This is a genomic window from Methylobacterium indicum, assembly GCF_017347565.1.
GTDB classification, from domain to species: Bacteria; Pseudomonadota; Alphaproteobacteria; order Rhizobiales; family Beijerinckiaceae; genus Methylobacterium; species Methylobacterium indicum.
This window is the reverse complement of the sequence record NZ_AP024145.1, coordinates 2,471,288-2,584,206: the sequence shown is the minus strand read 5'-3', so window position 1 is coordinate 2,584,206 and position 112,919 is coordinate 2,471,288. Positions and strand designations below refer to the sequence as shown.

101 protein-coding genes, 6 pseudogenes and 1 riboswitch (2 of these 108 running past the window's edge) are annotated in these 112,919 nt (G+C 71.1%); of the genes and pseudogenes, 74 read left to right on the top strand and 33 right to left on the bottom strand.

Annotated features, from left to right (window positions below):
* The 3 genes in view from miv_RS12130 to miv_RS12120 are tightly spaced (each overlapping or abutting the next) and all read left to right on the top strand, a layout consistent with a single transcriptional unit that may run on beyond the window.
* A protein-coding gene (locus miv_RS12130; RefSeq protein WP_048426661.1) for a Zn-ribbon domain-containing OB-fold protein crosses the window boundary here: on the top strand, positions 1 to 50 show its final stretch. Its footprint begins 319 nt before the window's first position; only the last 50 of its 369 coding nucleotides appear in the window; its start codon lies beyond the left edge, outside the window; the stop codon is at positions 48 to 50.
* Positions 47 to 2,143 carry an acetate--CoA ligase family protein gene (locus tag miv_RS12125; protein ID WP_207182984.1) on the top strand — a complete coding sequence of 699 codons (2,097 nt, stop codon included), beginning with the start codon at positions 47 to 49 and terminating at the stop codon, positions 2,141 to 2,143. Before miv_RS12130 ends, miv_RS12125 begins: the two co-directional genes overlap by 4 nt.
* The gene (locus tag miv_RS12120; protein WP_207182983.1) at positions 2,140 to 3,138 is read left to right on the top strand and encodes a tripartite tricarboxylate transporter substrate binding protein; all 999 of its coding nucleotides are present in this window, start codon (positions 2,140 to 2,142) and stop codon (positions 3,136 to 3,138) included. The genes miv_RS12125 and miv_RS12120 overlap by 4 nt, the downstream gene beginning before the upstream one ends.
* 129 nt (positions 3,139 to 3,267) lie before the next feature.
* Here miv_RS12120 and miv_RS12115 read toward each other — a convergent pair whose 3' ends face one another.
* Both miv_RS12115 and miv_RS12110 read right to left on the bottom strand, forming a co-directional pair.
* A complete protein-coding gene (locus miv_RS12115) occupies positions 3,268 to 4,758 on the bottom strand; it encodes an FGGY-family carbohydrate kinase (protein ID WP_207182982.1) in 1,491 nt (496 codons plus the stop codon).
* A 283-nt stretch (positions 4,759 to 5,041) separates the two neighbouring features.
* Positions 5,042 to 5,848: an IclR family transcriptional regulator gene (locus miv_RS12110; RefSeq protein WP_207182981.1), complete on the bottom strand. Its 807-nt coding sequence runs from the start codon at positions 5,846 to 5,848 to the stop codon at positions 5,042 to 5,044.
* Between the two features lie 233 nt (positions 5,849 to 6,081).
* Here miv_RS12110 and miv_RS12105 point away from each other — a divergent pair, with 233 nt between their 5' ends.
* From miv_RS12105 to miv_RS12080, 6 genes are all read left to right on the top strand, one after another.
* A complete protein-coding gene (locus miv_RS12105; protein ID WP_048426657.1) occupies positions 6,082 to 6,444 on the top strand; it encodes a Zn-ribbon domain-containing OB-fold protein in 363 nt (120 codons plus the stop codon).
* Entirely contained in the window at positions 6,441 to 7,592 is a 1,152-nt protein-coding gene (locus miv_RS12100; protein WP_207182980.1) for a thiolase, read from the top strand. The genes miv_RS12105 and miv_RS12100 overlap by 4 nt, the downstream gene beginning before the upstream one ends.
* Positions 7,589 to 9,730 (top strand): acetate--CoA ligase family protein, encoded by a 2,142-nt coding sequence (locus miv_RS12095; RefSeq protein WP_207182979.1) that lies wholly within the window; start codon positions 7,589 to 7,591, stop codon positions 9,728 to 9,730. Before miv_RS12100 ends, miv_RS12095 begins: the two co-directional genes overlap by 4 nt.
* Before the next feature lie 40 nt (positions 9,731 to 9,770).
* Entirely contained in the window at positions 9,771 to 10,688 is a 918-nt protein-coding gene (locus miv_RS12090) for an SDR family NAD(P)-dependent oxidoreductase (RefSeq protein WP_420865514.1), read from the top strand.
* Entirely contained in the window at positions 10,688 to 11,965 is a 1,278-nt protein-coding gene (locus miv_RS12085; RefSeq protein ID WP_207182978.1) for an ABC transporter substrate-binding protein, read from the top strand. Before miv_RS12090 ends, miv_RS12085 begins: the two co-directional genes overlap by 1 nt.
* A gap of 176 nt (positions 11,966 to 12,141) precedes the next feature.
* Positions 12,142 to 13,563 (top strand): phosphohexomutase domain-containing protein, encoded by a 1,422-nt coding sequence (locus miv_RS12080; protein ID WP_207182977.1) that lies wholly within the window; start codon positions 12,142 to 12,144, stop codon positions 13,561 to 13,563.
* A 37-nt stretch (positions 13,564 to 13,600) separates the two neighbouring features.
* On the opposite strand, the gene miv_RS12075 is transcribed toward miv_RS12080, so the two are convergent.
* Positions 13,601 to 15,190 carry a gamma-glutamyltransferase gene (locus tag miv_RS12075; RefSeq protein ID WP_207182976.1) on the bottom strand — a complete coding sequence of 530 codons (1,590 nt, stop codon included), beginning with the start codon at positions 15,188 to 15,190 and terminating at the stop codon, positions 13,601 to 13,603.
* Positions 15,191 to 15,320: 130 nt separating this feature from the next.
* Between miv_RS12075 and miv_RS12070 the strand changes: the two genes are divergently transcribed.
* The 6 genes from miv_RS12070 (at position 15,321) to miv_RS12045 (ending at position 22,701) form a co-directional block, all read left to right on the top strand.
* Positions 15,321 to 16,535: a GTP-binding protein gene (locus miv_RS12070; RefSeq protein ID WP_207182975.1), complete on the top strand. Its 1,215-nt coding sequence runs from the start codon at positions 15,321 to 15,323 to the stop codon at positions 16,533 to 16,535.
* Positions 16,536 to 16,721: 186 nt separating this feature from the next.
* Positions 16,722 to 16,936, top strand: a riboswitch (cobalamin riboswitch).
* Between the two features lie 125 nt (positions 16,937 to 17,061).
* Positions 17,062 to 17,841, top strand: coding sequence for a methyltransferase domain-containing protein (locus miv_RS12065; RefSeq protein WP_207182974.1), 780 nt, complete (start codon positions 17,062 to 17,064; stop codon positions 17,839 to 17,841).
* The gene (locus miv_RS12060; protein WP_207182973.1) at positions 17,841 to 20,006 is read left to right on the top strand and encodes a TonB-dependent receptor; all 2,166 of its coding nucleotides are present in this window, start codon (positions 17,841 to 17,843) and stop codon (positions 20,004 to 20,006) included. The genes miv_RS12065 and miv_RS12060 overlap by 1 nt, the downstream gene beginning before the upstream one ends.
* Before the next feature lie 2 nt (positions 20,007 to 20,008).
* Positions 20,009 to 20,917, top strand: coding sequence for an ABC transporter substrate-binding protein (locus miv_RS12055; protein WP_244748966.1), 909 nt, complete (start codon positions 20,009 to 20,011; stop codon positions 20,915 to 20,917).
* 30 nt (positions 20,918 to 20,947) lie between these two features.
* On the top strand, positions 20,948 to 21,940 hold the full coding sequence (locus miv_RS12050; RefSeq protein ID WP_058617387.1) for a FecCD family ABC transporter permease: 993 nt from the start codon (positions 20,948 to 20,950) through the stop codon (positions 21,938 to 21,940).
* Complete coding sequence (locus miv_RS12045) at positions 21,937 to 22,701, top strand: ABC transporter ATP-binding protein (RefSeq protein WP_207182972.1); 765 nt, start codon at positions 21,937 to 21,939, stop codon at positions 22,699 to 22,701. Before miv_RS12050 ends, miv_RS12045 begins: the two co-directional genes overlap by 4 nt.
* A gap of 62 nt (positions 22,702 to 22,763) precedes the next feature.
* Here miv_RS12045 and miv_RS12040 read toward each other — a convergent pair whose 3' ends face one another.
* Positions 22,764 to 23,675 carry a LysR family transcriptional regulator gene (locus miv_RS12040; protein ID WP_207182971.1) on the bottom strand — a complete coding sequence of 304 codons (912 nt, stop codon included), beginning with the start codon at positions 23,673 to 23,675 and terminating at the stop codon, positions 22,764 to 22,766.
* Between the two features lie 207 nt (positions 23,676 to 23,882).
* On the opposite strand from miv_RS12040, the gene miv_RS12035 reads away from it, so the two are divergent.
* The 3 genes from miv_RS12035 to miv_RS12025 all read left to right on the top strand — a co-directional run bounded on the left by miv_RS12035 (position 23,883) and on the right by miv_RS12025 (position 26,895).
* Entirely contained in the window at positions 23,883 to 25,232 is a 1,350-nt protein-coding gene (locus miv_RS12035; protein WP_207182970.1) for an MFS transporter, read from the top strand.
* Between the two features lie 74 nt (positions 25,233 to 25,306).
* Positions 25,307 to 25,834, top strand: coding sequence for a DUF5943 domain-containing protein (locus tag miv_RS12030; RefSeq protein WP_207182969.1), 528 nt, complete (start codon positions 25,307 to 25,309; stop codon positions 25,832 to 25,834).
* On the top strand, positions 25,780 to 26,895 hold the full coding sequence (locus miv_RS12025; protein ID WP_244748964.1) for a dipeptidase: 1,116 nt from the start codon (positions 25,780 to 25,782) through the stop codon (positions 26,893 to 26,895). Before miv_RS12030 ends, miv_RS12025 begins: the two co-directional genes overlap by 55 nt.
* Before the next feature lie 34 nt (positions 26,896 to 26,929).
* Here the strand turns inward: miv_RS12025 and miv_RS12020 are convergent, their stop codons facing one another.
* From miv_RS12020 to miv_RS12010, 3 genes are all read right to left on the bottom strand, one after another.
* Positions 26,930 to 27,790 (bottom strand): amidohydrolase family protein, encoded by an 861-nt coding sequence (locus miv_RS12020; protein WP_082711406.1) that lies wholly within the window; start codon positions 27,788 to 27,790, stop codon positions 26,930 to 26,932.
* Positions 27,787 to 28,209: an RbsD/FucU family protein gene (locus tag miv_RS12015; RefSeq protein ID WP_048428863.1), complete on the bottom strand. Its 423-nt coding sequence runs from the start codon at positions 28,207 to 28,209 to the stop codon at positions 27,787 to 27,789. The genes miv_RS12020 and miv_RS12015 overlap by 4 nt, the downstream gene beginning before the upstream one ends.
* Before the next feature lie 236 nt (positions 28,210 to 28,445).
* Positions 28,446 to 29,474, bottom strand: a complete 1,029-nt coding sequence (locus miv_RS12010) for an aldo/keto reductase (RefSeq protein ID WP_058617393.1) — start codon at positions 29,472 to 29,474, stop codon at positions 28,446 to 28,448.
* 290 nt (positions 29,475 to 29,764) lie between these two features.
* On the opposite strand from miv_RS12010, the gene miv_RS12005 reads away from it, so the two are divergent.
* The 3 genes from miv_RS12005 to miv_RS11995 all read left to right on the top strand — a co-directional run bounded on the left by miv_RS12005 (position 29,765) and on the right by miv_RS11995 (position 33,113).
* Positions 29,765 to 30,538 carry a GntR family transcriptional regulator gene (locus miv_RS12005; RefSeq protein ID WP_058617394.1) on the top strand — a complete coding sequence of 258 codons (774 nt, stop codon included), beginning with the start codon at positions 29,765 to 29,767 and terminating at the stop codon, positions 30,536 to 30,538.
* Entirely contained in the window at positions 30,535 to 31,419 is an 885-nt protein-coding gene (locus tag miv_RS12000; RefSeq protein ID WP_082711405.1) for a dihydrodipicolinate synthase family protein, read from the top strand. Before miv_RS12005 ends, miv_RS12000 begins: the two co-directional genes overlap by 4 nt.
* Before the next feature lie 242 nt (positions 31,420 to 31,661).
* Positions 31,662 to 33,113 carry an FAD-binding oxidoreductase gene (locus miv_RS11995; protein ID WP_207182968.1) on the top strand — a complete coding sequence of 484 codons (1,452 nt, stop codon included), beginning with the start codon at positions 31,662 to 31,664 and terminating at the stop codon, positions 33,111 to 33,113.
* Between the two features lie 133 nt (positions 33,114 to 33,246).
* Here miv_RS11995 and miv_RS11990 read toward each other — a convergent pair whose 3' ends face one another.
* Complete coding sequence (locus tag miv_RS11990) at positions 33,247 to 34,257, bottom strand: LacI family DNA-binding transcriptional regulator (RefSeq protein ID WP_207182967.1); 1,011 nt, start codon at positions 34,255 to 34,257, stop codon at positions 33,247 to 33,249.
* 253 nt (positions 34,258 to 34,510) lie between these two features.
* Here miv_RS11990 and miv_RS11985 point away from each other — a divergent pair, with 253 nt between their 5' ends.
* From miv_RS11985 to miv_RS11960, 6 genes are all read left to right on the top strand, one after another.
* A complete protein-coding gene (locus tag miv_RS11985; protein WP_207183468.1) occupies positions 34,511 to 35,857 on the top strand; it encodes an LLM class flavin-dependent oxidoreductase in 1,347 nt (448 codons plus the stop codon).
* On the top strand, positions 35,854 to 36,405 hold the full coding sequence (locus tag miv_RS11980; RefSeq protein ID WP_207182966.1) for a flavin reductase family protein: 552 nt from the start codon (positions 35,854 to 35,856) through the stop codon (positions 36,403 to 36,405). The genes miv_RS11985 and miv_RS11980 overlap by 4 nt, the downstream gene beginning before the upstream one ends.
* A gap of 74 nt (positions 36,406 to 36,479) precedes the next feature.
* Positions 36,480 to 37,847: an acyclic terpene utilization AtuA family protein gene (locus miv_RS11975; protein ID WP_207182965.1), complete on the top strand. Its 1,368-nt coding sequence runs from the start codon at positions 36,480 to 36,482 to the stop codon at positions 37,845 to 37,847.
* Positions 37,848 to 37,849: 2 nt separating this feature from the next.
* Positions 37,850 to 38,176, top strand: a complete 327-nt coding sequence (locus miv_RS11970; protein ID WP_207182964.1) for a DUF4387 domain-containing protein — start codon at positions 37,850 to 37,852, stop codon at positions 38,174 to 38,176.
* Positions 38,177 to 38,612: 436 nt separating this feature from the next.
* Positions 38,613 to 39,995: an MFS transporter gene (locus miv_RS11965; RefSeq protein WP_048429457.1), complete on the top strand. Its 1,383-nt coding sequence runs from the start codon at positions 38,613 to 38,615 to the stop codon at positions 39,993 to 39,995.
* A 62-nt stretch (positions 39,996 to 40,057) separates the two neighbouring features.
* A complete protein-coding gene (locus miv_RS11960; RefSeq protein WP_207182963.1) occupies positions 40,058 to 41,236 on the top strand; it encodes an iron-containing alcohol dehydrogenase in 1,179 nt (392 codons plus the stop codon).
* A 157-nt stretch (positions 41,237 to 41,393) separates the two neighbouring features.
* Here miv_RS11960 and miv_RS11955 read toward each other — a convergent pair whose 3' ends face one another.
* Positions 41,394 to 41,594 carry a hypothetical protein gene (locus tag miv_RS11955; protein ID WP_207182962.1) on the bottom strand — a complete coding sequence of 67 codons (201 nt, stop codon included), beginning with the start codon at positions 41,592 to 41,594 and terminating at the stop codon, positions 41,394 to 41,396.
* A gap of 187 nt (positions 41,595 to 41,781) precedes the next feature.
* Between miv_RS11955 and miv_RS11950 the strand changes: the two genes are divergently transcribed.
* Positions 41,782 to 43,149 (top strand): GGDEF domain-containing protein, encoded by a 1,368-nt coding sequence (locus miv_RS11950; protein ID WP_207182961.1) that lies wholly within the window; start codon positions 41,782 to 41,784, stop codon positions 43,147 to 43,149.
* Between the two features lie 137 nt (positions 43,150 to 43,286).
* The gene (locus miv_RS11945; protein WP_207182960.1) at positions 43,287 to 44,216 is read left to right on the top strand and encodes an amino acid ABC transporter substrate-binding protein; all 930 of its coding nucleotides are present in this window, start codon (positions 43,287 to 43,289) and stop codon (positions 44,214 to 44,216) included.
* Positions 44,217 to 44,369: 153 nt separating this feature from the next.
* On the opposite strand, the gene miv_RS11940 is transcribed toward miv_RS11945, so the two are convergent.
* On the bottom strand, positions 44,370 to 45,104 hold the full coding sequence (locus tag miv_RS11940; RefSeq protein WP_082711402.1) for a GntR family transcriptional regulator: 735 nt from the start codon (positions 45,102 to 45,104) through the stop codon (positions 44,370 to 44,372).
* A 227-nt stretch (positions 45,105 to 45,331) separates the two neighbouring features.
* Here miv_RS11940 and miv_RS11935 point away from each other — a divergent pair, with 227 nt between their 5' ends.
* From miv_RS11935 to atzF, 8 genes are all read left to right on the top strand, one after another.
* Positions 45,332 to 46,933, top strand: a complete 1,602-nt coding sequence (locus miv_RS11935; protein WP_207182959.1) for an ABC transporter substrate-binding protein — start codon at positions 45,332 to 45,334, stop codon at positions 46,931 to 46,933.
* 311 nt (positions 46,934 to 47,244) lie between these two features.
* Positions 47,245 to 48,258, top strand: coding sequence for an ABC transporter permease (locus miv_RS11930; protein WP_207182958.1), 1,014 nt, complete (start codon positions 47,245 to 47,247; stop codon positions 48,256 to 48,258).
* Complete coding sequence (locus tag miv_RS11925; RefSeq protein WP_207182957.1) at positions 48,255 to 49,151, top strand: ABC transporter permease; 897 nt, start codon at positions 48,255 to 48,257, stop codon at positions 49,149 to 49,151. The genes miv_RS11930 and miv_RS11925 overlap by 4 nt, the downstream gene beginning before the upstream one ends.
* Positions 49,148 to 50,812, top strand: coding sequence for a dipeptide ABC transporter ATP-binding protein (locus miv_RS11920; protein ID WP_207182956.1), 1,665 nt, complete (start codon positions 49,148 to 49,150; stop codon positions 50,810 to 50,812). The genes miv_RS11925 and miv_RS11920 overlap by 4 nt, the downstream gene beginning before the upstream one ends.
* Before the next feature lie 122 nt (positions 50,813 to 50,934).
* Positions 50,935 to 51,162 carry an AtzG-like protein gene (locus miv_RS11915; RefSeq protein ID WP_058619530.1) on the top strand — a complete coding sequence of 76 codons (228 nt, stop codon included), beginning with the start codon at positions 50,935 to 50,937 and terminating at the stop codon, positions 51,160 to 51,162.
* 11 nt (positions 51,163 to 51,173) lie between these two features.
* A complete protein-coding gene (locus miv_RS11910; protein WP_207182955.1) occupies positions 51,174 to 52,559 on the top strand; it encodes an AtzE family amidohydrolase in 1,386 nt (461 codons plus the stop codon).
* A gap of 336 nt (positions 52,560 to 52,895) precedes the next feature.
* The gene (hpxZ, locus tag miv_RS11905) at positions 52,896 to 53,285 is read left to right on the top strand and encodes an oxalurate catabolism protein HpxZ (protein WP_048428095.1); all 390 of its coding nucleotides are present in this window, start codon (positions 52,896 to 52,898) and stop codon (positions 53,283 to 53,285) included.
* Positions 53,282 to 55,081 (top strand): allophanate hydrolase, encoded by a 1,800-nt coding sequence (gene atzF, locus miv_RS11900; protein WP_207182954.1) that lies wholly within the window; start codon positions 53,282 to 53,284, stop codon positions 55,079 to 55,081. The genes hpxZ and atzF overlap by 4 nt, the downstream gene beginning before the upstream one ends.
* Before the next feature lie 327 nt (positions 55,082 to 55,408).
* Here the strand turns inward: atzF and miv_RS11895 are convergent, their stop codons facing one another.
* The 11 genes from miv_RS11895 to miv_RS11845 form a co-directional block, all read right to left on the bottom strand.
* Positions 55,409 to 56,830 (bottom strand): dihydroorotase, encoded by a 1,422-nt coding sequence (locus tag miv_RS11895; protein ID WP_207182953.1) that lies wholly within the window; start codon positions 56,828 to 56,830, stop codon positions 55,409 to 55,411.
* Positions 56,827 to 58,209: an MmgE/PrpD family protein gene (locus miv_RS11890; RefSeq protein ID WP_207182952.1), complete on the bottom strand. Its 1,383-nt coding sequence runs from the start codon at positions 58,207 to 58,209 to the stop codon at positions 56,827 to 56,829. Before miv_RS11890 ends, miv_RS11895 begins: the two co-directional genes overlap by 4 nt.
* Complete coding sequence (locus tag miv_RS11885) at positions 58,206 to 59,576, bottom strand: FAD-dependent oxidoreductase (RefSeq protein ID WP_207182951.1); 1,371 nt, start codon at positions 59,574 to 59,576, stop codon at positions 58,206 to 58,208. Before miv_RS11885 ends, miv_RS11890 begins: the two co-directional genes overlap by 4 nt.
* Positions 59,573 to 60,976 carry an MmgE/PrpD family protein gene (locus tag miv_RS11880; RefSeq protein WP_207182950.1) on the bottom strand — a complete coding sequence of 468 codons (1,404 nt, stop codon included), beginning with the start codon at positions 60,974 to 60,976 and terminating at the stop codon, positions 59,573 to 59,575. Before miv_RS11880 ends, miv_RS11885 begins: the two co-directional genes overlap by 4 nt.
* Positions 60,977 to 60,979: 3 nt before the next feature.
* Complete coding sequence (locus tag miv_RS11875) at positions 60,980 to 61,663, bottom strand: ABC transporter ATP-binding protein (protein WP_048436545.1); 684 nt, start codon at positions 61,661 to 61,663, stop codon at positions 60,980 to 60,982.
* A gap of 4 nt (positions 61,664 to 61,667) precedes the next feature.
* Positions 61,668 to 62,426, bottom strand: coding sequence for an ABC transporter ATP-binding protein (locus miv_RS11870; RefSeq protein ID WP_048436544.1), 759 nt, complete (start codon positions 62,424 to 62,426; stop codon positions 61,668 to 61,670).
* A complete protein-coding gene (locus tag miv_RS11865) occupies positions 62,426 to 63,340 on the bottom strand; it encodes a branched-chain amino acid ABC transporter permease (protein WP_207182949.1) in 915 nt (304 codons plus the stop codon). The genes miv_RS11870 and miv_RS11865 overlap by 1 nt, the downstream gene beginning before the upstream one ends.
* 3 nt (positions 63,341 to 63,343) lie before the next feature.
* The gene (locus tag miv_RS11860) at positions 63,344 to 64,303 is read right to left on the bottom strand and encodes a branched-chain amino acid ABC transporter permease (RefSeq protein ID WP_207182948.1); all 960 of its coding nucleotides are present in this window, start codon (positions 64,301 to 64,303) and stop codon (positions 63,344 to 63,346) included.
* Between the two features lie 30 nt (positions 64,304 to 64,333).
* Complete coding sequence (locus miv_RS11855) at positions 64,334 to 65,497, bottom strand: ABC transporter substrate-binding protein (RefSeq protein ID WP_207182947.1); 1,164 nt, start codon at positions 65,495 to 65,497, stop codon at positions 64,334 to 64,336.
* A 93-nt stretch (positions 65,498 to 65,590) separates the two neighbouring features.
* Positions 65,591 to 66,289: an isochorismatase family protein gene (locus miv_RS11850; RefSeq protein WP_207182946.1), complete on the bottom strand. Its 699-nt coding sequence runs from the start codon at positions 66,287 to 66,289 to the stop codon at positions 65,591 to 65,593.
* A 12-nt stretch (positions 66,290 to 66,301) separates the two neighbouring features.
* On the bottom strand, positions 66,302 to 67,168 hold the full coding sequence (locus miv_RS11845; protein ID WP_207182945.1) for an isocitrate lyase/PEP mutase family protein: 867 nt from the start codon (positions 67,166 to 67,168) through the stop codon (positions 66,302 to 66,304).
* Between the two features lie 287 nt (positions 67,169 to 67,455).
* On the opposite strand from miv_RS11845, the gene miv_RS11840 reads away from it, so the two are divergent.
* Positions 67,456 to 68,289 carry a GntR family transcriptional regulator gene (locus tag miv_RS11840; protein ID WP_244748961.1) on the top strand — a complete coding sequence of 278 codons (834 nt, stop codon included), beginning with the start codon at positions 67,456 to 67,458 and terminating at the stop codon, positions 68,287 to 68,289.
* Positions 68,290 to 68,517: 228 nt separating this feature from the next.
* Here the strand turns inward: miv_RS11840 and miv_RS11835 are convergent, their stop codons facing one another.
* The 3 genes from miv_RS11835 to miv_RS11825 all read right to left on the bottom strand — a co-directional run bounded on the left by miv_RS11835 (position 68,518) and on the right by miv_RS11825 (position 72,164).
* Positions 68,518 to 69,879 carry an MFS transporter gene (locus miv_RS11835; protein ID WP_207182944.1) on the bottom strand — a complete coding sequence of 454 codons (1,362 nt, stop codon included), beginning with the start codon at positions 69,877 to 69,879 and terminating at the stop codon, positions 68,518 to 68,520.
* An 82-nt stretch (positions 69,880 to 69,961) separates the two neighbouring features.
* Positions 69,962 to 70,882 (bottom strand): hydroxymethylglutaryl-CoA lyase, encoded by a 921-nt coding sequence (locus tag miv_RS11830; RefSeq protein WP_207182943.1) that lies wholly within the window; start codon positions 70,880 to 70,882, stop codon positions 69,962 to 69,964.
* A 40-nt stretch (positions 70,883 to 70,922) separates the two neighbouring features.
* The gene (locus miv_RS11825; RefSeq protein WP_207182942.1) at positions 70,923 to 72,164 is read right to left on the bottom strand and encodes a CaiB/BaiF CoA transferase family protein; all 1,242 of its coding nucleotides are present in this window, start codon (positions 72,162 to 72,164) and stop codon (positions 70,923 to 70,925) included.
* 80 nt (positions 72,165 to 72,244) lie between these two features.
* Between miv_RS11825 and miv_RS11820 the strand changes: the two genes are divergently transcribed.
* The 9 genes and pseudogenes from miv_RS11820 to miv_RS11775 all read left to right on the top strand — a co-directional run.
* Entirely contained in the window at positions 72,245 to 73,015 is a 771-nt protein-coding gene (locus miv_RS11820; RefSeq protein WP_207182941.1) for a GntR family transcriptional regulator, read from the top strand.
* 303 nt (positions 73,016 to 73,318) lie between these two features.
* A complete protein-coding gene (locus miv_RS11815) occupies positions 73,319 to 74,203 on the top strand; it encodes an isocitrate lyase/PEP mutase family protein (RefSeq protein ID WP_207182940.1) in 885 nt (294 codons plus the stop codon).
* A 5-nt stretch (positions 74,204 to 74,208) separates the two neighbouring features.
* Positions 74,209 to 75,606 (top strand): 3-isopropylmalate dehydratase large subunit, encoded by a 1,398-nt coding sequence (gene leuC / locus miv_RS11810; RefSeq protein WP_207182939.1) that lies wholly within the window; start codon positions 74,209 to 74,211, stop codon positions 75,604 to 75,606.
* The gene (gene leuD / locus miv_RS11805) at positions 75,606 to 76,217 is read left to right on the top strand and encodes a 3-isopropylmalate dehydratase small subunit (protein WP_244748959.1); all 612 of its coding nucleotides are present in this window, start codon (positions 75,606 to 75,608) and stop codon (positions 76,215 to 76,217) included. The genes leuC and leuD overlap by 1 nt, the downstream gene beginning before the upstream one ends.
* Positions 76,218 to 76,263: 46 nt before the next feature.
* The gene (locus tag miv_RS11800) at positions 76,264 to 77,247 is read left to right on the top strand and encodes an ABC transporter substrate-binding protein (RefSeq protein WP_207182938.1); all 984 of its coding nucleotides are present in this window, start codon (positions 76,264 to 76,266) and stop codon (positions 77,245 to 77,247) included.
* Between the two features lie 10 nt (positions 77,248 to 77,257).
* Complete coding sequence (locus miv_RS11795; protein WP_244748957.1) at positions 77,258 to 78,100, top strand: ABC transporter ATP-binding protein; 843 nt, start codon at positions 77,258 to 77,260, stop codon at positions 78,098 to 78,100.
* Positions 78,097 to 78,882: an ABC transporter permease gene (locus miv_RS11790; RefSeq protein WP_207182937.1), complete on the top strand. Its 786-nt coding sequence runs from the start codon at positions 78,097 to 78,099 to the stop codon at positions 78,880 to 78,882. Before miv_RS11795 ends, miv_RS11790 begins: the two co-directional genes overlap by 4 nt.
* A complete protein-coding gene (locus tag miv_RS11785) occupies positions 78,879 to 79,652 on the top strand; it encodes an ABC transporter permease (protein WP_207182936.1) in 774 nt (257 codons plus the stop codon). The genes miv_RS11790 and miv_RS11785 overlap by 4 nt, the downstream gene beginning before the upstream one ends.
* A gap of 489 nt (positions 79,653 to 80,141) precedes the next feature.
* Positions 80,142 to 80,310, top strand: a pseudogene (locus miv_RS11775) (IS3 family transposase); the annotation flags it as partial.
* 152 nt (positions 80,311 to 80,462) lie between these two features.
* Here miv_RS11775 and miv_RS11770 read toward each other — a convergent pair.
* Positions 80,463 to 80,627 (bottom strand): hypothetical protein, encoded by a 165-nt coding sequence (locus tag miv_RS11770; protein ID WP_207182935.1) that lies wholly within the window; start codon positions 80,625 to 80,627, stop codon positions 80,463 to 80,465.
* Between miv_RS11770 and miv_RS33315 the strand changes: the two genes are divergently transcribed.
* Both miv_RS33315 and miv_RS33310 read left to right on the top strand, forming a co-directional pair.
* Complete coding sequence (locus tag miv_RS33315) at positions 80,605 to 81,273, top strand: ABC transporter substrate-binding protein (RefSeq protein ID WP_244748956.1); 669 nt, start codon at positions 80,605 to 80,607, stop codon at positions 81,271 to 81,273. The genes miv_RS11770 and miv_RS33315 overlap by 23 nt on opposite strands.
* Positions 81,274 to 81,336: 63 nt before the next feature.
* Positions 81,337 to 81,630 (top strand): hypothetical protein, encoded by a 294-nt coding sequence (locus miv_RS33310; RefSeq protein ID WP_244748955.1) that lies wholly within the window; start codon positions 81,337 to 81,339, stop codon positions 81,628 to 81,630.
* 4 nt (positions 81,631 to 81,634) lie between these two features.
* Here the strand turns inward: miv_RS33310 and miv_RS11760 are convergent, their stop codons facing one another.
* Positions 81,635 to 82,057, bottom strand: a complete 423-nt coding sequence (locus tag miv_RS11760; protein WP_207182934.1) for a DUF6691 family protein — start codon at positions 82,055 to 82,057, stop codon at positions 81,635 to 81,637.
* 32 nt (positions 82,058 to 82,089) lie between these two features.
* Positions 82,090 to 82,212, bottom strand: a pseudogene (locus miv_RS11755) (YeeE/YedE family protein); the annotation flags it as partial.
* 275 nt (positions 82,213 to 82,487) lie between these two features.
* Here miv_RS11755 and miv_RS11750 point away from each other — a divergent pair.
* The 11 genes from miv_RS11750 to miv_RS11700 all read left to right on the top strand — a co-directional run bounded on the left by miv_RS11750 (position 82,488) and on the right by miv_RS11700 (position 95,159).
* Positions 82,488 to 82,694, top strand: coding sequence for a hypothetical protein (locus miv_RS11750; RefSeq protein ID WP_048428487.1), 207 nt, complete (start codon positions 82,488 to 82,490; stop codon positions 82,692 to 82,694).
* Positions 82,695 to 82,720: 26 nt separating this feature from the next.
* A complete protein-coding gene (cysE, locus tag miv_RS11745) occupies positions 82,721 to 83,590 on the top strand; it encodes a serine O-acetyltransferase (protein WP_207182933.1) in 870 nt (289 codons plus the stop codon).
* A 409-nt stretch (positions 83,591 to 83,999) separates the two neighbouring features.
* Positions 84,000 to 85,391 carry a family 2B encapsulin nanocompartment shell protein gene (locus miv_RS33725; protein ID WP_207182932.1) on the top strand — a complete coding sequence of 464 codons (1,392 nt, stop codon included), beginning with the start codon at positions 84,000 to 84,002 and terminating at the stop codon, positions 85,389 to 85,391.
* Positions 85,378 to 87,312: a family 2A encapsulin nanocompartment cargo protein cysteine desulfurase gene (locus miv_RS11735; RefSeq protein ID WP_207182931.1), complete on the top strand. Its 1,935-nt coding sequence runs from the start codon at positions 85,378 to 85,380 to the stop codon at positions 87,310 to 87,312. Before miv_RS33725 ends, miv_RS11735 begins: the two co-directional genes overlap by 14 nt.
* Positions 87,313 to 87,408: 96 nt before the next feature.
* Entirely contained in the window at positions 87,409 to 87,840 is a 432-nt protein-coding gene (locus miv_RS11730; protein WP_207182930.1) for a VOC family protein, read from the top strand.
* Between the two features lie 191 nt (positions 87,841 to 88,031).
* Complete coding sequence (locus miv_RS11725; RefSeq protein WP_207182929.1) at positions 88,032 to 88,892, top strand: ABC transporter permease subunit; 861 nt, start codon at positions 88,032 to 88,034, stop codon at positions 88,890 to 88,892.
* Positions 88,889 to 89,584: an ABC transporter ATP-binding protein gene (locus miv_RS11720; RefSeq protein WP_082711393.1), complete on the top strand. Its 696-nt coding sequence runs from the start codon at positions 88,889 to 88,891 to the stop codon at positions 89,582 to 89,584. Before miv_RS11725 ends, miv_RS11720 begins: the two co-directional genes overlap by 4 nt.
* 28 nt (positions 89,585 to 89,612) lie before the next feature.
* Positions 89,613 to 90,626 carry an NrtA/SsuA/CpmA family ABC transporter substrate-binding protein gene (locus miv_RS11715; protein WP_207182928.1) on the top strand — a complete coding sequence of 338 codons (1,014 nt, stop codon included), beginning with the start codon at positions 89,613 to 89,615 and terminating at the stop codon, positions 90,624 to 90,626.
* A gap of 35 nt (positions 90,627 to 90,661) precedes the next feature.
* Positions 90,662 to 92,026: an NtaA/DmoA family FMN-dependent monooxygenase gene (locus miv_RS11710; protein ID WP_048428493.1), complete on the top strand. Its 1,365-nt coding sequence runs from the start codon at positions 90,662 to 90,664 to the stop codon at positions 92,024 to 92,026.
* Between the two features lie 10 nt (positions 92,027 to 92,036).
* Positions 92,037 to 93,281, top strand: a complete 1,245-nt coding sequence (locus miv_RS11705) for an acyl-CoA dehydrogenase family protein (protein ID WP_207182927.1) — start codon at positions 92,037 to 92,039, stop codon at positions 93,279 to 93,281.
* 291 nt (positions 93,282 to 93,572) lie between these two features.
* Entirely contained in the window at positions 93,573 to 95,159 is a 1,587-nt protein-coding gene (locus tag miv_RS11700; RefSeq protein WP_207182926.1) for a rhodanese-like domain-containing protein, read from the top strand.
* 59 nt (positions 95,160 to 95,218) lie between these two features.
* Here the strand turns inward: miv_RS11700 and miv_RS11695 are convergent, their stop codons facing one another.
* Positions 95,219 to 96,442: an acyl-CoA dehydrogenase family protein gene (locus miv_RS11695; RefSeq protein WP_207182925.1), complete on the bottom strand. Its 1,224-nt coding sequence runs from the start codon at positions 96,440 to 96,442 to the stop codon at positions 95,219 to 95,221.
* 332 nt (positions 96,443 to 96,774) lie between these two features.
* Between miv_RS11695 and miv_RS33295 the strand changes: the two genes are divergently transcribed.
* Positions 96,775 to 97,596, top strand: a complete 822-nt coding sequence (locus miv_RS33295) for a hypothetical protein (protein ID WP_342345231.1) — start codon at positions 96,775 to 96,777, stop codon at positions 97,594 to 97,596.
* On the opposite strand, the gene miv_RS11685 is transcribed toward miv_RS33295, so the two are convergent.
* The 3 genes and pseudogenes from miv_RS11685 to miv_RS11675 form a co-directional block, all read right to left on the bottom strand.
* Positions 97,506 to 98,861 carry an LLM class flavin-dependent oxidoreductase gene (locus miv_RS11685; protein WP_207182923.1) on the bottom strand — a complete coding sequence of 452 codons (1,356 nt, stop codon included), beginning with the start codon at positions 98,859 to 98,861 and terminating at the stop codon, positions 97,506 to 97,508. The genes miv_RS33295 and miv_RS11685 overlap by 91 nt on opposite strands.
* A gap of 25 nt (positions 98,862 to 98,886) precedes the next feature.
* Positions 98,887 to 99,096, bottom strand: a complete 210-nt coding sequence (locus tag miv_RS11680) for a hypothetical protein (RefSeq protein ID WP_207182922.1) — start codon at positions 99,094 to 99,096, stop codon at positions 98,887 to 98,889.
* An 11-nt stretch (positions 99,097 to 99,107) separates the two neighbouring features.
* Positions 99,108 to 99,425 (bottom strand): annotated as a pseudogene (locus tag miv_RS11675) (LLM class flavin-dependent oxidoreductase); the annotation flags it as partial.
* Positions 99,426 to 99,687: 262 nt separating this feature from the next.
* Here miv_RS11675 and miv_RS11670 point away from each other — a divergent pair.
* Positions 99,688 to 100,140 (top strand): RrF2 family transcriptional regulator, encoded by a 453-nt coding sequence (locus miv_RS11670; RefSeq protein ID WP_207182921.1) that lies wholly within the window; start codon positions 99,688 to 99,690, stop codon positions 100,138 to 100,140.
* On the opposite strand, the gene miv_RS11665 is transcribed toward miv_RS11670, so the two are convergent.
* Positions 100,124 to 101,107, bottom strand: a complete 984-nt coding sequence (locus miv_RS11665; protein WP_207182920.1) for an FAD/NAD(P)-binding protein — start codon at positions 101,105 to 101,107, stop codon at positions 100,124 to 100,126. The genes miv_RS11670 and miv_RS11665 overlap by 17 nt on opposite strands.
* A 281-nt stretch (positions 101,108 to 101,388) precedes the next feature.
* Between miv_RS11665 and miv_RS33720 the strand changes: the two are divergent.
* The 10 genes and pseudogenes from miv_RS33720 to miv_RS11625 all read left to right on the top strand — a co-directional run.
* A pseudogene (locus miv_RS33720) lies at positions 101,389 to 102,102 on the top strand (ABC transporter substrate-binding protein); the annotation flags it as partial.
* Entirely contained in the window at positions 102,009 to 102,716 is a 708-nt protein-coding gene (locus miv_RS11660; protein WP_280529472.1) for an ABC transporter substrate-binding protein, read from the top strand. The pseudogene miv_RS33720 and the gene miv_RS11660, both read left to right, overlap by 94 nt.
* Before the next feature lie 103 nt (positions 102,717 to 102,819).
* A pseudogene (locus miv_RS11655) lies at positions 102,820 to 104,028 on the top strand (IS1182 family transposase); the annotation flags it as partial.
* Complete coding sequence (locus miv_RS33290; protein WP_244749048.1) at positions 103,922 to 104,503, top strand: MsnO8 family LLM class oxidoreductase; 582 nt, start codon at positions 103,922 to 103,924, stop codon at positions 104,501 to 104,503. The pseudogene miv_RS11655 and the gene miv_RS33290, both read left to right, overlap by 107 nt.
* A gap of 150 nt (positions 104,504 to 104,653) precedes the next feature.
* Positions 104,654 to 104,935: a hypothetical protein gene (locus miv_RS33285; RefSeq protein ID WP_244748954.1), complete on the top strand. Its 282-nt coding sequence runs from the start codon at positions 104,654 to 104,656 to the stop codon at positions 104,933 to 104,935.
* Between the two features lie 18 nt (positions 104,936 to 104,953).
* Positions 104,954 to 106,300: an LLM class flavin-dependent oxidoreductase gene (locus tag miv_RS11645; protein ID WP_207182919.1), complete on the top strand. Its 1,347-nt coding sequence runs from the start codon at positions 104,954 to 104,956 to the stop codon at positions 106,298 to 106,300.
* Positions 106,297 to 107,475, top strand: coding sequence for a M20 aminoacylase family protein (locus miv_RS11640; protein WP_207182918.1), 1,179 nt, complete (start codon positions 106,297 to 106,299; stop codon positions 107,473 to 107,475). Before miv_RS11645 ends, miv_RS11640 begins: the two co-directional genes overlap by 4 nt.
* Positions 107,476 to 107,495: 20 nt before the next feature.
* A complete protein-coding gene (locus miv_RS11635; RefSeq protein ID WP_207182917.1) occupies positions 107,496 to 108,017 on the top strand; it encodes a GNAT family N-acetyltransferase in 522 nt (173 codons plus the stop codon).
* 37 nt (positions 108,018 to 108,054) lie between these two features.
* Positions 108,055 to 108,959 (top strand): annotated as a pseudogene (locus miv_RS11630) (amino acid ABC transporter permease); the annotation flags it as partial.
* A gap of 100 nt (positions 108,960 to 109,059) precedes the next feature.
* The gene (locus tag miv_RS11625; protein WP_207182916.1) at positions 109,060 to 110,310 is read left to right on the top strand and encodes an IS701 family transposase; all 1,251 of its coding nucleotides are present in this window, start codon (positions 109,060 to 109,062) and stop codon (positions 110,308 to 110,310) included.
* Between the two features lie 111 nt (positions 110,311 to 110,421).
* On the opposite strand, the gene miv_RS11620 is transcribed toward miv_RS11625, so the two are convergent.
* Positions 110,422 to 111,063 carry a TetR/AcrR family transcriptional regulator gene (locus miv_RS11620; RefSeq protein WP_207182915.1) on the bottom strand — a complete coding sequence of 214 codons (642 nt, stop codon included), beginning with the start codon at positions 111,061 to 111,063 and terminating at the stop codon, positions 110,422 to 110,424.
* A gap of 430 nt (positions 111,064 to 111,493) precedes the next feature.
* Here miv_RS11620 and miv_RS11615 point away from each other — a divergent pair, with 430 nt between their 5' ends.
* Both miv_RS11615 and miv_RS11610 read left to right on the top strand, forming a co-directional pair.
* On the top strand, positions 111,494 to 111,835 hold the full coding sequence (locus tag miv_RS11615; protein ID WP_207182914.1) for a hypothetical protein: 342 nt from the start codon (positions 111,494 to 111,496) through the stop codon (positions 111,833 to 111,835).
* A gap of 108 nt (positions 111,836 to 111,943) precedes the next feature.
* Positions 111,944 to 112,919, top strand: partial view of a beta strand repeat-containing protein gene (locus miv_RS11610; RefSeq protein ID WP_207182913.1) — the beginning only. 5,210 nt of this gene lie beyond the right edge of the window; 976 of the gene's 6,186 nt are visible here — the first part of the coding sequence; its start codon is at positions 111,944 to 111,946; the stop codon falls past the right edge of the window.

Genomic DNA, 112,919 nt, shown 5'->3' with positions numbered 1-112,919 from the left:
CCTTCGGGGCCGGCCTCGTCCCGTTCGTCACCCCGGAGGATCAGCCATGACGTCGAGCCTGCAGGCGGCCCTCGATCCGCGCTCGATCGCGGTGATCGGCGCGTCCGAGAATCCCGACAAGATCGGCGGCCGGCCGCTCCTCTACCTGTCGCAGTTCGGGTTTCGCGGCGAGGTCTGGCCGGTCAACCCGCGGCGCGACGAGGTCCAGGGCCGGCGCACCGTGCCGCGCCTCTCGGCCCTGTCGCGGGCGCCCGACCTCGCGATCATCGCGGTCCCGGGCGAGGCGGCGGTGGCGGCCCTCGACGAATGCGCCGAGATCGGCGTCAAGGTCGCCATCATGATGGCCTCGGGCTTCGGCGAGACCGCGGACCCCGCCGCGCGGGCCGCCGAGCGGGCGATGGTGGCCCGCGCCCGGGCCCGGGGCCTGCGGATGATCGGCCCGAACTCGCAGGGGCTCGCCAATTTCGGCACCGGCGCGGTGGCGAGCTTCTCCAGCATGTTCCTGGAGGTCGAGCCCCGGGACGGGCCGGTCGGCATCGTCAGCCAGAGCGGGGCGATGAGCGTCGTGCCCTACGGGCTGCTGCGCGGCCGCGGCATCGGCGTGCGCCACACCCACGCCACCGGCAACGACGCCGACGTGACGGTGTGCGAACTCGCCGCCGCGGTGGCGGCCGATCCGGGGTTGAAGCTCCTGCTCCTCTACCTCGAGAGCATCCCCGACCCCCACCACCTGGCCGAGGCCGCGGCGATCGCCCGCGCGCGCGGCCTGCCGATCGTGGCGCTCAAGTCCGGTCGCACCGCCGCCGGCCAGGCGGCGGCCCAGTCGCATACCGGGGCGCTCGCCAACGAGGACCGGCTGGTCGACGCCTTCCTGGAGCAGCACGGGATCTGGCGGGCGCGCGACACCACCGACCTCGTCGCGGCGGCCGAACTCTACCTGAAGGGCTGGCGCCCGGCGGGCCGCCGCATGGTGGCGATCAGCAATTCGGGCGCGACCTGCGTGATGGCGGCGGACGCGGCCTCGCAGGCGGGGCTCGAGCTGGCGCCCCTGGAAGAGGGCACGCAGGCACGCCTGCGGGCGATCCTGCCGAGCTTCGCCGCGACCCGCAATCCGGTCGACATCACGGCGGCGCTGATGACGAACTCCGCCCTGTTCAGCCAGATCCTGCCGGTGATCGCCGAGGATCCGAGCGCCGACGCCTTCCTGGTCGGGGTGCCGGTGGCGGGCCGGGCCTACGCGGTCGACGATTTCGGCCGCGACACCGCCGCCTTCGCGCAGGCGACCGGCAAGCCGGTGGTGATCGTCGCCCCCCAGGAGCTGGTGGCGGCGCCGTTCCGCTCGCGCGGCCTGCCGGTCTTCTCCGGCGAGGGCGAGGCGGTGCGGGCGCTGGCGCAGTTCATCGCGCATCACGAGCGCATGGCGGCGGCCGGGGAACGGACGCCGCATCCGGCGCCGTCGTCGTCCTCCGCCTCTCCGGTGCCGCGCCTCCTCGACGAGGCCGAGAGCCTGGCGCTCCTGTCGCGGGCCGGTATCCCGGTCGTGCGCCACCGCCTCTGCCGCACCGCCGACGAGGCGGTGGCAGCGGCCGCCGGGATCGGCGGGCCGGTCGCCGTCAAGGGCTGCTCGGCGGGCGTGGCGCACAAGAGCGAACTCGGCCTCGTCCATCTCGGGGTCGCTGGGGAGGCGGCGGTGCGGGCCGCCTTCGAGGCCTGCCGGGCGGGACTCGCCGGGGCCGGCCACCCGTTCGCCGGCGCGATCGTCGCCGCGATGGCGCGGGGACGGCGCGAACTGGTGCTCGGCGCCCATCGCGACCCGTTCTTCGGCCCGGTCGTGGTGGTGGGCGACGGCGGCAAGTACGTCGAGGCGATGCCGGACGTCGCCGTGCTGCTGCCGCCCTTCTCGGAGGCGCAGGTCCGGCGCGCCCTCGACGGCCTGCGCCTCGCCCCGCTGATCGCGGGCGTGCGCGGCGAGCCGCCGCTCGCGATCGAGCCCTACCTGGCCGCCGCCGTCGCGGTCGGGCGGCTGATGGTCGAGCGGCCGGCGATCGCCAGCCTCGACGTCAACCCAATGATGATCGGCACCGCGCCCGGCGAGTGCCTGGCGCTCGACGCCGTCGTGTTCGAGGAAGGAAGCGCGCCATGATCCGCCGCCGTGACGTCGTCACCGGTCTTGTCGGGACCCTTGCCGGGACCCTTGCCGCCGGCCCCCTCGCGCTCGGGAGCCGGCCGGCCCGCGCCGCCGCCTGGCCGGCCCGGCCGATCTCCGTCGTGGTGCCCTACCCGCCCGGCGGCTCGACCGACATCACCGCGCGGATCGTCGGCGAGCGGCTGTCGATCGCCCTCGGCCAGCCCCTGGTGATGGACAACAGGCCGGGGGCCGGCGGCAATCTCGGCCTCGAGATCGTCGCCCGCGCGGCGGCCGACGGCCACACGCTCGGCGTCGCCACCACGGCGCACGCCATCAACATGACGCTGTTTCGAAAGCTCAACTACGACACGCTGAAGAGCTTCGCGCCGGTGGCGCTCCTGACCGAGAACCCGCTGGTGCTGGTGGTGCCGGCGCAATCCGCGCCCCGCTCGGTCGCCGACCTGATCGCCGCCGCCAAGGCCAAGCCCGGGGCCCTGAACTACGCCTCGTCTGGCATCGGCCAATCGACCCACCTCGCCGCCGAGCTGTTCGCGTCCATGGCGGGCATCAAGCTCACCCACATCCCGTATCGGGGCAGCGCCCCGGCGATCACCGACGTCATCGCCGGACGCTGCGACCTGATGTTCGACACCACCCAGTCGGTGCTCGCCCATGTCGAGGGCGGCCGGGTGCGGGCGCTCGGCATCACCGCGGCCGAGCGGCTGCCGCTGGCGCGCGACATCCCGACCATCGCCGAGGCCGCCCTGCCCGGCTACGTCGCCATCGCGTGGAACGGCCTCGTCGCGCCGAAGGGCACACCGCCCGAGATCGTCGCGCGCCTCAACGCCGAGACGGTGCGGGCGATGCAGGAGCCGGCGGTGGCGGCGAAGTTCGCCGGCCTCGGCGCCACCTCCCGCCCGCTCTCGCCCGAGGCCTTCGGGGCCTTCATGGCGGCCGAGATCGCCAAGTGGGGCGCCGTGGTGAAGCAATCGGGGACGACGCTGGATTGAGGGGAGCGAGGGGGGCTTCCCTGGAGCATTGTCCGACGAAGTGGATGCCGGTTCGTCGAAGAAAACGTGGCAAAACAAAGACTTGGAGCACTTCACGATTGCAGCGCGATCGTGAAGTGCTCGAGCGTGTCAGGCGCGCAGGGTCGCGAGGGCGTGGTAGGCCTGCTTGTAGCGCTCGTAGACCGGACGGTACCGGGCGTGGGCCTCCCTGCTCGGCTCGATGCGGCGGGCGACCTTGACCATCGCGGAGGCCGCCTCCTCGATCGAGCCGTAATGCCCGGCGGCCTTTGCCGCCAGGACGGCGCTGCCCAGCGCCGGCGCCTCCGCCACCTCGGTCACGGTCAGGGGCTGGCCGCAGACGTCGGCATGGATCTGCATCCACAGGTCCGAGCGCGTCGCGCCCCCGCAGATCACGATCTCGTCCGGCCGGTAGCCGCCGGCCCGCATCGTCTCGAAGATGAGCTCGGTCCCGCACGCGACCCCCTCCATCGCGGCGCGGAACAGGTGGGCGCGGCCATGCGCGAGGGTGAGCCCGGTGATCGCGCCGCGCGAGGCCGCATCGGTGTGCGGCGTGCGGTTGCCCTGGAAATGGTCCTGCACCAGCACGCCGTCCGAACCCGGCGGCAGCGCCGCGGCCTCCGCGTTGAGCGCGTCGTAGGACCAGTCGCTGCCGACGATCCCCCGCAGCCAGTTGACGACCGAACCCGTCGAGGTCTGGCCGCCCTCGACCAGATGCAGGCCGGGGATCACCGCGTCGGCGTAGGTGCCCCAGATGCCGCGGCCGTGGAACGGCGCGGCCGAGAGCCCGAGATGCAGGTGCGATGAGCCGGTGATGAAGGCGAGCTTGCCGGGGGTCGTGACGCCGAGCCCGATCATCGCGATCTCGGCATCCGAGCCGCCCTGCGCCACGGTGAGCCCGACCGGCAATCCGAAATGCTCGGCGGCCTCCGGGGTCAGTCCGCCCACGATCTCCCCGAGGGGCAGCACCTCCGCGGGCCACTTGTCGGCGAGTTCCGGGATGCCGAGGCGCTCGACCAGGCTGCGGGCGTAGCCGCCCTCGCGCGCCCGGTAGTGCCAGCGGATCGCCGCGTTGGTGATCGAGGCGGCGCGCCGCCCCGTCATGCGCAGGTTCATGTAGTCCTGGTACTCGCAGATCGTCGCCGCGCGCGCGAAGAGCGCGGGCTCGTGCCGGGCGAGCCAGAGCGCCTTCGGGATCATCCACTCGGCCGAGACCGGCCCGGCGCCGCCGGAATTGACGATCAGCGCCGGATCGCCGGTAGCGAGCACCAGGGCGGCCTCGTCGGTCGCGCGCACGTCCATCCAGATCAGCGCCGGCCGCACCGGGATGCCGTCGCGGTCGAGGGCGACGACGGAGCAGTTGGTGGTGTCGGCACAGAGGGCCGAGACGTCCCGGGGATCGATGCCGGCCCTGTGCACCGCCTCGCGCACCGCCCGCCCGGCCGCCTCCCACCAATCCTGCGGGTTCTGCTCGGCCCAGGACGGGCGCGGGAAGGTGGTGGGGTAGGATTGCGCCGCGAAGGCGAGCGGCCGGCCGGCGAGGTCGAACACCCCGGCCCGGATACCCTCCGTGCCCCCGTCGAGACCGATGACGACGCTCATGGCGCTCCTGTCCTCCCGGGCGGCCTCACCGCGGCCGCCGTCGGAGCCCCGCATAGCATGATGGCGCCGCCCCCGCCCGGCCCGATCGGTGCGGCAACGGCACAAGCGGCCGGTCGTCCCGAACCGTCGTGGATGGGCCCGTGGTCGCGCCTCGCGGGAGCCCGGCGCTGCAGCGGATCGGCCTGAACGGATTGCGCGAAAGCGGCATCCGGCTTTGCGACCAAGATCGGCGAAGAAACAGGGCGTGAGGGGACGAAGCGCTGGCTTGCCGATGGGAGTCGGCTCAGCGGTGCGATGCCCCTCCGCGCCCGTAGAGCGCGCGCGAGATCGTCGCCGCCGTCTCGCGCAGCTCCCGGGCGAGCGCGTCAAGCTCGCCGTCCGACACCTGCCCGGCGACCGCGATGCCGCTCACCCCGAAGCGGGGCTGCCCGGCATGGTCCAGGATCAGGCTCGCCGCGATGTCGACGCCGCGAAACAGGTGGCCCCGGTCGAAGGCGAAGCCCGCGCCGCGTGCCGCCGCGACCTCGGCCGCGTAGGTCTCGAAGGTCGGGGCGTTCTCCCAGCGCAACGTCGCGAACGTCCGCCGCAGCTCGGCCTCCGGCAGGTCGCGGCGCGCGGCGATGCACCGGCCGACCGCGCCGACCAGCGCCGGGAGCCGGGCGCCCAGCGCCATGTCGACATGGACGACGTTGCCGGCGACCAGCCGGTCGACGAGGACGATGCGGTCCTGCGGCGTGATCTTCCACAGCCCGATCAGCGCCCGGTGGTGCCGCGACAGCGCCTCCAGGGCGGGCCGGATGATGTCGACCTGGTCGAGCCCGACCAGCGGCATCGAGATCTCGAGGATCCCCATGGCGAGCCGGTACTCCTTCGACCGGGTGTCGAAGCTCGCCAGGCCCTCCTTGGTCAGGGTCCGCAGGATGTTGAACGTCGTCGAGAGGTTGATCCCGGTCTCCCGCGCGATGTGGGCGACCCCGGCGGCCCCCGGGGCATGGGCGAGGAAGCGCAGGATCGCCACGGCGTTCTCGACCGCGCCGACATACTTGCGCGGGCCCGCCTCGGCCTCCGGGCGATCCGATGGCTCCGTCATGACCCCTGTCGTCCCGGCTTCCGTCATCCCGATCGCCTCCGAACGGGTGTGTCGCCCGGCGGGCCCGGAAACTCAACGGGCCGGCGCCCGGTCTTTCTCGTTGACAAAAGCCTTTCGCCATCGAAAATTATCGGCAAGGCCCGCCGCGCTCGCGTACCGGCTTCCGACGACGGCCGAGCGGCCGGTCGGGAGCCGGATGCGACCGCAGGACGACGCGTCACCGGGGGAACGCCATGGACGAGGCAGCGGGCCCGCAGCGGGCCTACGAGGAGTTTCTCCGCGCCGGCCGCTTCATGATCCAGCGCGCGCGGCGGACCGGCGAATACGTCTTCTACCCCAGGACCCTGTCCCCCTCCGGCGAGGTCGACCTCGACTGGGTCGAGGCCTCGGGTCTCGGCACCGTCTACGCCATCACGGTCAACCGTCGCCGGGACGGCGCGGTGAACGTCGCCCTCGTCGACCTCGACGAGGGACCGCGGATGATGACGACGATCGCCGGCGTCGAGACCGTGCCGATCGGCACGCGGGTGAAGGCCCGCGTCGAGGCCGGGGAGACGCCCCGCGTCGTGTTCGATCCGGTGGAGGAGCCGCGATGAGACACCCGTTGCGCGGCCGCACCGCCATCGTCGGCCTCGGGCTCGCCGGGCTCGGCGCGGCGCCGGGCTTCTCGGCGATGGAGCTGCTCGGCCTGTCCGTGCGCGCGGCCCTCGACGATGCCGGGATGCGGCTCGCCGACATCGACGCGGTGTTCGCGGCGACCAGCAGCCACGCCTTCGCGTCGATGAGCGTCGTCGAGTATCTCGGCTTGCGGCCCCGATATTTCGACAGCACCAATGTCGGCGGCTCGAGCTTCGAGATGCATCTGCTCCAGGCCACGCTCGCCCTCGAGGCCGGGCTCTGCGACGCGGCGCTGATCTGCTACGGCTCGAACCAGCGCACGGCGGGCGGACGCCTCGTCTCGATGTCGGAGCCGCAATGGCACGAGGTGCCCTACGGGCCCCGCCACCCGATCACCGCCTACGCCCTCGCCGCCGCCCGGCACATCCACCAGTACGGGACCAGCCGGGAGATGCTCGCCGACGTCGCGGTCGCGGCGCGACAATGGGCCAACCTCAATCCGGATGCCTTCGCCCGTGGCCCCCTGACCCGCGAGGACGTCCTGGCGGCCAGGATGGTCAGCGATCCCCTCACCACCGCCGATTGCTGCCTCGTCACCGACGGCGCGGCGGCCTGCATCCTGGTGCGGGCCGAGCGGGCGAAGGACTTCGCCAAACCGCCCGCCTACTTCCTCGGTGCCGCCGGGGCGAACTGGCACCGCTCGATCCAGGCGATGCCCGACCTGACGGTGACCGCCGCCAGCGAGAGCGGCCCCCGCGCCTTCGCGATGGCGGGTGTCGCGCGGGAGGACGTCGACCTCCTGATGCTCTACGACGCCTTCACCATCAACACGATCCTGTTCCTCGAGGATCTCGGCTTCTGCCCGAAGGGCGAGGGCGGTCGCTTCGTGCAGGACGGGCGCATCGCGCCGGGCGGGGGGCTGGCCGTCAACACCAATGGCGGCGGCCTGTCCTGCGTGCATCCGGGCATGTACGGGATGTTCCTGATCGCGGAGGCCGTCACCCAGATCCGCCGGGAGGCCGGCGCGCGGCAGCTCGCCCGCGCCGACGTCGCGCTCCTGCACGGCAACGGCGGCACGCTGTCGAGCCAGGTCACGGCCTTCCTGGGCTCCGAGGCGACGCTGTGACGGCGCTCGCCGCGGAGGACTTCTCCGCCCTCGACGCCCTGATGGCGCCGCGCTCCGTCGCGATCGTCGGCGCCTCCGACGACCCGACGCGGATCGGCGGCCGGCCGATCGCCGCGATGCAGGCGGCCGGGTTCCGGGGCCGGATCTTTCCCGTCAATCCGGGTCGGAGCGCGGTGCAGGGCCTGCCGTGCTTTGCCACCGTCGCCGACCTGCCCGAGGCGCCGGAGGTCGGCATCGTGGCGGTCGCGGCGCGCCACGCCGTCGAGGCGGTGGCGGCTCTGGGCGCGAAGGGGTGCCGGGCCGTCACGCTGTTCTCGGCGGGCTTTGCCGAGACCGGGGACGAGGGCGGGCGGGCGCAGGCCGAGATCCTGGGCATCGCCCGGCGCCACGGCATGCGGGTGCTCGGTCCCAACACGCTGGGCGTCTACAATGCCGGGATCGGCTATTACGGCACCTTCTCGTCCTCGCTCGATTCCGGTTTCCCGCGGCCGGGGCCGATCGGCATCGCCAGCCAGTCCGGGGCCTACGGCGCCCACCTCGCCGCCGCGGCGCGCGACCGCGGGCTCGGCGCCTCCGTCCTCGTCACCACCGGCAACGAGGCCGACGTCACCGTCGCCGACGCGATCGGCTGGATGGCGCGGAGCGAGACCGTGGAAGTCGTCTGCGCCTACCAGGAGGGCTTTCGCGACGGCCCCCGCATGGTCGCGGCGCTCGAGGCCGCGCGGGCGGCCGGCAAGCCGGTCTTCCTGCTGAAGGCCGGGCGCAGCCGCCTCGGCGCGGCGGCGGCGGCCTCGCACACCGCCTCGCTCACGGGGGACGACGCCGTCGCGGAGGCGGTGCTGGCCGAGCACGGGGCGATCCGGGTGCGCGATACCGAGCAGATGCTCGACTTCGCCTCCGCGGCGCGGCTGCGCATCTACCCGGTGGGCAACACGCTCGGGGTCATCACGATCAGCGGCGGGGCCGGCATCGTCGCCACCGACGAGGCCGAGGCGGTCGGCCTGCCGATGCCGCCGATGCCGGCGGACGCCCAGGCCCGCCTCAAGGCGCTCCTGCCCTATGCCTCGCCGGTCAACCCCCTCGACTGCACCGCCCAGGCGCTCAACGACCTCTCGCTGTTCGAATCCTACGCCCGGGCGGCCCTGGCGGAGGGCGGCTACCGCTCGGTCCTCCTGTTCCTCACCTACGTGGCGGGAAGTCCCGCGCTCGCGCCGCGGTTGCGCGATTCCCTGAGGCGGCTGCGCGCCGAGTTCCCCGACCGGCTCCTCGCCCTGTGCCTCCTCGCCTCGCCGGACATCGTCGCGGCGGCCGAGGAGGCGGGCCTTCTCACCTTCGCCGATCCGAGCCGGGCGGTGCGCGCGCTCGCCGCGATGGGGCGGGTGGGCGAGCAGCTCGCCGCCGCCCCGGCCCGCCCGCCCTCCCCGCCCCCGGTGATGCTCCCGCCCGCCACGCCCGACGAGCCGACGGCCAAGCGCCTGCTGGCGGAGGCCGGCATCGCGGCGGCGCCGGAGCGGGTCGTGCACGACGCCGAGGCGGCGGTGGCGGCGGCCGAGGCGCTGGGGTTTCCGGTCGTCCTCAAGGTCGTCTCGCCGGACATCGTCCACAAATCCGACATCGGCGGCGTGCGGCTGAACCTCGCCGGGGCCGCCGCGGTGCGGGAGGCTTGCGACGGGATCCTGGCGGCCGTCCGCGAGGCCGCCCCGGCGGCGCGGATCACCGGCCTGCTCGTCGCCCGCCAGCTCTCCGGCGGGGTGGAGTGCCTGATGGGGATCAGCCGCGACCCGGCCTTCGGCGCCGTCGCGGTCTTCGGTCTCGGCGGGATCTTCGTCGAGATCCTGTCCGACGTCGCGATCCGCGCCTGCCCGTTCGACGAGGCGACGGCCCGCGCGATGATCCTGTCGATCCGGGCCGCTCCGGTCCTGACCGGCGCGCGGGGGCGTCCGCCGGCGGATCTCGACGCGCTGGCGCGGATTCTTTCGCGGCTCTCGCTGTTTGCGGCCGCCGCCGGCCCGCGCCTGCGCGCCGTCGACCTCAACCCGGTCCTGGCCCTGCCGGAGGGCGCCTACGCCCTCGACGCCGTGATCGAGATCGACCCCGAGCCGGGGCCATCCCCCCGGGACGACGAAGCCGGGACCTGATCCGGCGGCGACACGCGAGGAGGAGCGCATGAGCGCGGAGATCGATCTCGGCCTGGACGGCAAGGTCGTGGTGGTGACGGGAGCCGGCGGCGGGATCGGCCGTGCCGTCGCCCTGGACTTCGCCCGGGCGGGCGCGAAGGTCGTCGTCAACGACATCGGCACCTCGCTCGGCGGCACCGGCGAGACCTCCGCGACGCCGGCGGACGAGACCAGGGCCCTGATCGAGGCGATCGGCGGCGAGGCGGTGATCTCCCGCGAGAGCGTCGCCGAATGGGCGGCCGCCAAGCGCACCGTCGAGATGGCGCTCGACACGTTCGGCCGGCTCGACGCGGTGGTGAACAATGCCGGCATCCTGCGGGACGTCATCTTCCACAAGATGGACCCGGCCGACTGGGAGGCGGTGGTCGCCGTCCACCTCAACGGCAGCTTCTACATGAGCCGGGCCGCCGCCGATCCGTTCCGCGCGCAGGGCAGCGGCGCCTACGTCCACATGACCAGCACGTCGGGGCTGATCGGCAATTTCGGGCAGGCGAACTACGCGGCGGCCAAGCTCGGCCTCGTCGGCCTCTCGAAGTCGATCGCCCTCGACATGGCCCGGTTCGGCGTCCGCTCGAACTGCGTGGCGCCCTTCGCCTGGAGCCGGATGACCGATTCGATCCCCGCCACCACCCCCGAGGAGCAGCGGCGGGTCGCCCGCATGAAGCGCATGACGCCGCAGACCAACGCCCCGCTCGTCGTCTACCTGGCCTCGCCGGCCGCCGCGGGCGTGACCGGGCAGGTCTTCGCCACCCGGGTCAACGAGGTCTTCCTGTTCAACCCGATGCGGCCGGTCCGCAGCGTGCACGCCGCCGAGGGCTGGACCCCGGCCTCCGTCGCCGCCCACGCGATGCCCGCCCTGCGGGCGAGCTTCGCGCCCCTCGACCGCTCCGGCGACGTCTTCAGCTGGGACCCGGTCTGATGGCGGGGCTTTGCACGACCACGAAAGCCCGCACGGCGCATCGCCGCCGATCGCGCCGTCGCGCGGTCCCGTCCCGCCTGATCCTCGCCGGGTCCCTGGGGCTTGCCGCCTGCGGCGCGGCCCGGGCGCAGGTCTCCGACGGCGTCGTGAAGTTCGGCGTCCTGACCGACATGTCGAGCCTCTACGCCGACGCCACGGGGCGCGGCTCGGTGGTCGCCGCCCAGATGGCGGCCCGGGATTTCGGCGGCACCGTGCTGGGCCGGCCGATCGAGGTGGTCTTCGCCGACAACCAGAACAAGGCGGATGTCGGCAGCGCCATCGCCCGGCGCTGGTACGACGTCGAGAAGGTGGACGTGATCCTCGACGCGCCGCCCTCCTCGGTGGCGCTGGCGGTGCAGCAGATCGCCAAGGAAAAGAACCGGATCCTGATCGTCTCGGGCGGCGGCACCTCCGACCTCACCGGCAAGGCCTGCACCGAGACGACGGCGCACTGGAACTACGACACCTACGCGCTCGCCCACGTCTCGACCGCGGCCGCCGTGAAGCGGGGTCTCGACACCTGGTCGATCGTCACCGCCGACTACGCCTTCGGGCAGGCCCTGGAGCGCGACGCCGCGGCCGAGCTCGACCGCTCCGGCGGCAAGCTGATCCGGGCGATCCGGGCGCCCTTCGGCACCTCGGACTTCTCGTCCTTCCTGCTCCAGGCCCAGGCGACGGGATCGAAGGTCGTCGCCTTCGCCAATGCGGGCGGCGACATGATGAACGCGGTCAAGCAGGCCCACGAATTCGGCCTCACCGAGGGCGGCCAGTCCCTCGTCACCCTGCTCATGAACATCGCCGACGTCCACGCCCTCGGGCTGAAGACCGCCCAGGGCCTGATCACGACGGAGGGCTTCTACTGGGACCGGGACGAGGAGACCCGCGCCTTCTCGACGCGCTTCCACGCCGAGATGAAGATGATGCCGACGATGCACCACGCCGGAATCTACTCCGCCGTCCTGCATCACCTGAAGGCCGTCGCGGCGACCGGAACCGACGAGGCCAGGGCCGTGATGGCGAAGATGCGCGAGATGCCGGTCAACGACATGTACGCCCGCAACGGCACGCTGCGCGTCGACGGTCGCATGGTCCACGACATGTACCTGATGCAGGTGAAGACGCCCGGGGAATCGACCGGCGAGTGGGACGTCTACCACCAGCTCGCCACCGTGCCGGGCGACGAGGCGTTTCGCCCCCTCGACCAGGGCGGCTGCCCGCTGGCGAAGGCCGCGCCGTAGCCGATCCGACGGCCGATCCGGCCCGGCTGCGGATCCGCAGCCGGGAGCCGCCTCTTGTCCCCTCCCCGGCCTTGTGTTGTCTCGAGACGACAGCCCCCCTCGAGGGGGGCAACGCGCCGCACGGCCGCGAGGTCGTGGCGTCGCGCGCCTCCGATCGATGCCGAGAGACTTGCCTGATGACCAGTTTGAAGTTCGGGACGTCCGGTCTGCGCGGCCTCGTCACGGACCTCGTGGGGCGCCCCACCTTCACCTACGCGTCCGCGTTCTTCGCCTCCGTCGGCGCGCATGCGGGCGGGCGCCGCGAGGTGGTGATCGGGCGCGACCTGCGGGCCAGCAGCGCGGGGATCGCCGCCACGGTCGCCACCGCGGCCGCCGCCGCCGGAATGACGGCGATCGATTGCGGCGCGCTGCCGACCCCGGCCCTCGCGCTCGAAGCCCGCAAGCGCGACTGCCTCGCCGTCATGGTCACCGGCAGCCACATCCCGGACGACCGCAACGGCCTGAAATTCTACCGCTCCGGCGGAGAGATCACCAAGGCGGACGAGGCCGCGATCCTCGCCGCCCTCGGCGACATCGCCGACGACGCGCCCCTCCCCCCGGCGGTCCCGGCCGCCCCGGAGCCGGACGCGATCGCGCGCTACCGCGACCGCTACCGCGACGTGTTCGCCCCCGACCTCCTGGCCGGCCTGCGGATCGCGGTCTACCAGCAGAGCTCGGTCGCCCGCGACGTGCTCGTCGAGGTGCTCGCCGCGCTCGGCGCCGAGGCGGTGCCGATCGGCCGGTCCGAGACCTTCGTGCCGATCGATACCGAGGCCCATCGTCCGCAGGACGTCGCGTTCATCCGCGACGCGATGGCCGCGGGCGGCTTCGACGCGCTCGTGACCACCGACGGCGACGCGGACCGCCCCCTGGTCGCGGAGGCCGCCGGCCGCATCCTGCGGGGCGACGTGCTCGGCCTGATCACGGCCCGGTATCTCGGCGCCGACGCCGTCGTCGTACCGGTCACGGCGGGCTCCGCCATCGAGCGCGCGGGCGGCTTCGGCCGCGTCCTGCGCACCAAGGTCGGGTCGCCCTTCGTGATCGCCGGCATGGAGCAGGCGGCGCGGGACGGGGCGCGGATCGTCTGCGGTTTCGAGGCCAATGGCGGCTTCCTCGCCGGGTCGGACGGCCCGGTCGGCGACAAGATCCTGCCGGCCCTGCCGACGCGGGACGCGGTGCTGCCGATCCTCGCGACGCTCGCCGCGGCGCGGGCGGCCGCCCTGCCGCTTGCCGATCTCGTCGCGGCCCTCGATGTCGGCGAGACGGCGAGCGACCGGCTGCCCGACACGCCGGCCGCGCGGAGCGGGCCCTTCCTGCGGCGGCTCGCCGACGACACGTTCCGCCGGGAGTTCCTTCGTCCGGTCGGCCGCCCGCAGGCCGTCGACGAGCAGGACGGGGTCAGGATCGAGCTCGACGGCGGGCGCACCATCCATTTCCGCGCCTCGGGCAACGCCCCCGAGCTGCGGTGCTACGCGGAGGCGAAATCGGCGAAGGACGCCGAGGATCTGGTGCGGTGGGGCCTCGCGGCCGCCGGCACGACGATGGCCGAGGGCGCCTGACCGCGCGGAGGGGTGCGCGCGCCCGGCGCGCGGCCCCTCACCCCGGCACCGCGACGGCGGCGGACCACGGCGAGGCGACGTCGCTGCATCCGGTCGCCACGTCGCCGTCGAGCCGGATCAGGTTCGGGCAGGCGAAGTTGATCGGCATCACGCCGTGCTCCACCACGTCGACGGGACCCGCACCGGCGAGGGCCTCCCGCACCTCGGGCCCGAGCCTCGCATCCGCGCTCGTCCCCTCCGGCCCCGACACGTCGATGCGCGGAAGGTGGGCCGCCCGCCCCGGCTCCATGCCGAAATCGAGCAGGAAGGCGAGGGTCTGGTAGACGCTCGCCAGGATGCGCCGGCCGCCGGAGGCCCCGGCGGCGAGGCGAGGCCCCTCGCCGCTGCGCGGCGTCACGATCACCGGGCACATGTTGCAGAGCGGGCGCGTTCCCGGCGCGATCGGGTTGGCGCTGCCGGGCCGCGGATCGAACCACATCATCCCGTTGTTCATGAGGATGCCGGTCTTCGGCAGCACGACCCGGCTCCCCATCGAGGACAGGAGCGTCGTCGTCATCGACACCATCAGGCCGTCCCGGTCGACGACGGTGAGATGGGTGGTGCAGGTGTCGCCGGGCTCGGTGGCGGCCCCAAGCCCCGCCAGGCGCCGCGCATAGGCCTCCCGCATCACGGTGGAGAGGGCTGCGAACCACCCCGCATCGGGTCCCTCCGGCGGGCACGGGACCGCCGCCATGCCGGACACGACCTCGGCCAGCGTCGGCGCGGCGGTGAGCCCGCCCGCCGTGTGGACCACATGGCCGTCGCGCCAGGCGATCGTCGGCGCCTCGCGCAGCACCGCCCGGCAGCCGGCCAGATCCTCCCGGTCCACGACGCCGCCGAGCGCCGCGATGTCGGCGGCGAGATCGCGGGCGATTCCGCCCTCGTAGAAATCCCGCAGGCCCGCCTCCGCCAGCCGCTCCAGCGTCTCGGCGAGACGCCCGAGCGGCAGGAAGCCCGGCACGCCCTGGTAGGGCGGGACCGGCGGCAGGCCGCCCGGCAGGTAGAGGCGGGCGCTCTCCTCGTAGAGCCGCAGCACGGAGGCCGAGGAGGCGATCTTGAGGGTGGCGAACCAGTCCTGGGCGAGGCCCCGGCGCGCGAGCCGCAGGGCCGGCGCGAGGAGATCCGCCACCGGAGTGCCGGTCCCGAACGCCTCGTGCAGCCGCGCGTAGCCCGCCACCGCGGAGGGGATGCAGAACGAGAGCGGGCCGTGGACGTTGCGGTCGCCCTCGACCTCCGGCCAGGTGAACAGGTCGCGCTTCGTCCGCCCCGTGAGGGGGTAGTCGGCGGCCCGCGTGTTGCGGCTCGAGACCGGCCCGAAATCGACGACCGTGGCCCGGTTCGCGCCGGGCGGCAGCACGAGCGCGAAGCCGATGCCGCCGAGCCCACTGTTCCAGGGCTCGACCGCCGCCAGCGCCAGCGCCGTGGCGACGGCCGCGTCGGCGGCGTTTCCGCCCGCCTGAAGGATCGCGGCCCCGGCCTCGGCGGCCTCGCGGTTCTGGGCGACGACGAGCCCGTGACGGCCCGACGCGCCCGGCTTCTCCAGGATCCAGTTCTGCGTCCGGTAGGGTGCGTGATCGTGGGCCGGCATCCGTCTCCCCAGGCCTGAGCCGCTAACAACGGCAGTGTGGCGGCTCGACCGCGCCGGGCCAAGGGCGAGCACCGCCGAGATCGCGGATCCACCGCTTGACGGATTTGCAACGTTATAACATATCGAAGCGATGGTCGACGTTTCCTCGCTCCGGCGCCTTCCCGTCACGGTCCTGTCCGGCTTCCTCGGAGCCGGCAAGACCACGCTGCTCAATCACATCCTCAACAATCGCGAGGGCCGTCGCGTCGCCGTGATCGTCAACGACATGAGCGAGGTGAACATCGATGCCGATCTCGTCCGCGCCGGCGGCGGCGAGATGTCCCGGACCGAGGAGCGGCTGGTCGAGATGACCAACGGCTGCATCTGCTGCACCCTGCGCGACGATCTCCTGGCCGAGGTGCGCCGCCTCGCCGAGGACGGACGCTTCGACTATCTCCTGATCGAGGGAACCGGCATCGCCGAGCCCCTGCCCATCGCGGCGACTTTCGACTTCCGCGGCGAGGACGGCGCGAGCCTGTCGGATGTCGCGCGGCTCGACACGATGGTGACGGTGGTCGACGCCGTGAACCTGCTGACGGATTACGACTCGCGCGACTTCCTGCGCGACCGCGGCGAGACGGCCGGCGAGGAGGATGCCCGCACCCTGGTCGATCTCCTCGTCGAGCAGATCGAGTTCGCCGACGTCGTGGTGGTCAATAAGGTGGACGACGTCACGGCGGAGGAGCGGGCCCGGGTGATCCGGGTCGTGCGCGGCCTCAATGCCGATGCGCGCATCGTCCCGGCGAGCCATGGCCGCGTCCCCCTGGCGGAGGTGCTGGAGACCGGCCTCTACAGCGAGGAGCGGTCGCAGACCCATCCGCTCTGGTACCGCGAGCTGTTCGACTTCGCCAAGCACGTGCCGGAGACCGAGGAATACGGCATCCGCAGCTTCGTCTTCCGGGCCCGCCGCCCCCTGCATCCGCGCAAGTTCCACGACCTCGTCGCGCGCGGCTTCCCGGGCGTGATCCGGGCCAAGGGTCATTTCTGGATCGCCTCGCGCCCGGACTGGATCGGCGAGCTCTCGATCGCCGGACGGATCACCCGCACCGAGGGGCTCGGCGCCTGGTGGGCCGCGGTGCCCAAGGCGCGCTGGCCCACCAGCGAGGAATTCGCATCCCTGATGCGCCGGCACTGGACCCCGAGCTGGGGCGACCGGCGCCAGGAGATCGTGTTCATCGGCGGCCCCGACATGGACGAGGCGGCGATCCGGGCCGCCCTCGATCCCTGCCTCGTCGGCAGCGTCACGACCGGGCTGACGAAGTCCCAGAAATGGCTCGACGATCCGTTCCCGGTCTGGGGGCAGTGAGCCGAGGGACCTCCGATCGCCGGGCGGCCTTGCCGGGCGGGGCCGAGACGCGAAAGCAAGACGCGCGACTCCGGGCCGGCCCGGGACGGAGACGATCCGTTACACGATCGCAACGGACGAAACCTGTCCGAGCCTGCTCCCTCGGGGGACGTTCCGGGCGGTTGACAGCGGGGTGAACGATCCCCGACGACGGTGACCGGTCAAGGTTCCCGTCATCTCCGGATGGCGGGCTAAGAGGGAATCCGGTGCGGCGCGTCCTCGCGCCCAGGCCGGAGCTGTCCCCGCAACTGTAAGCGGCGAGCCATCCGTCGATCGGGGTCACTGGTGCGCGAGCGCCGGGAAGGCCGGACGGATGGCGGCGACCCGCGAGCCAGGAGACCTGCCCTGACCCTGTTTCGTCTCGTGGGCGGGGAGTCCCGGCGGGTCGCGCGTCCTGCGCTGCCGGTGTCCGGCCGCGCGTGTCTCGCGTCCACGGTCGCCCCCCCACGATCCTCTCTCAAGACGGTTCGGGGAAGGACCATCGGACGTGGAAAACATCTCAGGGCCCCCCGGCGGGCCGCTTCGCGCCGCCGATGCCGAGGGCGGGGTCAATCCGCTCGCCCTCTACGCCTCCGGCATCGACGGCTCCGATTACGTCGCCCGCCTCGCCCCGCTGCTGCGGGCGGCCCTGCCGCGGGTCGGCGACCTCCTCGATGTCGGCGCCGGCGGCGGGCAGCTCGGCGCGGCCCTGCGCGACCCCGGCGCGGCCTGGATCGCGGTCGAGCCGGCGCCGGTCATGCAGGCCCGCCTGCGGGCGCTCGCGCCGCCGCCGGCCCTCGTGCCGGCAGGCTGGCAGGAGGCCGATCTGCCGGACGGATGCGCCGACACGGTGCTCGCCGCCAACATGGCCGGGCCGCTCGCCGAGCCGGTCCCGTTCCTCGCACGCTGCCGCGCCTGGGCGCGCCGCGACGTCGCCTGGGTGGTCCCGGCGCAGGCCGGTCCCCGCGGCCTCTGCCTCGCGGGCTGCCTGCCCCGCGAATGGCACGGCGAGGATGAGACCCCGGGGGTCGAGATCGTCCTGGGGAGCCTGCCCGCCGGCGACCGACCGGCGATCGTCGCCCGGGTCGACTGGACCTTCCGGGCGACCGTACCGAGCGTGCCGGGCATCGCCGCCCATCTCGCCGACCGGCTCGGGTGGCTGGCCGGCGACGCGCGCCGTGCCGCCCTGTCCGACCATCTCTCGCCCCAGGCCGAGGCGGTTCCCGGCGGCCACCGCCTCAGCGTGCCGCGCAGCTCGGCCGTTCTCGTATGGAGGAAGGCGTCGTGATGTCCCGTCGTTTCCGGGCGGTCGCGCTGGCTTTCGGTTGCGCGCTGCCGGCGCCGGCCGTCGCACAGGACCGGGCCGACCTCCGCCTCGACGAGATCGTCGTCACGGCGACCGGCCGGCCGGAGCCGCGCTCCGCGATCGCCGGCACCGTGCAGGTCATCGACCACACGACGATCGAGAACTCCACGGGGAAGTCCGTCACCGACGTCCTGGCCGAGAATGCCGTTGGCTTCTTCTCGGAATGGACCCCGGGCCAGACCTCGATCAACATCCGGGGCGGGGCCACGGACGGCCAGGGCAAGGATTTCCGCAGCCAGGTCCTGGTCCTGATGAACGGCCGGCGCGCCGGCACCGCCAACCTCTCCAAGCTCTCGATCGCCGATGTCGAGCGCATCGAGATCGTGCGCGGTCCCTCCTCGGTGATCTACGGCAGCCAGAATATCGGCGGCGTGATCAACATCATCCTGAAGACCGGGCGGACCGCGCCCGGGACCCTGGTCGAGGGGATCGGCGGCGTCTGGGGCCTCGCCCAGGGCCGGGCCCAGACCGGCGGCGTGGTCGGGCCGTTCGACTATTATCTCGGCGTCTCGGGCGGCAAGCGCGACGATTACGTCGCCGGTTCCGGCGACCGCATGGCCAACACCCAGTGGAACCGCATGGGGATCGCCGGGGCTCTGGGCCTCCAGATCGACCCGAACCAGCGCGTCGAATTCACTTTGCGCACGGACGGGATCTACGGCGTCGGGTTCCGCGGTTCCGGCGGCAACCTCTACAGCCGGGACGACCGGATCAACGGCTCCTTCGACGCGAGCTATACCGGACGAACCGAGGACGGCCGGGCGAGCCTTTTTGCCCAGGTCTACAGCGTCACCGACGAGGACCGCTTCAAGTGGGCCTCGCCGATCCAGCGCGGCGGCACCGGGCTGCCGGTGCCGGGCACTCGCGCGGATTTCAACACCCGCGACCTCGACATCCTCGGCACCCGCTTCCAGCCGCGCTTCACCCTGTTTTCCGGCAACGACGTGCTGCTCGGCTGGGATTGGGAAACGAGCCGGCTCCGCTCGGACCGCTTCCGGGCCGGCGTGCCGGGCAATCCTCTCGCCCAGGTCTCGCCGCAGGACAACAACCAGACCGACCAGTTCCACGCCCTCTACCTGGAGGACACGCAGCGCCTGCTCGACGACCGGCTGGTGCTGCGCGCCGGCGTGCGCCAGACCTACGGCACGACGCGCTTCGATTTCACCCCCTACCTGACCGGCCAGATCAACGGCGCGCGGCCTTACGAAGCCACGACCACCTCGGTCGGCGCCACCTACAAGGCGACCGACTGGGCCGCGTTCCGGGTCGGGGCCTCCTCGGGTTTCCGGGCGCCGACGGCGACGGAGATCGCGGCGGACTACAACACCTTCGGCGGCGGCCGGATCTTCGGCAACCCGGCCATCCGCCCCGAGACGAGTGAGCAGGTCGAGGTCGGCACGACGCTGACCCGCGGCGCGTCGCGGCTCGACGTGGCCTTGTTTCAGAACATCATCTCGGACCGCATCACCACGCGCTCGCGCGGCGCGAATTCCAATACCTCGGACTACATCAACAATCCGGGCGACGTCGTCATCCGCGGCATCGAGGTCCAGTCCGAGACCGACATGATCCGGACCTTCGGCTGGGAGCCGGGGGTGTGGCACTGGCGGGCTTATGCCAATGGCAACTACAACTTCGACATGAAGGACGAGGGCGCGCGTGCCGTGCCGAGCGCCAATACGGATCGGGTCGAGCGGGTCTACGAGTACCAGCTCGCGCTCGGCACCCGCTTCGGGCAGGCCGGTATCCGGTATCCCTGGACGATCCAGGTCCAGGGCGTGCTGAACGGCCCGGTCTGGTACAACACCGAGGAGAACCTGCGCGTGCCGGCGGCGGAGCCCTCCCGCGACTACATCTGGCGCAAGGACCCGTTCGTGCTGGTCAACTTGCGCGGCGAGGTCGACGTGATGCCGGGGGTGAAGCTGTTCGCGCAGGTGCGCAACCTGTTCGACGTGAACTACCACCCGCTCTTCATCGCCATCGCCGGGCAGCAGCCGACGCTGGCCGACCTGCGCTTCTACAATGGCGGCGGCGGCACCTCCGCGCCGGGACGCGACGTGCAGATCGGCCTCCAGGCCCGGTTCTGACCGTGCGCGCCGCGATCCTCTGGGCTGCCGCCCTCCTCGGTCTCGCCGCCCCGCTCGTCGCGGCGCGCCCCGCCCGGCCCGAGCCGATCCGCCTCGTCGACGCGTTGGGGCGGCACGTCGTCCTGCCGGCGGCACCGCGGCGGATCGTGACGATCTTCTCCTCGAACACCGAGCTGGTGGCGGCCCTCGGGCTGACCGATCGCATCGTCGGCATCGACGCGCTCACCCGCTACCCGCCCGAGGCGGCGGAGAAACCCGTCGTCGGCGGCCGGCTCGGCATCTCGGTGGATGCCGTGGTGGGCCAGGAGCCCGACCTCGTGCTCATCACCCCGGCGCGCCAGGCGGCCCATCTCCTGCTCGCCCCGATGGAGCGGCTCGGCGTGCCGACCCTCGTCCTGACGAGCCGCAGCCTCGGCGAGGTGCTCGACAACCTGCGCCTCGTCGGCCGGGCGACGGGGGAGCCGGCACGCGGGATCGCCGTCGCGGACGCTCTGGCGGCTCGCCTCGCGCGGGTCGCCCGGGTCGTCGCGGGGCGGCCCTGCCCGCGGCTCGTCCTGGTGACGGGGCGGCTCGGGAACGGGCTCGTCCTCGCCGTGCGGGCGGGCACCTACACGGCCGATGCCGTCGCCCGGGCCGGCGGCTGCCTGGCGCTGACCGGAGCCGGTAGCCTCGCCCAGGTCTCGCCGGAGGCCCTGCTCGCCGCCGATCCGGACGTCCTGCTCCTGGCGGGGAGCGAGGCGGAGCTGCGCGAATTGACGGCCCGGCCCGGCTTTCGCGACATGCGCGCGGTCCGCGAGGGCCGGGCGCATGTCGTGGCCCGCGCCGCGTTCCTGATCCCCGGGCCGCGCACCGTGGACGGGATCGAGCGCCTCGCGGCCCTCCTGCACCCGAATCCCGAAGGGCATCCATGAGCGCGCCCCACCCATGACATCGCCCGACTCATGAGCATGCCCTTGCGCGTCGCGAGCCGGCTCCTGCCGCTCCTCGTCCTGGCGCTCGCCTTCGGCATCGCGGCCGGCCACGATTGGGCCGGGCCGGACCGGATCCTCCGGGCGCTCGGCGGCGCCGACGATCTGCGCTCGCGCCTGCTCATCGCGTGGCGGTTGCCCCGCGTGCTCGCCGCCGCCCTGGTCGGTGGCCTGCTCGGGCTCGGCGGAGCGATCTTCCAGGGCGTGTTCCGCAATCCCCTCGCCGAGCCCTACCTGCTCGGCTCGGCCGGCGGCGCGGCGATCGGGGCGACGGTGGCGCTGCTCGTTCCCCTCGGCCTGCCCTCGGCCCTGGCGCTGGGTGGGTTTTCCTTCCTGGGGGCCTGGGGGGCGACGCTGATGGTCCTCGCCGTCGCCCGGGGGGCCGGCACGCGCGACGCCGCCGGCCTTCTCCTCGCCGGCGTCGCCGTCGCGGCGATGCTCGGGGCGGTCCGCTCCTTCCTGATGCTCGCCCTCTCCGACGAGAGCGTCAGCCTCCAGGTCGTGCTGAGCTGGACGCTGGGGGGCGTCCAGACGCCGACATGGGAGGGGCTGGCCTGGCTCGGCGGCCTCTCGGGCCTCGCCCTCGGGGCGAGCCTGCGGCTCGCGCACGGCCTCGATCTCCTCGGTCTCGGCGAGGATCAGGCGCAGGCTTTCGGCCTCGACACGGCGCGCTTCGTCGCCCGGGCGATCCTGGTCGGCGCCCTCGTCGTCGCCCTGGCGGTGGCCTATGGCGGCCTCGTCGCCTTCGTGGGATTGACCGCCCCGCATCTGGCGCGCTGGTGGGTCGGGCCGCGCCACCGCGGGCTGCTGCCGGTCTCGGCCGCCCTCGGCGCCCTCATCGTCATCATGTGCGACGGACTCGCCCGCTCGGCGCTGCCGCCGGCGGAGATCCCGCTCGGGCTCGTGACGGCCGCGGTCGGCGGCCCATTCTTCCTGTTCCTCCTGCGTCGGCGGATGCGCGCATGACCCGCCTTTCCGCGGAGGGCCTCGTCGCGACCGCCGGTCCCCGCCGCCTGCTGGACGGCGTCTCGGTCGATCTCGTCCCGGGGGCCCTCGTCGGGCTGATCGGTCCGAACGGGGCCGGGAAGTCGACGCTGCTGCGTACGCTCGCCGGCCTGCTGCGCCCCGCCGCCGGCCGCGTCACGCTCGACGGCGTTCCGCTGGCGGACCTCCCGTCCTCGGAGCGGGGCCGACGCATCGGCTATCTGCCCCAGAGCTTCCAGCCGGCCTGGGACTACACCCTGCGGGAGGTGATCGAGCTCGGGGCGAGCCGCCGGCCGGGCGCGGCGCTCGCGATCCCGGACCTGCTGCACGACCACGCCCTCGCCGATCTCGCCGAGCGGCGCTGGTTGCAGGTCTCCGGCGGCGAGCGGGCGAGGGCGCTCCTCGCCGCCACCCTCGTCGCCGAGCCCGACGTCGTCCTCGCCGACGAGCCCGGCGCGAGCCTCGATATCGGCCATCGCCTCGACCTGATGCGCCGTTTGCGAGCCTGGGCCCGGCACGGGATCGTGGTCGTCGTGCTCCACGACCTCGACCGCGCCGTCGTCGATTGCGACCGGCTCGTCCTCCTGGAGCGCGGCCGCATCGTCCGCGACGCCGCCGCCGCGGCGGTCGCGGCCTCGCAGGACCTCGACCGGGTGTTCGGCGTGCGTTTCGAGCGGACGACGCTCGCCGAGGCGGGCGCTGTCGTCCTGCCGGTCGCGCACCGCACCGATGCCGGCCCGTGATCGGCGCAAGGATCAGCGTGCCCGCGGCGGAGGCCGGCCGGCGCCCGTTCGGGGTTGCGGAATCAGGGACCTGCCGCGGACCCGGCCTTCCGGATCCACCGCCGGAGAAAGCCGAGGAACGTCCCCAGCAGTTCCGACCGGTTGCCCCGCTCCCAGACGGCCGTGATCGGCAGCGTGGTCGACAGATCGCTCAACGGGCGGACCGCCACCCCCTGCCGCGGTAGGTTCCCGATGCAGCTCGAATACACGGCCACGCCCGCCCCCGCGATCACGAGCCCGAAGATGCCGTCGGAGTTCGTGGCCTCGAGGGCGATGTCGGGGAAGAAGCCACGGGTACGACACTCGGCGATGACGTCGCTGCGAAAGATCGACCAGCTCTCCCCTGTGCCGAAGACGAACTTCTGATCCTTGAGTTCCGACAAGGCCAGGACCTCTCTCGCCGCCAGGGGATGGCTCGCCGGGAGGACGGCGACATAGGCGCCCTCGTCGAAGCGCAGCGACTGGACGGCCCGGTGGCTCGACTCGCCGTAGAGAAAGCCGATGTCGATCGTCTGCTTGAGGATCGCGACACGCTGATGCACCGTCGGCATGAAGACCAGGTCGAGATGAATGTCGCGGTGCGCGATGTTGAAGTCGCGCAGGACGTGGGGAAGGCGACCGTTGATGGCGAAATCGGTGTAGGCCACCCGCAGGTCGCCCCGAAGGCCCCGGGCGGCCCGGCGCGTCCGTTCGACGGCTCGCCCGATCTGCGTCGCCAGGCTCGTCGTCTCGGCGAGGAAGACCTTTCCAGCCTCCGTGAGCTCGACGCGACGCGTCGTCCGCACGAGCAGGGGCACGCCGACTTCATCTTCGAGTTGCTTGATGGTCTTGGTCAGGGCGGGCTGGGTCAATTGCAGGCCGTCCGCCGCCCGCCCGAAATGCAGCTCCTTGCCGAGAGCGTCGAACGCTCTGAGATGGCGCAGTTCGATGCCCATGCGTCCCCGCCGATCGATAACTCCCAGATATCAATAAAGACCGATTCGATATTTCACAACGGCAATCGGACCGCGCATGCTTCAGCGTCACCAGGCAAAAACAAATAATAACACAGGCGATCATCTGCCTTTTTCGCGAGCAATCTGCGCTGCGATGAGGCTCGAACGCTAAGACATCGACAAAATCGGCACAAGGAGCAATCGGCAATGCGCGATGTGACGGATGTTCCGCCCGAACGACTGAGAAAGGTGATCAGCGCGGCGGCATTGGGCAATTTCGTCGAGTGGTTCGACTTTGCAGTCTACGGGTTCCTGGCGACGACGATCGCGAACCTGTTCTTTCCCGGAACCGATCCCAGCCTCTCGCTGCTCAAGACGTTCGGGGTGTTCGCCGTGGCCTTCGCGATGCGCCCCCTGGGGGGCCTCGTCTTCGGGGTCCTGGGCGACAAGACCGGACGGCGGGCGATCCTCTCGATCACCATCCTGCTCATGGCATCGGCGACGACGCTGATCGGTCTGCTGCCGACCTATGCCAGCATCGGGATCATGGCGCTGATCCTGCTGACGCTGCTGCGGTGCATCCAGGGCTTCTCGGCGGGCGGCGAGTATGCCGGCGCGGTCGCCTACGTGATGGAGCATGCGCCTCGCCACCGTCGCGGCTGGTACGGCAGCTTCATCCCGGTCTCCACCTTCACGGCCTTCGCCGCGGCGGCGCTGATCGCGTTCTCGATGGAGAATCTGCTTTCGAGCGAGGCGATGTCGGCCTGGGGCTGGCGCGTGCCGTTCCTGGTCGCCGCTCCCCTGGGCATCATCGGGCTGTACCTGCGGTGGCGGATGGACGAGACCCCGGCCTTCCAGGCGCTGGCGGCCGAGGCCGCGACCCACGCCCATTCGCCGCTGTCGGAGACCTTGCGCACGCAAGGGTCGGCGATGTGCCGGCTGGGCGCCTTCATCGCGCTCACCGCCCTCTCGTTCTACACCTTCACCACGTATTTCGCGACGTTCCTCCAGGTGGCGGGCGGCCTGACCCGTCCGCAATCGCTCCTGGTCTCGACCGTGGCGCTCGTCTTCTCCGCCGCCGCCTGCCCGCTCGCCGGCATGGCCTCCGACCGGATCGGTCGGCGCAAGACGATCGCCGCCGTCTGCGTCTGGACGCTGGTCGCGGTGCTGCCGGCCTTCTGGCTGGCGAGTTCGGGATCGGTGGTGAACGCGATCGGCGGCGTCCTGCTGCTGGCCGTCGGCGCCCTGGTCTGCAACGTGGTGACGGCGGCCCTGCTGTCCGAGACGTTCTCGACGCGCAATCGCTACACCGCGTCGGCCTTCACCTACAACGTCTCCTACACCGTGTTCGGGGGAACGGCGCCGCTCCTGGCGACCTGGCTCATCTCGACGACCGGCAGTTCCCTCTCCCCCGCCTTCTACCTCATGGCGATCGCCGTTCTGGCGATGGCGGGCGGCCTCGCGCTCCCGGAAACCTACCGCCGGTCCTTGTCCGACGACACCCTCCGGGACCGGTCCCACGGCGGCACGGCGGGGACGATCCGCTCCGCCGCCTGATGCCGTCCCATCCGCCCCGACGGCAAGCGCCGTTCCCGACGATCCATCCGTGACGATACACGTGGAGAAAGCCCATGAGACCGGCCGTGGAAATCGAGGTCGACGGCGAAACGGGCGTCTGGACGACGGACGGCCTCCCGATGCTCTACATCCCCCGGCATTTCATGCTCGGGATCCACGATACGGTGGAGCAGGCGCTCGGTCGCGAACGCTACAAGGATCTGTTGAGCCAATCGGGAGCGGCCTCCGCGTACTTCTGGTGCAAGCAACAGGCCGAAGCGCGGCAGTTGGACGGCGTCGATGTCTTCCGGCATTACCTCTCGCGCCTGTCGGATCGGGGTTGGGGCCAGTTCCATTTGGAGAACGCGTCCTTCGAACACGGGACCGCGACGATCAGGCTCGAGAACTCCGTCTACGTCCTCGGCCGCAAGACGGAAGCGGAGCAGCCGGTCTGCTACATGTTCGAGGGGTTCATCGTGGGCGGCCTCACCTATCTCGCCGAGAGCAAGGGTCTGGGCTTCACGTCCGTGACCTGTCGGGAAGTGCAGTGCCAGGCGCAGGGCCACGGGTTCTGCCGCTTCGAGGCCGGCATGACGCCCTGACCACCTCCCTCGAACCGAGACATCGAGACCTCGTGCAGCCTCACGCCCGACAGGCGCAAAAAAGAATGGATGCCATGACACGCGAACGGCATGAGACATACGTCCGATCCCTCGTCGTCGACGGCCTCATCATCTCCAAATGGAGCGAAGATGTCTTTCGGGAGATGTGCGAGTCGGGGCTGAGCGCGGCCAACTGTACGTGCAGCGTCTGGGAGAATTTCGAGGACACCGTCCGCAATCTGGTCGCATGGAACGAGTGGTTTCGGGCGTTTCCGCACTACATCGTCCGCGCCGAATCGACGGCCGACATCCGCGCCGCCAAGGCGGCAGGCAAGACCGCCATCGTCCTGGGCATGCAGAATACGTCGGCCTTCGAGGACAGGATCGGCTACGTCGAGATCTTGAAGAAACTCGGCGTCGGCATCGCCCAGCTGACCTACAATACCCAGAACTGGGTCGGAAGCGGTTGTTACGAGAGCCGCGACAGCGGCCTGTCCGATTTCGGCCGCGAGGTCGTCCTGGAGATGAACCGCGTCGGGATGCTGTGCGATCTCAGCCATGTCGGCCCGGCCACGTCGCGCGACGCGATCGATACCTCGACGAGGCCGGTCGCCTATTCGCACTGCCTGCCCTCCGGCCTGAAAGCCCATCCCCGCAACAAGTCCGACGAGGAGCTCCGCTACATCGTCGACAGGGGCGGCTTCGTCGGCGTGACGATGTTCCCGCCGTTCCTCGCCAAGGGGATCGACGCGACCATCGACGATTACGTCGCCGCCATGGACTACGTCATCAACCTCGTCGGGGACGAGGCCGTCGGCATCGGCACCGACTTCACGCAAGGATACGGCCAGGACTTCTTCGACTGGATCACCCACGACAAGGGGTTCGGTCGCCGGTTGACCCGCTTCGGCGAGATCGTGAACCCGGCCGGGATCCGGACGATCGCCGATTTTCCGAACATCGCGGAGGCCATGGATCGCGCCGGCTGGAGCGACCGGAAGATCGAGAACGTGCTGGGCCGCAACTGGATCGACCTGCTCGATCGGGTCTGGGCCGGCTGAGGTCCCGGTTCGATGCCGGACCGACGGCTTCGCCTCAGCCTGACCGGGCGAGGCCGTCGTCCGACAGCCCGTAGACGCGTGTCGCGTTGCCGCCGAAGATCTTGGCCATCGCCGCCGGGCCGAAGCGGGTGCCGAGCAGCGCCCGGGCGGCATGCGCGACCTCGCCGTAGGTCGCAGCCAGCGTCGCCACCGGCCAATCCGAGCCGAACAGCAGACGATCCTCGCCGAAGCACGCCGCCACATGGTCGATATAGGGGGCGAGATCCGCCAGCGACCAGTCCGCCCGCGCCTCGGTGACGAGGCCCGACACCTTGCAGGACACGTCCGGGAACGCCGCCAGGGCCGCGATGTCGGTGCGCCAGGGATCGAGGTCGCCCGTCGCGACCGGGGGTTTGGCCATGTGGTCGATCACGGCCCGCAAGGCGGGCACCCGGGCCAGCGCCTCGGCGACGTGCGGCAGGTGGCGCGGCAGGGCCAGGATGTCGAAGGCGAGCCCGCTCTCGGCCACGCGCCGCAGATTGGCGAGCACGCGCGGGCGCAGGAGGAAGCGGTCGTCGGCGTGATCCTGCAGCATCGGGCGCAGGCCCACGAGAAGCGGGTTCTTCCGGTAATGCGCCAGGCGCTCCGGGAAGGCCTCGGAGTCCATGTCGAGCCAGCCGACGACCCCGGCGACGAACCCGGTTCGGGCGGCGATCTCGAGCAGGAAGTCGGTCTCCGCCTCGGTCTCGGCCGCCTGGACCAGGATGGTGCGGGCGATGCCGGCCCGGCGCAGCAGGGGCGCGAGGTCGTCCGGCATGAAGTCGCGCAGGAGGGGCGCGACGTGCTCGCCGATCCAGCCGTAATCGCCGCGCGCCACGCGCCAGAAGTGCTGGTGGCTGTCGATCGCCCCGTTCACGGGTAGATCACGCCCTTGCGCAGGAGGAAGTTGGCGTAGAGCCGCCGCTCGCCGCTGCGGATCACCGCGTAGGCGGTGCGGGTACGGGCGTAGAAATCGGGGATCGGCATCTCGGTGATCGTGATCGGCCGCCCCTCGGCGCGGTCGGCGCTCGCCTGGTAGCCGTCATAGAGCGGCCGGGTCTCGGGCGGGGCCTGCATCACCGCCATCGGGCTCGCGACGAAGTCGTCGAGGGGCAGGAGCGACAGGATCGCGTCGAGCAGGGCCGGCGCCGTCGTGCCCGGCATGTCGACGAGGCGCCGGGCGTTGCTCGCCGAGGGGAAATTGGCATCGGCGACGACGATCTCGTCGCCGTGCCCCATGTCGTCCAGGATGGCGAGGAGTTGCCCGTTGAGCAGCGGGTCGATGGTCTTCAGCATGGCGTTTCCTCGCACCGGTTTCCGTCCAGGGGCCGGCATCGACGCCGCTTGTATCGCCCCATGGACCGGTTTCCCAACGGCATTCTTCGCGGGCGGAACCGGCCCCCGTCGCTTGTCCCCGAGCACGATCCGCCTGCCCGGCGGTCCTGTCCTGCCGCCGCTTCCCGGCGAGCGCCGGCGCGGCGGGCCGGCGCTTTCCCGGGCGGGACCGGCCCGCTCACGCGGATCCGCGGCGGTCACGGCGACGCGATCAATCCCTTGTCGTCCAGGCTCCGCCACAGCGCGTCGGGGATCGGCTGCTCGAACCACGCCACGTTCTGCTGCAGCTGGGAGGCGGTCTTGGCACCGATGACGACGTTCGCGGTCGCCGGATGACGGAAGGGGAACTGGATCGCGGCGGCCTGCAGGGGCACCCCGAACGCCCGGCACTCCGCCTCGAGCGCCTCGGCCTTGGCGAGGATGCCGGGCGGCGCGTCGACGTAGTTGTACTTCTTGCGGCCCGACGTGGAGGCCAGGATGCCGGAATTGAACACGCCGCCCATGATGAGGGCGACGTCCCGGGCGAGCGCCTTGGGAAGAAGCGCGTCCGCCGCCGAGCCGTCGAGCAGCGTGTAGCGGCCGGCCAGGAGGCAGACATCGAGGTCGGCCTCCTCCATCGCCTCGAGGATCGCGTCGTTCTCGTTCACGCCGAGGCCGAAGCCGGCGATCAGCCCGGCCGATCGCAGCTCGGCCAGGGCCCGGAAGCCGCCGCCCCTGGTGAGCGCGGTCCAATGATGCGCATGCGCGTCGCCGTGGGTGACGCGGCCGATATCGTGGACGAACAGGATGTCGAGCGCCGACAGGCCGGTGCGCTGGCGCGAATCGTCGTAGGACCGCAGGATCGCGTCGTAGGAATAGTCGAAGACCTCCCGGAACGAGAGGCCGTTGTGCCAGCCGGAATCGAACGCGTTGCGGGCCGCCTCCGGAGGCAGCGGCCGGCCGGGCCGGTCGAAGCTCATCAGGCGCCCGACCTTGGTCGAGACGACGAAGCCCCCGGGCTCCTCCTCGCGCAGGCGCTCGCCGACGAGGTGCTCCGCGCGCCCGAGCCCGTACATCGGCGCGGTGTCGAAATGGCGTATGCCCGCCGCGAAGGCCGCCTCGATCGTGGCGCGGGCATCCGCCAGCGCCACCGGCGCATAGAGCCCGCCGAGCGGCGCGGTGCCGAGGCCGAGCGCCGTCAGTTCGAGGCCGGCCCGCTTGAGCGGGCGCTTGTCGGATACCTTCATCGATCCATCCCCAAAGGCCGAACGGTTTGACGGTCAGGGTGCTGGCGGAGGGCGAAGGGTCTCGGGCCAGGGCAACGTTCGGGCCCGCCGCTTCGCCTCGCCGCGGCATGGGAACGGATGCGGGCTCCTGCCGGCTGCATCGGCCTCATGGTTCCTCCTCGGACCGGATGCCCCGTTCACGTCCCTGCCCCGCCCGTGTCCGATCGAGATCCCGAGACGCGGTCCCATCGCGGCGTGTCGGAGAATCCTTAGTGATTGACAGACTAACATGTCAATGAGAGACGGGTGACATGAGACAGCGGGACCAAGCCTACGACGCCTTCGTCCAGCAATTGCTCGACGGGCGTCTGGCACCGGGCAGCTTCGTGACGCAGCGCGAGCTGGTGGCGCTCACCAGCCTGCCGCTCGGCGCCGTGCGCGAGATGATCCCGCGGCTCGAAGCCGACGGGCTGATCTCGACCCTGCCGCAGCGCGGGCTCCAGGTCGCGGCCGTCGACCTGCGGCTGGTGCACGAGGCGTTCCAGCTGCGGGAGATCATCGAGACCGCGGCGGTGGCGCATTTCGCCCGCACCGCACCGGCCTCCCTGGTGGCCGGCCTGCGGGCCGCGCACGCGCGGATCAGCGCGGAGGCGGCGGACGGCGTCACCGACGCGCTGATCCGGGAGGCACAGGCGACGGATTGGGGGTTTCACGACGCGGTCGTCGCGCATCTCGGCAACGGCCTCGTCTCGGAGATCCACCGGGTGAACCTCATCCGCATCCGGGTCATCATGCAGAGCCGCATCGCGCTCTCGCCCGAGGTGCTGCCGCCGGCCTTCGCCGAGCACGCGGCGATCCTCGCGGCGGTCGAGGAGCGCGATGCCGAGGCGGCGGTCGCGGCCCTGCGCCGGCACCTCGAGACCTCGCGCCGCCGGGCACTCGGGCTCGAGACCGGGCGCGAGGCCGATCGCCACGCCGCGGCCGGCGAAAGCCGGGCCTCCGCTCCCCTCGATCCCAACGGGCCGGACAGGCCGGCCGCCCTCGACGTCACGGGGCGCAAGGCGCCCACTCGGAGGACCGCATGAACGACGCCATCACCGGCCTGTGGGTCGCCCTCGCCACGCCGCTCACCGAGGCCGGCGCGGTCGATCACGGCGCCATGCTGCGCCACGTCCGGTTCCTGCTGGAGCGGGGTTGCGACGGGGTCGTGCCGTTCGGCACCACCGGCGAGGGCACCTCGTTCTCCGCGCACGAGCGCCTCGCCGCGGTCGAGGCCCTGCTCGCCGGGGGAATCCCGGCCGCGAAGATCGGGCTCGGCGCGGGCTATCCGGCGATCCCGGACGCGATCGCGCTGACGAAGGCGGCGCTGAGCCTCGGGCTCGTCCACGTCCTCGTGCTGCCGCCCTACTTCTACCGCGACGTGAGCGAGGCCGGGATCGTCGACGCCTTCGCGGCGATCCTCGACGGCGTCGGCGACGACCGCCTGCGGGCGACGCTCTACCACATCCCGCAGACCTCCGGCGTCGCCCTGCCGCCCGCGGCGGTCGCGGCTCTGCGGGGGCGCTACGGCCGGCTCGTCGCCGGCGTGAAGGACAGCTCGGGCGACTTCGCCCAGTTCCGGGCCTTCCGGGCGGCGGCCCCGGAGGTCGCGGTCTGCGTCGGCAACGAGGCCGATATCGGCCGGGCGCTCGCCGAGGGCGGCGTCGGGACGATCTGCGGCATGGCCAACCTCGTTCCCGGCCTGGTGCGGGCGATGTTCGCCGATCCCGCCGCTGCCGAGCCGATGCGGGCAGCGATCGGCCTGATCCGCGGGCCGTTCGTGCCGGTGCTGAAATCCGCGATGGCGGCGATGACCGGCGAGGCCGCCTTCGGCCGGGTGCGCCCCCCGCTGGTCGCGGCGGAGGCCGGCATCGGGCCGCGTATCGCGGCCGAGCTCGCCGGTCTGTCGCACGCTGCGGCGGCGTGAGGCCTGCAAGAGCCTGTTTGATGATCCCCGGCGGGACCGATACGCTCCGGTCCATCCCGGGGCCGCGCAGCGGAGCCCGGAATCGGGAATCGGGGAGCATCACCCGAGCGTCGCGAATCCGGGATCCGCTCGCACGGCCCCGGACCGACGCGGTGGAGGTCGCGTCTGCCGCCCGATCCGACACATCGCGAAGACCACGCGGACGAGCGGCGATCCACGCGGCCTCGAGGGAGGGAAACAGGATGACGGCGATGCCGGACGCGTCCCGCGACGGGGCGGTCGTCGACGCCCTCGTGGCGGAACTGGGTGAGAAAACGGTGCTCGCCGGCGCCGACCGGCCGGCCCGCAACGCCTCCGACTGGAGCACGCTCGGGCCCCAGGCCCCCCTGGCGGTGGTCCGGCCCGCGACCACCGAGGCCGTCGCCGCCGCGATGCGGATCTGCGCGGCCCATGGGGTGCCGGTGGTGCCCCAGGGCGGCCTCACCGGCCTGTGCGGCGGCGCCCGCCCGCTGCCCGGCTCCGTCGCCCTGTCCCTGGAGCGCATGACCGGAATCGAGGCGATCGACCCGGCCTCCGCCACCATGACGGTCCGGGCGGGCACGCCGCTCCAGGCGGTCCAGGAGGCCGCCGACGCCGCGGGCTTCCTGATCCCGCTCGATCTCGGAGCCCGGGGCTCCTGCGCCATCGGCGGCAACGCGTCCACCAATGCCGGCGGCAACCGGGTCATCCGCTACGGCATGACCCGCGAGATGATCCTCGGCCTCGAGGTGGTGCTGCCCGACGGGAGCATCGTCACCAACCTCAACCGGATGATCAAGAACAACGCCGGCTACGACCTCAAGCACCTGTTCATCGGCTCGGAGGGCACGCTCGGCATCATCACCCGGCTGGTGCTGCGGCTGTTTCCCAAACCGGCCTGCACCTTCGCGGCGCTCTGCGCCCTGCCGGACTACGAGTCCGTCGTCGGCCTCCTCGCGGCGGCCCGGCGGGGCCTCGGCCCGATGCTGTCGGCGTTCGAGGTGATGTGGCCGGATTACTGGGACACGATCCACGCGATGCCGGGGATGCGGGTGCCGCTCGCGCCGGGGCACGCCGTCTATTGCCTGATCGAGGCGCAGGGCACCGACGAGACCTTCGACGCGCCGCGCTTCGAGGCCTGGCTCGAACGCCAGGCCGAGGCGGGGCTCCTCTCCGACGCGGTCCTGTCCCGCTCTCTGTCCGACGTGAAGACCTTCTGGGGCGTGCGCGACGCCTGCTCGGAATTCCCGCAGGTGCTCGGGCCGCACGAGCCGTTCGACATCGGCCTGCCGGTGGCGGCGATGGACGATTACGTGCGCGCCTGCAAGGCGGCGCTGGACCGGCGCCTGCCCGGCATCACGGCCTTGTTCTACGGCCATATCGGCGACGGCAACCTGCACATCGTCGCCGGGCTGAAGGGCGCGAGCCCCCAGCCCAAGGATGCGATCCAGGAGGTGGTCTACGACTTGGTGCGCGAGTTCGGCGGCACGGTCTCGGCCGAGCACGGCATCGGGCTGACCAAGAAGCCCTGGCTCGGCCACGTCCGCTCGGATGCCGAGATCGCCCTGATGCGGCGTGTCAAGGCGGCGCTGGACCCCGCCGGACTGCTCAATCCGGGCAAGGTGTTGGCCACCGAGGTCTTGGCCACCGAGGTCTCGCCCACCGAGATCTCATAGAGCCCGCTCGGCGCTCTCGGCACCCTGCTCGTCGTCCCGGGTCCGCGAATGCCGGCCTGTTCGTCGAACTGTTCGGTTCGAGGGCGCTGGGCGACGCCCGAACGGGCGTCGGCGCCGATGCCACGGCGCAAGGTCATGAAGCCCTCGCGCCGCTCGAGCCGCGCTCGATGAGCCGGCCGCGCAGGGAGATCGTCTCGTCGGGCAGGCCCTTGTCGCGCATGCGCGCCTGCAGGAGATCGAGGCCCCGGCCGATCATCGCGACGACCGGCTGCTCGACCGTGGTCAGGTCGTAGACCGGCCGCGCCGATTGCGGCAGCCCGTCGAAGCCCACGACCGCGATGTCCCGCCCGACCGCGACGCCGGCGAGGCGCAGGGCGTCGAGCACGCCCCAGGCCATGATGTCGCTGACGGCGTAGACCGAATCCGGCCGCTCCGGCGCCGGCAGGGCCGCGATGTGCCGGCCCGCCTCGAAGCCGCCCTCGTAGGTCGAGCGGCCGTCGAGGCGGAGCGCCGGCGGATGACCGGCGGATTGCATGAAGTTCGTGAAGCCGGCATCGCGCTCGCGGGCCGTCGACGAGGCGGCGGAGGTCCGCACCAGCGCGGTCCGCCGCCGGCCCGAGCGCAGCAGCAGGTCTCCCAACTGGACCGAGCCGAAGGCGTTGTCGCAGACGACCGCGCAGGTATCGGCCTGCGCCACCCGGTTGACCATCACCACCGGCACGCCGTTCGCCGCGCACACCGCGCCGACATGCGAGGGCAGGTCGACGGAGCTGATGAGGCAGCCGTCGACCTGATACTGCAGCAGGGCGTCCGCCATGCTGTTCTCCATCGGTCCCGGCCCGGCATGGATGACGAGGAGCCGCAAGCCCCGCTCGCCGATCTGGCGCACCGCCTCGTAGAGCAGCTCGGTGTAGAACGGATTGGTGGCCGGCCCGATGACGATCCCGACGAGGCCGCTCCGGCCCGAGGACAGGGCCCGCGCCGAGGCGTAGGGCGTGTAGCCGAGCTCCTGCGCCACCCGGGCGATCCGTGCCCGCGTCTCCGGCGAGATGCGTTTGTCCCCCTTGAGCGCGCGCGAGATCGTCGACGCCGCCACCCCGGCCGCCTCCGCCACGGTGACGATCGTGGGTCTCTTCTCGCTCATCGACGGCCTCGTCTCGTCATCGAAACTATGCAAAAATTTGCGCATTCAGTTGCACTGCAAAACAACAAAACCCGCGCAATTGCCAGCGAAATCTGATCGTCGACGTTGACGTTCCCGAATTAGGGCGTTAGCTCTTGTCGAGAGTTGAGCAAACGTTTGCGCAAATGCGGACCTGTCCCACCACGGCGGAACGGGTCGGCGACGTCGCAACGAACAGGGAGTGCGCCGGGTGAGCGACAAGCGCCAGATCAAGATGGTCGGATTCATGCAAGCGCAGAACTGCTCGATCGCGCCAGGCTCCTGGCGGCATCCGGGCAGCGCCGCGGACTTCACGACCCCGGAGTACTTCCAGCGCCTGGCCCGGGTCATGGAGGAGGGCAAGTTCCACCTCACCTTCTTCGACGACCGGCTGGCCATGCCGGACATCTACGCCGACGACTACCGGGACGCTGTCGCCAACGGGGTGCGCGTCGTCAAGATGGACCCGTCCTGCATCCTCACGATGATGGCCGCGGTCACGACCCGGCTCGGCGTCGGCGTCACCTATTCCACGACCTATTACGAGCCGTTCCACGTCGCGCGCCTGTTCGGCACCCTCGACCTGATGAGCAAGGGCCGGGCGGCCTGGAACGTCGTGACCTCGCTCAACAATTCGGAGGCCGCGAATTTCGGCCGCACCGAGCACCTGCCGCACGACCTGCGCTACGACCGCGCCGACGAGTTCATGGAGGTCGTGCTCGGCCTCTGGGACAGCTGGGAGGACGGCGCTCTCTTGGTCGACAAGGAGAGCGGCCGCTTCGCCGATCCGGCCAAGGTCCACGCCCTGCGCCACGAGGGGCGGTACTTCTCGGCCAAGGGCCCCCTGCCGGTGCCGCGCTCGCCGCAGGGGCATCCGGTCCTGATCCAGGCCGGGCAGAGCGGTCGCGGGCGCTCCTTCGCGGGCCGCTGGGGCGAATTGATCTTCGTCGTCTACCCCAACCTCGCCGCCGGTCAGAAGCAGTACCGGGACCTCAAGGGCGCGGTCGCGGCGGCGGGACGGAATCCCGACAGCGTCAGCGTGTGCCCGGCCTGCTACGTCGTCGTCGGCGACAGCCAGGCCGCCGCGGAGGAGCAGCGCGAGTACCTGCGGGCGCTCGCCAAGCCCGTCGACGCGGTGGTGCTGCTCTCCGAGGCGCTGAACTTCGACTTCGCCTCCAAGGACCCGGATTCCGAGTTCACCGACGAGGACCTGACGCGGCTGTCCTGGAGCGGCTTTCGCGACCGCGTCGTGACGCTCAGCGGCAAGCCGAACCCGACGGTCCGCGACTTCGTCCACTTCTCGGGCCGCGGCACGATCGGCGAGTTCCCGATCTTCTGCGGCACGGCGAAATCCGTCGCCGACCAGATGGAGGAGTGGTTCGAGGGCGGCGCCTGCGACGGCTTCGTGCTCGCCGCCACCCACACGCCGGGCGCCTTCGAGGACTTCACCCGCTACGTCGTGCCCGAACTGCAGCGGCGCGGCCTCTACCACAAGGACTACGCCGGCACGACGCTCAGGGAGAATCTCGGGCTCGAGCGTCCCCTCGCCGGCGACTGGCGCAAGGAGGGCCGTCCGTCGTGAATGCACTGCTCAAGCCGAACCGGTTCGAGGGCACGCCGCTCGTCGACCCCGCGGAGTTCCGCCGCTGCATGCGCACCGTGCCCGGGGCCGTCGCGGTCATCACCTGCGGCGAGCCGGGGGACCGCACCGGGCTCACCGCGACGGCTTTCTGCTCGCTCACCGACGCGCCGCCGACGCTGCTCGTCTGCGTGAACGGCTCGGCCAGCGCGCATCCGGTGATCCGCCGAACCGGGCGCTTTGCCGTCAACATCCTGTCCGAGGCCGACCTCGACGTCGCCGGGCGGTTCGCGGGCCGGGACGGCCTCAAGGGCGAGGACCGCTTCGAGGGGCTGGCCTGCACCCAGGCGCCGGGCGGCGCGCCGATCCTCGCCGAGGCCCTGGCGAGCTTCGACTGCGTCCTCGAGGCCGAGCACCGCTACGGCACCCATTCGGTCTTCATCGGCCGCGTCCTGTCGGCCGCGACCGACCCGACGCGGCCCCCCCTCCTCTATCTCGACGGCCGCTTCGGCCGCTTCGCCGAGGACGCCGCGCGCGCCGCGTCACGATGATTCGGCCAAGACGATTTGAATCCGCCAAGACGATTTCGGCCCTGCCCCGCATCGCATAAGTCCAGGAGCGCCTCGTGAACGAATTCCGGATGCTCTCGACCAGCGGCATCCTCGGCTACGGCTTCGCCGAGGAATCGCTCAAGATCGGCATGACCTGGGAGCCGCACGTCATCGGTTGCGATGGCGGCAGCACCGATCCCGGTCCCTACTATCTCGGTGCGGGCAAGTCCTTCACCTCGCGCCTGTCGGTGAAGCGCGACCTGCGCCTGATGCTGCTCGCGGCGGTCGCGGCGCGAATCCCGTGCATCATCGGCACTTCGGGGGGTGCCGGCGGCGAGCCCCACCTCCAGGACACGGCCGCCCTGGTGCGCGAGATCGCCCGGGAGGAGGGCCTGTCGTTCAAGATGGCCCTCATCCATTCCGAGCAGCCCAAGGACTGGCTGCTCGACCGCATCGCCGGGGAGAAGGTCCGGCCCCTCGGCAAGATGCCGCCCCTCGACCCGGCGACCGTCGCGCGGGCCGAGCGCATCGTCGGCATGATGGGCCCCGAGCCCTTCGCCCGTGCGCTGGACGAGGGCGCGCAGGTGATCCTCGCCGGCCGCTCGAGCGATCCCGCGCAATGGGCCGCCCCGGCGATGCGGGCCGGCATCCCGCCGGCCCCGGCCTGGTACGCCGGCAAGATGCTCGAATGCGGCGCGGAGCCGACCGTGCCGAAGGAGCCGGACAACATCTTCCTGCGCGTGCGCGACGACCACATCGTCTGCGAGCCGCCGAACCCGATCCGCCGCTCGACCCCGCTCGCCGTGGCGAACTTCGCCCTGCACGAGAATGCGAGCCCGATCCACCATACCGAGCCCGGCGGCCTCCTCGACACCAGCGCCTGCACCTTCGAGGCGGTGAGCGACCGGGCGGTCCGGGTCGGCGGCATGACCTGGACGCCGGCCCCGACCTACACGGTGAAGCTCGAGGGCGTGGAGCGCGTCGGCTACCGGGCGATCACGATCTGCGGCACCCGCGATCCCGTGCTCATCGGGCAGATCGAGGGCTACCTCGCCACCCATCGCGACAAGGTCGCCGCCAAGGCCGCTTCCTTCGGGGTGCCACCGTCGGACTACACGATGGTGGTGCGGACCTACGGCAAGGACGGCGTGATGGCCGCCTGGGAGCCGCAGAGAGCGATCACCTCGCACGAGCTCGGCTTCGTGGTCGAGATCGTGGCCAAGACCCAGGACATCGCCAACGCCGTCGTGGCGATGGCCCGCACCTCGATGCTGCACGCCGACTTCCCCGGGCGCCTCTGCAAGGAGGGCAACATGGCCTTCCCGTTCAGCCCGTCCGACATCGAGCTTGGCCCGATGTACCGCTTCAGCGTCTTCCATGTCGTCGCGCCGAACGATCCCTACGAGATGTTCCCGATCGAATACGAGACGGTGAGAGGATAGCCATGCCGCGCATCCGCGATATCGCCCAGATCTGCAAGAGCAAGAACGCCGGCCCCTTCCTGGTCACGATCGATGTCCTGTTCGAGGACCATGCGGTCTACCGGGAGGTGAAGGCGACGGGGGTGCTCAACGCGGCCCTCTTCGCGCGCCTCTACGGCGTGCCCGAGGAGGACGTGCTGTTCACGCCCTACGACACCGCCGCGGCTTTCAAGGCCACCCTGCCGCGCCTCGTGCCGGCCGGCGACATCGGCGACACCGACGTCTACGGCGCCCAGCAGCACGCGCCGCTCCTCGACGTCGAGATTCCGATCGACCGCCCGGTCCCCTGAGGCCGGAGGCCCGCCCGGCCCCCTGAGGCCGGAGGCCCGCCCGGAGGACCCGCGTCGGGGCGGGCTTCCGGTCCTGCCTGGCGGCGTCCTGCGCCTCGTCGGCATCGTCATCCGGCGCCGCCTCGCCGAATCGCCGAGCATCCGGCGCCCGAAGCCAACGGGCCTCGATCCCGCCGCGGCGACGCGGGCTCGGCGACGCGTCCTCGCCGAGGTGGCGCGGACGGAGGGCGGCTCCTGGAGCCGCTTCATGGCGCCCCACGCGGTCCGCATCGCGGAAGACGAAGGCGGCTTCGCCGTCCGCCTCCCGTGCGAGGACGCGGGTCCGGCCTGAGGACCCGCCTGCGAGACCCCGCCTGCGAAGATCTGCGCCCGAGCGGCGCGGGACGACACCAACGACCCTGCGCCGATGCGGCGCTGCGGCGAGGAGGAGACGCCCATGACGAGGTCATCCATCGGCCACCGGCTCGACCGGTTGCCGCGCGGCAAGTTCCACACCCGCATGCTGTTCCTCGTCGGAGCCGGCATGTTCTTCGACGGCTTCGACATCTACCTCGCGGCCGGCGTCCTCGGCGCCCTGGTGCGCGAGGGACTGTCGGACGTCGACCGCAACGCCTGGTTCATCTCGGCGACCTTCGCCGGCATGACCGTCGGCGCCTGGCTCGCCGGAGTCCTGGGCGACCGCTACGGGCGGCGCTTCACCTACCAGTTCAACCTCGCGGTCTTCGGAATCGCGTCGCTGGCCGCGGCCTTCGCCCCCGACATCGTCTGGCTCACCGCCTTCCGGTTCGTCATGGGGCTCGGCCTCGGGGCCGAGATCGTCGTCGGCTACGGCACCCTGTCGGAATTCATGCCCCCGGCGATCCGCGGCCGCTACGCGGCCCTGCTCGCGGTGTTCACGAACTCGGCCCTGTTCGTCGCGACCTTCGGCGGGTTCCTGATCATCCCGTATCTCGGCTGGCGCTGGATGTTCGCCATCGCGGGGATCGGCGCCGGCATCGTCTGGCTGATGCGCAAGAACATGCCGGAATCGCCCCGCTGGCTCGAGGCGAAGGGCCGCCACGCCGAGGCCGAGGCGATCACGCGCCGGATCGAGGAAGAGGCCTACGGAGCCGATTCCGTGCCCCCTGCTCCCGTCCAGCGCACCGCCCCCGCGGCGGTCGCGGAGGTCTCCCTCGCGACCCTGTTCCGGGGCCAGCTCCTCGTCCGTACGATCACCGGCATCGTCATCAACGTCGTCAACAACCTCATCACCCACGGCTTCATCACCTGGATGCCGACCTTCTTCCTGGCGCAGGGGCTGACGGTGACGCGCTCCCTGGGCTTCACCGCCGTGATGACGCTGGGGGCCCCCCTCGGCGCCTTCCTCGGCTGCCTGATGGCCGAGAGCATCGGGCGCAAGCGCGGGATCGTCCTGTTCTCCTTCGTGGCGCTCGCCATCGGGCTGGCCTACCCGCAGGCGTCGGATCCGATCCTGGTGATGGCGCTCGGCTTCTGCCTCGTCGCCTGCGTGTTCATCCTCGGCGCCCTGAGCATCGCCGCCTACGTGCCCGAACTCTTCCCGACCGAGATCCGGCTGCGCGGCGTCGGCCTGTGCAGCACGACCGGGCGGCTCGCCAATATCGGTATCCCGTTCCTGATCGCGTTCCTCTACACCAGGGGCGGGATCGGCGCCGTGCTCGGGCTGATCTCGGCCGGGCTGTTCGTCCAGGGCGTCGTCGTCGCCGTGCTCGGCGTCGAGACGAAGGGCATGGCGCTCGAGGCGGTCAGCGCGGAACCCGACGAGGGTCCTGTGGCCGCCGCCGCCCGCAGGCCCGCCTGAGGCCATCCGGGCCCGCGCTCGCGCGACGCCCGGCCGGCGGCCATCGACATGAGGACCACAGGATGACCCCGTTCACCTTCCAGACGACCCCGAACGTCCTGTTCGAGCCCGGAGCCGTCCGCAAGCTCGCGTCGATCGTCTCCGGCCTCGGCGCGTCCCGGGTGATGCTCGTGACCGACCGGGGCGTGCGGGGTGCCGGGCTCACGCGCGACGCGGAGGCCGGCCTCGCCGAGGCCGGCCTCGCGCTCACCGTCTTCGAGGACGTCGCCGCCGATCCGCCCTCGCAGGTCGTCGAGGCGGCGGTCGCGCGGGCGCGGGACGCCGGCGTGGAACTGGTGCTCGCGATCGGCGGCGGCTCGGCCCTCGATACCGCCAAGCTCGTGGCGTATCTGGTCCCGAACGACGAGCCCCTGGAGGCCCTCTACGGGGTCGGGCTCGCGACGCGGGCCCGGCTGCCGCTCGTCCTCGTGCCGACGACCGCCGGGACCGGATCGGAGGTGACGCCGATCGCGATCGTCACCACCCCGTCGACCGAGAAGAAGGGGGTCGTCTCGCCCCGCCTCCTGCCCGACTGGGCCGTCCTCGATCCCGAGCTGACGCTCGGCCTGCCGCCGGCCGTGACCGCGGCGACCGGCATCGACGCGATGGTGCATGCCATCGAGGCCTATACCAGCCGCCACCGCAAGAACCCGTTGTCGGACCAGCTTGCCCGACAGGCCCTGGCACTCCTGGCCGGGAGCATCCGGACGGCGTGCCGCGACGGCCGCGATCTCGACGCCCGGGCGAACATGCTGCTCGGCTCGATGCTCGCCGGCATGGCGTTCGCGAACGCGCCGGTCGCGGCCGTCCATGCTCTCGCCTACCCCATCGGCGCGCTCTTCCACGTGCCGCACGGATTGTCGAACGCCCTCGTGCTCACCGGCGTCGTCCGCTTCAACCTGCCCGAGGCCCGGAGCCTCTATGCCGAGCTCGCCCCGCTCCTCGATCCCGCGGCCGCCGGTCTCGCCGAGGACGAGGCGGCCGAGCGGTTTCTCGCGGCCCTCGAGCGCCTCTGCCGGGATTGCGGGGTACCGGCCTCCCTCGCCGAAGTCGGGATCACGGCCGGCGATCTCGACCGGTTGGCGCAGGACGCCATGAAGCAGACGCGCCTCCTGGTGAACAATCCCCGGGAGGCGACCTACGGCGACGTCCGGGCGATCTACGAAGCCGCTCTGCTTCGAAACTGGACGAGCGTCGACTGACATTCGACGTGCCGGGACCGGTGCCGCTCACCTCCCGGCACCGGCGCCCGATGACGGGCTGCCCCGGTCGCAGACGGCGCCCGAGGCAGGCCAGGTCGGGAGGACGGCCGGATCCAGCTGTCTGCTGCGGGCACCAATCCGGCGAGGCGTCCCGGTATCACGACATCGCCCGAACGATCCGCGATGCCGCGACCGAGCGACACTCGATATCGCCCTTCGACTGTTCCTTCGGCTCGGCGGTGATGGCGGACAGGATCACGGCGGCATCCCGACGCAAGGAGGCAAGATCGATCGCAGAAGCGGCCGGATCATCGGCGTGGCAATATTGCAATATTCCCATTTTTCGCGAATCCGTCACGGCTGCGCTGTCGATGTAAGAAAAAGCTGGCAATCCCGGAGGATCGACCAACGCTTTTAGGCGGCGGTAAGCACTTGCCGGACAACACTGACGGCGGAGGATGCTCGCCTTGCCGCTCTTGAGCCGTCACATCGCTGCACGAGGCCTGGCCTGGACGCGATCCCTGCTGGGCAGGATCACGATCTTCGTGCTGGCCTCCGTCATGCTGGCTTACGCCCTGGGGGCGGGTACGGCGCTGTTCATCATGGTCCGGGGCCAGTCCCGGCAATGGGAACACGATGCGGGTCTCTACGCGCAGGTGGCCAGCACGACGTTGCGCGGCATCTACACCTTCGTGTCGGTTCACGTCGATCGCGACGGGCGCGTGGACTGGATCGAAGCCGGCCGGCCGGTGGGAGACGATCAGTCGGTCGTGACCACCGGCTTCATGCCGGCGGACGTGCTCGCCCTCGCCTCGGCGCAGACGGGGCAGGACGTGTGGCTGGTGACGGCGGACGAGGCCGGCCGGCTCGTCAGCCTCAGCGACAGCCAGGGCCAGGGGTCGGGCTTGCGCTTCGCCTTTCCCGGCAGCGCGAACCAAACCCCCAGGCGCCTGTTCACCGGCTGGATCGAGGCCGGATCCAAGACCCATTTCGCCGGCTTCATGCCGATCCTGTCCAAGACCGGGCAGCTGATGGGAGGGCTGGTGGCCAGCGTCGGTTCGGCCGAGGTGCTGCTGGCGGCCCGCAACCAGGCGCTGTGGATGCTGACGCTGCTGATGCTGGTGACCTTGGCTGCCTCGGCGCTGGTGGTCGCGATCGCCCTGCGCCGCGCGTTCCGGCCGATCCCGGCCCTGACCGGCGTCCTGACCGCCCTGGCCGGCAACGACACGGGCGTCCGGATCCCGTTCCAGGAGCGGACCGACGAGCTGGGACGGCTCGCCGTCGCCATCGAGACGCTGCGCTGCGCGGTGGTGGAGCGGGGCCGGCTGCGCCGGATCGGCGAGCATGCGGCCGCGATGGAGCATCGCGCCCATCACGACAGCCTGACCGGGCTTCCCAATCGGGCCCGCTTCACCGCCTTGCTGGATGCGGCGCTGGAACGGACGACCGCCGGTCTCGCTGCCTACAACCTGATGCTGCTGGACCTCGATCGCTTCAAGGCGGTGAACGACACCCTGGGGCATGCGGCGGGCGATGCGGTGCTGGTCGAGGTGGGCCGGCGCATCGCACCGCTCCTGGCGCCCGACGACGTGGTGGCCCGGCTGGGGGGAGACGAATTCGCGCTGCTGCAGCGTGTGGACGGGAATGACGGCGTCCCGCGGGCCGAGCGCCTCGCCCACGCCATCGTGGCGTCGTTGGCGCGTCCCCTGGCCCATGGCGGCGCACCGGTGAGCATCGGCGTGAGCATCGGGATCGCCGGCGCACCGGAAGACGGCGTGGAGCGCAGCGTTCTCCTCGAGCGGGCCGATCTCGCCCTCTACGTCGCCAAGAAAGCCGGGCGCGGGCGCTTCGCGCGGTACCGGCCGGGCATGACGATGCCGGCGGAGGGCGACGGAGCGGCGCAAGCGGCCTGAGCGGATTTCGCCGAAGCGGTGACCGGCCGGCGCCGAAAATCGTCGACAAAACAATGACTTGAGCGGGCGAAGCGTTGGCCCGCCGACGCAAGTCCGCTGAGGATCGGCCGAGCGGGGACATGACGAGGGCGACGACCATGGAGCGCGGGGCGATGCGAGGCGTGCGAGGGCGGGTCGCGCGCGGGCTGCGGCTCTCGCTGATGCTGGCGATGGCGGTGGCGGTTGGCCGCGTCGGACCCTCGATGGCCGACGACCGACCGTCCGTGCTGCAGAAGATCGCGGCCACCAAGCGGATCACGATCGGCTTCCGGACCGGGTATCCCCCGTACTCGGACATGCTGGACGGCAAGCCTGCGGGTTACGTGATCGATCTCTGCCGGCACGTGGTGGACAACCTCCGCCAGACGCTCGGCGTCGATCGGCTCGATATCGACTTCGTGCCGATTCCCATGGCGGCCCGCTTCGTGATGATGCGCGAGGGGCGCATGGACATGGAATGCGCCGCGACCACCATCACGGCGGAACGCCAGCGGCAGGTCGGCTTCAGCAGACCGATCTTCTTCACCGCGACGCGCTTCGTGGCGCTGCGGCGCAACGGCTACAGGACCTTTGCCGATCTCGCCGGGCGGACCGTGGCCTCGCTGGCCGGCACCAGCGAGACCGGCGAGCTGAACGCGGCCAACAGACAGCGCAAGCTCAACATCGCGATCCTGCTCTGCCGGGAGGATGTCGAGGCCTTCGCGGCCGTCAAGACCGAGCGCGCCGCCGCCTACGTGATGGACGACGTGCTGCTGGCCGGGGTGATGGCGAACTGGGGCAAGTCGGATGACCTCGTCATGTCCGACGACACGCTCCGTGCCGCAGAAGCGTACGGCATCATGCTGCCGTTGGGCGATGAGGCGTTCGCCCGGGACGTGAACGCGGCGCTGGAGGCCACCGCCGCGAATGGTCGCTGGAGGGCGATCTACAATGCGTGGTTCCTGAGCCCGAATCCCTTCACGGGCCGGAGCCTGAATCTTCCCCTCTCGCCGGAACTGGAGGCCAGCCTTGCCCGCTTGGGCGGGTGACCCCGGTATCGCCGGGAACGCCCGATCTCGGGCTCCTGCTCGCATCGCATCAGTGGCGACGCGTCGGGTCGGGCTGATGGGGAGACGGCTCCTCCTCGCCGTCCGGATGGCGGGCATACGGCCGGAGAGGGCGAGGCTCGGATCCCGGGAGATTCACGGTCGACGCCGGGTTCCATCGCGCGTGTTCCCGATGATCGGGCCTGCGGCAGGGATCTCCTCGACCCGCTCCCGCGCCAGAAGCCCCTCGACCGAGCTCTCCACCAGCGTGACGTGCCGCAGCATGGCGGCATGGGCCTCGGCCGCGCGACCGTCGAGGATCGCGGCGACCACCGTGCCGTGCTCCATGTGCGACCGCGCGAGGCGTCCCGTCACGCGGAACTGCACCTCGCGATAGGGCTGGAGGCGCCGTCGCAAGGAGAGCGCGAAGTCGGCCAGCACGGCGTTGTGGGCGCCGGCATAGATCGATCCGTGAAAGGCGGTGTTGGCCCGCGCATAGGCCTCCGGGTCGCCGGCCCGGGCGAGATCGGCCATGGATTCGTGCAGGGCGTCGAGGCGGCGGCGCTCGAGCGGGCTCATCGACTGAGCGGCGAGCCGGGCGCAGGTTGCCTCGATCTCCGCCATCGCGACGAAGAGTTCGGCGAGCTTGCCCGCCGTGACCTCCGCCACCACCGCGCCGCGGCGCGGCCGCACCTCGACGAGGCCCGAGGTGCCGAGCTGGCGCAGGGCCTCGCGCACCGGCGTGCGCGACACCCCGTACTGATCCGCCAGAGCCTGCTCGTCGAGACGGCTGCCCGGTGCGAGCACCCCGGTGACGATCGCCTCGGCGATCGCGCCCGCCAGCCGCTCGGTCTGCGTGCGTCCCGACCTCTCGCCCGACCGCTCGTCCATCTCGCCCCCCCGAACGGCCCGACCCTGCCGCATCGTCACGCGGCTGGCCTGCCCGAAATTGCGGCGTCTACGCTCAAACTACATGCGTGCAAGATGCGACGAATGCATGCAGTCTAATCGCGTTGCATGCAATTTTTGGGACTGGGCCTGGTCCGGTCCGTGCCTCGCCGCGGTTCGCCGCCGGTCGCGGGCGCTCGCCTCCTCTCGCCAGACAAGGTTCGGGCCGCATGATCACCCGTCGCACCGCCCTCGCCGCCGGTCTGGCCGCGCCGTTCGTGGCGCGGTCGGGCGCGCAAGCTCAGAACCCGACCCGCAACGAGACCCTGCTCCTGGTGCAGGAATACGGGCCGAACTCCCTCGACATGCAGGGCATCGGCGCCTCGCAGCCGGTGAACGGGGTGGCGCTGAACTGCTACGACCGGTTGCTGCGCTTCAAGCCGGTGCCGATCCCGGGCGGCGGCGGCAACGCCGTGACGATGGGCGAGATGGAGGGCGAACTGGCCGAGAGCTGGCAGGTCGCCTCCGACGGGATGAGCTGCACCTTCAAGCTTCGCGACGCCAAGTTCCATTCCGGCCGGCCGGTCACCGCCAAGGACGTGAAGTGGTCGCTCGACCGGGCGGTCTCGATCGGGGGCTTCGCCACCACGCAGATGAATGCCGGCTCGCTGGAGAAGCCCGAGCAGTTCGTCGCCCTCGACGACAAGACGTTCCGCATCGACTTCGTCCGCAAGGACAAGATGACGATGTCGAATCTCGCGGTCACGATTCCCTTCGTGATCGATGCGGAACTGGCGAAAGCCAATGGCGGCGGCGACCCCTGGGCCAAGGACTGGCTCAAGAACAACGTCGCGGGGTCCGGCGCCTACCGGGTCGAGAGCTGGAAGCCCGGCGTCGAGACGATCTATGCCCGCAACGATGCCTGGGCGTCCGGCAAGCTGCCGCAGCTGCGCCGGGTCATCGCCCGCGACATCGCCTCGCCCTCGACCCGCCGGGCGCTGATCGAGAAGGGCGACGCCGACATCTCGTACGGGCTGCCGCCGAAGGACTTCAAGGACCTGATCGACGCCGGCAAGATCAAGGTCGTCGGCGTGCCGATCCCGAACGGGGTCTGGTCGGTCTATCTCAACACCGCGGTCGGGCCGTTCACCGATGTGCGCCTGCGCCAGGCGGTCGCCTGGGTGCTGCCCTACGAGAAGATCCTCCAGGCCTCCCTGTTCGGCCGCGGCCTCGACATGTCGGGCGGGCCGGAGACGCCGCGCGTCGCCTGGCCGCAACCCTTCCCCTACCGGACCGATCCGGCGAAGGCCAAGGCCCTGGTCCAGGCGGCAGCCCCCGGCGGTCTCACGACGACGCTGCTGTTCGATGCCGGCAACGCCACGGTGGCCGAGCCGATGGCGGTGCTGATCAAGGAGGCGCTCGCCGGGATCGGCATCACCGTCGAGATCGGAAAAATTCCGGGCGCGAATTTTCGGGGTGAGATCTCGAAAAAAACCAACCCGATGGTGCTGAACCGCTTCGCCGGCTGGCTCGACTACCCCGACTATTACCTGTTCTGGACCCTGCACGGGGCGAACTCGATCTTCAACATCGCCTCGTACCAGAACCCGGCTCTGGACAAGCTCATCGACACCGCCCGCTTCACCGAGGATCCGGCGATCTATCAGCGGAGCGTGATCGACTTCGTGTCGCTCGCCGAGCGCGAGGTGCCGATGGTGCCGATCGCCCAGCCGACCCATGACGTCGCGATGCAGCGGACGATCAACGGCTACCAGTTCCAGCCCTGCCGCGAGCCGGACTTTCGGTATCTGACCAAGGGGACGGCGTCGTAGGGCGCGTCGCTGCCCCTTTCTCTTTGTCTGAACTGTCCTGGGAAAGAAGAGGCGCGGATTTCCCCCTCCCCCCTCTGCGGGGGAGGGTGGCCCCCGGAGGGGGCCGGGAGAGGGGACGCCGCTTCCGGAAAAGACTGAACCGTTCTGAAGGGCGCGCCCTGGACCAGCGTCGCGCTGCCCCTCTCCCACCCCGCGCACGAGTGCTTCGCACTCGCCGCGGGGCACCCTCCCCCGCAGAGGGGGGAGGGTTCAAGACCCGCGCCTCGTATTTTCGCAAGACCCGCGACACCCACACCCAGGAGGGCCACACGATGCTGCGCACGCTCCTCGACCGCCTCTTGACCACCCTTCCGGCCCTCGCCGGAGTCGTCGTGGTGTCGTTCCTGCTGACCCGGGTGTTGCCCGGCGACACCGCGGCCTATTTCGCCGGCCCCGCCGCCACCCCGCAGGCCATCGCGCAGATCCGCACCGAGCTCGGCCTCGACCGGTCGCTGCCCGAGCAGTTCGCCCGCTACGTCGCCGACCTCGCCCGGGGCGATCTCGGGCGCTCGCTCACCACCGGCCAGCCGGTGACGACGGATCTCGGCAGCCGGCTGCCGGCGTCGGCCGAGCTGACCCTGGTCGGCCTCGTCCTCTCGCTGCTCGTGGCGATCCCGCTCGGCGTCGCGGCGGCGCTCAAACAGGGCTCGCTCGTCGATCATGCCTGCCGGGTGGTGGCGACGGCGGGTGTGTCGCTGCCGGTGTTCTTCACCGGCCTCCTCCTGGTCTACGTCTTCTACTTCGTCCTCGGCTGGGCCCCGGCGCCTTTGGGTCGCCTCGACGCCTTCGCCTCACCGCCGCCGACGCGCACCGGGTTCTTCCTCATCGACAGCCTCGCGGCCGGCGATGCCGAGACCTTCCGGGCGGCGCTCAGCCAGATCGCCCTGCCGGGCCTGACGCTGGCGATCTTTGCCCTCGCCCCCATCGCCCGCATCACCCGGGCGGCGATGCTGGCGGTGCTCGCCGCCGATTTCGTGCGCACCGCCCGGGCCGCCGGCCTGTCGCGCCGCCGGGTCGTCGTCACCTATGCGCTCCGCAACGCCCTTCTGCCGGTGGTCACGACGTTGGGCATGGTCTTCTCCTTCCTGCTCGGTGCCAACGTGCTGGTCGAGAAGGTCTTTGCCTGGCCGGGCGTCGGCTCCTACGCGGTCGAGGCGCTGATCGCCTCCGACTTCGCCCCGGTCCAGGGCTTCGTCCTGGCGATGGCGCTGCTCTACACGGTGCTGAACCTGATGATCGACCTCGCCTACGGGCTGATCGACCCGCGCGTCCGGGGGGCCGCATGAGCGCCACCGGCTCGCCCGCCCTCACCCCCGCCCGTCCCCGCAGCGGAGTCTCGGCGACGCTGGCGCATGCCGGCACCGTCGTCGCCGGCAACCCGGTCACGGGCTTTGCCGTCGCGCTGCTCCTCGGCCTCGTCGCCTGCGCGGTGCTCGGGCCGTCGCTGGTGCCCTACGATCCGCTCGCCTCCGACACAGGCTCGGCGCTCCGGGCCCCGTCGCTGGCGCACCCCTTCGGCACCGACCAGCTCGGGCGCGACATCCTCTCGCGGGTGGTGGTGGCCGCCCGGCTCGACCTCGCCATCGCGGTCTTCTCGGTGGCGCTCGTCTTCGTCGCAGGCGGGCTCGCCGGGATCATGGCCGGGTTCTTCGGCGGCTGGACCGACCGGATCGTGGGACGGCTCGCCGACACCATCATGGCCTTCCCGCTCTTCGTCCTCGCCATGGGGATCGTGGCGGCGCTCGGCAACACGGTCGGCAACATCGTGCTCGCCACCGCCATCATCAACTTCCCGCTCTACGCGCGGCTGGCCCGGGCCGAGGCCGCGCAGCGGCGCAATGCCGGCTTCGTGATGGCGGCGCGGCTCACCGGCAATACCGACCTGCGCATCGTTCTCACCGCGATCCTGCCCAACATCCTGCCGCTGATGATGGTGCAGATGTCGCTCACCATGGGCTACGCGATCCTGAACGCGGCGGGCCTCTCCTTCATCGGGCTCGGCGTGCGCCCGCCGACCCCGGAATGGGGGATCATGGTGGCGGAGGGCGCCGGCTTCATCGTCTCGGGCGAGTGGTGGATCGCGCTCTTTCCGGGCCTCGCCCTGATGCTCGCGGTGTTCTGCTTCAACCTCATCGGCGACGGCCTTCGCGACATCGTCGACCCCCAGAGGCGGACATGACCGCGCTCCCGCTGCTTGCCATCCGCGACCTCACGGTCGAGTTCGCCACCCGCCGCGGGCCGGTCCAGGCGGTGCGCCAGGTCGACGTCTCGGTCGCCAAGGGTGAGACCGTCGGCATCGTCGGTGAATCCGGCTCGGGCAAGTCGGTCACCTCCTACGCGGTGATGCGGATCCTCGACCGGGCCGGCCGCATCGCCGGCGGCGAGGTCGGCTTCTCGGGCATCGACCTGCGCGCCGCGACCGAGCGCCAGATGCGCGACCTGCGCGGGCGGGAGATCTCGATGATCTTCCAGAATCCCCGTGCCGCGCTCAACCCGATCCGCAAGGTCGGCCACCAGATCGAGGACGTGCTGCGCCAGCACGCCGAGGCCGGCTCGGGCGATGCCAAGGCGAAAGCCATCGCGGCGCTCGAACAGGTGAAGATCGCCCGGGCGGCCGAGCGCTACCACGCCTACCCGTTCGAATTGTCCGGCGGCATGTGCCAGCGGGTGGTGATCGCGCTCGCGCTCGCGTGCCGGCCGCAGCTCCTCATCGCCGACGAGCCGACCACCGGCCTCGACGTGACGACCCAGAAGGCGGTGATGGACCTCGTCACCGACCTGACCCGGGAGCGCGGCATGGCGACCGTGCTCATCACCCACGATCTCGGGCTGGCCGCGACCTATTGCGACCGGATCGTGGTGATGGAGCAGGGCCGGGTCGTCGAGACGGCACCCGCCGCGACGATCTTCCGGGCGCCCGCCCACGCCTATACCCGCAAGCTGATGCAGGCGACGCCGCGCCCGGGTGTCGCCTTGCGCGACCTCCTGCCCGAGGGCGCGCCGGCCGCACCTGTGGTGCATGCCGAGGCCGCGGGGGCGCCGCTGCTGGCGGTCTCCGGGCTGGTGAAGGCCTATCCGAAGCCCAAGCCCCTGCTGGCGCGCAAGGCGGCGGAGGCGCCGTTCCGGGCGGTCGATTCCCTGAACTTCACGGTCGCCCGCGGCGAGAGCGTCGGCCTCGTCGGCGAATCGGGCTGCGGCAAGTCCACCACCTCGACGATGGTGATGCGCCTCCTCGACCCGACCGAGGGCTCGATCGTGTTTTCCGGCGAGGAGATCGGCCGGGTGCCGGCGGCGCGCTTCGCCACGCATCCGTTACGACCGAAGATTCAGATGGTCTTCCAGGACCCGACCGAATCGCTCAACCCGCGCTGGACCGCGGCGCGCGCCATCGCCGACCCGCTCCTGCGCTTTCGCACCGTGACCGGCGCCGCCGCGATCCGGGCGCGGTGCGAGGAACTGGCCCGGCTCGTCGGCCTGCCGGTCGAGCTGCTCGACCGTTTCCCGCACCAGCTTTCCGGCGGCCAGAAGGCGCGGGTCGGCATCGCCCGGGCCATCGCCCCCGCCCCCGACCTCGTCATCCTCGACGAGCCGACCGCGGCCCTCGACGTCTCGGTGCAGGCGGTGGTGCTGAACCTTCTCGCAGACCTCAAGCAGGCGCTCGGCATGAGCTACCTCTTCGTCAGCCACGACCTCCAGGTGGTGCGGATGCTCTGCGACCGGGTGATCGTGATGCGCTCCGGGCGCATCGTCGAGGAGGGCCCGACCGAGGCGGTGCTGGAGGCGCCGCAAGCCGAGTACACCCGCGCGCTGCTCGCGGCGATTCCAAGGCCGCCGGTGTGAGGAGGCCGCTCATCGTCGTTCCTACGTTTCCCGACAACGACCTCATCCTGAGGTGGTGGGTGGGAATGACAGACCCTCGAACACTTCACGTCACAGCATCAACCGATCCCCGAGGCCCGCCCATGACGACACCATCTTCGCTTCCCGCCCCCTCCCGTCCCCTGCCGCTCGACGACGAATCCGCCGGCGCGATCGTCGACGCGATGATGCCGCTCGTCGGCATCCCGATGGCGCCCGAGTGGCGCGGGACGGTGACGGCCGCCGTCCAGGCGACGGCGGCAGCCGCCGCACTCCTGCTCGACTTCCCCCTCGACGACACCGTCGAGCCGGCGCCGGTCTTCCGGGCATGAGAGGTGGCAGCATGAGCGCGCCCGATACCGCTTCCGGGATCGCCGCAGCCGTGGCGGCGGGCCGGCTCACCGCCGCTTCCGCCGTCGAGACGGCTCTGACGCGGATCGCCGCCCTCGACCCGGACCTCAACGCCTTCACGGACGTGACGGCGGAGCGCGCCCGTGCCCGGGCCGCGGCGATCGATGCCGAGCGGGCCGCCGGCCGGAGCGTGGGGCCGCTCGCCGGCGTGCCCTTCGCGGTCAAGAACCTGTTCGACGTCGCCGGCCTGCCGACCCGCGCCGGCTCCATGATCAACCGCGAGCGGGCGCCGGCCACCCGCGACGGCGCCCTGGTCCGGCGGCTCGAGGCGGCCGGCGCGGTGCTGGTCGGCGCCCTCAACATGGGGGAATACGCCTACGACTTCACCGGCGAGAACGCCCATGACGGCCCCTCGCGCAACCCGCACGACCGCACGCGGATGACCGGCGGGTCGTCGGGCGGGTCCGGCGGAGCGGTGGCGGCCGGCATGGTGCCTCTCGCGCTCGGTTCGGACACCAACGGGTCGATCCGGGTGCCTTCGGCCTTCTGCGGCACCTTCGGGCTCAAGCCCACCTTCGGCCGGCTGTCGCGGGCGGGCTCCTTTCCGTTCGTCGGGAGCTTCGACCATCTGGGACCGCTCGCGCGCTCGGTCGCCGACCTGGCGCTGTCCTACGACGCGATGCAGGGCACCGATCCCGACGATCCCTGGCAGGCGCCGCGCGCGATCGAGCCCGTCGCGGACGCGCTGGCGCAGGGCGCCACGTCCTTGCGGATCGCGGTCGCCGGCGGATACTTCGCCCGCGGCGGCGAGGCGGATTGCTTCACGGCGGTGAGGCTCGCCGCCGAGGCTTCGGGCGCCTCCCGCACCGTCGAGATCCCGGAAGCGGCCCGCGCTCGGGCCGCCGCCTTCATCATCACGGCGGCGGAAGCCGCCGGTCTGCATCTCGACCGCCTGCGGGAGCGGCCGGGCGACTACGACCCGGCGGTGCGCGACCGGCTGATCGCCGGCACGACGATCCCCGCCGCCTGGGTCCACCGGGCCCAGCGCTTCCGCAGCTGGTACCGGGAGCGGGTGCTGGCGCTCTTCGACGACGTCGACGTGATCCTCGCCCCCTGCACGCCGTGCCGGGCGCTCCGGATCGGCCAGGCGACGATGGAGCTCGACGGCGTCACCGTCCCCGCGCGGCCCAATATCGGCGTGTTCACCCAGCCGATCTCGTTCATCGGCCTGCCGGTCGTCGCGGTGCCGGTGCGGGTCGGAGGTGGATTGCCCCTCGCCGTGCAGGTGATCGCGGCACCGTGGCGGGAGGACCTGGCCTTGCGGGTCGCCGGGGCGATCGAGGCGGCGGGGGTGGCGGCGGCGCCGGTGGCGGGGTGAGGCCGCGTGCCTCGCAACAGCACCGACCCCTCGAACAACTCCGACCTCTCGAAGTCGAGCACGTCCCCCCTCTCCCGTGTGGGAGAGGGGTCGGGGGTGAGGGTGACACGGTCCTTATTCAAGCACTCAACGTCGTGCTGATAGCTCGACGCTTCGTGCCAGACTCAGAACCGTAGCACCCTCGCGCGATCTTCGATCGCCCCTACCCCTCTCCCGCACCTTGCAGCGATACCGGGCAAGGATCTCTGGCAAGCCCGGCATCGCCTGGAGAGGGGATCCCGCGACTTCTCGTCCAGGCCATGATCGGCCCACTCGAAAACTGCGTGAGGAAACTCCATGGATATCGACATCCCCGACGTCAAAGCCGAGGTCGAGGCGGCCTTCGCCGCGTACGAAACCGCTCTCGTCACCAACGACGTGCCGACCCTCGAGGCTCTGTTCTGGGACGATCCCCGCACCATCCGGTACGGCATCGGAGAGAACCTCTACGGCATGGACGCGATCCGGGCGTTTCGGCGGGCGCGTTCGCCGGTCGGGGTCGAGCGGCGCATCGACGAGACGGTCATCACCACCTTCGGGCGCGACTTCGCCACCGCCTCGACCCTGTTCTGGCGCGAGGCGCATCCCGGCAAGGTCGGGCGCCAGATGCAGTCCTGGGCCCGGCTCCCCGAGGGCTGGCGGGTGGTCGCGGCGCATGTGAGCCTGATCGACGAGGTGTCGGCGTGAGCGAGTTTCCCCTCACCGTCGCCCAGTACCGCGAGGCCTACGCCTCGGGAGCCCTCACGCCGATGGAGGCCGTGCGCGAGGTCTACCGGCGCATCGCGGCGCTCGCCGATCCGGCGGTCTTCCTCACCCTGCGGCCGGAGGCCGAGGTGGCGGCAGAGGCCCGGGACCTGCCGGCGGGCCCGCTCCACGGCATCCCGGTCGCCGTCAAGGACAACATCGACGTCGCGGGCCTCCCCACGACCTGCGCCTGCCCGGACTACGCGCGGCCCGCGGCGCAGGACGCCGGGGTGGTGACGCGGCTCCGGCAGGCCGGGGCGCTGATCATCGGCAAGACCAATCTCGACCAGTTCGCCACCGGCCTCGTCGGCATGCGCTCGCCCTACGGCGTGCCGCGCAACACCCTCGACCCGGCGCTCGTGCCCGGCGGATCGTCCTCGGGCTCCGCGGTCGCGGTGGCGGCGGGGCTGGTGCCGCTGGCGCTCGGCACCGACACCGCCGGCTCCGGCCGGGTGCCGGCGGGGCTCAACAACATCGTCGGGCTCAAGCCCACGCTCGGGGCGCTCTCCACGCGCGGCGTGGTGCCGGCCTGCCGCACCCTCGATTGCGTGTCGATCTTCGCGCTGACCGCGGCGGACGCTTTCGAGGGCCTTTCGGCCCTTGCCGGGTTCGACGCCGCCGACCCGTTCTCGCGCGTCGTTCCGGTCGGGCGGCCGGGGCCGCTGCCGCGGCGCATCGGCGTGCCGGATGCGCAGAGCCGGCGATTTGCGGGCGACGCGATGTCGGAGGCCGCCTTCGATGCCGGCCTCGGCGATCTCGAGGCGCTCGGCGCGACCCTGGTGCCGGTCGATCTGACCCCGTTCCTCGCCGCCGCCGCGCTCCTCTACGACGGTCCGTGGGTGGCCGAGCGCTGGGAGGCGATCCGGGACGTCATCGCCGCGACCCCCGAGGCGCTGCACCCGGTCACCCGCGCCATCACGGAACGTGCGACCGCCTTCTCGGCCGCCGACGCCTTCGCGGGCCGCTACCGGCTGGCGGAACTGCGCCGCGCCACCGAGCCGGTCTGGCAAGGCATCGATGCGCTCTGCGTGCCGACCTTCCCGCGGCCGCAGACCGTCGCGGCGCTGGAGGCCGACCCGATCGGCCCCAACGCCGAGCTCGGCACCTACACCAACTTCGTCAACCTGCTCGATCTCTGCGCCCTGGCGATCCCGAGCCGTCCCCGCGCCGATGGCTGGCCGGCCGGTCTCACCCTGATCGCACCGGCGGGCCGCGACGCGGCGCTGATTTCCCTCGGCGACGCCCTCCACCGCGCCGGCGGTTGCTCGATGGGCTCGACCGGCGTCGCGCCGCCGCAGGCCTCCGTGCCGGACACGCCGCGGGCGGCGGACGACGAGATCGAGCTGGCCGTGGTCGGCGCGCATCTCTCCGGCTTGCCCCTCAACGGCGAGCTGACCGCGCTCGGTGGGCGGCTCCTGCGGGCGGTCGCGACCACGCCCGATTACCGTCTCTTCGCCCTGCCGGGCGCGGGCCCGCGTCGTCCCGGCCTGATTCGGGTGACCGACGGCGCCGGTACGGCGATCGCCACCGAGGTCTGGGCTCTCACGCCCGAGGCCTTCGGGCGCTTCGTCGCGGCGATCCCCGCCCCCCTCGGCATCGGCACCCTGCGGCTGTCCGACGGCACCACGCCGAAGGGATTCCTCTGCGAGCCGCAGGGCGTGCGCGACGCCGAGGACGTCTCCGCTCACGGGGGATGGCGGGCCTATCTGGCTGCGGGGCAGGCTCGCGCGCGGATCTGACGACGGCAGGCTGCAACACGGAGAGGCCCGCGTGCGGCCCCGGGTGAGCCGGGCACGCGGGATTTGAGCAAGATTACCCGGCGCGGCATCGCCAGGTGGTCGAGCATCGCCAGGTAGTCGAGCATCGCCAAGCCGGATTCGATCGCACCCGCCGTCCACCCGCTCGCGATGGACGGCGCGCCGACATCCACGAGGTCTTCCCGCTCCGGCAGGCCAGCGTCATCACCCTCCACACGATCGAGCGGACTGCTTGACCGCTCTTCGTGCCGGCTCACGCACCCCGCTCTCGCGTTGCGAGAGCCCTTATCTCACGGACGCGACGGGCCTTCAGAGACGAACGGCGGCAAGCCGTCGCGGAACGTAGCGGCCGGTGCCGATGGCGTCGTCCTGGAGCGAACGATCTCGCAGCACCATCCGGCCGCGCACGACCGTGTGGAGCACGCGCCCCCGGAACCGTCGCCCCTCGTAGATCGAGTAGCCGGCGCTCGAGCGAACGTCCGCGCGCGTGAGGGTCCACTCGGCGTCGAGGTCGACGAGGGCGAAATCCGCATCGAGGCCCGGCGCGATCGCGCCTTTTCGATGGGCGAGGCCCATGATCTGCGCCGGCCGGGTCGAGACCAGATCGACCACCCGGGCGAGGTCGAGGCCGCGGGCGTGATGGCCCTCGGTCAGTAGCACCGGCAGCAGGGTCTCGAGGCCGGGGCAGCCCGGCGAGGCGGACCAGATGCCGCCGGCCTTGGCGTCGAGGCCGCGATGGACGTGGTCGGTGGCCACGGTGTCGATGGCGCCCGACAGGATGCCGGCCCACAGAGCTTCCCGGTCGGCGGCCTCGCGCAAGGGGGGATTGATCTTGGCCGTGTCGCTCCCGCCGGTCTCGCCCCCGTCCCAGCCGATATCGTGGGTCAGGTAGTGCGGGCAGGTCTCGAGGAAGAGCTGCGCGCCCGCCTCGCGCTGGCGCAGGCCCGCCGCCAGGGCTTCGCCCGAGGAGGTGTGCACGACGTAGAGCGGCGCGCCGGCCGTGCGGGCGATGAAGCCGGCGCGCTGCACCGCGTCGGCCTCGACGAAGGGTGGACGGCTGGCGTTCCAGGTGGCCAGTCCCCCGGTGCCGTCCGGGTCCGCCGCCTTGGCGCGCTCGCGGGTGACCCAGGCGAGCTCGATCGTCTCGGGGTGCGGGCAGACCATGCCGCCGGCCCGCGCCGCCGCCTCGCACAGGCGCAGGAGGAAGCCGTCGTCGATGTCCGGCAGGCCGAGGCGGGCGCCCTCCCCGCCCCGGTTGTTCATGAAGATCTTGAAGGTCGGCGCGCCGTGGTCCCGGGCGCAGGCCTCGACCTCGGCGAGCTGCGCCTCGGTCGAGATGATCGGGTGATAGCCGAAATCGATCCGCGATCCGGCCTCGGTGACCCCGATCACCTCCGGCAGCACGCTCGCGAAGGGGTCGCTCGTCATCAGGTAGGGGATGAAGCAGGTGATGCCGCCGACGGCCGCCGCCGCGCTCTCCTGCGCGGCATCCGCCGGCACGCGCGGCCGGGCGATGTCGCGGCCGTGGCCGAGATGGAGGTGAACGTCGATGGCGCCGGGCAGGACGACGAGGCCGCGGGCGTCGAGCGCGGTCGCGGCCGAGGCCAGCGCGCCGGGGGCGAGGATCGCGGCGATCCGGCCGTCGCTGACGGCGATGTCGCACGCGGTGCGCCCGCGCCCCGGCAGGACGGCGTCGCCGCCGCGGATGAGGAGGTCGTATTCCGTGCTCATGCGTCGCTCCGGACGGAGTGGGACAGGGACAGGGTGAGGGCGTCGATGCGCGGGGCCTCGGCGAGCGCGTCGATGGCGGCCTCCAGGGAGGCGACGCCGTCCGGCGCGAGGCTGCGGGCGGCGTTGCGGCGGAACTTCTCCCGTACCGCGTCGTCGCCGGCAGGCCGTCCGGCATTGCCGTAGACGTCGTCGACCCGGATCTCGTGCCGGGCACCATCGCGGGTCTCGGCGACGATCTCGGCTTCGAAGACCTGCGGGAAGCGGGCGCCGGCGAGCGGCTCCCAGGCGATGCGGCGGGCGAGCGTCAGCACCGCCGCGCTCGCCGGCGCCTCGAAGGTCGCCAGATCGACCCGGCCCTCGACGAGGCACGCCGCCACCGCGACCGGCAGGCTCCAGCGCGCCGCGTGCCCGCTGGCGGGGGCCTGCTTGGCGTCCCAGGGCTCGCAGATGATCGGCGCCGCGCCCGCAGGCACCCGGCAGGTCAGTGCGGCGACGTCGTCGGGCTTCACGCCCCGCTCGGCCAGGATTCCGGCGGCCTCGATGAAGGGGTGCAGGTAGTGGCAGCAGGGGTGGAACTTGAACGCCGCCTGCGGCAGGTGCCACTCCGTGCCGAGCCCGTCGAGGGCGGCCGCGAACGCCCCGGCGAGGCGCGCGTCCCCGGCGAAGGCCGAAAACAGCCCGCAGCGCCCCTCGAAGGCGGTCTCCGGCCCGGTAAGGCCGGCCCGCGCCAGGTCGGCGGCATTCAGACCGGCTTGGGCGGCAAGCCCGGGATGCAGCGACTTGACCGAGGCGCCGTTGGTCAGGAACTCGAACACGCCGGAGGCACCGCTGAGGCCGATCCCCATCGCCGCCACCGCCTCGTCCTCGGTGAGGCCGACGAGCTCCGCCGCGACGAGAGCCGCCACCAGGGCGCCCCCGACCGAGGTGACCTGAAAGCCCCGTGCCTGGAAGGCCCCGGGCGCGGCGAGGCCGATGCGGATCAGCACCTCCCAGCCCAGCGCGTAGGCCGTGCTCAGCGCCGGCCCGGAGGCGCCGGCGGCCTGGGCGGCGGCGAGAGCCGCGGGAGCGAGCACCGCCGAGCCGTGGACGATCGAGCCGGTATGGGTGTCGTCGAATTCGAGCCCGTGCATCAATCCGCCGTTGACGAGGGCCGCCGCGGCCGGCGCGACACGGCCGGGGATCCCGATCAGGCTGGCGCTCCCCGGCCCGAGCCCTGCGGCGTAGCGCCGGTAGGGCGCACCGGCCTCCGAGCCCGCCGAGGCGAGACCGACCCCGATCGCGTCGAGGAGGTGGAGGCGCGCGGTGGCCGCCACCTCCGGCGGCAGGCCGTTGCGGGAGAGCGCCCGGACGCGCCGGGCGAGGTCGCGGGCGAGCGTCACGGCGTGCTCGCGAGTTCGCGGGCGGCGGCGAGCGCCGCGAGGCGTCCGAGCGCGATCGCCGACAGGAGCCCGTTGCCGGAGGCGTAGCCGAGCGCGCCGGCCCGGCCGCTGATCCCGGCCGCCGCGCCGCCGCCGGCGAAGAGGTTCGGCACCGGGGCTCCATCCTGCCGCAGCACGCGTGCGTCGGCATCGACCCGCAACCCGCCCTGGGTGTGGAACAGCCCGGGCACGACGCGGCCGATGTAGTAGGGTGGCGCCAGGGGCCCGAGGCCGAAATCCCGCCGTCCGTGCGGGTCGGGCACGGTCCCGGCCGCCGCTGCGTTGCGTTGCGCGATCTCCCCGGCGAGCACTTGCGGATCGAGACCGAAGGGTCGGGCGATCTCCTCGGCGGTGTCGCCGCGCTTGAGGCCGCCGTAGTTCCAGAGCTCCATGAACTCCTCCTCCGCGGCGGCGACGTTGAAGATTTTTTGGTCGAACACCGTGTAGGCGTGCCCGCCCCGGGCCAGAACCTCCCGGGCATAGCCGGAATAGCCCAGGCTCTCGTCCCCGAACCGGCGGGCATCGTCGCCGACGATGATCCCGCCCTTCTCGACCGTGGTCCAGGACAGGAGGCTGCCCTGCGGATAGGCGACGGCGGCGTAGCCCTGGTAGGCCGCCATGTTGGCGAGCGCGGCGCCGATCCGCTCGCCCCACAGAACCGCCTCGCCGGTGGAACCGCGGGCGCCGAAATACTCCGCCCCGGCGATCTCGGGGCAGAAGCGCCGGACGAGCTCAGGGTTCGCCGCGAAGCCGTTGAGGGCGAGGATCGTCTTGCCGGCCCGAATCTCGACCGTCTCGCCGGCGGCCTCGACGACGGCGCCGCACACGGTTCCGTCCTCGACGATCAGCGCGCGGGCGCCGTTGCCGACCGCGATCGGGATGCCGCGCCGCTCGGCCGCCGCCACGAGGTCGTCGACGAGATCCTGGCCGCGGCGCGAGACCGGGGCGTGCAGGCGGGGCACCGAATGCCCGATATGCTTGTAGGCGGTGATGAGGGTGAGTTTCGCCTCCACCGTGTCGACGAGCCACTCCACGGTCTCGGCCGAGACGCTCGCGAGGCGCTCGACCAGGGCGTGGTCGTCGGTCTCGCCGCCGGCGATCGCCATCAGGTCGGCGACCATGCGGGCCGGCTCGTCCGCGATGCCCGCCTCGCGCTGGAACCGGCTGCCCGCCGCCGGCACCGAGCCGGTCGAGAGCGAGGAATTACCGCCGGGCCGCTCCTGCTTCTCGATCACCGCCACGCTCGCTCCGGCATCGTGCGCGGCGATGGCCGCCGCGAGGCCACAGGCTCCGGCGCCGATCACCAGGATGTCGAGTTCGTCGCTCACCGTTCCACCCCGCCCGTCATCTCGGTCACGCAATCCCGCCACGGTCTCTGCAAATCCCGCTCGTCGTCCTCGGCCCTGCGCACGATCCGTTCGAGGACGGCAGCCATCCGGGGGTACGCCCGGCTGGTCTCGGCGAGCTTGGCGAGCATCGTGTCGGTGTCGAAGGGCTGATCGGCACCGCCGCGGGCGCTCTCGCAGAGCGCGCTCAAGGCGGTCCCGTCGCGCATTCGCCAGGTCACCCGCGAGGGCCGGTCGTTCGGCGGCGGACCGATCTCGGGCAGGGGCGCCAGCCGGACCCGGCGGCGCAAGTCCGCGATCCGCGGCTCGTGCAGCGTCGATTGATCGAAGGCCCCCTGCCCGCCCGTCCCGGTGACCGCGGCGGCGGCGAGCGCGTGCGGCATCGAGAACTTCGCCGCCAGCACCGTCGCCGGCTCGACGGTGGTGAGGGTCAGGCCGCGGGGATGGGTCTCGACCAGGATCTCGTCGATCTCATCCTCCCGGCCGGGAGCCTCCGCGCGCAAGCGCAGGGAGGCCTCGATCGCCCCGTGGGCGTACTGGCAGCAGGCGAAGACCTTGTGGTAGCCACCACGGATCGCCCAGTCGGTGCCGAGGCCGTCCGTCAGGGCCTCCGGTAGGCAGGCCGTGCCGAGGCCGCCGACGAAGACGTCATGGAAGGTCTCGGGCAGGCCGGCGATCCCGGCCTCCGCCCCGTCGGCGGCGCGCAGGCCGATCCAGGCGCCCGCCGAGGTCCAGGCGTTGCGCACCAGCGCACCCTCGATCGCGTGGCCGTAGGGGCCGGCAAAGGTCATGCTGGCGGCGGCCGACACCGCGTCGAGGAGGAGCTTGCCGGAGAAGCCGCGCAGGAGCCCGATGCCGGCCGCCGCCCCGATCGTCGCAAAGGCGGCGTGCGGGTGGACCGTCATGGTGGCGAACGGAAACGCGCGGGCGCAGCGCACGGTGATCTCGTAGGCCAGCGCCAGCGCCTCCAGCACCCGCGCGACGCTCGCCCCCTCGGCCTCGGCCTCGGCCAGCAGTGCCGGCAGGATGTAGGCCCCGGCGTGGCAGGGCACGCCGCGATAGCCCTCGTCGAGTTCGCACCAGGTCGCCGCAAGGCCGTTGGCCGCTGCCGCCGAGGCCCGGTCGAGGGGCGGGCTGCCGGGGGCGAACACCGTCGCCTCGGCGCGGCCCGAGGATCGCGCCAGCACGGCGCGTATCCGCGCCACCGGCGGCTCGCCGGCGGCGGCCACGATCGCCCCGAGATCGTCGGCGAGGACCAGCGCCGCACGGGCTCGGACGGTTCCGGGCAGCGCGTCGTGGGAGTACGCGGCAGCCCAGGTCATCAGCGACTGCACGGCGGCGGCGCTGGAGGCCCGCAGGGCGGGATCGGAATCGGGTGCCATGGTCTAGAACCACTCCCAGAGGTCGGGCTTGGCCGCGAGCGTCGCGGCCTCGCCCGAGAACACGGTCCGGCCGGACTTCAGGATCAGCCCGTGCTCGACGACCTTCAGGGTCGCCGGCACGTTCTGCTCGACGATGATGAGGCCGGTGCCGAAGGCCGCGTTGACCTTGGCGAGCTGGCTCATCACGTTGCGTACGATCACCGGCGCGAGGCCCGTGGACGGCTCGTCGAGGAGCAACCATTTCGGCTGGGTCATCAGGGCCATGCCGAGCGCCAGCATCTGCTGCTCGCCGCCTGAGAGCGAGCCGGCGCGCTGACCGCGACGCTCCTCGAGCAGCGGAAAGATCTTCAGCACCTCGCCGGCGAACTTGCCGTCGAACAGGAGACCTGCCGTGGCGAGGTTGTCCGCCACGGTGAGGTTGGGGAAGACGTTGTGGCCCTGCGGCACGAAGGCGATGCCGCGCCGGATCGTGGCCGGGACGTTGCCGGGCAGCACCGGCTTGCCGTCAAAGACGACTTCGCCGGCATGGGCGGCATGGGCGCCGACGATGCAGCGCAGCAGCGTCGTCTTGCCGGCGCCGTTATGGCCGAAGACGCCGAGCCGGCCGCCCGGCTCCAACCGGGCCGAGACGGCGTCGAGGGCAGTGAGCGTGCCGTAGCCGGCCGAGAGCGAGCGGATCTCCAGCATCGGATCAGGTCCCGAAATACAGTTCGGTGAGACGAGGATCGGCGATCAGGTCGGCGACCGGCCCGCGGGCCAGGACCTTGCCGGCGAACATGAACACGCCCTCGTCGCAGAGGTCGCGAATGAACGCGACGTTGTGCTCGACGACGCAGACCGCGACGCCCCCTTCGGCGACCTCGCGCACCACCTGCTGCATGATCTCGTAGGCCTGGCCCTCGACGCCGGCCATCGGCTCGTCGAGGAGCAGGCAGCGGGCGTCGTTCATCAGCGCACGGGCGACGCCGACGAGCTTCTGCTGGCCGAATGTCAGGTCGGCCGCCGGAGTCGCGGCGACGCCCGAGAGACGTGTGCGCTCCAGTACCTCCTCGGCCCGCCGTCGCGTCCCCGCCTCCTGCGCCCGGACCCCGGCCGGGTCGAGAGCGAGGCGCAGGAGCCGGTCGCCGAGGTAGCGGCGCGGCCCGACCATCAGATTATCGAGCACCGACAGCGACGGAAACAACCGCAGGTTCTGCCAGGTACGAGCGAGGCCCAGGGACGCCCGGCGGTGCATCGCCAACCCGTCGAGGCGCTGCCCGTCGAGCCGGATCGTGCCGGCGTCGGAGGGGAACACCCCGGAGATCAAGTTGAACAGCGAGGTCTTGCCGGCGCCGTTCGGCCCGATCAGCCCGACCACTCGGCCTGGATTGAGCGTCAGGTCGATGCCGTCCGCGACCACGATGCCGCCGAAACGCTTGTCGAGGCCGGCGATCTCGAGGACCGGGGTCATCACGCTTCTCCCCGGGTCTTGGCGAAATACGTCTTGGCGGAATACTTCTTGGCTGGATGCCAGGCCTCGCCCGCCGCGATCAGGCCCTGCGGCCGCAGGACCATGAAGACGAGGACGAGGCCGGTGAACAGCAAGCCCTGGAGCGGCCCGAGGATGGCGGGCGGCAGGTCGACGAAGGTGATGGCCTGCGGCAGCGCCTGGAGCAGCACGGCGCCCAGCACCGGGCCCCAGGTCGTCCGCACCCCGCCGACCACCACCATGGTCAGGAGGGCGGCCGATTGCAGGATCTCGAACTGCTCCGGCGTGACGAAGCGGAAGTAGTGGGCGTAGAGGGCCCCCGCGAGGCCGGCGATGCCGGAGCCGAACGCGAAGACCGCGACCTTCATGGCGACCGCGTTGCGGCCCAAGCCCGCGAAGGCGGTCTCGTCGTCGCGCATCGCCGAGAGGGCGCGGCCGTAGGGCCCATGGGCGATGCGCCAGTTGAGCCACACCGTGAGACCCGCGAAGGCGATCACCAGGGCCGCGTAGGCGCCCCTGCCGCCGTCCTGGACCAGGAAGGCCGGGATGTTGGTGAGCCCGCCCGCGCCGCCCGTGACGGAGATATTCTTGATGGCCTCGAGCACCCCGAGCTGGAAGCCGATCGAGGCGATCAGCAGGTAGTCGCCCGAGACCCGCAAGGACGGCAGTGCGACCGCGGCAGAGGCCGCCGCCGCGGCGAGCGCCCCGCACAGCATCGCGAGTGGCACCGGCAGGCCGAGGTCGCGGGCGAGCAGCGCCGAGACGTAAGCGCCGATGGCGTAGAAGACCGGGTGGGCGATCGAGACCAGGCCGGCATAGCCGATGATGAGGTTGAAGCTCGAGGCGAGCGCGACGCTCAACCCGATCAGGATTGCGAGGGTGATCAGGTAGTCCATGTCTTACGCCTCTCTGCTGGCAGGCGCCGGATCGGGAGCGGGATCGCCAAGATCGACACTGGCGACCCGGCGCGCCAAGCCCCGCTTGCGCTCCGGCAGGCGGATGCCGTTCGGCAGGAACACGATGGCGAGGAACAGGAAGACGTAGAGCAGGAAGCCCTGCCACTCGGCCGGGATGAACAGGACGCTGGCGTTCTGCACGACCCCGAGCGCCACCGCGGTGAGAGCCGCGCCCCAGAGGTTGCCGATACCGCCGATGATGGTGGCCGCGACCGCAAACAGCATCAGCTCGATGGAGGTCGTCGGCTGGACCTGGGCCCGGGCGCCGTAGAGGCACATGCCGACGCCGACGAGAAGGCCGGCGATCACCACGGTGGCGAGATAAACCCGGTCCTTCTCGATGCCGTAGAGCTCGGCGAGATCGGGGTTGTCGGCGACCGCGATCATGAACCGGCCGGTCCGGGCGCGGCGAAGGTAGGTGAAGAGGAGCGCGAGCGAGACGAGCATCGCCCCGATCGCCGGCCCGTCCCAGGCGCTGATTGCCACGTTGCCGACCAGCGTCACCGGCCAGAACAGCGACGGGAACACCGTGGTAGGCCAGGTGCCGAACACGAGCATCGCCAGATAGGCGATCAGCTCGGACACGATCAGGGTGAAGATGAAGATGAACATCGGCGTCGCGCGCCGCCGCCGCAGCGGTCGGAACCCAACCCGTTCGAGGAGCGCGCTCGCTCCCGCGGAAGCCGCGAGCGCGAGCGGGCAGCCGACCCAGCCGGGCAAGCCCGCCATCGAGACGGCGGAGTGGGCGGCGTAGAACGCCACCGTCATCACGCCGGCCTGGGCGAAGTTGAAGATGCGGTTGACCTTCAGCACCAGCGCGAAGGCGACCGCGAACAGCACCAGCGGCGCGGAGGTCGCGAGCGACGTCCACAGCACCTGCGCGAGGATGTCGAAGGTTAGCATGGTGTCGCCTCCCAATTCGGTGCCCGCGCCCTATTCGACCACCGCCTTCTTGACCCAGGCGCCGTTCCTCACTTCCATCAGGTAGACGGTCTTGTTCACCGTGTGGTCGTCGTTGATCGTCAGCTTGCCGGTGAGCGGCAGGTCGAAGGTGCGTATCGCCAGCATTTCCTTGCGGAAGTTTTCGCCGGTGAGCGGCATCTTCTTGTCGATCAGGCCGGAATAGACGGCGGCGACGAGATAGGGCGCGTCGTAGAGGTACTGGGTGTAGGGCAGGCCGTTCGGCTCGCGGCCGACTTCCTTCTTCCAGCGCGCCAAGTATGCGGCGACCGCCGGGTCGTCGGCGGCGCCGGGGGCGAGCGAGGTGGCGATGACGCCCTCGGAGGCCTTGCCGAGCTGCTCGATCAGCTTCGGGTTGTAGACCGCCGAGTAGGACGAGACCGGCATCGTCAGGCCGAGCTGGCGCATCTGGGCGATGACCTGCGGCGTGTCGGCGACGAGGCCCTGGATGTGGACGATGTCGGGCTGGGCCGCACGGACCTTGAGGAGCGGCCCGGTCCAGTCCGAGGCGCGCGGGTCGTATGCTTCGTAGGCCACGACCTGACCGCCGGCCTTGCTGAAGACGTCGCGGTAGATCTGCGCCGCGACCGTGCCGGTCTCGTTGTTGATGTAGAGGACCGCCGCCCGCTTCTTGCCCATCTCCTTGGCCGCGTAGTTCGCCACCGCCGTGATGTCGACGGCAGCGAGCGGGAAGGTGGTGTAGGTGTAATCGCCGAGTCGGGCGATCTCGGCCGAGTTCGCACCGACCGAGAGCTGCACCGTGCGGGTGTCGTTCGCCACCGGGGCGATCGCCTTGACCACCGCCGACCAGGCGCTGACGAAGGCCGGAACCTTGTCGACCGAGATCAGACGATTGGCCGCCTGGATGCCGGCCTGCGGATCCGCCCGGGTGTCGAGCACGATCATCTCGAGCTTGCGGCCGGCGACCCCGCCCTTGGCGTTGATCTCCGCCACAGCCCATTCGGCGGCCTTGACCTGGTCCTGGCCGTAGGTCGCCTGCCCGCCCGAGAGCGGCATCGCCATGCCGAAGCGAAGCGGCTCCTCGGCGCGCGCCGCCCCGGCAAGGCTGAGGGACATCGCCAGGGTGCCGGCCACCAGGGCCCGGCGGCTCAAAGGTGCTGCTGCGCGCGCTCTCATCGGTCCCACTCTGATTGCAGGGTTCATCGGCAAGGTTCGTCGGGGCTCTCGACCCGGGCGCGAGGCGCGCCCGGGACACGTCCCGGGGGCGGCTCACGCGAGGGCGCGCAGGGCGTCCAGGGCCTCGTCGGTCGACATCACGTCCGCGTATTTCGAGGCCATGTCGAAGAGGTTGACCGCGTGCGAGGTCGCGCTGCGGTCGTAGACGGCATCGTGCGGGACCAGGACCCGGAAATTGTACGCAAAGGCGTCGACGACGCTGCCGCGCACGCAGCCGCTGGTCGAGCATCCGGTCACCACCAGGCTGTCGGCCTGGAGGTTGATGAGGTAGCTCGCGAGCGGCGTACCGAAGAAGGCGCTCGGATGCTTCTTCGGCAGCAGGATGTCGCCGTCCCGCGGCGCGACCTGGGCCGGGAACTCGTAGCCCTTGGCGGCGACGTTCATGATCGCCGGCACCTTGTCCGATAGCCGGCCTTGATCGAAGCCGGCCTTCGGCGCGACGAGGGGATAGAGGACCGGCCAGCCGCGCTCGCGGAACAGGCCGATCAGGCGCTCGATCCGCGCCACCGCCGCCCAGGCGACCTCGCCGCAGGAGGTCGGATATTCCTCGATCGCCTGCCAGAACGGCATCGGCACCGTGCCGGTCGTGCGGTACTGCACGTCGATCACGAGGAGTGCCGGACGTTGGCCGAGGCCCGTGGTCCGGCCGAAGCCGGCGGCGTTGTAGGCCCGCTGCTCCTCCTCGGAGATCAGGCCGTCCCAGGGTTTCGGGTTGGAGGGTTGGCTGCTCATCGATGATCTCGCTCAGGCGATCCGGTAGCGGGCTTCGCGGGCATCCCAGGCATCCTTGTCGACAGCCCGCTGGCGTTCCTCGAACGAGGCGAGCCGGTCGGCCACCGCCTCGAGCGAGCCGTCGCGCTTGAGTGCGCCGAGCACGTCGAAGGACGCCTTGAGCGCCGCCTGGAGCGCCGCGTTAGCGTAGAGGACGATCGAGAAACCCATCCCGGCGAGCGCCTGCCGGCCCGGATCGGGCGTGCGGCCGCCGAACACGATGTTGGCGACCTGCGGCACCGGCAGGTCGCGGGCGATGCGCGCCAGCTCCTCGGCGGAGACCGGCGCCTCGACGAAGGTCGCGTCGGCGCCCGCCTCGATATAGGCCCGCGCCCGCTCGATCGCCCGGTCGAGGTCTTCGATCGCCCGGGCGTCGGTGCGGGCGATGATCTGGAGGTCGCCGTCGCGCCGCGCGTCGACCGCGGCCTTGACCTTCTGCACCATCTCGCCGGCCGGGATGACATCCTTGCCGGTGAAGTGGCCGCACTTCTTGGGGAAGACCTGATCCTCGATCTGGATGCCGGCGGCGCCCGCCCGCTCGAGCAGGCGCACGGTGCGGACCATGTTGACGGCGTTGCCGAAGCCCGTATCGGCATCGACGATGATCGGCAGAGTCACGGCGTCCGCGATCGCGGCGACCGCGCCCGCCACCTCGGTGACGGTGGTGAGCCCGATATCCGGCGCGCCGAGATGCATGTTCGCGACGCCGGCTCCCGTCACGTAGACCGCCTCGTAGCCGAGATCCTCGATGACGCGGGCGAACAGCGCGTTGGCGGCGCCGGGAACGCTCACCGCCTCGCGGCGCGCCAGGATCGATTTCAGGGTCTGGGTGGCTCGCATCGCTCGGCGTGGTCCTCGAAGGCCTCTGGAAGGCGCGTCGCGCCCCCGGGAGGGCGCCGTCCCGGGCGTCATGGCCCGATTGATGCCACAGGGTTCCGCATGACCGGCAAACTGTCAACAGTTTGCCGATAAAAATGGCTGCGTCGTTGTCCAGGGGGTGGAGGGCGGAAGCTCCGTGCCAAGCCGCGGCTCGATCGGTGAGAGAGCGAGCGAGGGACGATGACCCGGTCGACAGACCGGCTCTCGCCTCGCCGATGCGGGATGTCGGAGGCAGTCGTGGTGTCGGCATGGGCGCCGATCGCCGGCCTGGCTCGAGGCTGGAGCGACGCCTGATCCGGTCTGCCGGCGCCCATTCCCGAGCGCCGCTGCCCGTCTGGTTGACAGTTTGCACAGAACATGAGTTCGTGATCCGGCATTCCGGTGACCGAATGAGCAATCTCGATCCGATCTCGTCCACCTCCCTCGTCGACGAGGCGTTCGCCAAGCTCGTCGGGGCCATCACGTCGGGCGAGTTCTCCCCGGGTGAGCGCCTTTCCGAGGCGAAGCTGGCGCGCGAGCTCGGGATCAGCCGCGGGCCGCTGCGCGAGGCCCTGCACCGGCTCGAGGGCCGGCTCGTCGTGCGCACCCCGCGGATCGGCGTGCGGGTGGTCGCCTTCGACCGGGACACCCTCGAGCAGCTCTTCCTCGTCCGCGAAGCGCTCGAGGGCATGGCGGCACGTCTCGCCGCCGAACGGATGACGGGGCGGGAGCAGGACGAGCTCGCCGACCTGCTCGACCGGCATGCCGGGCAACCGGACGTCGCCTCCGGCCGGAGCTACGTTCAGGGTCGCACCGACGAGGACTTCCATTTCGCCATCGTGCGCGGCGCGCGCAACCCGCGTCTGGAACAGCTTCTCCTCGACGAAGTGTACTACCAGCTGCGGCTCCAGCGCCTGCGGTCGAGCACCCGTCCCGGGCGGGCCCAGGCCGCCCTGTCGGAGCACCGGGAGATCCTCGCGGGTCTGCAATCCCGGGATCCCGACCGGGCCGAGAGCGCCATGCGCAAGCACATCCGCAGCGCCCGTTTCAGCGCCCTGGCGGATATCGATGCGACCCGCTCCGCAACCGCGAAGACGGCCTGACCGCCGACGCGCGCCCGGTGACGATCCGGTCGCGCCTTTGCCGAGGGTCAGGATTCCGGTCTGCTGTCGACAGTCGGCGCTCGGCCTTCCCCGCCCGCCCCGCCGACCGACCACGCCGGCCGGGCGTGTCGTCGCCATACGGCCGGCCGCGCCGGTGCCGTCCTCGCGGGATGATGAACCAGGCGCGGGCGCGCCGGTTGCGCGCCGCGGCGCCGGGAGCGGCGGGCGTCAGCGCTCGACCGGGGCGAGGGCCGGATCGTGGCCCGGCCGCAGCTCCTCGAGGCTGCGGTTGCGGGTCTCGATGCCGAACAGGCCGACGCAGGCGGCTTGCAGCAGCAGCGCACCCACCAGCATGATCAGGACAGGCACGATCCCGCCAGAGGCGTAGAGCCAGACCACCCCTTGCGGGATGAAGATGCCGGCGATCCGCCCCGCGGTGCTCGCCACCCCCGTGCCGCGGAGCCGGTACTCGGTCGGAAAGAGTTCCGGGATATAGGCCGCGATGCCGAGGGCCACCATCAGATAGATGCAGGTGAAGAGCCCGAAGCCGACCGCCGTGGCGATCTCGATCGATGGCGCCAGAGTATAGGCGACGCCGAGAAGTGCGGCGACGAGCGACGTGACGGTGAGGCCGTTGCGCCGGCCCAGGCGCTCGGCGATCAGAGCGCCGAGGCAGGCGCCGACCGGGCCGCCGAGGGACATGAACGTCGTGTATCCGAGCGACGAGCCGACGCTGAGCCCCTGCTTGACCAGGAAGGTCGGCACCCAGGCGACGAAGCCGTAGATCGAGACGTTGATCATCACGTTGATCACCGTCGCGAGCAGCGTGCGGCGGATGACGGGGCGGCCGAACAGGACCTTGAGGCCCGGATCGGCATGGGTCGCCACAGGTTCGTGGCGCGGCGTCGGCAGCCCCGCGCCGTAGGTCGCCTCGATCCGGCCGAGAACCCGGTCGGCGTCGTCGGTGCGGCCGACGGATTCGAGCCAGCGCGGGCTCTCCGGCATGCTCTTGCGGGCGTACCAGACGGCGAGCGCCCCGGTGCCGGCGATCGCGAACATCGCGCGCCAGCCGAAGGTCGGGATCACCAGGTAGCCGACCAGCGTCGCGGCAAAGAGCGCGGTGTTGGTGATGATCGACAGGTAGGCCGCCCAGCGGCCGCGCTGCGCCGGCGGGATGAACTCGCCGATCGTCGCGTAGCCGATCACGATCTCGGCCCCCAAGCCCACGCCCATGAAGAAGCGCAGGACGATCAGGCTCCACATGTCGGGGGCGAACACGGCGGCGAGGGAGGCGAGCCCGAAGATCATCAGGTTCGCCTGGTAGGTGAACCGGCGCCCGAACCGGTCGCCGAGGATCCCGGCCGAGAAACTTCCGATCACCATCCCGATGAACGTCGCCGAGATGAAGGCGGCGTTGAGCCGGAGGTCCGACCAGCCATCCTTGACCAGGGCGCCGAGGATGCCGCCCGCCAGGTAGATGTCGAAGCTGTCGAAGAACATCCCGGCGCCGATCAGCCACAGGATCCGGCGATGGAAGCCGGAGATCGGCAGGCGGTCGAGACGCGCCCCGGCGGAGTACGTTGGCACCATCGTCAAGGTTCCCTTCCCTCCCCCGGCCGCTCCCTCGCTGGCGGCGTCGGCGGCGCCCGTCGGGCGGGCATTGCTGTGGGGTCTAGGCCGCCGGCACCGCCGGCCAGGGCGTGACGTGGGCGGCGTGGCCCGGCAGGCGCCGCCCCATCTCGCCCTCGAGCCAGCGGGTCGCGTCGCGCAGGGCCTCCAGCGAGATCCCGGACGCGACGCGATCCCGCTCCAGCATCGAGACGAGATCCTCCGTGGCGATATTGCCGGTGGCGCCGGGCGCGAACGGGCAGCCGCCCAGGCCTCCCAGGCTCGCATCCAGCACGGTGACGCCGGAGCGGAGCGCCGCATCCGCGTTGGCGTAGCCGGTGTTGCGCGTGTTGTGGAAATGCGCCCGCATCGGCACGCCGGGCACGGCCCGCGCCAAGGCGGCGAAACGCTCCTCGACCATCCGCGGCGTCGCGACGCCGATCGTGTCGGCCAGGGAGATCTCGTCGACGCCGCTCTCGGCCACTGCACGGGCGATGTCGATCACGCGGTCGAGCGCCACCTCGCCCTCGAACGGGCAGCCGAAGGCGACCGCGATCGTGACCGACCGGAACAGGCCGGCGTCCTTCGCGCGCACCGCCAAGTCGGACCAGGTCTCGACCAGTCCACGCGCGGTCGTGCCCTGATTACGCGCCGCCATCGTGTCCGTCGCGACCGCCACGAAGCTGATCTCGCGCAGCTTCGCCGTAAGCGCACGCTCGAAGCCGCGCGCGTTGAGAACGAGGCCGGAGACGCTGACCCCCGGCAGGTCGACGACGCGCGCCAGTACCGCCTCGGCATCGGCCATCTGAGGCACGCGCTTGGGGTTGACGAAGCTCGCGGCCTCGATCCGCCGCAGGCCCGCCTCCGCGAGGCGCCGGATCATCTCGACCTTGGCGTCGGTCGAGAGCAGACGGCTGTCGTTCTGCAGGCCGTCGCGGGGGCCGACCTCGACGATCTCGACGGATGTCGGGCGCTGTGCGGTCATGGTCGTCGTCTCCATCCATCGTCCGAGCCCGGGGGAAGGCTCACGCCGCGTCCCGCGCCGACCCGCCGATCACCCGTGCCTCGATCAGGCGCGCACGCTCCGCCTCGCTCAAGCCGAGCAGCTCGCCGAAAATCTCGGCATTGTGCTGGCCGAGCTCCGGCCCGGCGGTGACCACCCGGCCCGGATTGGCCGACAGGCGCGGCGCGACGTTCTGCATCTTGAGCGTGCCGAACAGCGGGTGGGCGACGTCGACGATGGTCCGCCGCGCCCTGAAATGCGCGTCCTCCAGCATCTCGGGCGCACGATAGATGTCGCCGCGGGGCACGCCGGCCTCGTCGAGGAGACGGCCGAGCTCTTCCCGCTCGAAACCGCCGGTCCAGGCGGCGATCAGGGCGTCGAGCTCGGCCTGGCGCTTGCCGCGCTCGGTATGGCTGGCGTAGCGCGGGTCGGTGGCGAGCTCCGGCCGTCCCATCGCGGCGGCGAGGCGTCGGAACACGCTGTCCTGGTTGGCGGCGATCAGCACGTAGACGCCGCTCTTCGTCGGATAGACGTTCGAGGGGGCGATGTTGGGCAGGATCGCGCCGGTGCGCTCGCGGATGTAGCCGGTCTTGTCGTACTCGGTGACGAGATTCTCCATCACGGCGAGCACGGCCTCGTAGATCGCGCTGTCGACCACCTGGCCGCGGCCGGTGCGGGTCCGGGCGTGGAGCGCCATCAATCCTCCGACGCAGGCGAAGGTGGCCGCGAGCGTATCGCCGATCGAGATGCCGGCGCGGGACGGGGGGTGCGAGGGATCGCCGGCGACGTAGCGCATTCCGCCCATCGCTTCGCCGATCGCGCCGTAGCCGGCCTTCTGGGAATAGGGTCCGGTCTGGCCGTAGCCGGACACGCGGATCATGATCAGCCGCGGATTGATCGCGCAGAGCGCGTCGTAGCCGAGCCCCCACTTCTCCATCGTACCGGGCCGAAAATTCTCGATCAGGATGTCCGACTTCGCGACGAGCTGCCGGATCAGGTCCTGACCGGGGGCTTCGCGGGCGTTGATCTCGATCGATTTCTTGTTGCGGGCGATGACCGGCCACCACAGCGACTGGCCATGCGGCTTCTCGCGGCCCCATTCGCGCATCGGGTCGCCGGTACCGGGCTGCTCGATCTTGATCACCTCGGCACCGAAATCGGCCAGGAGCTGGCCGCAGAACGGCCCGGCGAGCAGCTGACCCATCTCGAGGACGCGCAGGTCCGACAGGGCTGGCGCAGCGGCAGGGTCTATGGTCTGGATCATCGGGCGTTCCTCTTGTCCGTCAGAGCCTAATCGGGCAAATTTGTCTGGACAAGTGGCCGGCCGCAGAATCGGAGGGGATCTTGTCCGGCAGGGCATCGGGAATGCGGGAGCGCGGCGCGGAGGCGGGCCCCCTCAACGAACGGATCGCGCGGGCGCTGCAGGAGGAGATCCGGACCGGCCTGCACCCGGTGGGGGCGACCCTGCCGACCGAGACGGCCTTGTGCGCGCGCTTCGAGGCGAGCCGGTTCACAATCCGCGAGGCCCTGCGCAAGCTCGTCGACAAAGGGCTGGTCGAGCGGCGCCAGGGCGCCGGCTCGACGGTCGTCGCCACCACCGCGCAGCCGGGCTTCGCCCAGGTCTTCGACGACCTCGCCGACATGTTCGAATACGCCCGCGACACGCATCTCGATGTGGCGGCGCTCGGGATGATCCAGATCGATCCGGAGGTCGCCGGTTTCGTGCAGGCCCCGGTCGGGTCGTCCTGGCTCAGGGCGGAGGGCGTGCGCTGGACGGCGGCCCGGGACGCGATGATCTGCTTTGTCAGCGTCTACGTGCACGCCCGGTTCGCGCCGCTCCTCACCGATCTGCGCGAGGTCGGCGGCGCGGTCTACGGCCTCGTCGAGGCGCGCTCGGGCGAAGTGATCGCCGAGGCGTCGCAGGAGATCTCGGCCCAGCCGATGCCGCCGGCGGTCGCCCGCTCCCTCAAGCGCCCCCGCGGCGCCCCGGCGATGCGCTTCGTGCGCCGCTACTACGACGTCAGCGGCGGCATCATGCTGGCCTCGGTGAACTGGCATCCGGGCGAGCAGTGCCGCTACACGACGCGGATCCGGCGTGGGGAATGGCGGGCGTGAGATCGCTGCGCCGGGAGGCGCTCGGGCGTCGCCGGCCAGCCCCGCAATCCGCGACCTCGGCGCGACCGGCTGGCGATCCCCGCTCGCCGGGCACCCCGGGATGGTGGCGAGAGCGAAGGGACCGGAGACGGACCCGCCGCACCGTCGGCGGCGCCCATGATCTAACATCGCGCCGAATCGCCATTGACAGACCGGCAACAGGGAGTAGCCTGTCCGGACAAATACAACAAAGCAGAGCGCGGCGATGCCGTGCCCCCCCCGCGACGGGGCGACGGGCGGCGACGCCCGGCCAGGGAGGAACGGATGGGTCAGGCCCGCCAGATGCGCGCGCTCCTCGCGCGCCCGGAGATGATCGTCGCGCCCGGCGCCTATGACGGCATCACCGCCAAGTTCATCGAGCAGGCGGGCTTTCCGGCGGTCTACATGACCGGTGCCGGAACCGCGGCCGCCCTCGGCTACCCGGATTTCGGTCTCGTGACGGCGAGCGAGATGGCGGCCAATGCCGGCACCCTCGCGCGCGCCGTCGAGATCCCGGTCATCGCCGACGCCGATACCGGCTACGGCAACGAGCTCAACGTCACCCGCACCGTGCGCGAATACGAGATGCGCGGCGTCGCCGGCCTGCATATCGAGGACCAGGTCAGCCCGAAGCGCTGCGGCCACCTCGACGGCAAGGAGATCGTGCCGCGCGAGGAATTCGTGGCCAAGATCCGCGCCGCGGTGGCGGCAAGGCAGAACCCGGACTTCGTCATCGTCGCGCGCACCGATTCCCGGGCCGTCGCCGGCTTCGACGAGGCGGTGGCCCGCGCCAATCTGGCGCTCGCGGCCGGCGCCGACATGGCCTTCGTCGAGGCGACACAGAGCCTGGAGGAGATGCAGGCGGTGCCGCGCCTGGTCACGGGGCCGTGCCTGCTCAACGTGGTGCGCGGCGGCAAGACGCCCGACATCGACATGCCGGCCGCGCAAGCGATGGGGTACCGGCTGGCCATCCTGCCGAGCTTGCTGTTCGGCGCGGCGATGGAGGCGTTCGACGCCGCGCTCGCGACGTTGAGGGAGACCCAGGCACCGCCGAGCTCGGCCGGCGCGCCGGCAATCCGCGAGCGCTTCCGCCGCCTCGGCGCCGACCGCTGGGAGAGCCTGCGGACGCAATTTCGCGACGACCCCGCCCGCGCCGCGGCGGCCGAGTAGGCGCCATGGGCCGCACCCTCCTCGACAAGCTGTGGGACGCGCACGTCGTCGCCGATCTCGGGGACGGCTGGTCGCTGCTCCACATCGACCGCCACCTGCTGCACGACCTGTCCGGGACCGCCGGGCTCGAGGCCCTCGCCGCCCGCGGCCTGACCGTCCGCAACCCGGACCTCGCTTTCGCGACCGCCGACCATGCGGTGTCGAGCGCACCCGGCCGGACCGGGGAGAGCTACGCTCCCGGGGCGCCGCTCTGGTCCGGGCTCAAGGCGCGCTCCGCGCAGGCCGGCCTGCACTACTTCGAGCTCGGCGAGGTGGGTCAGGGTATCGTCCACGTCATGGGGCCGGAACTCGGCATCACCCTGCCGGGCGTCAGCCTGATCTGCGGCGACAGCCACACCTGCACCCATGGCGGGCTCGGCGCGCTCGCCTTCGGCGTCGGCTCGTCGGAACTGACCCATGCGCTGGCAACCCAGACCCTGCGCCAGCAGAAGCCCAAGCGCCTCCGGGTGCGGTTCGAGGGCACCTTGAGCCAGGGCCTCGCACCGAAGGACCTGATCCTGCACCTGATCGGCCGCCTCGGTGCGGCCGCCGGCACCGGCCACGCGGTCGAGTATGCCGGCTCGGCGATCCGGTCGCTCGGCATCGAGGGCCGGATGACGGTCTGCAACCTGTCGATCGAACTCGGCGCCAAGATCGGCATGGTGGCGCCCGACGACACCACGTTCGCCTATGTCGAGAACCGCCGCTTCGCGCCGAAGGGGGCGTTGTTCGACCGGGCCGTGGCGCAGTGGAGGAGCCTCGCCGGCGATCCCGACGCGCTGTTCGACCGCGAGGAGGTGATCGACGTCGCCGAGGTCAAGCCCACCGTCACCTGGGGCACCAGCCCCGAGCACGCGATCCCGATCGACGCCGCGATCCCCGATCCGCGGGCGGCGCCCGACCCCGAGCGCCGTGAGGCCTGGCGGGCGGCGCTCGCCTATATGGGCCTCGAGCCGGGCCAGCCGCTCGCCGGCACGCCGGTCGACTGGGTGTTCATCGGCTCGTGTACGAATTCGCGGCTCTCGGACCTGCGCGAGGCCGCCGCCCTGGCCCGTGGACGCCGCGTCGCGCCGGGTGTCACCGCCTGGGTGGTGCCGGGTTCCGAGCGGGTCAAGCGCGACGCCGAGGCCGAGGGCCTCGACCGGGTGTTTCGCGATGCGGGCTTTGCCTGGCGCGAGCCGGGATGCAGCCTCTGCGTCGCGGCCAACGGCGAGCGCGTGCCGCCCGGCGCCCGCGCCGTCTCGACCTCGAACCGCAACTTCGTCGGGCGCCAGGGCCCGGGCGCGCGCACCCACCTCGCCAGCCCCGCAATGGCTGTCGCGGCGGCGGTCACGGGCGCGCTCACCGACGTGAGGCGGATCTGATGCAGCCCTTCACGACCGTCTCCGGCCCGGCCGCGCCGCTCCTCGAACCGAACGTCAACACCGACATCATCATCCGCATCGAGCGGCTGACGGGCATGCCCCGGTCCGAACTCGGCGCCTACGCCTTCGAGGTTTGGCGCACCCCGTCCGAGGGCCTGCCGAAGCCGGATCTCGTCCTCGACCGGCCCCCCTTCCGGGGCGCACCGATCCTGATCGCAGGACGCAATTTCGGGTGCGGCTCGTCCCGCGAGGCGGCTGTCTGGGCGCTGATGGGGTTGGGCCTGCGCGCGGTGATCGCCGAGAGCTTCGGCGACATCTTTCTCAACAACTGCTTCCAGAACGGCCTGCTCCCGGTCGTGTTGCCGAAGGAGAGCGTCGATCGGCTCGCCGGTGAAGCCGCCACCGGCGCCTCCGTCACGGTCGACCTCGTCGCCTGCGAGGTCCGCACGCCGTCCGGCGAGGCGATCCCCTTCACCGTCGATCCCCAGCGCCGGCAGGCCCTGCTGGAGGGGCTGGACGAGATCGGCGCCACCCTCAAGCGCGATTCCGAGATCGCGGCTTGGCAGTCGCGCGACCGCGCCGCGCGGCCGTGGATCTGGGCCACCGGGTAGGCCCACCGGAACGAGACCGAAGCCGGCGAGACGGGGGAGAGACACGATGTTCAAGAATGTGTTGCGCGCCGGAACCCTGGGATTGTTCCTGGCGGGCGCGGGTCTCGCCGGGACGGCGGCCCGTGCGGAGACCATCACCGTCACCCACTGGGGCTCGGCCTTCTACGGCGCGCCCTATGCGGTCGCCCTCGAGAAGGGCTTCTTCAGACAGCGCGGGCTCGACATCACCGGCTTCCTCACCTCGGCCGGCGGCGGCACCTCGGTGCGCAACACGCTCGCCGGCGAGGTCCCGTTCGGCGAGGTCGCGCTGCCGGCCGCCATCCTGGCGATCCAGTCCGGCCAGCCGATCAAGATCATCAGCGGCGGTGTCGAGAGTGTCGAGGACATCCTCTGGATCACGCAACCCGACGGCAAGGTCGGCTCACTGGCCGACCTGAAGGGCAAGAAGATCGCCTACACGGCGCCCGGCTCCGTCACCAACATGATCATCCTCAACTGCCTGCAGAAGGCCGGCCTGGAGCAGAAGGACCTGCAGCTCGTGGCGGCGGGCGATCTCGGCGCCAACCTGTCGGCGGTCCTCAACCGCGCCGTCGACGCGGCGATGTCGGGGGAGCCGCTGTGGTCGGCCAACCAGGGCAAGGTCAAGGCGGCGTTCTGGGCCAAGGACTGCATGAACCCGGCGCTGACCCAGACGGTCGGTATCACCACGACCGAGTTCGCCAGGACCGGCGGCGACAAGCTGCGCGCGCTGATCGAGGCGCGGCGCGAGGGCGTCGCCTACATCAAGGCGCATCCGGACGAATCCGCCGACATCGTCGCCAAGGCCTATGGCGGCGATCCGAAGACCTTCCGTGAGGTGTTCAAGCACTTCATCGGCTTTACCTATTTCGGCGACGGCCGCCTGCACTACGACAACATGAACCGGATGCTCGACGGCATGAAGCTCGTCGGTCGCCTGAAGGGGCCGGTCGACTGGAAGCAGGTCGTCGACACCTCCTTCCTGCCGAAAGACCTCCAGGCCTCGCAGTAAGGAAGCCGACATGGGTGCCAACATGGCCGTCGCCGCCTTCGCCGATCCGGGGGGGGGGATGCCCGCGACCACGCGCGCGATCCATGCCGAGCTGCGCGGCGTCACCCGGGTCTACGGCCGGCTCGCCGCCCTCGGTCCCCTCGACCTCGACCTCGTCCAAGGCGAGTTCTTCTCGGTCGTCGGCCCATCCGGCTGCGGCAAGTCCACCCTGCTCGACGTCCTGTCCGGCCTCGGGCGACCGAATGCCGGCACCGTGTCGTTCGAGGGGGCGCCGGTCGAGGGCGTGCCCGACGGCGTCGGCATCGTCTTCCAGGAGGACGCCTCGTTCCCCTGGCTGACGGTTCGCGACAACGTCGCCTTCGGCTTGCGCCGGGCCGGCACCGACGCGGCCGAGATCGCCCGCCGGGTCGATTACGCCCTGGGCTTCATGGGACTCTCCGACTTCGCCGGGGCCTACCCGGCCCAGCTCTCCGGCGGCATGCGCCAGCGGGTCTGCATCGCCCGCACGCTGGTGACGCAGCCGCGGCTGATCCTGCTCGACGAGCCGTTCGGGGCGCTCGACCAGCAGACCCGCCTGTTGATGGGCGACGAGCTCCTGCGTTTGTGGCGCGAGACGGGCGCCACGGTGCTCCTCATCACCCACGCGCTCGACGAGGCCGCGATGCTCTCCGACCGCATCGGCGTGATGTCCTCGCGGCCGGGCCGCTTCATCGAGATCGTCGAGACCGGCTGGCCGCGCGAGCGCGACAGCCGCATCGTCGCCGACGAACGCTTCGGCCCGGTGACCGCCCGGCTGTGGTCGCACCTGCGCGAGGAATCGCTGAAGGCCATCGGCAAGAAGAGCCTGCCATGACGCGGACGATGACGCGGACGATGACGCGGGAGCGCGCGATCGCCCTGACCCGGATCGGCTGTATCGCCGGCTTCGTGCTGCTGCTCGAAGCGGCCTGCCGCCTGCACCTCATCGATCCGCTGACCCTGATCCCGCCGAGCGAGATGATCGCCACGCTCGGAACCATGCTCGCCTCGGGCGAGATCGCCGGCGACATCGCCCGCACCTTCTCGACCGTCGCGACAGCGCTCGTGCTCTCGGTCGCGATCGGGTTTTGCCTCGGCATCGCGATCCACGCCCTGCCGCGCCTGCGGCGCGGCCTCGACCCGCTGCTCGCCTCCTACTACTCGATCCCGACCTTCGTCTTCTACCCGCTCTTCGTCGCCATCTTCGGTCTCAACAGCGCGCCGCTGATCGTGCTCGGCATGGCGTTCGGGGTACCGGCGATGATCCTCTCGACCCTCAACGGCCTCGACCGCGTGCCGCGGGTGCTGGTGCGCGCCGCCAAGGCTCACCGGCTCGGGCGGCTGTCGACCCTCGTCCACGTGGTGATGCCGAGCGCCCTGCCCTACCTGCTGACCGGCGTGAAGCTGGCGCTCGCCTACGCCTTCATCGGCATCATCGCCGGCGAGTTCATCCTGGCCGATGCCGGGCTCGGCCACGCCATCGCGTATGCCTATGACGGGTTCGAGAACCGCACGATGTACGCGCTGATGCTGTTCGTGCTCGTCGTGGTGACCGGTCTCAACATGACCCTGCATGCCTGGGAGGGCCGCGTGATGCGCCGCCGCGTCCGTTCGTGAGCGCTCCCGCCGCGCTCGGTCCCGCCGGTCCGGACCGCTCGGGCCTCGTCGACGGGCTCGTGACCCTCGTCGTCCTCGTCGCACTCTGGCAGGCGCTGCACGCTTACGCCGGCGACGCGGCGATCGCCTCGCCGCTGACGGCCGTGCGACACCTCGCGAGCCTCGCCGCCACCGCGGGGTTCTGGTCGCACGTGAGTGCGACGCTCGCCGCCTTCGCGGGGGCGCTGGCGATCTCGGCCGTGCTCGGCATCGGACTCGGTCTCGTGCTCGGTCTGCGCCGCTTCGCCGGCGAGGTCGCCGAGCCGATCCTCGCTGGCCTGTACTCGATCCCCAAGGTCACGCTCTACCCGGTCATCCTGCTGACCTTCGGCCTCGGCCTCGGCGCCAAGGTGGCGTTCGGGGTGATCCACGGCGTGATCCCGATCACCCTCTTCACCCTGACGGCGGTCAAGGGCATCAACCCGGTGCTGATCCGCACGGCCCGCGCGATGCGACTGAGCCAGGCCGAGACGATCCGCACGATCCTCGCCCCCGCGGTGCTCCCCGAGATCGTCACCGGCCTGCGGGTTGGCTTCTCGCTCACGCTGCTCGGTGTTCTGGTCGGTGAGATGTTCGCCTCGCAGAAAGGGCTCGGCTTTCTCATCGTGAACGGGATCAGCCTGCACAACGTGAAGCAGACAACGGCCGTGATCCTGATGCTGGTGATCGTCGCGCTATCGGCCAACGGCGTGTTGCTATGGCTGGACCGGAAATTTATCCATCGGACGTGAGGGCGCAGGTCCAGTCGGAATCCTTGTTTTTCTGACACGCCCGCATCCGGTCCACCAGAGCGTGTGTGGGATTGCCCCGAACTGGTGGTTCCTGCTCGTTTTGCGTGGATCATGCGGCGCCTCAGGAGATCGAGGCCTGCGCGTCCGCAGCATTGGCGCTTGATGAGCTTGAGCCGGTTGATCCGGCCTTCGGCCCGGCCGCTGTTCCAGGGCTCCGTCGGAGCGGCCCGAACGGCGGCGAGATCTGCGTCCAATCCCGAGGCGAACGGTGCGATGGCAGGAGCGTTGCGACTCCGTGCCTGCGTGATCCAGGTGTCGAGGTCCGCTGCGGCGTCCCGATCGCCGGCGACGGCCTTGTCCTTCCCGGCGGCGCGCATGAGTGCGGTCAAGCAGCGGGCCAAGCCCGTGACGGCCCGCGCGGTATCATCCTGCTCGACGCGGCTCACCATGCCGGCTCCGCCCTCGTCCAAAACCGGGCTCGGCTGCACGATCCACCGGCGTGGCCCCTGGCGCTCCTTCGAGGCGGTCGAGTACGCCACCCTGGAGTGGGTCGACTGGTACAACCACCGTCGCCTCCTCGCGCCGATCGGCAACGTCCCTCCGCGAGGCCGAAGCGCGCTATCATACCCACGTCGGCGACCAGGCCCTGGCCGCCTGAGCCAAGCCAATCAGCCTCCGACAACCCCGGAGCGGTTCATCTCGACCGCCCGCACGCGCCCGAAGGCGGCCTGGTTGCGCGGGTGGATCTCCAGACGTTCTCGAGCGTCCACTTGACGTCCGCTGCGGTGAAGGGCTGGCTGTCGTGCCACTTCACGCCGCGGCGCAGCTGGAGAGCGCGTGCGGGCCGACCTCCCAGCTCTCGGCGAGCGCCGGCCGCGGCTTGAGGTCGAGGTCGAAGTCGACGAGGCCGTCGAAGACGTTGCCGCTGATGAAGCCGGTCGGCGCCGCGGTATTGATCGTCGAGGCCGGCGTCACCGGCATCGTCGTCGAATGGGTGCGGGGCAGCCACGTCGTCCTTCGCCGCAACCCGGATTACTGGCAGCCCGGCCGGCCGTTCCTCGACCGGATCGCGGTCCGCTTCGTCGCCGACGCGATGGCGGTCTCGACGGCGCTGGAGGCCGGCGAGGCCGATGTCAGCTACAGCGTGGCGCTGCCGGAACTGGAGCGGCTGCGGGCGAACCCGCGCCTTTCGGTGACGACGGCCTCCGACAACTACCTCAACAACGCGCAGGTGCTGGAATTCAACCTCGACCGGCCGATCCTGGCACGCCGGGAGGTCCGCCACGCCCTCGCGGCGGCCATCGACCGCCGGATCATCACCGGGGCGATCTTCTACGGCCATGCGCAGGCCGCCGGCTCGACGATCCCCGCGGCGCTCAAAGCCTATAACGACGAGGCGCCGTTCGCCCACCCGTTCGACCTCGCCCGGGCAAACCGCCTGCTCGACGAGGCCGGGCTGCCGCGCGGGCCGGATGGCACGCGCTTCGCACTCCGGCTCACCTTCCACCCTGGGCCGGCCTTCAAGAACACCGCCGAGTACCTGCGCGCCGCGTTCACCCGCGTCGGAGTCAAGGTCGAGATCGCTGACGGCGACCTCGCCACCTTCATCCGCCGCGTCTAAACGGAGCGCGATTTCGACTTCAACCTCAACGGCATCAGCCGCCTGTTCGATCCGACCGTCGGCGTGCAGCGGCTCTACTGGTCGGACGGGATCAAGCGCCCCCTGCCCTACCTGAACGCCGCCCATTACAACAATCCGGCGGTCGACGAGCTCTTCCGCCAGGCGGCGACGGAGGTCGACGAGACGCGTCGGTGCGAGGCCTTCCGGCAGATCCAGGCCATCGTCGGTGCCGACCTGCCGGCCGTGGCCCTGGTGACGATCCCGACGGTCGCGGTGCAGAACGCCCGGGTGAGGCGCCTGTTCAACAGCATCGACCTCGCCGCCGGCGACTTCTCGGAGACCTGGCTCGCGGCGTGACGGGCTACCGGGATGACAGCCTGCGGCGCAGGGCGCCGTGCAGCGCCATCCCGACGAGCATCGCGGCGACGAATACGATGACCGGTATTAGCCCGGTGGAGAGTGCCGCCACCGCCGGCCCGGGGCAGAATCCCGACAGGCCCCAGCCGATGCCGAAAAGAACGGCGCCGAGGACGAGCGGCCGGTCGATCCGGGTCCGGGTCGGCCAGTCGAACGCATACGCCAGGAGCGGCCGGCGCAAGGAGCGCGCCAGCGCGGTGCCGAGGCTCGAGGCCATGACGGCTCCCGCGAGCACGAAGGCGAGGGTCGGGTCCCAGGCGCCGGTCACGTCGAGGAAGCCACGCACCCGGGCGGGATCGAGCAGGCCGGACATGGCGAGCCCGATCCCGGACAGCAGGCCGGACAGAAGGGCGGCGAGGCGGAGCATCGGCCTCACGCCAGCACCCGCCCGAGGGCGACCGGCCGGGCGAGACCGGCGACGAGACCGCTGATCCCGGCGATGCGGCCGTCGAGGAGGAGGAACAGGGTGGCCGAGAGGCCGATCGGGAGCCCGCCCGCGAAGGCGGAGGCGAAACTGCTCATCAGGGGATCCGGGGTCGGGACGACGGCGCTGCCGGACCTCCGGCGGCAGCACGCCTGCCGTCGCGGAGGGAAAACAGCTGAACAAGGCTTGCGGCCCACGGTATTTTCGTAGAATATCGATTGAAATCAACAGCTTAGCGAAGCAAATGCTCTTGTCTGCGCCGTTCGCGATCATGGCCTTCTCCGGCCTGGCCGGAAACGAGGGAGGTTCTTCCCATCCGGTGGCCCGCGGCGCACGGCAGGCCTCTTTGCAAGACCCATCGGAGGATCACGCCATGGCTTCAGCGACGATGGCCCGGGGCGACGAGGTGGTGTTCGACCGGCTCGACCTCGCGGATGCGTTGGGGATCTGGCGCAACGCCAAGGGGCGGGTCGTCGGCATCCACGGCCAGAACGGCCGCACACCGACCATCGACGTCGCGTTCGACGGCCACGAGACCCTTCGGCGCTACCTGCCGGACCTCTTCCGGCGCGTACAGTAACTTTTCCTGATGGAGTTCCCCTCGGCATGGATTCGGCCCTGCCGCCCGCCCTGCGGGCGAGCGCTTCCGCGTTGCGCCAGCCTCCCTTGCGCGCGACGAGCCACAGTACGGCGGAGGCCGATGTCTGGGCCGAGCTGCGCGCCGAGGCGGAGGCGGCCCTGATCGAGGAGCCGCTCTATGCCGGGATCATCCAGGCGACGATCCTCGACCAGCGGGGTCTCGCCCAGGCGCTGGCCTACCGCCTCGCCCACCGGCTCGGGGACGGCGACCTCGCCCGGCTGTCGATGCGCGACCTGTGCCTCGCCGCCTTCGAGGCCGACCCGCAAGCCGGCGTCCACGCGGTGCGCGACCTGATCGCGATCCGCGAGCGCGACCCGACCTGCCGGCGCTATCTCGACCCGTTCCTGTTCTACAAGGGCTTTGCCGCCCTCGAAGGCTACAGGGTGGCCCACTGGCTGTGGCACCAGGGCCGGATGACGCTGGCCCTCCACGTCCAGAGCCGGATCTCGGAGGTGTTCGGCTGCGACATCCACCCGGCGGCGCGGATCGGCTCGGGGGTGTTCATCGACCACGCCACCGGCGTCGTCATCGGCGAGACCACGGTGGTCGCCGACGACGTGTCGATCCTGCAAGCGGTGACGCTCGGCGGCAATGGCAAGGAGAGCGGCGACCGGCACCCCAAGATCGAACGCGGGGTGCTGCTCAGCGTCGGCGCCAAGGTGCTCGGCAATATCCGGGTCGGGGAAGGCGCCAAGGTCGCGGCCGCGGCGGTGGTGCTCCACGAGGTTCCGCCCCACACCACCGTGGCGGGCGTGCCGGCCCGGGTGGTCTCGCGCATCCCACGCAACGAGGAGCCGGCCCTGACCATGGACCAGTTTTTCGGCGACGGGATCTGACCGGCGTCGAGAAGGCTGTTCCGGAGACGGTTCGTCGCGCGGGCGCGGCAAGACCACGATCGTCTAGAATTAGATTCTCCATCCGTTGCAAAAAGAAGATTATTTTTATTTTTTAGATTACGATAGGAAAATCTGAATACATTTGTACATAAATAAACAGAAAAATATTCTATTGACCCCCGCGCCCGACAGCCGGTATCGCTACGTCAGCGAGACGGCAGAACGGTTTGGCACTCCTCAGTGACCGCCGCGCTCGCTGATGTAGAGATGCTGCGCCGGGCAAGACCGTCGACCGACGATGTCTTGCTACGACTTGCCGTCCTGTGAGGGTGGCGATGATTGCCGGCGTCTCTCTGTGCGCAATGCCGGGCCGCGATCAGGTCCTACGGCAACACGGAGACGAAACACGATGAGCGGACCGGGTTTGAGCGTCAGCGCCTCAGCCGCACGCAACCTTGCCACCGCGACCGTCACCTCGGTCCAGAATGCGGCCAACACGCCGCGCTTCCTGCTGCGGCTCCTGCCCTTCGTCGACGTCGCCGGCGGCGTCTACCGGGTCAACCGCCGCGCCGTCGTGCTGGCGAAGGCCGGCCGCATCGACCTCGCGACCGAGGGCGAAGCCCGCACGGTCAAGGCCGGATCCCTGCGCGCCGTGCCGCTGTTCAGCCGTCTCGGGGACGCCGAACTGGCGGCTTTGGCGGGCAAGTTCACGCAGAGCCGCCACCAGGCCGGCGAGGTCATCGCCGAGGAGGGCTCGACCGGGCGCAGCCTCGTCGTGGTCGCCGACGGCACCGTCGAGCTGACCCTGTCGGGCCCCTACAAGGGCCGCCTGCGCCAGGGGCTCGCCACCCGCGGTGACCATTTCGGCGACGGCGACCTCGTCGGCGAGCCCGGCCCCGCCCCGGCCGTCAAGGCGCTCTCGGCGGTGACCCTGCTCACCCTCGACCGCGCCGCGATCGAGGACGAGGCCATCGCCGCGCGCATCGCCCAGCACCGCGAGGAGCGCGACCGGCTGAAGGGCCACACCAATTCCCACGGCGAGCAGGGCATCGAATTGCTGGCGGTCCATGCCGGCGAGCCGCGCCTGCCGACCACCTTCGTCGATTACGAGATCGATCCGCGCGAGTACCACCTCTCGACGATCCAGACGATCCTCAACACCCATACCCGCGTCACCGACCTCTACTCCAACGAGATCGACCAGCTGCGCGAGCAGATCCGCCTCACGGTCGATGCCGTGAAGGAGCGCGAGGAGTGGGAACTGCTGAACAACTCGCAGTTCGGCCTGCTCCACGAGGTCGCGCCGCGCCAGCGCATCCCGACCCGCGGCGGTCCGCCGACCCCGGACGACCTCGACGAGCTCCTGACCCTGGTCTGGAAGAAGCCCGCCTTCTTCGTCGCGCATCCCCGCGCCATCGCCGCCTTCGGCCGGGAGGCGACCCGGCGCGGCGTGCCGCCGGTGGTGGTCCACCTGTTCGGCGCGCCCTTCATCACCTGGCGCGGCGTGCCGCTCGTCCCCAGCGACAAGCTGCCGATCGACATCGACCCGGTGACCGGCGCCCAGACCACGTCGATCCTGCTGCTCCGTGTCGGCGAGGGCGAGCAGGGCGTGGTCGGCCTGCACAAGTCGGGCGTGACCGGCGAGATCGAGCCCGGCCTGTCGGTGCGCTACATGGGCACCAACGACCACTCGATCGCCTCGCACCTCGTGACCCGCTACTTCTCGGCCGCGGTGCTGGTCGAGGACGCGATCGCCCGTCTCGATAACGTGCTGCTCGGCAACTACCATGACTACGCCTGAGGTCGGCTTCCCCTCCGGGACGCCGGCCGAGCTCGCCCATGCGGATCTCGTCGGGCGCCTCGCCCGCGAGATCTACGGGCAGGGCCAGGCCGCCAGCGCTCCCTTCGCGCCGGCTTTGCCGGCGGGACCTCAGGTCCCGCAGGCGCTCGACGCGTTCCCCTCCGCTCCAGCTTCGGCCGGGGCCACCCCGTCGGGCCTCGAGCCTGGCCTGTCCGCGATCGGCGCCCGCTCCTTCGGGGCGCCGCCGGTCGGCTTGCCGGGCGTGAGCGGTCCGTCAGTCGCCAAGCCGCTCGGCGCCAATTCAGGCCCGACCAGCGCGAACGTCCTCGATCTCAGCGCCATCGCCCCGGTGCATCCGCTGAGCGACCCGCTGCGGCCCAAAAGCCTGCCGGAATACGCGGTGCCGAGCCTCGCCGAGGTCGCCGCCGGCCTGCCCGGCGGCACCGACCTCTACCGGCAGATCGCCGCCGACCATCCGCGCGCCACCGCCTTCGCGCAGGCGGTGGCACCGGCGCTGTTTCCGGCGGACCCGGCGCGGGCCGGCGGGACCGTGGTGCCGTCCGCCCCCTCGGCGGAGTCCGATTACTACTTCCTGAACCCAGCCCCGGCGCGCGGCGGCAAGCCCGCGGCCCGGCCGCGGGTCGAGCCGTCGCGGCACGACGGCCCGGCCCCGCGGGCGCTCGCCCTCGGTTCGAGCCCGGTCGCGGCGCCCTTCGACGTCGAGCGCGTGCGCCGGGACTTCCCGGCGCTGCACCAGAGCGTCAACGGCCACCGGCTGGTCTGGCTCGACAACGCCGCCACCACCCACAAGCCGCAGAGCGTCATCGACGCGACATCCGAGTTCTACGGCCGCCACAACTCGAACATCCACCGGGCCGCCCACACGCTGGCGGCCCGCGCCACCGACCTGTTCGAGGGCGGCCGCGAGAAGACCCGCCGCTTCCTCAACGCGCCGAGCAAGGACGACATCGTCTTCCTGCGCGGCACCACCGAGGGCATCAACCTCGTCGCCAACTCGTATGGCCGGGCCCATATCGGCCCGGGCGACGAGATCATCGTCTCGACGATCGAGCACCACGCCAACATCGTGCCCTGGCAGCTGCTGGCGCAAGCCACCGGGGCGACGATCCGGGTGATCCCGGTCAACGACCGCGGCGAGATCATCTTCGAACAATATGCGGCGCTGCTCTCGGGTCGGACCAAGATCGTCTCGGTGACCCACGTCGCCAACGCGCTCGGCACGGTGAACCCGATCGCTGAGATCATCGCGCTCGCCCACGCCTACGGCGTGCCGGTGCTGGTCGATGCCGCGCAATCGACGCCGCACATCCCCATCGACGTGCAGGCGCTCGACGCCGACTTCCTGGTCTTCTCCGGCCACAAGGTGTTCGGGCCGACCGGCATCGGCGCGCTCTACGGCAAGAGCCACCTGCTCGAACAGATGCCGCCCTGGCAGGGTGGCGGCCACATGATCGAGGACGTCACCTTCACGCGGACCGTCTACAAGGGCGCGCCGGAAAAGTTCGAGGCCGGCACCCCGGACATCGCCGGCGCGGTCGGTCTCGGGGCCGCCCTCGACTACCTCGAGGGCGTCGGTCTTCCCGGCATCGCGGCCTACGAGCACGATCTGCTGGATTATGCCCAGGAGGGGCTCGCCGAGGTGAAGGGCCTGCGCCTGATCGGGACGGCGTGGGAGAAGGCGAGCGTGATGTCGTTCGTGATCGACGGGTACGAGAACGAGACGGTCGCCCACCATCTCGACCGGCACGGCATCGCGGTGCGCTCGGGCCATCACTGCGCCCTGCCGGCGCTTCGCCGCTTCGGCGTCGACCAGTCGATCCGGGCCTCGCTCGCCTTCTACAACACCCGCGAGGACGTCGACGTGTTCCTCAAGGCGCTCCACACCCTGCCGCGGCGCTGAGGCGTCGCGTCGCCCGGTCGCTCGCGCGGCGACCGGGCGATGCTCCGGGGCGCGATGCGAGACCATCGCCGATCCTCGACAGCGAAAGGTGCGATCATGACCGGGAATCTCTACCGCAGCCCGATGTATCGCCGTGTGAACGACACGCGGGGCAGGCCGACCCGCACCTTGATCCGCGTGTTCGTTTCGCCGGGATCCCTCCCGGCCACGATCGCATACTACGAGCGGCTGCAGGGGCTCAAGCACGATGCCTTCTTCCCGTTTCCGCAAGTCGGCCTCTACCTCGCGATGGTCGGCTCGTTCCTGATCATCGAAGGCTCCGACGAAGACCTCGCCCCGTTCCGGCAGACGACGGGAACGCTTTTGGTCGATGACGCCGAGCCGTACTACGCCAGGTTCCTGGCCGAGGGCGCGGAGATCCTTTGGCCGATTCGCGACGTTCCCACCGGCCGGGCGTTCAATGTCCGCCATCCCGACGGCAGCGTCATCGAGTACGTCCACCACCGGCCCGATCGCGAGGGGCGCTGACGCAAACGGGCCAGCTGTCGCGGGCTCGCCGGGCGGCAACTCGTCGCTCCACGATGCCAAAGGCCGATCTCTCCCCTCGCTTTTAGTTTACAAAATCGATCTACTAAGTTACAAGGACGCCATGTTCGGGTGCGGCCGACAGGCCGCAAGCCGCGCCGGTCGCCGAGGGCGCAGGCGCGAAGCGAGGTTCCATGGCAATCGACTTGTCCACCCGGGCGCCTCGGACCGTGCCGAGCGGATATCGGGTAGGACACCTCGCAAGGGGCCCACGGTCCTGGAGCGCGCGCGAGCTGCTCGTCCTGTCCTGGCTCGCGCCCCTCCTGTTCGCCCTGGCCTGGGAGGCCGTGTGCCGGTTCGGCGGCGTGAACGAGCAGGTCATGCCGGCCCCGAGCGCGGTGCTCGCCACCGCCTGGACCCTCGTCAAGGACGGCTCACTGTTCGTGCATCTCGGCTACAGCCTGCTGCGCGCCGCGACCGGCTTCCTCATCGGCGGCGGCATCGGCTTCGGGCTCGGCCTCATCGTCGGCTTCTCGCGCCTCGCCGAGGCGCTGCTCGACCGCTCGATCCAGATGATCCGGGCGATCCCCTTCCTCGCGCTGCTGCCCCTCGTCATCGTGTGGTTCGGCGTCGACGAGGCCGGCAAGATCTTCCTCGTCTCGCTCGGCGTACTCTTCCCGATCTACATCAACACCGTGCTCGGCATCCGCCAGGTCGACCCGAAGCTGCTCGAGGTCGCGAAGGTCACGGGGCTCAGCCTGCGCGGGCGCATCACCAAGATCATCCTGCCCGGCGCGATGCCGTCGATCCTGACCGGCGTGCGCTACGCGCTCGCCGTCGCCTGGCTGGCCCTCGTCATCGCCGAGACCATCGCCACCACGAAGGGCATCGGCTTCCTGGCGATGGATGCCCGCGAGTTCCTGCAGACCAACGTCATCGTGCTGACCATCGTCATCTATGCGGCGATCGGCGTGATCGCCGACGGGATCGCCCGCGCCCTGGAACGCCGGCTGCTCGCCTGGCACCCGAACTACGCCAAGGAGGAGCGCCGATGAGCGCCGCCGTCACCGTCCGGGCCTTGCGCCGCCGCTACGGCGAGCGGGTCGTCATCGAGGGCCTGGATCTGCGGATCGAGACCGGCGAGTTCGTCGCCATGCTGGGCGAGAGCGGCTGCGGCAAGACCACGTTGCTGCGGGCGCTCGCCGGCCTCGACCCGGTCGACGGGGGACGGATCGACGGCCCGGCCCAGCCGGCGGTGGTGTTCCAGGAGCACCGGCTGCTGCCCTGGGCCCCGCTCTGGCAGAACGTCGCCCTCGGGATCGAGACGCCGGAGGCGAAGGCCCAGGCGGTCGCGGCCCTGCGCGAGGTGGGGCTGGCCGGGCGCGAGAACGACTGGCCGCGCAACCTCTCGGGCGGGCAGTCCCAGCGGGTGGCGCTCGCCCGCGCCCTGGTGCGCGAGCCGCGGCTCCTGCTCCTCGACGAGCCCTTCGCAGCCCTCGACGCGCTGACCCGAATCAAGATGCACGCGCTGATCAAGGACCTGGTGGCCCGCCACCGTCCCGGCGTCCTCCTCGTCACCCACGACGTCGACGAGGCCATCGCCATCGCCGACCGCATCCTGGTGATGCGCGACGGCCGGATCGGCGCGTCCTACGACGTCGCGGCCGAGACCGAGGCCGAACCCGGTCGCCTCCGCGGCAAGCTCCTCGGCGAACTCGGCGTCACGCTCCACGACCGGGCCGCCTGATCCCCAGAACATACAGGACTTCCTCGTCATGACCCGCTCAGACGTTCCCGGTCTCGACCGGCGCCGGCTCATCCAGGGCGCCGGGCTGGCGCTCGGAGCCGCCGCCCTCGGCCTCGACCCGGCCCGGGCGCAGGGCCCCGGCTCTCCCGGGACCCGCAACACCGACACCGTCCGCCTCGGCTGGGGACGCGGCGGCCTGCCGCTGATCGCCCGCGAGCGCGGCGAGTTCGAGAAGAGCCTCGCCGACCAGGGCATCACGGTGAAGTGGGTCGGCCCGTTTCCCAACCACGCTCCCTCGCTGCAGGCCGTGGTCGGCGGCAGCGCCGATTTCGGCTTCTGGGGCAGCACCACCCCGGCGCTCGCCGCCATCATCGCCGGCTCGCCCCTCGTCTTCACCAACTACAACGTCTACGCGCCGCGCTCGACCGCGATCATCGTCAAGAAGAATTCCGGCATCGACTCGGTCAAGGACCTCGCCGGCAAGAAGGTCGCGGTGAACCGCTCGGGTCTCGGCGAATTCCTGCTGGTCGCGGCGCTGGAGAAGCACGGCGTCGACCGCAAGAGTGTCGAGGTCGTGTACCTCAACCCGCCGGACGCCTCGCCGGCCTTCGGCCAGGGCCGGGTCGATGCCTGGTCGATGTGGACCCCCGCGGTCGACATCGCCCGCGACCTCTACGACGCCAAAAACATCTTCTTCGAGGGCACCGACCTCGATTTCCTGATCGACTACTCGTCCCTCGTCAGCTTGCGCGACTTCACCACCAAGAATTCCGCCCTCGTGCGCGCGGTGATCGACGCCTATGGCCGCGAGGGACGGTGGATCAGCGACAACCCGGTCGAGGCCGAGACCATCGCCCAGAAGGAGGGCAAGTACGGCGACGCGGTGCGCGACCACCTCGCCGGGCTCAAGCGCCAGAACCGCTTCTACGAGGCCGACGACGCCGTCTTCCTCGCCGGCTTCCAGAAGGCGGCCGACTGGCTCGCCGACCGGGCGATCCTGCCGAAGCGGGTCAAGGTCGCCGACCATTCCGTCCGGGTCTGACCCAACTCCTCCCCTTCTCCGCCCGGAGCGCGCCCATGCCCTCTCCAAAACCCGTCCGCCTCGGCGTCAACGTCCTCGCCTCCGGGCGCCACGACGCCGCCTGGAAGACGTTTTCGGACCCGGCCTCGTTGTCCACCGACATCGACGCCTTCCTGCGCATCGCCAGGGTGGCGGAGAAGGGCAAGATCGACGCGCTCTTCCTCGCCGACGGGCCCGGCGGCCTCGTCGACGAGGCCTTGCACCGGCCCTGGCGCGCCCTCGACCCGGTAACGCTGCTCGCCGCCCTGTCGCAGGCCACCAGCCATATCGGCCTCGTCGCCACGACCTCGACGATCTTCGGCCATCCTTACGCGGTCGCCCGCCAGATCGCCTCGCTCGACCACATCAGCAAGGGCCGGGCGGCCTGGAACATCATCACCAGCCAGACCCCGGTGGCGCTCGCCGCCTACGGGCTTCCGCACGGCTTCGACCAGGACGAGCGCTACCGGCGCGCCACCGAGTTCGTCGAGATCGTCACCGGCCTGTGGGATTCCCTGCCCCGGGAGGCGGTCGTCGCCGATCGCGACCGTCACGTCTTCGTGGACAAGGCGCGGGTTCGACCCATCGCCATCGAGGGCCGCCACTTCAGCGCCCGCGGCGCGTTGTCGGCCCCGGTCGGGCCGCAGGGGCGGCCGGTGATCTTCCAGGCCGGCCAGTCGGAGGACAGCAAGGCCTTCGGGGCGCGGTATGCCGACGCCCTGTTCACCGGCCAGCGCCTGATCGGGCCCGCGAAGAAATTCTACGCCGACGTGAAGGCGCTCGCCCGCAGCCACGGCCGCGATCCCGACCAGCTCCTCGTCATGCCGGGCCTGTTTCCGATCGTCGGCAGCACGGAAGCGGAGGCGCTGCGGCGCAAGGCCGATCTCGATGCCGGCCTCGACATCGCGTTCCTGCGGGCCGAGCTCGCCCGGCACTTCGCCCTCGATCCCGACGACCTGCCCCTCGACGCCCCCCTGCCCTACGCGCTCATCGAGGCGGCGGAGCCGCGCGTGCCGATCGCCTCGCGCTGGCCGCGCAAGCAGATCCTCGCCGAGGCGGTCGAGCACGGCTGGACGGTGCGCCAGGCCGCGCTCAGCAACATCGTCGGCGGCCACCGGATGATCGTCGGCCCGCCGGAGGTCATCGCCGCCGACATCCTGCACTGGCTCGATAGCGGCGCGGCCGACGGGTTCAACCTCAACATCGACGTCCAGACGAGCGGGCTCGAGGACATCGTCGACGCGGTGCTGCCGCTGCTGCGCAAGGCCGGGCGGTTCCGCGACGAGTATACCGGCCGGACCCTGCGCCACCATCTCGGCCTCGATCCCTACCTCGACCCGCGCGACGCCGCGCCCCTGCCCCGCACCGGCACCGGCCGATAGGAGTTCCGCGATGATCCAGGGACGGACCCTCGATCCGGCCGCCGCCACGCGGCCGGACTGGAGCCCCATCACGCGCCGCCTCGACCTCGACGCGCTCTTCTCAGTGTTCGCCGAGGGCGCGGCCGCCCGCGACGTCGCGCGCCGCCCGATCGTCGCCGAGACGGCGGCGCTGAAGGCGCGCGGCTTCGGCGCGGTGCGGCTCTCCCGCGAGGCGGGGGGCGCCGGCGTGAGCCTGCCCGAATTGTTCGCGCTCGCCCGCGACCTCGCCAGCGCCGATCCCAACATCGCCCACGTCTTCCGCAACCACTTCTTCGCTATCGAGCAGCACCGCAAGACGCCCGACGCCCCCTTCTCGGCCCGCATCCTGGCGCTGGCGGGCGAGGGCCGGATGTTCGGCAACGCCGTCTCCGAGGCCGGCGGAGGACCGGCCGGCAGTCGCAACCAGGTGCCGGGCGCGCGGCTCACGCGCGACGGCAACGGCTACCGGGTCTCAGGCCGCAAGATCTACTCGACGGGCAACCTCTACGCCGATCACCTCTTCGCCTCGGCTTTGGACGAGACGAGCGGGCGGACCGTGCAGTTCCTGGTCTCGACCAAGGCGCCGGGCGTGACCCTCGACGACGACTGGACCGGCTTCGGCCAGAAGCTCACCGGCTCGGGGACCACGGTGTTCGAGGACGTGGCGGTGTCGCCAGGGGATCTGTTCGCGCTGCCGGAGCGGGCCGAGGGCGGGCCGCATCTCTACGGCTTCACCTTCCACCAGGTCTACCTGACGGTGGTGATCTCCGGCATCGTCACCCGCATCCTCCAGGACGCCCTGGCGCTGGTCCGGGGCCGGTCGCGCAACTACTACCACGCGCTCGCCGAGCACCCCTCGCACGAGCCCGAGATCCAGGCGGTGATCGGCCGCATCGCCGCGCATCGGGCCGCGATCCTCGCTGTGACCGACCGGGCGGTCGACGCGCTCGATCGTGCCTGGGCGCGGGCGGCGGAGCCCGACGCCGAAGCCCTCTCGATCGCCGCCAGCATCGCGGCGGCCGAGGCCAAGATCGTGACCGACGAGGTCGCGGCGACGCTGGCGAGCCTGCTCCTCGACGTCGGCAGCGGCAGCGCCGTCGCGACCGAGCGGGCGCTGGACCGCCACTGGCGCAACCTGAAGGTCATCGCCGCGCACAACCCGCGGATCTACAAGGAGCGGGTGGTCGGCGACCACTACCTCAACGGTGCCCTGCCCCCGACCGGGGCGTTCTTCTGAAGTTTCAGTATTCCCCTCACCGAAAACTGCACCCGGCATCCTACCCGCGCACCTCATCCTGAGGTGTTAGCCGATCAAGGATCGGCCGACCTCGAAGGAGGGCCCCAGAAGTCTCGCGATTCCTGGAGCCCTCCTTCGAGGCCTACTGATGTGGGCACCTCAGGATGAGGCCGTGGGCGGGTTCGGGATCGAAACCGCGTACAGACCGCTCACGTTGCTCGCCCGGACGATGCCAGTCCCGCCGGACGGCCTGGATCGCCGTCGATCACGCCACCACGAGACCCCGCCTCCATGACCAGGACCATCACCGCGCGAGAGCTTCGCGCCCACTGGGCCGAGGGCCGCGAGATCGCTCTCCTCGACGTGCGCGAGGAGGGTCCGTTCGCCGAGGCGCATCCGCTCTTCGCCCTCAGCGTGCCGGTGAGCGAGATCGAGACGAGCCTGCCGGCCCTGGTGCCTCGCCTCTCGGCCCCGATCGTGGTCTACGATGCCGGTGAGGGCTACGCCGCGCGGGCAGCCAGGCGCATCACGGCGCTCGGCTACCGCGACGTCGCGGTCCTGGAAGGCGGGCTCCAGGCCTATGCTCGCATCGGCGAGGTCTATCGCGACGTCAACGTGCCCTCGAAGGCCTTCGGCGAACTGGTCGAGGCGATCCGGCACACGCCCTCCCTGCCGGCGGCCGAGGTCCGGCGCCTCCTCGACGAGGAGACGGACGTGGTGGTGGTCGATGCCCGCCGCTTCGAGGAATTCTCGACCATGAGCATCCCGGGCGGGCGCAGCCTGCCGGGCGGCGAGCTGGTCTACCGCATCCGCGAGGCCGCTTCCTCCCCCGACACCCTGGTGGTCGTCAATTGCGCCGGGCGGACCCGCAGCATCATCGGCACCCAGAGCCTGGTGAATGCCGGCCTGCCGAACCGCGTCGTGGCGTTGCGCAACGGCACGATCGGCTGGACCCTGGAAGGGTTTTCCCTGGCGACGCGCCGCACCGAGCAGGTCGCACCGCCGTCCGAGGAGACGCGCGCCTGGGCCCGCGAGCGCGCGGCAGCATGGGCCACCCATGTCGGGGTGACGGTGATCGGGGCGGAGGATCTGGCCCGGTTCCGCGCCGAGGCCGAGACGCGCACGCTCTACACCCTCGACGTGCGCGACCCCGCCGAGCACGCAATCGGCCACCCGGCGGGCTTCGCCTCGGCACCGGGCGGGCAGCTCGTCCAGGCGACCGACGAGTGGCTCGGCGTGCGCGGCGCCCGCGTCGTGCTCTACGACGACGACGGCGTGCGCGCCCGGATGGCGGCGTCCTGGCTCGTCCAGATGGGGTGGGACGCCAGCGTCCTGGCCGAGGGTGTGGCACTTCCCGATGCCTTCCCGGTGCCGGCCTCCCCCCGAGTGCTCCCTCCGGCGGAAGCCGCGCTGACGCCGGACGACCTCGCGGGCCTGACCGACGCGACCATCGTCGATCTCGCCCGCAGCCCGGCCTATCGCCGCGGCCACGTCCCGGGCGCCTGGCACGTTTCCGGGCCGGCGCTGGCCCGCGATCTCGCCGCCCTGCCGGGCGACGGCCCGATCGTCCTGACCTCGCCCGACGGGCGGGTCGCCGCGGCCAATCTCACTGACGCGCGCAGAGCGACGGCGCGCCCAGTGCTAATCCTGTCCGGCGGAACTCGGGCCTGGACGGAAGCAGGCCGGCCGCTCGAGACGGACGAGCGCTTCGTGTCGGAGCCGATCGACGTCTACAAGCGGCCCTACGAGGGCACCGACAACGCCCGGGCCGCCATGCAGGGCTACATCGACTGGGAGTTGCAGCTCGTGGCCCAGCTCGCCAATGACGGGATTGCGCGGTTCCACGTCGCCCGCGCGCCCGACGCGCCGCGGGCGTAACCAACCGGGCCCGCTCCCGCAGCCCGTCGCGCCCGTGACCGGGCGCGACGGCGGGCGTCTCACGCCTCGCCGACGCGGTACTGCCGCGGCGGGGCCGCGCCGTTGACGGCGAAGTCGCCGACGGTGCGGTCGCGGTAGATGCGGGGGTTGTGCGTCGCGATGGTGCGGGCGTTGCGCCAGTGCCGGTCGAGGGCGAGACCGCGCCGAGTCGACGACGCACCGAGCGCGTCGAAGAGCTGCGTCGTGGCGTCGAGCACCAGCCCGGTCACCACCGTTACCGCCTGGTTGACCTCGACATCGGCCACCGTCGCGGCGACGGCCGCCCCCTCCGCGTCGCCGGACCGGTCGGCCTCCCACACGCGCCCGACCGCCTCCGCCGCCTTGAGGACGATCGCGCCGGCAGCATAAGCCGCCCCACGCACCCGGCCGACCACCTGGAGGACCTGCGGGTCGTCGGCGGTGCGGGCGGCATTGCCGTGGCTGTAGACACGGGTGCGCTCGGCGACGAGCCGGGCGACGTCGCCGGCCGCAGCCCGGCCGATTCCGGCCAGCGTCGCGAGGTGGACGAGCTGGTAGAACGCCACTGCGTAGCGGAACCGGCCGGGATCCGGGTTCACCCAGGCCGCCTCTACGGCGACGCCGGTGAACCTGGCCGTACCGCTCGCGGTCAGCGCCTGGCCGAAGCCGTCCCAGTCGTCCAGCACCTCGACCCCGGCGGCGCGCCGCGGCACCGCGGCGCTGATCGGCTGGCCGGCCTCGTCCACTGCCGCGAGGTGGATCCAGTCGGCGAAGAGCGAGCCGGTGGTGTAGAACTTGGAGCCGTCGAGCACGTAGGCGTCGCCGCACCGCTTGAGCACGGTGTCGAAGCTACCGACCTTGGCGGTACCGGTCTCAGAGACACCGCTGCCGACCGTCTCGCGCGCGGCGATCCGTGGCAGCCACTGGCGGCGCCAGTCCGGATGGGGTGAGTTCAGCACGTCCTCGGTGAACCCGAAATGCGCGCGCAGCGCGTTCGTGACGTTGGGATCGCCCTCGGACAGTTCGATCAGGAGCCCGAACAGCTCAGGCAGGCTCGCGCCGTGCCCGCCCTCCTCGGGCGGCAGCCGGAGGGTGGTGAAGCCCGCCTCCTTCAGCGCCGCGAGCTCGGCGTGGGGCAGGCGTCGGTCGTGGTCGCGCGCGGGCGCTCCCGCTCGGATCTCGCGAATAACCGGCCGGAAGCGCTCGGCCAGATCCTCGTAGCGGGCGCTCGGGCCTGCACCCCACCCGGCCTGGATCTGCGTCATGACGGTCGTCCCATCCTCTCGGCCGGCGCTTCCCATTCGGGGCCCCGTCACGCCGAACTCTGTGCCGACGCCCTCCACATCCGTTCTTTTAAGAGAACGAACTGCGGGCGATCGGCCCTGCGATAGGGACCTTTTCGCCGGAAGTGGCGCGCCAGACAAGCATTCATGGCCGATTGCCCGCGCATTCTGGTGTATTCGAAACAATCATGCTGCGTCTGGGCGACTACGAAGAAGCCTTCCTCCGATCCTGTTGTTCTACAAAAAGAACATTCTCGTTGACAGGGACCGGGGCACGGCCGAGCCTATCGCCTCTCCCCCCACCGGACCTCACGATGACCGCCGATCCGCCCTCACACCGTCCGAGCGGCCGTCCCCTCGTTGCCGCCCTGCTCGGGCTTGTCGCCCTGCTCGCGACCGCCGCAGCTCCGGCCCTCGCCCAATCGGGCACCCCCATCAAGGCGTCCATCGAGAAGCGCGACCTGCGGGTCGGCTTCACGCCGGGGCCCTACGAGGACGCGTTCAAGGCCGGCGCCGCGCCTGTCCTCGGCGCACAGGGCTACCGCATCGCCTACGCCCATTTCAGCACCGGGCTCGAGGTCAACAAGGCGGTGGCCTTCGCCGATCCGGAAAAGATCCGCCGCATCGAGCATACGGGCGAGCATTTCCGGATGGAGGGCATCCACCTCGTCGATCCCTCGCCGCAGCGCACGCCGTTCCTGTTCCAGGCCGGCGCCTCGAAGCGCGGCCGCGACTTCGCCGCCGTGCAGGCCGAGGCTGTGTTCCTGAGCGACCCGTCGAAGGCCGCCATCGCCGCGACGGTGGTCGACACCCGCCGCCGCGGCGCTGCCGCCGGCGAAGGGCCGGTTGTCGGTCCCGATCGACGCGAAGCCGAAGCGGATCGTCACCGGCTCGGCCCGGGCGGCGACCGGACCGAGGGCGAGGGCGAGGGCGAGCGTGACGGCCGCGAGGACGCGGCGGGTGAGGCGGATGGTGAGCGGACCGGCCGCCGCCGGCAGCGCGGCGAGGAGCCGGAATGCGAGGCAGGCGAGGAGACGCATCGCCGTCACTCCGCCGCCTGGCGGGCCGGAGCGCGCGGCGCCCGGTGGACGGGCTTGGGCAGCCCGAGATGGTCGCGCAGGGTCCGGCCCTCGTAGGCTTCGCGAAAGAGGCCGCGCCGGCGCAGTTCGGGCACGACGTGGGCGACGAAGTCCTCGAGCCCGCCGGGCAAATAGGGCGCCATCACGTTGAAGCCGTCGGCGCCGCCGCTCCGAAAACGCTCCTCGATCTGGTCGGCGATCTGGGCGGCGGTGCCGACCACCTGCCAGTGGCCCCGCGCCCCCGCGATGGCGAGGGAGAGCTGCCGGATCGTCAGGTTGTCGCGCCGCGCCCGCTCGATGAGGAGCTTCTGGCGGCTCTTCGGCCCGTTGGTCTCGGGCAGGTCCGGCAGCGGCCCGTCGAGGTCGTACCCGGTGAGGTCGGCGCCGCCGAGCGTGGTCGAGAGGAGGTTGAGGCCCACCACCGGGTGGATGCGCTCCTGCAGCACCGCGAATTTCTCGCGCGCCTCCTCCTCGGTGCGGCCGACCACGGGGAAGATGCCCGGCATGATCTTGAGGTGGTCGGGGTCGCGGCCGTAGCGCGACAGGCGCCCCTTCACGTCGGCGTAGAAATCCTGTGCTTCCTTGAGCGTCACCTGCGCGGTGAAGATCGCCTCGGCGGTGGCGGCGGCAAGTTCCCTGCCATCCTCCGAGGAACCGGCCTGGACGACGACCGGATGCCCCTGGGCCGAGCGCGCCACGTTGAGGGGGCCGCGCACCCGGAAGTGCCGGCCGTGATGGTGGAGGGCGTGGAGCTTGTCCGGATCGAAGAACCGGCCGGATTCGGGATCGTGCAGGAAGGCGTCGTCCTCCCAGGAGTTCCATAAGCCCGTGACCACCTCGGCGAATTCCCGCGCCCGGTCGTAGCGGTCGGCATGCGCCGCATGGCGCTCGAAGTTGAAGTTCTGCGCCTCCGATTCGCTCGACGAGGTGACGAGGTTCCAGCCCGCCCGGCCGCCGCTGAGGAGGTCGAGGGAGGCGAACTTGCGGGCGAGATTGAACGGCTCGTTGAAGCTCGTGGACGCCGTGGCGATGAGGCCGATGCGCTCGGTCACCACCGAGAGGGCCGAGAGCAGGGTCAGGGGCTCGAAGCTCGCCGCCCGCGAGGTGAAGCTCAGCGAGGCGGGGTCGGTGTTCCGCACGCCAGAGGAATCGGCGAGGAACACGGCGTCGAAGGCGGCCGACTCGGCGAGGCGCGCCAGCCGCACGAAATGGTCGAGGCTGACATGGGCGTCTGGCCGCCCGTCCGGATGCCGCCAGGCCGCCACGTGGTGGCCGTCGGTCATCAGGAAGGCGCCGAGCTTCATCTGTCGAGGTTGGGCCATGGCACGAGGCTCCGGGAGGGAAGGATCACGCCGAGCGGGCGGCGAGCGGCAGGGTGGTGGCGGGATGGCGCCCCGCCTCCCGGGCGGTCGCGGCCTGGGGCTGCGCGCCCTGCGTCGCCTCCAGCCGGTCGAGGATCGTGTGGCACAGGCCCGCCAGAACGGGATCGCGCCGGTCCCGGGGCTTCGAGGCCGGGACGTCCAGGATCTCGGCGATCCGGCCGGGGCGCGGGGCCATCACCATCACCCGGTCGAGGCGGTGGCCACGAGGCCGATGCGCTCGGTCACCACCGAGAGGGCCGAGAGCAGGGTCAGCGGCTCGAATTGGCCGACGGAGCGGGTCGCCGTGCGGCTGAGCGCGTCGATGTCGTCGCCCCGGATGCTGACGCCATCGGCGAGGAAGATGAGATCGAACTTCGCGGCTTCCGCGACCTGCGCGAGGCGCCGGTAATGGCCCGGGTCGATGCCGGCATCGGCCTTGGCGTCCGGGTGGCGCCAGGCGGCGACGTGGTGGCCGCCTGGATACAGGAAGGCGCCCAGATGCAGGGTGTCGTCGCGACGCGCCATGTCGTGAGCCTCGTAAGCCGTCAGCTTCGCTCGGAAGGGGCGGATCGCACCCGCCGGTCGTACCGGTCTCGCGGTTTCAGTCTATTTAGTCAATAGATTTTATGTACTATAGATGAAAGGGAAGACCGCTGTCATCCTCCACCCTGCCGCACCGACCTCACTCTGAGAGGAAGTCTACCGAGCCAGTCGACAAATCCCCATCTCTCCGGCACCGCTTGCCGGCCCGACTCTTCCGCAGCCCCCCGCCACATGCAGGACGACGATGCTGACCAACAAGGGCAAGTACGGGCTCAAGGCGATGGTCCACCTCGCAGGCCTGCCCCCGGGTGCCCGCATCGGCGTCGCCGAGATCGCCGAGGCGCACCGGATCCCGAAAAAATTCCTCGACGCGATCCTGGGCGACCTGCGCAATGCCGGCTTCGTGCACAGCAAGAAGGGGCCGGGGGGCGGCTACGCCCTGGCGCGCCCGGCCGAGGAGATCCGCATCGGCCACGTCGTGCGCGCCCTCGACGGCCCGCTGGCGCCGCTTCCCTGTGCCAGCCGCACGGCCTATCGCCCGTGCGAGGATTGCGCCGACGAGGCGGCGTGCTCAGTGCGCCTCACGATGCTGGCGGTGCGCAACAGCATCGCGGGCATCCTCGACAACCTGACGCTCGAACAGATGCGGTCGCTGCCGCAGGCGGAGGCCGAGGCGAGCCTCACCTACCACATCTGAGCGCCGCGTCCTCGCGCCCCGGGCTCGACTGCGCCTCCGCCGATGCAATGGCCCCCTCCCCGACGCGCCCGGCGAGCCAGGCGCAGGCCGCGTCGAGATCGAGGAGGCGGGGTGCCGCGTAGGGCATCAGGTCCGCCGGATGACCGGCGAAGAGCCGGTCGGCCGCCCCCGGTGCGATGGAAAGGCCGCTGGCGCGGGGCAGCAGCAGCCCACGCCCGACGAGGTCGCGCAGGAGGGCGCTCGCCCTCAGGCCGTCGCGGCTTGTGACCGGGCCGTCCGTCCCGCCGCCGAGAACCCGGTCCCACACCCGTCGGCCATGACGCAGAAGGCGCTCGCGCGCCTCGTCGGGCAGATCATGCCAGAGGGCGGGGGCGCTCAGGCGCAGGCCCGCCACCGCCTCGTCGAGGCCGACCCCGCGGTCTCCCGCCTCCCGTACCAGCGCCCGTAAGGAACGCACCAGGGCGGCGGCGCCGGTCCCGAGGGGCAGATCGGCGGGGTCGAGACGGAGCGCGCGGATCGCGGCGTTCCTCTCCCGCGGCGGAGCCCCCGCAGCCGGCGGTTGCAGGGCAAAGGCCAGCACCGCGGCGCGCCCGAGATAGGTGGTCCCGTCGGCCGTCCGTGCCGCCACGCCTCGCGGCGTGGATGCGACCGACAGGCAGGTCGTCTCGGCGACGTGGAGACGCCCCGCATGCTGCCGCAAAGCCTCGACGAGGTGCAGGGGCTCGGCCGGCAGCGGTCCGGTCTCTTCGGCCAGAAGGGTCGCGAACTCGGCCCGGCGCAGGCGGCGACAGCGGGAGCCTTGCGCCTCGATCACGGTGACCTGCACCCGCGCCTCGCGGCGCAGCAGGTGGGAGGCCAGCCCCAGGCCGCTCGCGCTCGCCCCGATCACCAGGACATGGCGGCCGCACGACGCCAGTGCGGGCCCGGCATTCGGACGACCGGCTCCTGATTGCTGCGTATCCGGCATCGATCGCTCCCCGCGCGGGTTGGGCAGGCTCTGATGGCTGTCAGTCTCTCCGCACCGCGCCGGCCAGTCAACGAGAATGTTCTTTTTGTCGAACGGGCGGCAAGGGAATTATCTGCTGCCCTATGCGCTCAGTCTAGGAAGCAACGGTCCATATCGTCAAGAACGGCTCGTTAGAGCAAGCGAATTGATTGCCTACAACTCAACATGGTGCTGGCCTGCTGTATATCGTTTGTTTAAAAGAACAAATCATAGCTTCCCCCTCATCCTGGAGCGCCCGCGTCATGTCTCTCACGCGCCGCCATGCGACCCGCCTGCTCCTGAGCGCCGCCGCGGGCGCCGCCCTGCCGGCCATCCCGTCCGGCTCCCCGCTCCTCGCGGCCCCGGCCGAGACGCCGGTCCGCGGCGGCACCCTGAACTGGGTGTTCTTTCCCGAGCCGCAGGCGATCATCGCCATCAACACCACCTCGGGCACCGGTCAGACCATCGGCAGCAAGATCAACGAGGGGCTGCTGCGCTACGCCACCGACATGACCCCGCTGCCGAACCTCGCGACGGAGTGGGCGATCAGCCCGGACGGGCTGCGCTACCGCTTCGTCCTGCGGCGCGGGGTGACCTGGCACGACGGCCAGCCGTTCACCGCCGCCGACGTGGCGTTCTCGCTCCTGCGCCTGCGCGAGGCGCATCCCCGAGGGCGCATCACCTTCGCCAACGTCGCCGAGGTGCGCACGCCCGATTCCCATAGCGTCGAGATCGTGCTGTCGCGGCCGGCCCCGTTCCTGATCAGTGCCTTCGTGGGGGCGGAATCCCCCATCTTCCCGCGGCACGTCTACGAGGCGATCCGGCCGGAGGCGAGCGCGAGCCTCGCCCAGACCATCGGCACCGGGCCGTTCCTGCTCAAGGAATGGGTGCCGGGCAGCCACCTGCTGTTCGAGCGGAACCCGAACTACTGGGACGAGGGCAAACCCTGTCTCGACCGGATCGTGATGCGGATCATCACCGATCCGGGCGCCCGGGCGGCAGCGTTCGAGGCCGGCGAGGTCGATCTCGGCGGCAACCCGGTCCCGCTTGCGGACCTCGCCGCCTGCGCGCCCTGCCGAAGCTCGTGGTCTACACCACGACCTACGCCTATTCCGGGCCGCAGACCCAGCTCTTCTTCAACCTCGACACCGGCGTGCTGCAAGACCTGCGGGTGCGCCGGGCGGTGGCGCACACCATCGACCTCAAGGCACTGCTGGCGGCGGTGTATTTCGGGCACAGCGCGGTCTCGCCGACCCCCGTCAGCGTCGTGCATCCGACGTTTCACGATTCGAGTCTCGGGCCGGTGCCGTTCGACGTGAAGCGGGCCGAGGCTCTGCTCGACGAGGCCGGCCACCGCCGCGGTCCCGGCGGCACCCGCTTCCCGCTCCGGCTCACCCTCAACCCGTTCCTGGAGGGGCGCTACGGCGACTTCATCCGCCAGGCGCTGACGCGGATCGGCATCGCGGTCGACTTCCAGCGCCTGGATCTCGCGACCTACCTCACCCGGGTCTACCGCGACCGCGCCTTCGACGTGACCATCGAGTCCCTGTCGAACACCTTCGATCCGACGATCGGGGTGCAGCGCGCCTAGGGTCAAAACCCAATCAGCTTGGCCATGTGAGGGTCTGCTTTCGACCGAGGCTGTGTGAAAACGCCCTGATCTGCTAAGCTTGCACCGATCTGAGGAGGTCGGGATGTCCCGCTTCATCGCCGGTGATGATCGTCGTCAGAGCACGCTCCTGCCCGACTGCCTCGATGATTATGTGGCGGCGGACAACCCGGTCCGCCTCGTCGAAGTCTTCGTCGACGAGCTTGATCTCGCCACCCTCGGGTTTGTCAGAGCCGTGCCCGAGGCGACCGGTCGTCCAGCCTACGATCCGGCGACGCTGCTCAAGATCTACCTCTACGGCTACCTCAACCGCGTACCCTCGAGCCGCCGCCTCGAACGCGAGACCCAGCGCAACATCGAGTTGATGTGGCTGACTGGCCGGCTGATGCCCGACTTCAAGACCCTGGCCGACTTCCGCAAGAACAATGGACCTGCGATCCAGGCCACCTGCGCACAGTTCGTCGTCCTGTGCCGTCGCCTGAACCTGTTCAGCAAGGCAGTGGTCGCGATCGACGGCAGCAGGTTCAAGGCGGTCAACAATCGCGACAAGAACTTCACGGTCGCCAAGGTCGAGGCACGCCCGGCTCAGGTCGAGACGAGCGTCGCCCGCTATCTCGCGGCCTTGGACCGGGCCGACCGCCAGCCGAGCGACGTCGCCGAGGCGCGAACAACACGGCTCACCGAGAAGATCACGGCTCTGCGCGAGCAGATGAAGGACTTGCAGGCGATGCGCCAGCAGGTCGAGGAGGCACCCGAACAGCAGGTCTCGTTGACTGATCCTGATGCTCGCTCGATGGCCACCAGCGGCAAGGGAACCGGGATCGTCGGCTACAACGTTCAGGCGGCGGTCGATGCCGAGCATCACTTGATCGTCGCCCACGCCGTGACCAACGTCGGCAGCGACCGCGCCCAGCTCGTTCCGATGGGGCTCCTGGCCCAAGAGGCGACGGGATGCACCACGCTCACGGTGCTGGCTGACCGGGGCTACCTCAACGGGGATCAAGTTCTGGCGTGCGAAGGCACTGGCCTGCTGCCGTGCGTACCCAAGACCCTCACCTCGGGCCACGCCAAGCTCGGCCTCTTTACAGGACAAGACTTCATCTACGACGCCGAGAAGGACCACTACACCTGCCCCGCCGGCCAGCACCTGACCAAGGGGTTGGCCCGGTCCGACCGCCGGGCCGAGGATGACGCGATGGACCACTACCGTAACCCGGCGGCTTGCGCGGGCTGCACGCTCAAACCCCGCTGCACACCTGCGAAGACGAGACGGGTCAAGCGCTGGGTGCACGATCGTGCTGGCGCAGGCCGCCGAACGCCTCGGCTACGCACGCTTCTGGGTGGCGGAACACCACGCCAATCCGGGCCTCGCCGGCACCGCGCCCGAGATTCTGATCGCGCATCTCGCCGCGCGCACGCAGCGCATCCGGCTCGGCTCCGGCGGCGTGCTCCTGCCGCATTACAGCCCCTACAAGGTCGCCGAGACCTTCAACCTGCTCGCCGCCCTGGCACCGAACCGGATCGACCTCGGCATCGGCAAGGCCCCGGGCGGCCTGCCCGACGCGACCCGCGCCCTGCGGTGGCGGCACGCTCTGGCTGAGAGCGTCGCCTTCGACCTCCTCGCCGAACTCGACCGCTACCTTGCAGCCCCGGAAACGGGCTCCTTACGCGCCCTGCCGACGCCGCCTGCGCCTCCGGAGCGATTCCTGCTGGGTGCCAGCCCCGACAGCGCGCGCACGGCCGCAGCGCTTGGCTGGCGCTTCGTCTAAGCCGGACAGATCAACGGCGATCCGCGGGCGATCGAGGCGAGCCTGGAGGCCTACGCGCAGGCCGGCGCCCCGGCCCCGCCCCTCCTCGCCGTCACCGCGCTCGCGGCCGCGACCACCGAGGAGGCCCGGGCGCTGACCGACCCGCTCCAGGTGGTGCGGGTCACGCTGCCGGACGGCCAGAGCGTCAATCTCGGCAGCGAGGCGCAAGCCGCGGAGTTCGCCCGGCAGTCCGGCGTCGCCTCCTACCGAACCGAGATCCGCCGGCCGCACGTGCTGTCGGGCACCGCTGGGCAAGTCCGTGCCGAGCTCGACCAACTCCACGCCCGCTTCGGCATCAAGGAATTCGTGATCGACACGCCGCCTTCCGCGACCGGCCGACGCCTCGCCTCAGTGGCCCTGCTCGCGGGCGGCGCCCCGGCGCTGGCGGCCTGACAATTCGAGAGTCCCACGATGACCCAGACCCGTCTCACCTTCGGCCTGATGCTCCAGGGCGGCGGCAGCCACATGAATGCGTGGCGCCACCCGAGCAACCCGGTCGACGCCAGCGTCAACCTCGACTTCTTCGTCCGCAACGCCCGCAAGGCGGAAGCGAACGGCATCGCCTTCGCGTTCGTGGCCGACGGGCTCTACATCAACGAGAAGTCGATCCCGCACTTCCTCAACCGCTTCGAGCCGCTGACCATCCTGTCGGCGCTGGCGGCGAGCACCGAAAAGCTCGGACTCGTCGGCACGGTCTCGACCTCCTACAGCGACCCCTTCACCATCGCCCGGCAATTCGCCTCGCTCGACCTGATCAGCGGCGGCCGGGCCGGCTGGAACGCCGTGACCTCGCCCCTCGAAGGCTCGGGGCGGAACTACAGCCGGCCGCATCCCGAGCACGGCTTGCGCTACGAGATCGCGGGCGAACACCTCGACGTCGTGAAGGGCCTGTGGGATTCCTGGGACGACGACGCCTTCCCGCGCGACCGCGAGACCGGCCGGTTCTTCGATCCCGACAAGCTGCACCGCCTCGACCACAAGGAACGCTTCTTCCAGGTCGAGGGCCCGCTCAACATCCAGCGCTCGGCCCAAGGCCAGCCGGTGGTGTTCCAGGCCGGCTCGTCGGAGGCCGGCATCGGGCTCGCCGGGCGCCACGCCGACGCGGTCTTTGCCAACCACGTGCCGCTCCCCGAGGCGCAGAGCCTGTACCGCAGCCTCAAGGCGAGCGCGGTCGCCCATGGCCGCCGGGCCGACGACCTCAAGGTCTTTCCCGGCGCCGGCCCGATCGTCGGGCGGACCAGGGCCGAGGCGGAAGAGAAGTACCGGGCGATCCGTGACCTGATCTCGATCGACGATGCGCTCGCCTATCTCGGCCGCTTCTTCGACCACCACGATTTTTCCGCCTACCCGCTCGACGCGCCCTTCCCCGACCTCGGCGAGATTGGCCGCAACAGCTTCCGCTCGACCACCGACCGCATCAAGCGCAACGCCGCCGAGAAGGGCCAGACCCTGCGCGAGGCGGCGCTCGAGGCGGCGACCCCGCGCACCGACCTGATCGGCTCGGCCGAGGAGGTCGCAGGCGAACTGATCGCCCGCGTCGAGCAGGGGGCGGCGGACGGCTTCGTGCTGGGCTTTCCCGTGATCGGTCAGGGCCTCGACGACTTCGTCGACCTCGTGATCCCGGTGCTGGAGGCGCGCGGCGTCTACGACCGCACGCTTCCCGGACAAACCCTGCGCGACCATCTCGGTCTGCCCCGCCGCGACAGCCGCTACGCCGCCGAGGATGCGGCGCCCGCGCGTCGGGCGGGCGGGCGATGACGATCCGGACGGGTGTCCTTGAGCGGGGAATCGACCCCGGCATCCTCGCGACGCTCCCCGAGTTCACGGCCTTGCGCCGCGACCTGCACCGGCATCCGGAACTCGCCTTCCGGGAGACCCGCACGAGCGGCCTCGTGGCGGAGCGGTTGACCGCCTGGGGCTACGCGGTGACCACTGGGCTCGGCGGCACCGGGGTGGTGGGAGTGCTGCGGAAGGGTGAGGGCGTGCGCCGGCTCGGCCTGCGGGCGGACATGGACGCGCTTCCCATCCGCGAGCGGACCGGCCTGCCCTATGCCAGCGCTACGGACGGCGCGATGCATGCCTGCGGCCATGACGGCCACACCACGATCCTGCTCGCCGCCGCCCGGCGCCTCGCCGACACCAAGTTCTCCGGTACGCTGACGCTGATCTTCCAGCCGGCCGAGGAGATCGGCGCCGGGGCGCGCACGTTGCTCGGCGAGGGCCTGTTCGAGCGCTTCCCGGTCGACGCGGTGTTCGGCCTGCACAACTGGCCGGGCGTCCCGCGAGGCCAGTTCGGCTTCGTCGCCGGGCCGGCGATGGCGGCGGTGGACAAGGCGACGATCCGGATCGTCGGCCGCGGTGGCCACGGCGCCTCGCCCCACGAGACCGTCGATCCGGTGGTGGCGGCGTGCTCCCTCGTGCTTGCACTCCAGAGCGTGGTGTCGCGCAACGTCGATCCGCGCGAGGCGGCGGTGGTCAGCGTCGGCGCCATCCACGGCGGGGAGGCGTCGAACGTGATCCCCGACAGCGTCGATCTCACGCTCACCATCCGCAGCTTCGAGCCGTCGGTCCGCGACCGGCTGGAAGAGCGGGTCACCGCGATCGCACGCGCCCAGGCCGAGAGCTACGGCGCCCAGGCAGAGGTCGACTACCGCCGCGGCCTGCCACCCCTGCGCAACCACTCGGCGGAGACCGCCTTCGCCCGCGACGTCGCGCTCGCGACCTTCGGGCCGGAGCGCGTGGCGGACGAGTTCCGCCCGCGGATGGCGAGCGAGGATTTCGCCCACCTGGTGGCGGCGCGTCCGGGCAGCTTCCTCTTCGTCGGTAACGGCGACGGGCCGCCGCTGCACAGCCCGGACTACGACTTTGACGACGCCCTGATCGCGCCCGCCGCGACCTACTGGGTCCGCCTCGCCGAAACCTTCCTCGCCTGACCCCGCGACCGGAGCGGCCCATGCCCGACCAGTTCGTCTCGACCACACCCTTCGACCCGCGGGCCAGGCCCCTCGCCGACCAGCTGACGCAGGAATACGTCACCCGCTACGGCAGCTACTTCGGCGACCCGCCGGGCGCCGAGATGACCCGCTACCCGCCCGAGGTCTTCGCAGGCCCGGACGGCCACTTCCTGCTCCTCCTGCGCGACGGCGTCGCGATCGCCGGAGGCGCGTTCAAGCGCCTCGACGCGCGGACCGCCGAGCTGAAGCGAGTCTGGACCGACACAGCCTTCCGCCGCCAGGGCCTGGCGCGCCGGGTCGTCGCGGAACTGGAGGCGCAGGCCGTGCGGCAGGGCTATGGGCGGGCTTATCTCACGACGGGCTTTCGCCAGCCCGAGGCCAAGGGGCTCTATCTCGGTCTCGGCTACACGCCCCTGTTCGACATCGACGTCGATCCCGAGACCTACGGCATCCTGCCCTTCGAGAAGGCGCTGCCGGGCGCCGCGCTGACGCAGACCGGCCCGCAGCGCACAGCCGCTTGATCGAACGATCCCTGAAAGCATCCGAGCCCGATCCCCCATGCCCCTCGCTGCCAACGTGGCGGACCTGCCCGCGCAGGCCCGCGCCGCCTCCCCCGGTCGCGACTTCAGCGGCCTTCGCGTCGTCCCGGCTCGCTACCCGGCCCGCAAAGCCGGCACGATCTTCGCCGGTCTCGTCATCGCGGGCGGCTGTACTCGGTCCTCACCAACCCGCGCTGGGGCTGGGACGTGTTCGCCGAGTGGTTCTTCGCCGAGCCGGTCCTGGTCGGGCTCGGGCGCACCCTGCTGCTGACGGCGCTCGGCACGGTCCTCGGCTTCCTGTTCGGCACACTGCTCGCGCTCGCCCGGATCTCCGGCTCGCCGCTGCTCTCGGGGCTCGCCTGGGGCTACGTCTGGCTCTTTCGCTCGATCCCGTTGATCGTGCTGCTCCTGATCCTCAACAACCTCGGCTACCTCTACGACACGATCTGGCTCGGCGTGCCGTTCACCGGGATCACGCTCGCCTCCTGGCAGACGACGCAAGCGATCACGCCGTTCCTCGCCGCGGTGATCGGGCTGACCCTCAACGCCTCCGCCTTCTCCAGCGAGATCGTCCGCGGCGGCATCCTGGCGGTCGACCAGGGCCAGCACGAGGCGGCCGCGGCGCTCGGGCTGCCGCGTCGCCGGCAGGTCTCCCGCATCGTCCTGCCGCAGGCGATGCGGACCATCCTGCCGACCGCCTTCAACGAGGTCATCAGCATCGCCACGGGCACCTCGCAGGTCTACATCCTGGCCCTGCCCGAGCTGTTCTACACGATCCAGGTCATCTACCGGCGCAACCTCGAGGTCATCCCGCTCCTGATGGTGGCGACCGTCTGGTACCTGGTGATCCTCAGCGTCCTGTCCTTCGTCCAGCGCCACGTCGAGCGCTACTACGCCCGCGGCGCGCTGCGGAACCCGCCGCCCTCGCTGCCGTCACTGCGTTCTGGTGCTGATTGAGTCTCAGCCTTAGCATTACAGTTGCAGGTTTGAGTACCTATCTGACGGCGAGCGATGGGAGGTTTTTATGCCGACTGCCTCGCTTGAAGCGATGCTGGAGCTCTGGTCGAGGAGCCTGCGTGACGTCAAGCATCAGATCCGACCGCTGTTTGCCGCGCCGAGCGTCGCCCGCTCGGCTGGTGCCTTCCTGGACGGCCTGCTCGGGGCAGAACGGCGCAAGACTGGCTGGATGCGAGCCGAAGCCGCCGGCGATCCCGGACCCTGGCGTCAGCAGGCAGTGCTCGGGCGTAGCCAGTGGGACGCGGACGCCCTGCGCGATATCGTGCGCGAGCACGTCGTCGAGACCCTGGCAGAGCCGGACGCCGTCCTGGTCCTCGACGAGACCGGCTTTCTCAAGCAGGGTAAATCTTCCTGCGGCGTTCATCGTCAGTATACGGGCTCGGCGGGCAAGATCACTAACTGCCAGATCGGCGTGTTCGCAGCTTACGTCTCGATCAAGGGGCATGCTTTCCTCGACCGCGCCCTCTACCTGCCGAAGGCTTGGACCGACGACCCGCGCCGCCGGGCGGCCACGCACGTGCCGGAGAAACTGGCCTTCGCGACCAAGCCGCAACTGGCGCTCACGATGATCCGGCGGGCGATCGCGGCGGATGTGCCGTTTGCCTGGGTGGCGGCCGACAGCGTGTACGGGGTCGGCGAGATCGAGATGGCGCTGCGGCGGGAGGCCAAGGGCTACGTCCTCGGGGTCGCCGCGAGCCACCGCTTCAATTCCTGGATCGACAAGCCCGACGTGGCCGGCACGGCCGAAGCGATTGCCGACGCGCTCGATCCTGGCGCATGGCAGCGTCTGTCGGCCGGGCGGGGCACCAAGGGCGAGCGCCTCTACGACTGGGCCTACTGCGAACTCGCAGACCTCGAGGTAAGCAAGAAGACCGACGGGCGTTCAGAGTTATGGACGCGTGGGCTGCTGGTCCGCCGCAGCATCAGCGATGGTCAGCGTGCCTATTTCACAACCTGGTGCCCGGCTGGCACGTCGCTCCACACCCTGGTTCAGGTCGAGGGGCGACGCTGGGCGATCGAGGAAGCGTTCGAGACCGGCAAGACCGAACTGGGTCTGGACCACAACGAGACCCGCTCCTGGCATGGCTGGCACCGGCACGTCAGCCTGGTGATGCTGGCCTTCGCGGTGCTGGCGCGGGTGCGCCAGCGGGCCAACGGCCCGCCCCCAAAAACCGAGCGAACGGCCAAGCTCACCCGTGCCCTGGTCGCTCCAGGAGATCCGGCGGGTCGCGACCCGGCTCGCGCAGCGGCGCATTGAACCGGCTCTCGTGATCGCTTGGTCAGCGTGGCGGCGCGCTCACCAAGCCGCCGCCCGCCAAGCTCACACCATGAGAAACATGCAACTGTAATGTTAGGGCTCTTAGGTGCGTCAGCGCGTGAAATGCAACGACACAGACTCGATCAGCGCGTCCTCGAATTCCACGGTGCCGACGCGGTTCCCGTCCCCGAAGACCACGTCGGAGCGGATCGCCCCGATGACGCCTCTCATCATGATGAACTCGGCCGCAGGCGACGGGTGGTGCGTGCAGTCGAGGGCCTTGGTCGTCACGGCGACCACCAGGGCGCGGCTGATCGCCGTGATCATCTGCTCGTAGCGCTCGCCCATCCCCGGAATGCCGAGGGCGGCCCGCACCAGCTTCGCCCGCACGATCGTGCGTCCCTTAAAGGCCCCCAGCGCCGGCCGGACGGCGAGCCGCACGATGTCGGCGACCGTATCGGCCCGAGTGTCGGCCAGCGCCGCGCAGACCTCGCGCTCCTGACGATCCATCTCGTGGATCGCCATCGCCGTGAACAGCGAGGGCTTGCCGGAGAAGTAGCGATAGAGCGTGCCGATCGAGAACCCCGCCCGCTCTGCGATGCGGTTGGTGGTGACCGCGCTGTCGGGGCCGCCGTTCAGAAGCTGAGCCGTAGCCTCGAAAAAGGCCTCGACCGTCCGGCGCGCCCGGTCCTGCCTCGGGATATTCCTTTGCGGATCAGGGGGTTTGGCCATGCGCGTCGGGTGCCCCGGCATCAATGCGGAAATGAGTAGCGACGCTTCGGAAATATGAGGATCATGACGTTAAGTCACCTCGCGAAGGGCCGCCTCGAGATGAAAAAATTTGACGCGCTCCTCTGACGACCGTCTCTTTTCATCAGGGATTCGATAGAGAAATATAGGGAAAGCAATTAGTATTTCCGATTATATCTCCAAATAGATAGATGAATACATAGATTTTATTGTGTTATAGCAGTATATTTTGTGAATTCATATAAAATATACAAATAAAAATCCCACCATACGAATATATGAAATACAAATCATATATCTCCGATACGCCGTCCGTCAGATGACAGACGGCGTGTATTCGACATGTCGAATCTCGATGTCATCCCCTCGCAGATCGCCCGCGGTGGGAATTTTTTCTCTGCGCTCACGCACATCGTGATGAGATGAATCGATCATGCGTAAGAACCTTCTGTCCTCGGCCTCCACCCTTGCGCTGACGATCCACGTTTTTGCGCCTTTCGGCATGATGGCCGGAGCGCAAGCCCAGAGCATGGTGACGTTCGGACCACACCAGTTCCAGATCAATCGCCAGCAGGGCGCATCGGGGACAGCCGGGCCCGACAACGTCCAGCCCGCCTGCAACAACCATCAGGCCCCTCCGAAGGACAATACCCTGATCCCGGGCCGCTCCGGCCAGAGAACGGCGCCCATCAACCAGACGGTCACGTACGGCCCGGCCAACCCGACGCAGGTCTATGACGGCGATCTCGTCGTCGTCGGGACCACCGGCGGCTAAGGCGGTAAGGGCGGTTCGGATCCATACGACAGGGGCTGCGTCTACAATGGCGGTTGGGGCGGCCGAGGCGGTCAGGCGGGCGATGTCAGCCTGACGGTGATACCGGGAGTGCCGACACCGCTCGGTGGCTTCGCGGCCGGTAATACCGCCATCGTGGCCTACAGCCACGGCGGCAACGGCGGGACCGGCGGAGATACGACCCGCAAGGAACTCGTCGGCGGCTATGGCGGCGAGGGCGGCGCCATCACGATCGACAACGCGCTCGCCCTCAACGTCACCGGCACGTCGACCTCGACGAGTTCGAGCGCGGCGACGGCGGCGGCCTTCGGCATCGTGGCACAAAGCGGCGGCGGGCAAGGCGGGGCCGGTGGGGATGCCGACGACGGCGACAAGAAGTCGGCAGGAGGCAGCGGCGTCGCCGGCGGACGCGGCGGGTCGGTCGGCATCACCAACAGGGCCGACATCAAGACCGCGGGCGGCGGTGCCATCGTCGCCCAGAGCATCGGTGGCTTCGGCGGCGATGCCGGCACGAGCGTCTCGGGCTATGGCGGCTTCGGCGGCAGCGGCGGTGCCATCGCCATCACCAACAGCGGCAGGCTGACGATCGGCTCGGCGACCGCTGCGGCCTGCGAGGGCGGCACCACTCCCCAATGCAATCCGGCGGGCATAGCCGGCATCGCCGCGCAGTCGGTCGGCGGCGGCGGCGGCGACAGCGGGGCGACATCGGGCCGGCGCGCGCTCGGCGCCAGCGGCGGGTTCGCGGGCGACGGCGGCACGGTCGGCATCACCAATGCGGGCGCCGTCACCATTCACGACGTGGCCTCGGCGGGCCTGTTCGCGCAGTCGGTGGGCGGCGGCGGCGGCAAGGGCGGCATGGCCTTCTCCAGCGGTGAAAGGACGACCGCGATCGGCGGGAGCGGCGGCGGTGGCGGCGGCGGCGCTGCGGTCAGCGTCAGCAATGCCGGCGCGATCTGCACCGGCGGCGCCTGCACCAGCCCGACGCTCGCGGTCACCGACACGGCCGGCGGCGGCTTCGGCATCTTCGCCCAGTCGGTCGGCGGCGGCGGAGGTGCCGGCGGCTTCG

What these genes read in the sequence shown, in the direction of transcription:
- miv_RS11995 (WP_207182968.1), top strand. Translation starts at nt 31,662, where the DNA reads ATGACGGCGATGCCGGACGCGTCCCGCGACGGGGCGGTCGTCGACGCC.
- miv_RS11735 (WP_207182931.1), top strand. Translation starts at nt 85,378, where the DNA reads ATGACTACGCCTGAGGTCGGCTTCCCCTCCGGGACGCCGGCCGAGCTC.
- miv_RS11920 (WP_207182956.1), top strand. Translation starts at nt 49,148, where the DNA reads ATGACCGCGCTCCCGCTGCTTGCCATCCGCGACCTCACGGTCGAGTTC.
- miv_RS11635 (WP_207182917.1), top strand. Translation starts at nt 107,496, where the DNA reads ATGCCCGACCAGTTCGTCTCGACCACACCCTTCGACCCGCGGGCCAGG.
- miv_RS33725 (WP_207182932.1), top strand. Translation starts at nt 84,000, where the DNA reads ATGAGCGGACCGGGTTTGAGCGTCAGCGCCTCAGCCGCACGCAACCTT.
- miv_RS11705 (WP_207182927.1), top strand. Translation starts at nt 92,037, where the DNA reads ATGATCCAGGGACGGACCCTCGATCCGGCCGCCGCCACGCGGCCGGAC.
- miv_RS11915 (WP_058619530.1), top strand. Translation starts at nt 50,935, where the DNA reads ATGACGACACCATCTTCGCTTCCCGCCCCCTCCCGTCCCCTGCCGCTC.
- miv_RS12000 (WP_082711405.1), top strand. Translation starts at nt 30,535, where the DNA reads ATGAACGACGCCATCACCGGCCTGTGGGTCGCCCTCGCCACGCCGCTC.
- leuD (WP_244748959.1), top strand. Translation starts at nt 75,606, where the DNA reads ATGCAGCCCTTCACGACCGTCTCCGGCCCGGCCGCGCCGCTCCTCGAA.
- miv_RS12050 (WP_058617387.1), top strand. Translation starts at nt 20,948, where the DNA reads ATGAGCATGCCCTTGCGCGTCGCGAGCCGGCTCCTGCCGCTCCTCGTC.
- miv_RS11945 (WP_207182960.1), top strand. Translation starts at nt 43,287, where the DNA reads ATGGAGCGCGGGGCGATGCGAGGCGTGCGAGGGCGGGTCGCGCGCGGG.
- miv_RS11670 (WP_207182921.1), top strand. Translation starts at nt 99,688, where the DNA reads ATGCTGACCAACAAGGGCAAGTACGGGCTCAAGGCGATGGTCCACCTC.
- miv_RS11835 (WP_207182944.1), bottom strand. Translation starts at nt 69,879, where the DNA reads ATGGTGCCAACGTACTCCGCCGGGGCGCGTCTCGACCGCCTGCCGATC.
- miv_RS11695 (WP_207182925.1), bottom strand. Translation starts at nt 96,442, where the DNA reads ATGACGCAGATCCAGGCCGGGTGGGGTGCAGGCCCGAGCGCCCGCTAC.
- miv_RS11960 (WP_207182963.1), top strand. Translation starts at nt 40,058, where the DNA reads ATGACCCCGTTCACCTTCCAGACGACCCCGAACGTCCTGTTCGAGCCC.
- miv_RS11910 (WP_207182955.1), top strand. Translation starts at nt 51,174, where the DNA reads ATGAGCGCGCCCGATACCGCTTCCGGGATCGCCGCAGCCGTGGCGGCG.
- miv_RS12070 (WP_207182975.1), top strand. Translation starts at nt 15,321, where the DNA reads ATGGTCGACGTTTCCTCGCTCCGGCGCCTTCCCGTCACGGTCCTGTCC.
- miv_RS11710 (WP_048428493.1), top strand. Translation starts at nt 90,662, where the DNA reads ATGCCCTCTCCAAAACCCGTCCGCCTCGGCGTCAACGTCCTCGCCTCC.
- miv_RS11700 (WP_207182926.1), top strand. Translation starts at nt 93,573, where the DNA reads ATGACCAGGACCATCACCGCGCGAGAGCTTCGCGCCCACTGGGCCGAG.
- miv_RS11725 (WP_207182929.1), top strand. Translation starts at nt 88,032, where the DNA reads ATGGCAATCGACTTGTCCACCCGGGCGCCTCGGACCGTGCCGAGCGGA.
- miv_RS11880 (WP_207182950.1), bottom strand. Translation starts at nt 60,976, where the DNA reads ATGGCACCCGATTCCGATCCCGCCCTGCGGGCCTCCAGCGCCGCCGCC.
- miv_RS12010 (WP_058617393.1), bottom strand. Translation starts at nt 29,474, where the DNA reads ATGAAGGTATCCGACAAGCGCCCGCTCAAGCGGGCCGGCCTCGAACTG.
- leuC (WP_207182939.1), top strand. Translation starts at nt 74,209, where the DNA reads ATGGGCCGCACCCTCCTCGACAAGCTGTGGGACGCGCACGTCGTCGCC.
- miv_RS11680 (WP_207182922.1), bottom strand. Translation starts at nt 99,096, where the DNA reads ATGGCCCCGCGCCCCGGCCGGATCGCCGAGATCCTGGACGTCCCGGCC.
- miv_RS12045 (WP_207182972.1), top strand. Translation starts at nt 21,937, where the DNA reads ATGACCCGCCTTTCCGCGGAGGGCCTCGTCGCGACCGCCGGTCCCCGC.
- miv_RS11925 (WP_207182957.1), top strand. Translation starts at nt 48,255, where the DNA reads ATGAGCGCCACCGGCTCGCCCGCCCTCACCCCCGCCCGTCCCCGCAGC.
- miv_RS11935 (WP_207182959.1), top strand. Translation starts at nt 45,332, where the DNA reads ATGATCACCCGTCGCACCGCCCTCGCCGCCGGTCTGGCCGCGCCGTTC.
- miv_RS12075 (WP_207182976.1), bottom strand. Translation starts at nt 15,190, where the DNA reads ATGCCGGCCCACGATCACGCACCCTACCGGACGCAGAACTGGATCCTG.
- miv_RS11620 (WP_207182915.1), bottom strand. Translation starts at nt 111,063, where the DNA reads ATGCCGGGGCACCCGACGCGCATGGCCAAACCCCCTGATCCGCAAAGG.
- cysE (WP_207182933.1), top strand. Translation starts at nt 82,721, where the DNA reads ATGGATTCGGCCCTGCCGCCCGCCCTGCGGGCGAGCGCTTCCGCGTTG.
- miv_RS11870 (WP_048436544.1), bottom strand. Translation starts at nt 62,426, where the DNA reads ATGACCCCGGTCCTCGAGATCGCCGGCCTCGACAAGCGTTTCGGCGGC.
- miv_RS12015 (WP_048428863.1), bottom strand. Translation starts at nt 28,209, where the DNA reads ATGCTGAAGACCATCGACCCGCTGCTCAACGGGCAACTCCTCGCCATC.
- miv_RS33295 (WP_342345231.1), top strand. Translation starts at nt 96,775, where the DNA reads ATGACCGCCGATCCGCCCTCACACCGTCCGAGCGGCCGTCCCCTCGTT.
- miv_RS12035 (WP_207182970.1), top strand. Translation starts at nt 23,883, where the DNA reads ATGCGCGATGTGACGGATGTTCCGCCCGAACGACTGAGAAAGGTGATC.
- miv_RS11645 (WP_207182919.1), top strand. Translation starts at nt 104,954, where the DNA reads ATGACCCAGACCCGTCTCACCTTCGGCCTGATGCTCCAGGGCGGCGGC.
- miv_RS11825 (WP_207182942.1), bottom strand. Translation starts at nt 72,164, where the DNA reads ATGATCCAGACCATAGACCCTGCCGCTGCGCCAGCCCTGTCGGACCTG.
- miv_RS12105 (WP_048426657.1), top strand. Translation starts at nt 6,082, where the DNA reads ATGGACGAGGCAGCGGGCCCGCAGCGGGCCTACGAGGAGTTTCTCCGC.
- miv_RS11660 (WP_280529472.1), top strand. Translation starts at nt 102,009, where the DNA reads ATGGGTGCCGGGCAGCCACCTGCTGTTCGAGCGGAACCCGAACTACTG.
- miv_RS11875 (WP_048436545.1), bottom strand. Translation starts at nt 61,663, where the DNA reads ATGCTGGAGATCCGCTCGCTCTCGGCCGGCTACGGCACGCTCACTGCC.
- miv_RS11790 (WP_207182937.1), top strand. Translation starts at nt 78,097, where the DNA reads ATGACGCGGACGATGACGCGGACGATGACGCGGGAGCGCGCGATCGCC.
- miv_RS11665 (WP_207182920.1), bottom strand. Translation starts at nt 101,107, where the DNA reads ATGCCGGATACGCAGCAATCAGGAGCCGGTCGTCCGAATGCCGGGCCC.
- miv_RS12110 (WP_207182981.1), bottom strand. Translation starts at nt 5,848, where the DNA reads ATGACGGAGCCATCGGATCGCCCGGAGGCCGAGGCGGGCCCGCGCAAG.
- miv_RS11625 (WP_207182916.1), top strand. Translation starts at nt 109,060, where the DNA reads ATGCCGACTGCCTCGCTTGAAGCGATGCTGGAGCTCTGGTCGAGGAGC.
- miv_RS11895 (WP_207182953.1), bottom strand. Translation starts at nt 56,830, where the DNA reads ATGAGCACGGAATACGACCTCCTCATCCGCGGCGGCGACGCCGTCCTG.
- miv_RS12085 (WP_207182978.1), top strand. Translation starts at nt 10,688, where the DNA reads ATGGCGGGGCTTTGCACGACCACGAAAGCCCGCACGGCGCATCGCCGC.
- miv_RS11855 (WP_207182947.1), bottom strand. Translation starts at nt 65,497, where the DNA reads ATGAGAGCGCGCGCAGCAGCACCTTTGAGCCGCCGGGCCCTGGTGGCC.
- miv_RS11840 (WP_244748961.1), top strand. Translation starts at nt 67,456, where the DNA reads ATGGGCGCCGATCGCCGGCCTGGCTCGAGGCTGGAGCGACGCCTGATC.
- miv_RS11970 (WP_207182964.1), top strand. Translation starts at nt 37,850, where the DNA reads ATGCCGCGCATCCGCGATATCGCCCAGATCTGCAAGAGCAAGAACGCC.
- miv_RS11930 (WP_207182958.1), top strand. Translation starts at nt 47,245, where the DNA reads ATGCTGCGCACGCTCCTCGACCGCCTCTTGACCACCCTTCCGGCCCTC.
- miv_RS33290 (WP_244749048.1), top strand. Translation starts at nt 103,922, where the DNA reads ATGACGCGATGGACCACTACCGTAACCCGGCGGCTTGCGCGGGCTGCA.
- miv_RS11865 (WP_207182949.1), bottom strand. Translation starts at nt 63,340, where the DNA reads ATGGACTACCTGATCACCCTCGCAATCCTGATCGGGTTGAGCGTCGCG.
- miv_RS11730 (WP_207182930.1), top strand. Translation starts at nt 87,409, where the DNA reads ATGACCGGGAATCTCTACCGCAGCCCGATGTATCGCCGTGTGAACGAC.
- miv_RS11850 (WP_207182946.1), bottom strand. Translation starts at nt 66,289, where the DNA reads ATGAGCAGCCAACCCTCCAACCCGAAACCCTGGGACGGCCTGATCTCC.
- miv_RS12005 (WP_058617394.1), top strand. Translation starts at nt 29,765, where the DNA reads ATGAGACAGCGGGACCAAGCCTACGACGCCTTCGTCCAGCAATTGCTC.
- miv_RS12030 (WP_207182969.1), top strand. Translation starts at nt 25,307, where the DNA reads ATGAGACCGGCCGTGGAAATCGAGGTCGACGGCGAAACGGGCGTCTGG.
- miv_RS12120 (WP_207182983.1), top strand. Translation starts at nt 2,140, where the DNA reads ATGATCCGCCGCCGTGACGTCGTCACCGGTCTTGTCGGGACCCTTGCC.
- miv_RS11685 (WP_207182923.1), bottom strand. Translation starts at nt 98,861, where the DNA reads ATGGCCCAACCTCGACAGATGAAGCTCGGCGCCTTCCTGATGACCGAC.
- hpxZ (WP_048428095.1), top strand. Translation starts at nt 52,896, where the DNA reads ATGGATATCGACATCCCCGACGTCAAAGCCGAGGTCGAGGCGGCCTTC.
- miv_RS12115 (WP_207182982.1), bottom strand. Translation starts at nt 4,758, where the DNA reads ATGAGCGTCGTCATCGGTCTCGACGGGGGCACGGAGGGTATCCGGGCC.
- miv_RS11985 (WP_207183468.1), top strand. Translation starts at nt 34,511, where the DNA reads ATGGTCGGATTCATGCAAGCGCAGAACTGCTCGATCGCGCCAGGCTCC.
- miv_RS11640 (WP_207182918.1), top strand. Translation starts at nt 106,297, where the DNA reads ATGACGATCCGGACGGGTGTCCTTGAGCGGGGAATCGACCCCGGCATC.
- miv_RS12125 (WP_207182984.1), top strand. Translation starts at nt 47, where the DNA reads ATGACGTCGAGCCTGCAGGCGGCCCTCGATCCGCGCTCGATCGCGGTG.
- miv_RS12080 (WP_207182977.1), top strand. Translation starts at nt 12,142, where the DNA reads ATGACCAGTTTGAAGTTCGGGACGTCCGGTCTGCGCGGCCTCGTCACG.
- miv_RS11815 (WP_207182940.1), top strand. Translation starts at nt 73,319, where the DNA reads ATGGGTCAGGCCCGCCAGATGCGCGCGCTCCTCGCGCGCCCGGAGATG.
- miv_RS11990 (WP_207182967.1), bottom strand. Translation starts at nt 34,257, where the DNA reads ATGAGCGAGAAGAGACCCACGATCGTCACCGTGGCGGAGGCGGCCGGG.
- miv_RS12100 (WP_207182980.1), top strand. Translation starts at nt 6,441, where the DNA reads ATGAGACACCCGTTGCGCGGCCGCACCGCCATCGTCGGCCTCGGGCTC.
- miv_RS12060 (WP_207182973.1), top strand. Translation starts at nt 17,841, where the DNA reads ATGTCCCGTCGTTTCCGGGCGGTCGCGCTGGCTTTCGGTTGCGCGCTG.
- miv_RS11715 (WP_207182928.1), top strand. Translation starts at nt 89,613, where the DNA reads ATGACCCGCTCAGACGTTCCCGGTCTCGACCGGCGCCGGCTCATCCAG.
- miv_RS12040 (WP_207182971.1), bottom strand. Translation starts at nt 23,675, where the DNA reads ATGGGCATCGAACTGCGCCATCTCAGAGCGTTCGACGCTCTCGGCAAG.
- miv_RS11940 (WP_082711402.1), bottom strand. Translation starts at nt 45,104, where the DNA reads ATGGACGAGCGGTCGGGCGAGAGGTCGGGACGCACGCAGACCGAGCGG.
- miv_RS11795 (WP_244748957.1), top strand. Translation starts at nt 77,258, where the DNA reads ATGGGTGCCAACATGGCCGTCGCCGCCTTCGCCGATCCGGGGGGGGGG.
- miv_RS11860 (WP_207182948.1), bottom strand. Translation starts at nt 64,303, where the DNA reads ATGCTAACCTTCGACATCCTCGCGCAGGTGCTGTGGACGTCGCTCGCG.
- miv_RS11965 (WP_048429457.1), top strand. Translation starts at nt 38,613, where the DNA reads ATGACGAGGTCATCCATCGGCCACCGGCTCGACCGGTTGCCGCGCGGC.
- miv_RS11720 (WP_082711393.1), top strand. Translation starts at nt 88,889, where the DNA reads ATGAGCGCCGCCGTCACCGTCCGGGCCTTGCGCCGCCGCTACGGCGAG.
- miv_RS11830 (WP_207182943.1), bottom strand. Translation starts at nt 70,882, where the DNA reads ATGACCGCACAGCGCCCGACATCCGTCGAGATCGTCGAGGTCGGCCCC.
- miv_RS11845 (WP_207182945.1), bottom strand. Translation starts at nt 67,168, where the DNA reads ATGCGAGCCACCCAGACCCTGAAATCGATCCTGGCGCGCCGCGAGGCG.
- miv_RS11615 (WP_207182914.1), top strand. Translation starts at nt 111,494, where the DNA reads ATGCGTAAGAACCTTCTGTCCTCGGCCTCCACCCTTGCGCTGACGATC.
- miv_RS11800 (WP_207182938.1), top strand. Translation starts at nt 76,264, where the DNA reads ATGTTCAAGAATGTGTTGCGCGCCGGAACCCTGGGATTGTTCCTGGCG.
- miv_RS11760 (WP_207182934.1), bottom strand. Translation starts at nt 82,057, where the DNA reads ATGCTCCGCCTCGCCGCCCTTCTGTCCGGCCTGCTGTCCGGGATCGGG.
- miv_RS11750 (WP_048428487.1), top strand. Translation starts at nt 82,488, where the DNA reads ATGGCTTCAGCGACGATGGCCCGGGGCGACGAGGTGGTGTTCGACCGG.